The 109,665-nt window shown below is 59.7% G+C and carries 110 protein-coding genes and 1 riboswitch (2 of these 111 running past the window's edge); of the genes, 60 read left to right on the top strand and 50 right to left on the bottom strand.

From position 1 onward, the window contains the following. Positions 1–1,267 carry the 5' portion of a surface lipoprotein assembly modifier gene (locus BOA8489_RS03725; protein ID WP_176440201.1) on the bottom strand. 125 nt of this gene lie to the left of the window's left edge, so the window shows 1,267 of its 1,392 coding nt (coding positions 1–1,267); the start codon lies at positions 1,265–1,267; its stop codon lies off the left edge, out of view. 11 nt (positions 1,268–1,278) lie between these two features. After that, the gene (locus BOA8489_RS03720) at positions 1,279–2,271 is read right to left on the bottom strand and encodes a HupA family protein (protein ID WP_093972646.1); all 993 of its coding nucleotides are present in this window, start codon (positions 2,269–2,271) and stop codon (positions 1,279–1,281) included. A 192-nt stretch (positions 2,272–2,463) separates the two neighbouring features. On the opposite strand from BOA8489_RS03720, the gene thyX reads away from it, so the two are divergent. The 4 genes from thyX to BOA8489_RS03705 all read left to right on the top strand — a co-directional run bounded on the left by thyX (position 2,464) and on the right by BOA8489_RS03705 (position 4,917). Next, the gene (gene thyX, locus BOA8489_RS03715) at positions 2,464–3,378 is read left to right on the top strand and encodes an FAD-dependent thymidylate synthase (protein WP_093973029.1); all 915 of its coding nucleotides are present in this window, start codon (positions 2,464–2,466) and stop codon (positions 3,376–3,378) included. 63 nt (positions 3,379–3,441) lie between these two features. Beyond that, on the top strand, positions 3,442–3,603 hold the full coding sequence (locus tag BOA8489_RS21040) for a PIN domain-containing protein (protein WP_176440200.1): 162 nt from the start codon (positions 3,442–3,444) through the stop codon (positions 3,601–3,603). 374 nt (positions 3,604–3,977) lie between these two features. Then, positions 3,978–4,442, top strand: a complete 465-nt coding sequence (locus BOA8489_RS03710) for a VOC family protein (RefSeq protein WP_093972645.1) — start codon at positions 3,978–3,980, stop codon at positions 4,440–4,442. 40 nt (positions 4,443–4,482) lie between these two features. Then, the gene (locus tag BOA8489_RS03705; RefSeq protein ID WP_093972644.1) at positions 4,483–4,917 is read left to right on the top strand and encodes a hypothetical protein; all 435 of its coding nucleotides are present in this window, start codon (positions 4,483–4,485) and stop codon (positions 4,915–4,917) included. Between the two features lie 16 nt (positions 4,918–4,933). On the opposite strand, the gene BOA8489_RS03700 is transcribed toward BOA8489_RS03705, so the two are convergent. Continuing rightward, positions 4,934–5,140, bottom strand: a complete 207-nt coding sequence (locus BOA8489_RS03700; protein ID WP_093972643.1) for a cold-shock protein — start codon at positions 5,138–5,140, stop codon at positions 4,934–4,936. Positions 5,141–5,318: 178 nt separating this feature from the next. On the opposite strand from BOA8489_RS03700, the gene BOA8489_RS03695 reads away from it, so the two are divergent. Continuing rightward, positions 5,319–5,648 carry an arsenate reductase family protein gene (locus BOA8489_RS03695; protein ID WP_093972642.1) on the top strand — a complete coding sequence of 110 codons (330 nt, stop codon included), beginning with the start codon at positions 5,319–5,321 and terminating at the stop codon, positions 5,646–5,648. Here BOA8489_RS03695 and BOA8489_RS03690 read toward each other — a convergent pair. From BOA8489_RS03690 to BOA8489_RS03675, 4 genes are all read right to left on the bottom strand, one after another. Continuing rightward, entirely contained in the window at positions 5,645–6,214 is a 570-nt protein-coding gene (locus BOA8489_RS03690) for a DoxX family protein (protein WP_093973028.1), read from the bottom strand. The genes BOA8489_RS03695 and BOA8489_RS03690 overlap by 4 nt on opposite strands. A 7-nt stretch (positions 6,215–6,221) precedes the next feature. Beyond that, positions 6,222–6,971, bottom strand: coding sequence for an HvfC/BufC N-terminal domain-containing protein (locus tag BOA8489_RS03685; RefSeq protein ID WP_093972641.1), 750 nt, complete (start codon positions 6,969–6,971; stop codon positions 6,222–6,224). Then, a complete protein-coding gene (bufB, locus tag BOA8489_RS03680; RefSeq protein ID WP_093972640.1) occupies positions 6,968–7,828 on the bottom strand; it encodes an MNIO family bufferin maturase in 861 nt (286 codons plus the stop codon). The genes BOA8489_RS03685 and bufB overlap by 4 nt, the downstream gene beginning before the upstream one ends. Positions 7,829–7,894: 66 nt before the next feature. Beyond that, positions 7,895–8,200 (bottom strand): BufA1 family periplasmic bufferin-type metallophore, encoded by a 306-nt coding sequence (locus tag BOA8489_RS03675; RefSeq protein WP_093972639.1) that lies wholly within the window; start codon positions 8,198–8,200, stop codon positions 7,895–7,897. A gap of 271 nt (positions 8,201–8,471) precedes the next feature. Here BOA8489_RS03675 and BOA8489_RS03670 point away from each other — a divergent pair, with 271 nt between their 5' ends. Together BOA8489_RS03670 and BOA8489_RS03665 are read left to right on the top strand one after the other, a co-directional pair. After that, positions 8,472–8,984: a hypothetical protein gene (locus BOA8489_RS03670; RefSeq protein WP_093972638.1), complete on the top strand. Its 513-nt coding sequence runs from the start codon at positions 8,472–8,474 to the stop codon at positions 8,982–8,984. Between the two features lie 74 nt (positions 8,985–9,058). Next, positions 9,059–11,074, top strand: coding sequence for a putative bifunctional diguanylate cyclase/phosphodiesterase (locus BOA8489_RS03665; protein WP_176440198.1), 2,016 nt, complete (start codon positions 9,059–9,061; stop codon positions 11,072–11,074). Here BOA8489_RS03665 and thrS read toward each other — a convergent pair. Beyond that, on the bottom strand, positions 11,071–13,017 hold the full coding sequence (gene thrS, locus BOA8489_RS03660; RefSeq protein ID WP_093973027.1) for a threonine--tRNA ligase: 1,947 nt from the start codon (positions 13,015–13,017) through the stop codon (positions 11,071–11,073). The two genes, BOA8489_RS03665 and thrS, sit on opposite strands and share 4 nt — an antisense overlap. A gap of 161 nt (positions 13,018–13,178) precedes the next feature. Here thrS and BOA8489_RS03655 point away from each other — a divergent pair, with 161 nt between their 5' ends. After that, the gene (locus BOA8489_RS03655; RefSeq protein WP_093972636.1) at positions 13,179–13,940 is read left to right on the top strand and encodes an alpha/beta hydrolase; all 762 of its coding nucleotides are present in this window, start codon (positions 13,179–13,181) and stop codon (positions 13,938–13,940) included. 28 nt (positions 13,941–13,968) lie between these two features. Here the strand turns inward: BOA8489_RS03655 and BOA8489_RS03650 are convergent, their stop codons facing one another. Further along, positions 13,969–15,363 (bottom strand): helix-turn-helix domain-containing protein, encoded by a 1,395-nt coding sequence (locus tag BOA8489_RS03650; protein WP_093972635.1) that lies wholly within the window; start codon positions 15,361–15,363, stop codon positions 13,969–13,971. Between the two features lie 47 nt (positions 15,364–15,410). Then, a complete protein-coding gene (locus BOA8489_RS03645) occupies positions 15,411–16,643 on the bottom strand; it encodes a multidrug effflux MFS transporter (protein WP_093972634.1) in 1,233 nt (410 codons plus the stop codon). A gap of 184 nt (positions 16,644–16,827) precedes the next feature. On the opposite strand from BOA8489_RS03645, the gene BOA8489_RS03640 reads away from it, so the two are divergent. From BOA8489_RS03640 to BOA8489_RS03625, 5 genes are all read left to right on the top strand, one after another. Beyond that, positions 16,828–18,360, top strand: coding sequence for an acyl-CoA carboxylase subunit beta (locus tag BOA8489_RS03640; protein WP_093972633.1), 1,533 nt, complete (start codon positions 16,828–16,830; stop codon positions 18,358–18,360). 226 nt (positions 18,361–18,586) lie between these two features. Next, positions 18,587–18,718 carry a hypothetical protein gene (locus tag BOA8489_RS20910; protein WP_281256164.1) on the top strand — a complete coding sequence of 44 codons (132 nt, stop codon included), beginning with the start codon at positions 18,587–18,589 and terminating at the stop codon, positions 18,716–18,718. 69 nt (positions 18,719–18,787) lie between these two features. Continuing rightward, entirely contained in the window at positions 18,788–19,147 is a 360-nt protein-coding gene (locus BOA8489_RS03635; RefSeq protein ID WP_093972632.1) for a hypothetical protein, read from the top strand. Positions 19,148–19,478: 331 nt separating this feature from the next. Then, entirely contained in the window at positions 19,479–19,685 is a 207-nt protein-coding gene (locus BOA8489_RS03630; protein ID WP_093972631.1) for a YMGG-like glycine zipper-containing protein, read from the top strand. Between the two features lie 96 nt (positions 19,686–19,781). Then, positions 19,782–21,782 (top strand): acetyl-CoA carboxylase biotin carboxylase subunit, encoded by a 2,001-nt coding sequence (locus tag BOA8489_RS03625; protein ID WP_093972630.1) that lies wholly within the window; start codon positions 19,782–19,784, stop codon positions 21,780–21,782. A gap of 28 nt (positions 21,783–21,810) precedes the next feature. Here BOA8489_RS03625 and BOA8489_RS03620 read toward each other — a convergent pair whose 3' ends face one another. Then, the gene (locus BOA8489_RS03620) at positions 21,811–22,299 is read right to left on the bottom strand and encodes a DUF4174 domain-containing protein (protein ID WP_093972629.1); all 489 of its coding nucleotides are present in this window, start codon (positions 22,297–22,299) and stop codon (positions 21,811–21,813) included. A 108-nt stretch (positions 22,300–22,407) separates the two neighbouring features. Between BOA8489_RS03620 and scpA the strand changes: the two genes are divergently transcribed. From scpA to BOA8489_RS03585, 7 genes are all read left to right on the top strand, one after another. After that, complete coding sequence (scpA, locus tag BOA8489_RS03615; RefSeq protein ID WP_093972628.1) at positions 22,408–24,525, top strand: methylmalonyl-CoA mutase; 2,118 nt, start codon at positions 22,408–22,410, stop codon at positions 24,523–24,525. After that, on the top strand, positions 24,522–25,019 hold the full coding sequence (locus BOA8489_RS03610; RefSeq protein ID WP_245813651.1) for an MAPEG family protein: 498 nt from the start codon (positions 24,522–24,524) through the stop codon (positions 25,017–25,019). Before scpA ends, BOA8489_RS03610 begins: the two co-directional genes overlap by 4 nt. A 68-nt stretch (positions 25,020–25,087) precedes the next feature. After that, on the top strand, positions 25,088–25,714 hold the full coding sequence (locus tag BOA8489_RS03605) for a VOC family protein (protein ID WP_093972626.1): 627 nt from the start codon (positions 25,088–25,090) through the stop codon (positions 25,712–25,714). After that, positions 25,714–26,220, top strand: a complete 507-nt coding sequence (locus BOA8489_RS03600) for a GNAT family N-acetyltransferase (RefSeq protein WP_176440218.1) — start codon at positions 25,714–25,716, stop codon at positions 26,218–26,220. Before BOA8489_RS03605 ends, BOA8489_RS03600 begins: the two co-directional genes overlap by 1 nt. Before the next feature lie 10 nt (positions 26,221–26,230). Beyond that, a complete protein-coding gene (locus BOA8489_RS03595; RefSeq protein ID WP_093972624.1) occupies positions 26,231–26,911 on the top strand; it encodes a molecular chaperone DjiA in 681 nt (226 codons plus the stop codon). Next, positions 26,912–27,907 (top strand): endonuclease/exonuclease/phosphatase family protein, encoded by a 996-nt coding sequence (locus BOA8489_RS03590; protein ID WP_093972623.1) that lies wholly within the window; start codon positions 26,912–26,914, stop codon positions 27,905–27,907. Between the two features lie 72 nt (positions 27,908–27,979). Then, positions 27,980–29,524 carry a Ppx/GppA family phosphatase gene (locus tag BOA8489_RS03585; RefSeq protein ID WP_093972622.1) on the top strand — a complete coding sequence of 515 codons (1,545 nt, stop codon included), beginning with the start codon at positions 27,980–27,982 and terminating at the stop codon, positions 29,522–29,524. Here BOA8489_RS03585 and BOA8489_RS03580 read toward each other — a convergent pair. From BOA8489_RS03580 to BOA8489_RS03550, 7 genes are all read right to left on the bottom strand, one after another. After that, complete coding sequence (locus BOA8489_RS03580) at positions 29,521–29,799, bottom strand: hypothetical protein (RefSeq protein WP_093972621.1); 279 nt, start codon at positions 29,797–29,799, stop codon at positions 29,521–29,523. The genes BOA8489_RS03585 and BOA8489_RS03580 overlap by 4 nt on opposite strands. 98 nt (positions 29,800–29,897) lie before the next feature. Further along, positions 29,898–31,982, bottom strand: coding sequence for a dipeptide ABC transporter ATP-binding protein (locus BOA8489_RS03575; RefSeq protein ID WP_093972620.1), 2,085 nt, complete (start codon positions 31,980–31,982; stop codon positions 29,898–29,900). 92 nt (positions 31,983–32,074) lie between these two features. After that, on the bottom strand, positions 32,075–33,514 hold the full coding sequence (locus tag BOA8489_RS03570; protein WP_093972619.1) for an ABC transporter permease: 1,440 nt from the start codon (positions 33,512–33,514) through the stop codon (positions 32,075–32,077). Between the two features lie 15 nt (positions 33,515–33,529). Beyond that, positions 33,530–34,573, bottom strand: a complete 1,044-nt coding sequence (locus BOA8489_RS03565; RefSeq protein ID WP_093972618.1) for an ABC transporter permease — start codon at positions 34,571–34,573, stop codon at positions 33,530–33,532. Between the two features lie 127 nt (positions 34,574–34,700). After that, on the bottom strand, positions 34,701–36,365 hold the full coding sequence (locus tag BOA8489_RS03560; protein ID WP_093972617.1) for an ABC transporter substrate-binding protein: 1,665 nt from the start codon (positions 36,363–36,365) through the stop codon (positions 34,701–34,703). 222 nt (positions 36,366–36,587) lie between these two features. Then, positions 36,588–37,466: a helix-turn-helix transcriptional regulator gene (locus BOA8489_RS03555; protein ID WP_093972616.1), complete on the bottom strand. Its 879-nt coding sequence runs from the start codon at positions 37,464–37,466 to the stop codon at positions 36,588–36,590. 59 nt (positions 37,467–37,525) lie between these two features. After that, positions 37,526–38,764: an MFS transporter gene (locus tag BOA8489_RS03550; protein WP_093972615.1), complete on the bottom strand. Its 1,239-nt coding sequence runs from the start codon at positions 38,762–38,764 to the stop codon at positions 37,526–37,528. A 145-nt stretch (positions 38,765–38,909) separates the two neighbouring features. On the opposite strand from BOA8489_RS03550, the gene BOA8489_RS03545 reads away from it, so the two are divergent. Continuing rightward, a complete protein-coding gene (locus BOA8489_RS03545; protein WP_093973026.1) occupies positions 38,910–39,689 on the top strand; it encodes a glutathione S-transferase family protein in 780 nt (259 codons plus the stop codon). Between the two features lie 3 nt (positions 39,690–39,692). Here the strand turns inward: BOA8489_RS03545 and BOA8489_RS03540 are convergent, their stop codons facing one another. From BOA8489_RS03540 to yghX, 9 genes are all read right to left on the bottom strand, one after another. Beyond that, positions 39,693–41,024 carry a glutamine synthetase family protein gene (locus tag BOA8489_RS03540; protein ID WP_093973025.1) on the bottom strand — a complete coding sequence of 444 codons (1,332 nt, stop codon included), beginning with the start codon at positions 41,022–41,024 and terminating at the stop codon, positions 39,693–39,695. A 5-nt stretch (positions 41,025–41,029) separates the two neighbouring features. Next, on the bottom strand, positions 41,030–41,854 hold the full coding sequence (locus tag BOA8489_RS03535; protein WP_093972614.1) for an ABC transporter permease: 825 nt from the start codon (positions 41,852–41,854) through the stop codon (positions 41,030–41,032). Further along, positions 41,851–42,732: an ABC transporter permease gene (locus tag BOA8489_RS03530; protein ID WP_093972613.1), complete on the bottom strand. Its 882-nt coding sequence runs from the start codon at positions 42,730–42,732 to the stop codon at positions 41,851–41,853. Before BOA8489_RS03530 ends, BOA8489_RS03535 begins: the two co-directional genes overlap by 4 nt. A 66-nt stretch (positions 42,733–42,798) precedes the next feature. Next, positions 42,799–43,521 (bottom strand): transporter substrate-binding domain-containing protein, encoded by a 723-nt coding sequence (locus BOA8489_RS03525; protein WP_093972612.1) that lies wholly within the window; start codon positions 43,519–43,521, stop codon positions 42,799–42,801. A gap of 31 nt (positions 43,522–43,552) precedes the next feature. Next, positions 43,553–44,326 (bottom strand): ABC transporter ATP-binding protein, encoded by a 774-nt coding sequence (locus tag BOA8489_RS03520; protein WP_093972611.1) that lies wholly within the window; start codon positions 44,324–44,326, stop codon positions 43,553–43,555. Between the two features lie 86 nt (positions 44,327–44,412). Further along, positions 44,413–45,171, bottom strand: coding sequence for a phosphate/phosphite/phosphonate ABC transporter substrate-binding protein (locus BOA8489_RS03515; RefSeq protein WP_093972610.1), 759 nt, complete (start codon positions 45,169–45,171; stop codon positions 44,413–44,415). Beyond that, entirely contained in the window at positions 45,171–45,608 is a 438-nt protein-coding gene (locus BOA8489_RS03510; protein WP_093972609.1) for a tellurite resistance TerB family protein, read from the bottom strand. Before BOA8489_RS03510 ends, BOA8489_RS03515 begins: the two co-directional genes overlap by 1 nt. A gap of 269 nt (positions 45,609–45,877) precedes the next feature. Beyond that, on the bottom strand, positions 45,878–46,645 hold the full coding sequence (locus BOA8489_RS03505; RefSeq protein WP_093972608.1) for an MBL fold metallo-hydrolase: 768 nt from the start codon (positions 46,643–46,645) through the stop codon (positions 45,878–45,880). Positions 46,646–46,841: 196 nt separating this feature from the next. Next, entirely contained in the window at positions 46,842–47,756 is a 915-nt protein-coding gene (gene yghX / locus BOA8489_RS03500; RefSeq protein ID WP_093972607.1) for a YghX family hydrolase, read from the bottom strand. A gap of 181 nt (positions 47,757–47,937) precedes the next feature. Between yghX and BOA8489_RS03495 the strand changes: the two genes are divergently transcribed. Beyond that, positions 47,938–48,792: a GGDEF domain-containing protein gene (locus BOA8489_RS03495; RefSeq protein ID WP_093972606.1), complete on the top strand. Its 855-nt coding sequence runs from the start codon at positions 47,938–47,940 to the stop codon at positions 48,790–48,792. A 26-nt stretch (positions 48,793–48,818) separates the two neighbouring features. Here BOA8489_RS03495 and pyrG read toward each other — a convergent pair whose 3' ends face one another. Then, the gene (pyrG, locus tag BOA8489_RS03490; protein WP_093972605.1) at positions 48,819–50,462 is read right to left on the bottom strand and encodes a CTP synthase; all 1,644 of its coding nucleotides are present in this window, start codon (positions 50,460–50,462) and stop codon (positions 48,819–48,821) included. A gap of 174 nt (positions 50,463–50,636) precedes the next feature. After that, entirely contained in the window at positions 50,637–51,008 is a 372-nt protein-coding gene (gene secG / locus BOA8489_RS03485; protein WP_093972604.1) for a preprotein translocase subunit SecG, read from the bottom strand. Between the two features lie 117 nt (positions 51,009–51,125). Between secG and BOA8489_RS20355 the strand changes: the two genes are divergently transcribed. Then, positions 51,126–51,278: a hypothetical protein gene (locus tag BOA8489_RS20355; protein WP_176440197.1), complete on the top strand. Its 153-nt coding sequence runs from the start codon at positions 51,126–51,128 to the stop codon at positions 51,276–51,278. A 33-nt stretch (positions 51,279–51,311) separates the two neighbouring features. Here BOA8489_RS20355 and BOA8489_RS03480 read toward each other — a convergent pair whose 3' ends face one another. Then, on the bottom strand, positions 51,312–52,394 hold the full coding sequence (locus tag BOA8489_RS03480) for a serine hydrolase domain-containing protein (RefSeq protein WP_306345743.1): 1,083 nt from the start codon (positions 52,392–52,394) through the stop codon (positions 51,312–51,314). Positions 52,395–52,573: 179 nt separating this feature from the next. Between BOA8489_RS03480 and BOA8489_RS03475 the strand changes: the two genes are divergently transcribed. Beyond that, positions 52,574–52,984, top strand: a complete 411-nt coding sequence (locus BOA8489_RS03475; RefSeq protein ID WP_093972603.1) for a universal stress protein — start codon at positions 52,574–52,576, stop codon at positions 52,982–52,984. 3 nt (positions 52,985–52,987) lie between these two features. Here BOA8489_RS03475 and BOA8489_RS03470 read toward each other — a convergent pair whose 3' ends face one another. From BOA8489_RS03470 to BOA8489_RS03460, 3 genes are read right to left on the bottom strand one after another with little or no spacing between them, the layout of a single operon-like run. Next, a complete protein-coding gene (locus tag BOA8489_RS03470; protein WP_093973024.1) occupies positions 52,988–55,159 on the bottom strand; it encodes an RNA degradosome polyphosphate kinase in 2,172 nt (723 codons plus the stop codon). A gap of 47 nt (positions 55,160–55,206) precedes the next feature. Continuing rightward, a complete protein-coding gene (locus tag BOA8489_RS03465) occupies positions 55,207–55,884 on the bottom strand; it encodes an HdaA/DnaA family protein (protein ID WP_093972602.1) in 678 nt (225 codons plus the stop codon). 3 nt (positions 55,885–55,887) lie between these two features. Next, positions 55,888–56,955 (bottom strand): AI-2E family transporter, encoded by a 1,068-nt coding sequence (locus BOA8489_RS03460; protein ID WP_093972601.1) that lies wholly within the window; start codon positions 56,953–56,955, stop codon positions 55,888–55,890. Positions 56,956–57,086: 131 nt separating this feature from the next. On the opposite strand from BOA8489_RS03460, the gene proS reads away from it, so the two are divergent. The 7 genes from proS to BOA8489_RS03425 all read left to right on the top strand — a co-directional run bounded on the left by proS (position 57,087) and on the right by BOA8489_RS03425 (position 63,891). Beyond that, a complete protein-coding gene (gene proS / locus BOA8489_RS03455; RefSeq protein WP_093972600.1) occupies positions 57,087–58,487 on the top strand; it encodes a proline--tRNA ligase in 1,401 nt (466 codons plus the stop codon). A 7-nt stretch (positions 58,488–58,494) separates the two neighbouring features. Beyond that, the gene (locus tag BOA8489_RS03450) at positions 58,495–59,076 is read left to right on the top strand and encodes a peroxiredoxin (RefSeq protein ID WP_093972599.1); all 582 of its coding nucleotides are present in this window, start codon (positions 58,495–58,497) and stop codon (positions 59,074–59,076) included. 219 nt (positions 59,077–59,295) lie between these two features. After that, a complete protein-coding gene (locus tag BOA8489_RS03445; RefSeq protein WP_093972598.1) occupies positions 59,296–60,828 on the top strand; it encodes a trimethylamine methyltransferase family protein in 1,533 nt (510 codons plus the stop codon). A 128-nt stretch (positions 60,829–60,956) separates the two neighbouring features. Continuing rightward, positions 60,957–62,240, top strand: a complete 1,284-nt coding sequence (locus tag BOA8489_RS03440) for an ABC transporter permease (protein ID WP_093972597.1) — start codon at positions 60,957–60,959, stop codon at positions 62,238–62,240. Continuing rightward, positions 62,233–62,913: an ABC transporter ATP-binding protein gene (locus BOA8489_RS03435; RefSeq protein ID WP_093972596.1), complete on the top strand. Its 681-nt coding sequence runs from the start codon at positions 62,233–62,235 to the stop codon at positions 62,911–62,913. Before BOA8489_RS03440 ends, BOA8489_RS03435 begins: the two co-directional genes overlap by 8 nt. 193 nt (positions 62,914–63,106) lie before the next feature. Beyond that, a complete protein-coding gene (locus tag BOA8489_RS03430; RefSeq protein WP_093972595.1) occupies positions 63,107–63,496 on the top strand; it encodes a c-type cytochrome in 390 nt (129 codons plus the stop codon). Beyond that, positions 63,493–63,891 carry a c-type cytochrome gene (locus BOA8489_RS03425; RefSeq protein WP_093972594.1) on the top strand — a complete coding sequence of 133 codons (399 nt, stop codon included), beginning with the start codon at positions 63,493–63,495 and terminating at the stop codon, positions 63,889–63,891. The genes BOA8489_RS03430 and BOA8489_RS03425 overlap by 4 nt, the downstream gene beginning before the upstream one ends. 45 nt (positions 63,892–63,936) lie before the next feature. On the opposite strand, the gene BOA8489_RS20905 is transcribed toward BOA8489_RS03425, so the two are convergent. Beyond that, the gene (locus BOA8489_RS20905) at positions 63,937–64,068 is read right to left on the bottom strand and encodes a hypothetical protein (protein WP_093972593.1); all 132 of its coding nucleotides are present in this window, start codon (positions 64,066–64,068) and stop codon (positions 63,937–63,939) included. A 182-nt stretch (positions 64,069–64,250) separates the two neighbouring features. Next, positions 64,251–64,817 (bottom strand): hemerythrin domain-containing protein, encoded by a 567-nt coding sequence (locus BOA8489_RS03415; RefSeq protein ID WP_245813650.1) that lies wholly within the window; start codon positions 64,815–64,817, stop codon positions 64,251–64,253. A 176-nt stretch (positions 64,818–64,993) separates the two neighbouring features. Here BOA8489_RS03415 and BOA8489_RS03410 point away from each other — a divergent pair, with 176 nt between their 5' ends. After that, positions 64,994–65,464, top strand: coding sequence for a hypothetical protein (locus BOA8489_RS03410; protein WP_093972592.1), 471 nt, complete (start codon positions 64,994–64,996; stop codon positions 65,462–65,464). 226 nt (positions 65,465–65,690) lie between these two features. On the opposite strand, the gene BOA8489_RS03405 is transcribed toward BOA8489_RS03410, so the two are convergent. After that, complete coding sequence (locus BOA8489_RS03405; protein WP_093972591.1) at positions 65,691–66,353, bottom strand: hypothetical protein; 663 nt, start codon at positions 66,351–66,353, stop codon at positions 65,691–65,693. 132 nt (positions 66,354–66,485) lie between these two features. Next, complete coding sequence (parE, locus tag BOA8489_RS03400; RefSeq protein WP_093972590.1) at positions 66,486–68,444, bottom strand: DNA topoisomerase IV subunit B; 1,959 nt, start codon at positions 68,442–68,444, stop codon at positions 66,486–66,488. A 756-nt stretch (positions 68,445–69,200) separates the two neighbouring features. Here parE and BOA8489_RS03395 point away from each other — a divergent pair. Further along, positions 69,201–69,722, top strand: a complete 522-nt coding sequence (locus tag BOA8489_RS03395; protein ID WP_093972589.1) for a VPLPA-CTERM sorting domain-containing protein — start codon at positions 69,201–69,203, stop codon at positions 69,720–69,722. A 65-nt stretch (positions 69,723–69,787) separates the two neighbouring features. Here the strand turns inward: BOA8489_RS03395 and BOA8489_RS03390 are convergent, their stop codons facing one another. Beyond that, on the bottom strand, positions 69,788–70,420 hold the full coding sequence (locus BOA8489_RS03390; RefSeq protein WP_093972588.1) for a DUF1523 family protein: 633 nt from the start codon (positions 70,418–70,420) through the stop codon (positions 69,788–69,790). A gap of 141 nt (positions 70,421–70,561) precedes the next feature. On the opposite strand from BOA8489_RS03390, the gene BOA8489_RS03385 reads away from it, so the two are divergent. After that, on the top strand, positions 70,562–70,915 hold the full coding sequence (locus BOA8489_RS03385; protein WP_093972587.1) for a hypothetical protein: 354 nt from the start codon (positions 70,562–70,564) through the stop codon (positions 70,913–70,915). Further along, positions 70,912–71,889 carry a P1 family peptidase gene (locus BOA8489_RS03380; RefSeq protein WP_093973022.1) on the top strand — a complete coding sequence of 326 codons (978 nt, stop codon included), beginning with the start codon at positions 70,912–70,914 and terminating at the stop codon, positions 71,887–71,889. Before BOA8489_RS03385 ends, BOA8489_RS03380 begins: the two co-directional genes overlap by 4 nt. Positions 71,890–71,918: 29 nt before the next feature. Here the strand turns inward: BOA8489_RS03380 and BOA8489_RS03375 are convergent, their stop codons facing one another. After that, the gene (locus BOA8489_RS03375) at positions 71,919–72,713 is read right to left on the bottom strand and encodes a hormone-sensitive lipase (protein WP_093972586.1); all 795 of its coding nucleotides are present in this window, start codon (positions 72,711–72,713) and stop codon (positions 71,919–71,921) included. Positions 72,714–72,793: 80 nt separating this feature from the next. Here BOA8489_RS03375 and BOA8489_RS03370 point away from each other — a divergent pair, with 80 nt between their 5' ends. The 3 genes from BOA8489_RS03370 to BOA8489_RS03360 all read left to right on the top strand — a co-directional run bounded on the left by BOA8489_RS03370 (position 72,794) and on the right by BOA8489_RS03360 (position 77,003). Beyond that, on the top strand, positions 72,794–74,269 hold the full coding sequence (locus BOA8489_RS03370; RefSeq protein WP_093972585.1) for an NAD-dependent succinate-semialdehyde dehydrogenase: 1,476 nt from the start codon (positions 72,794–72,796) through the stop codon (positions 74,267–74,269). Positions 74,270–74,499: 230 nt separating this feature from the next. After that, positions 74,500–75,033 carry an RNA polymerase sigma factor gene (locus tag BOA8489_RS03365; RefSeq protein WP_093973021.1) on the top strand — a complete coding sequence of 178 codons (534 nt, stop codon included), beginning with the start codon at positions 74,500–74,502 and terminating at the stop codon, positions 75,031–75,033. Next, positions 75,030–77,003, top strand: a complete 1,974-nt coding sequence (locus tag BOA8489_RS03360) for a vWA domain-containing protein (protein ID WP_093972584.1) — start codon at positions 75,030–75,032, stop codon at positions 77,001–77,003. Before BOA8489_RS03365 ends, BOA8489_RS03360 begins: the two co-directional genes overlap by 4 nt. A gap of 61 nt (positions 77,004–77,064) precedes the next feature. Here BOA8489_RS03360 and denD read toward each other — a convergent pair whose 3' ends face one another. Further along, the gene (gene denD, locus BOA8489_RS03355; RefSeq protein ID WP_093972583.1) at positions 77,065–78,039 is read right to left on the bottom strand and encodes a D-erythronate dehydrogenase; all 975 of its coding nucleotides are present in this window, start codon (positions 78,037–78,039) and stop codon (positions 77,065–77,067) included. Positions 78,040–78,157: 118 nt separating this feature from the next. Here denD and BOA8489_RS03350 point away from each other — a divergent pair, with 118 nt between their 5' ends. From BOA8489_RS03350 to BOA8489_RS03335, 4 genes are all read left to right on the top strand, one after another. After that, positions 78,158–79,552 carry a phosphohexomutase domain-containing protein gene (locus BOA8489_RS03350; protein WP_093972582.1) on the top strand — a complete coding sequence of 465 codons (1,395 nt, stop codon included), beginning with the start codon at positions 78,158–78,160 and terminating at the stop codon, positions 79,550–79,552. Positions 79,553–79,598: 46 nt separating this feature from the next. Then, positions 79,599–79,806: riboswitch (cobalamin riboswitch) on the top strand. A 135-nt stretch (positions 79,807–79,941) separates the two neighbouring features. Continuing rightward, positions 79,942–81,762, top strand: coding sequence for a TonB-dependent receptor plug domain-containing protein (locus BOA8489_RS03345; RefSeq protein ID WP_176440196.1), 1,821 nt, complete (start codon positions 79,942–79,944; stop codon positions 81,760–81,762). Continuing rightward, positions 81,749–82,576, top strand: coding sequence for an ABC transporter substrate-binding protein (locus tag BOA8489_RS03340; protein ID WP_245813649.1), 828 nt, complete (start codon positions 81,749–81,751; stop codon positions 82,574–82,576). The genes BOA8489_RS03345 and BOA8489_RS03340 overlap by 14 nt, the downstream gene beginning before the upstream one ends. Beyond that, on the top strand, positions 82,573–83,211 hold the full coding sequence (locus BOA8489_RS03335; protein WP_281256163.1) for an adenosylcobinamide amidohydrolase: 639 nt from the start codon (positions 82,573–82,575) through the stop codon (positions 83,209–83,211). Before BOA8489_RS03340 ends, BOA8489_RS03335 begins: the two co-directional genes overlap by 4 nt. A gap of 53 nt (positions 83,212–83,264) precedes the next feature. On the opposite strand, the gene BOA8489_RS03330 is transcribed toward BOA8489_RS03335, so the two are convergent. Genes BOA8489_RS03330 through cobT form a run of 3 tightly spaced genes read right to left on the bottom strand, consistent with a single transcriptional unit; the run spans position 83,265 to position 85,527 of the window. Beyond that, a complete protein-coding gene (locus BOA8489_RS03330; protein WP_093972579.1) occupies positions 83,265–83,780 on the bottom strand; it encodes a histidine phosphatase family protein in 516 nt (171 codons plus the stop codon). Further along, positions 83,771–84,523, bottom strand: a complete 753-nt coding sequence (gene cobS / locus BOA8489_RS03325) for an adenosylcobinamide-GDP ribazoletransferase (RefSeq protein WP_093972578.1) — start codon at positions 84,521–84,523, stop codon at positions 83,771–83,773. The genes BOA8489_RS03330 and cobS overlap by 10 nt, the downstream gene beginning before the upstream one ends. Continuing rightward, positions 84,520–85,527: a nicotinate-nucleotide--dimethylbenzimidazole phosphoribosyltransferase gene (cobT, locus tag BOA8489_RS03320; protein ID WP_217897928.1), complete on the bottom strand. Its 1,008-nt coding sequence runs from the start codon at positions 85,525–85,527 to the stop codon at positions 84,520–84,522. Before cobT ends, cobS begins: the two co-directional genes overlap by 4 nt. Positions 85,528–85,598: 71 nt before the next feature. Between cobT and cobO the strand changes: the two genes are divergently transcribed. After that, a complete protein-coding gene (gene cobO, locus BOA8489_RS03315) occupies positions 85,599–86,219 on the top strand; it encodes a cob(I)yrinic acid a,c-diamide adenosyltransferase (RefSeq protein ID WP_093972577.1) in 621 nt (206 codons plus the stop codon). A gap of 19 nt (positions 86,220–86,238) precedes the next feature. Next, positions 86,239–87,672, top strand: a complete 1,434-nt coding sequence (locus BOA8489_RS03310; RefSeq protein WP_176440216.1) for a cobyric acid synthase — start codon at positions 86,239–86,241, stop codon at positions 87,670–87,672. Here BOA8489_RS03310 and cobD read toward each other — a convergent pair. After that, positions 87,669–88,646: a threonine-phosphate decarboxylase CobD gene (cobD, locus tag BOA8489_RS03305; RefSeq protein WP_093972575.1), complete on the bottom strand. Its 978-nt coding sequence runs from the start codon at positions 88,644–88,646 to the stop codon at positions 87,669–87,671. The genes BOA8489_RS03310 and cobD overlap by 4 nt on opposite strands. Next, entirely contained in the window at positions 88,643–89,581 is a 939-nt protein-coding gene (gene cbiB / locus BOA8489_RS03300) for an adenosylcobinamide-phosphate synthase CbiB (protein ID WP_093972574.1), read from the bottom strand. Before cbiB ends, cobD begins: the two co-directional genes overlap by 4 nt. An 81-nt stretch (positions 89,582–89,662) precedes the next feature. Between cbiB and cobU the strand changes: the two genes are divergently transcribed. Beyond that, entirely contained in the window at positions 89,663–90,184 is a 522-nt protein-coding gene (gene cobU / locus BOA8489_RS03295; RefSeq protein ID WP_093972573.1) for a bifunctional adenosylcobinamide kinase/adenosylcobinamide-phosphate guanylyltransferase, read from the top strand. Here cobU and BOA8489_RS03290 read toward each other — a convergent pair. Together BOA8489_RS03290 and BOA8489_RS03285 are read right to left on the bottom strand one after the other, a co-directional pair. Then, complete coding sequence (locus tag BOA8489_RS03290) at positions 90,181–91,578, bottom strand: aspartate aminotransferase family protein (protein ID WP_093972572.1); 1,398 nt, start codon at positions 91,576–91,578, stop codon at positions 90,181–90,183. The genes cobU and BOA8489_RS03290 overlap by 4 nt on opposite strands. 80 nt (positions 91,579–91,658) lie before the next feature. Beyond that, on the bottom strand, positions 91,659–92,309 hold the full coding sequence (locus tag BOA8489_RS03285) for a GntR family transcriptional regulator (RefSeq protein ID WP_093972571.1): 651 nt from the start codon (positions 92,307–92,309) through the stop codon (positions 91,659–91,661). A 120-nt stretch (positions 92,310–92,429) separates the two neighbouring features. Here BOA8489_RS03285 and BOA8489_RS03280 point away from each other — a divergent pair, with 120 nt between their 5' ends. The 5 genes from BOA8489_RS03280 (at position 92,430) to BOA8489_RS03260 (ending at position 96,917) form a co-directional block, all read left to right on the top strand. After that, a complete protein-coding gene (locus BOA8489_RS03280) occupies positions 92,430–93,515 on the top strand; it encodes a polyamine ABC transporter substrate-binding protein (protein WP_093972570.1) in 1,086 nt (361 codons plus the stop codon). A 62-nt stretch (positions 93,516–93,577) separates the two neighbouring features. Next, the gene (locus BOA8489_RS03275; protein ID WP_093972569.1) at positions 93,578–94,714 is read left to right on the top strand and encodes an ABC transporter ATP-binding protein; all 1,137 of its coding nucleotides are present in this window, start codon (positions 93,578–93,580) and stop codon (positions 94,712–94,714) included. Between the two features lie 124 nt (positions 94,715–94,838). Continuing rightward, positions 94,839–95,726 carry an ABC transporter permease subunit gene (locus BOA8489_RS03270; protein ID WP_093972568.1) on the top strand — a complete coding sequence of 296 codons (888 nt, stop codon included), beginning with the start codon at positions 94,839–94,841 and terminating at the stop codon, positions 95,724–95,726. After that, positions 95,723–96,532, top strand: a complete 810-nt coding sequence (locus tag BOA8489_RS03265) for an ABC transporter permease subunit (RefSeq protein ID WP_093972567.1) — start codon at positions 95,723–95,725, stop codon at positions 96,530–96,532. Before BOA8489_RS03270 ends, BOA8489_RS03265 begins: the two co-directional genes overlap by 4 nt. 127 nt (positions 96,533–96,659) lie before the next feature. Next, positions 96,660–96,917 (top strand): hypothetical protein, encoded by a 258-nt coding sequence (locus BOA8489_RS03260; protein ID WP_093972566.1) that lies wholly within the window; start codon positions 96,660–96,662, stop codon positions 96,915–96,917. Here the strand turns inward: BOA8489_RS03260 and BOA8489_RS03255 are convergent. Further along, complete coding sequence (locus tag BOA8489_RS03255) at positions 96,914–97,285, bottom strand: OB-fold nucleic acid binding domain-containing protein (protein WP_245813648.1); 372 nt, start codon at positions 97,283–97,285, stop codon at positions 96,914–96,916. The genes BOA8489_RS03260 and BOA8489_RS03255 overlap by 4 nt on opposite strands. 125 nt (positions 97,286–97,410) lie before the next feature. Here BOA8489_RS03255 and BOA8489_RS03250 point away from each other — a divergent pair, with 125 nt between their 5' ends. Both BOA8489_RS03250 and BOA8489_RS03245 read left to right on the top strand, forming a co-directional pair. Continuing rightward, positions 97,411–97,734 carry a 2Fe-2S iron-sulfur cluster-binding protein gene (locus tag BOA8489_RS03250; RefSeq protein ID WP_093972564.1) on the top strand — a complete coding sequence of 108 codons (324 nt, stop codon included), beginning with the start codon at positions 97,411–97,413 and terminating at the stop codon, positions 97,732–97,734. Beyond that, entirely contained in the window at positions 97,734–98,432 is a 699-nt protein-coding gene (locus BOA8489_RS03245; RefSeq protein WP_245813647.1) for an FG-GAP repeat domain-containing protein, read from the top strand. The genes BOA8489_RS03250 and BOA8489_RS03245 overlap by 1 nt, the downstream gene beginning before the upstream one ends. 42 nt (positions 98,433–98,474) lie before the next feature. On the opposite strand, the gene BOA8489_RS03240 is transcribed toward BOA8489_RS03245, so the two are convergent. Further along, positions 98,475–100,751, bottom strand: a complete 2,277-nt coding sequence (locus BOA8489_RS03240; protein ID WP_093972563.1) for a hypothetical protein — start codon at positions 100,749–100,751, stop codon at positions 98,475–98,477. A gap of 149 nt (positions 100,752–100,900) precedes the next feature. Here BOA8489_RS03240 and BOA8489_RS03235 point away from each other — a divergent pair, with 149 nt between their 5' ends. Together BOA8489_RS03235 and BOA8489_RS03230 are read left to right on the top strand one after the other, a co-directional pair. Next, positions 100,901–101,596, top strand: coding sequence for an SIMPL domain-containing protein (locus BOA8489_RS03235; protein ID WP_093973017.1), 696 nt, complete (start codon positions 100,901–100,903; stop codon positions 101,594–101,596). A 12-nt stretch (positions 101,597–101,608) separates the two neighbouring features. Next, a complete protein-coding gene (locus BOA8489_RS03230; protein WP_093972562.1) occupies positions 101,609–102,601 on the top strand; it encodes an NADPH:quinone reductase in 993 nt (330 codons plus the stop codon). Here the strand turns inward: BOA8489_RS03230 and BOA8489_RS03225 are convergent. Continuing rightward, positions 102,598–103,542, bottom strand: coding sequence for a GlxA family transcriptional regulator (locus tag BOA8489_RS03225; protein WP_093973016.1), 945 nt, complete (start codon positions 103,540–103,542; stop codon positions 102,598–102,600). The genes BOA8489_RS03230 and BOA8489_RS03225 overlap by 4 nt on opposite strands. Before the next feature lie 70 nt (positions 103,543–103,612). Here BOA8489_RS03225 and bcoG point away from each other — a divergent pair, with 70 nt between their 5' ends. From bcoG to BOA8489_RS03195, 6 genes are all read left to right on the top strand, one after another. Beyond that, positions 103,613–104,527 (top strand): 3-dehydrocarnitine:acetyl-CoA trimethylamine transferase BcoG, encoded by a 915-nt coding sequence (bcoG, locus tag BOA8489_RS03220; protein WP_093972561.1) that lies wholly within the window; start codon positions 103,613–103,615, stop codon positions 104,525–104,527. Continuing rightward, a complete protein-coding gene (locus tag BOA8489_RS03215) occupies positions 104,524–105,150 on the top strand; it encodes a GDSL-type esterase/lipase family protein (RefSeq protein WP_093972560.1) in 627 nt (208 codons plus the stop codon). Before bcoG ends, BOA8489_RS03215 begins: the two co-directional genes overlap by 4 nt. Then, a complete protein-coding gene (locus tag BOA8489_RS03210; RefSeq protein WP_093972559.1) occupies positions 105,147–105,911 on the top strand; it encodes an SDR family oxidoreductase in 765 nt (254 codons plus the stop codon). Before BOA8489_RS03215 ends, BOA8489_RS03210 begins: the two co-directional genes overlap by 4 nt. After that, positions 105,908–107,320 (top strand): carnitine 3-dehydrogenase, encoded by a 1,413-nt coding sequence (locus BOA8489_RS03205; protein WP_093972558.1) that lies wholly within the window; start codon positions 105,908–105,910, stop codon positions 107,318–107,320. Before BOA8489_RS03210 ends, BOA8489_RS03205 begins: the two co-directional genes overlap by 4 nt. A 97-nt stretch (positions 107,321–107,417) precedes the next feature. After that, on the top strand, positions 107,418–108,578 hold the full coding sequence (locus BOA8489_RS03200; protein ID WP_093972557.1) for an acyl-CoA dehydrogenase family protein: 1,161 nt from the start codon (positions 107,418–107,420) through the stop codon (positions 108,576–108,578). A gap of 54 nt (positions 108,579–108,632) precedes the next feature. Next, positions 108,633–109,665 carry the 5' portion of an acetate--CoA ligase family protein gene (locus tag BOA8489_RS03195; RefSeq protein WP_093972556.1) on the top strand. The gene runs 959 nt beyond the window's last position, so only the first 1,033 of its 1,992 coding nucleotides appear in the window; the start codon lies at positions 108,633–108,635; the stop codon falls past the right edge of the window.

Below are 109,665 nucleotides of genomic sequence, written 5' to 3'. Positions count from 1 at the left end.
GGAAGGTCACGTCGATCCCGAGAGACAGGGTCGTATCGTCGCGACCGCCCGCGATTGCGCTGAATTTGTGGTAGTTACGTTGTTCGACTGACGTGTTGAAGCGCGGCTGGATTGCGCCGATCCGATCAAGCGCGCGGTTTGCGCGCAAGGCGACTGATGCCAGATCGACGGTGCCGGAGTCGGACCAGACGTTCTTGAATGTTGCACCGACACCGAACGTCCCGCCGCTTTCGGCGGCGCGGGTCATGTCGACGGAAAAGGCCAGCGAGTCCGACGAGTTCACATCGCTATCAAGCCGTTTTTCGGTGCGCAGGGTGGTGGCGAAGCGAAGCTGCTGTGTGTCGCTTTGCCGGACGGTTTGACCGATTTTCACTTCGCCCCAGCGCGCCAGATCGGCGTGGCCATACGCGCTTTGCCCGACAAGCGTGGTGATTTCGGTGATGCCAAGGTCCGGCCAGATCAGGCGCTGATCCCGGATGCCGACAATCACGACACCATAGTCGAAGTCGGATCCTTGGGCGGTCGGAACGAGTTCCTTTGCATCCGAGTCCAGCCATATCTTGCGATAAAACAGTTCAGCGAGGGCTTCAGTCTTTTGTGTTTCGTTTTCGAACAGTCGGTAGGCAAGGGATATGCCTGTCGAGGCTTCGTAGCCGCCAAGTTGCTGGCCAGACGGGTCCAGAAAGAACGGCAAACCGCCAAGATCGATGACCAGCGTTTCCGCACCGTTGTTCACGTTGTTTGACGGGCGCGCGGTAAAGCGAAGCTGGACGCTGAGGGGGTTCAGGCGCGAGACGTTCTGGAACGCGCGTCGTGCGGCCTCGCGACGGGCATCGTCGGTTGCGACATTGTCGGCGCGGCGCAGCCAGAACTCGGCGCGGGTGAATTGCTCGTTGAGGGTCTTGATGTCGGCCACGAGAAACGCCGCGTCGAACTGCAAGGCGGGGTTGTCCGAGAACCGATAGGCGTCGGTCGCGGCCTTTTCAGCGATATCAAGTGCACCTGCGCGGCGCGCGACGAGCGCCCGCAAGATGAGGGCTTCGGCGTCTTTTGAGTCGCGCTGCAGCAGGACGGTTGCCAGTTGATCCGCCAGAGCAAGGTTGCCCGACTGAAAGGCCTGCCGTGCTAGAACGCGGGCCTGCGGCACCGAAAGCGTCTGCGTGCTTTCAGGGGAAGTTTGGGCCTGCATCGGACCCGCCACCAGAAGCAGAAGTGAGACCCCAAGCGACAGGAAAGCCGCCCGAAGGCGGCTTCCCATTGCGTTCATTGTGCCTTGCATTATGGGCAGGCGAGCGTGCAATCCGCGGTGAAGACACCGAGGTCGCGGGCGCTGAAGATGTCTTCGTTCGGATCGGTGTCTTCGTCACCGTCGATGTCGAAATCTCCGATAGCGCGTACAAGGCCACCAACGACCGAGGCGTCCGAGCCGCCGAAGAAGCCTTGGTAGGTCCCGGTTTCAAGAACGCTGCCATCATCCTTGTAGCTGTTGACTGTGCCTTCGAAAGATCCGTCAGTTATGATCGTATCGTTCAGCACGAGCGTTGGTCTGTCCGTGCCCGGGCCGCGCGCGAGGTTGGTCAGGGTTCCGGCGCCGTCAACCGAGTAGACGTCACGATCCTCGATGAAGCCTTTGAGGTAGCTGTCCGTGAAGTCGACTTCCATTCTCAGCGTGCCATCCGTGAGGAAAAGCGCGCCAGAGCCGTCGAGCGTCAGGGTTCCGGCGTAGTCACCGGTGTAGCCGACAAGGCCAAGCGTCGGGATGGATGTCGTCACATCGTCGACATCATACCATGCGCCGGAATAGCCGAACTCCTGATAGCCTTCGATGGCCGCGACACCGACCGTGATTTCTCCGCCAGATGTCTGTTTGTAGATCGCCAGATAGCGATTGAAGCCCGGGATCGGCGTGATCTCCTGGTTTTCGTAGATGTCGTAATCAATGCCGTTCCCACCCGTGACAGTCGTCAAGTATGTGAATTCGGCTCCGAGTGGGTCGTCGTCGAAGGGCAGGCCGGTGAGGATCAGCGAGTCGTCGCTTGGGTCACCTGCGAGGGCTCCTGCGCTGAAGGTAATGTTGGTCACATCACCCGAACAGACAAAAGCGCCGCAGGTTTCGGTGCCGTCAACGGGCAGGTCACCCTGATCGATTGTAGGGTTCTCGGGCACCGGGTTTCCGCCGCCGCCACCACCGCCACCGATGTCGATGTCACTTGTGCCGCCGCAGGCTGCGAGAAGCATTGCCGCTCCGAAGAAAGCATAATGTGGTTTCATGATAATACTGCCCTTGTCTGGTTTTTCGGAATCCTGACAGACCCCGTGGATAAGTCAATATTCGTTAACCCTATTGGGCAGACCCTAGCCAGAATGCGGTTCTTTCGCAACGATGTGGCGCATATTGTGGTTCAAACCGGGCGTGCACATAGATACTGTGGCGGAGCGACTCGATTTGACTGGGGAATGACCATGCCGCTGACACCTGAACAACAGGCCGAAATTGACGAAGAACGCGCACAGACGCGCACCACGCGGCGCGTTGTGTCGGAAGGGATGGAGGAACACCTCTATACGGCTTACCCGGTTCTGGACCACGGGTTCGTTCGGGTCATTGATTACATGGGCGACGACAACGCGATCACGCAGGCCGCGCGGGTGTCTTATGGCAAGGGAACCAAGGCGGTCTCAAACGACGAGGGGCTGATCCGGTATCTGATGCGGCACTGGCATTCGACGCCTTTCGAGATGTGCGAAGTGAAGTTCCATGTGAAGTTACCCGTCTTCGTGGCGCGTCAGTGGATCCGGCACCGGACGGCGAATGTGAATGAATATTCAGCGCGTTACTCGATTTTGGACCGCGAGTTTTACATTCCCGAACCCGAGGTTCTGAGCGCGCAGTCGACGATCAACAATCAGGGCCGCGGGGCGGTTTTGGAAGGGGCCGAGGCGGCGCGGGTGCTGGAGATTTTGAAGGGTGACGCGACGCGGTCTTATGACCATTACGAGGAGATGCTGTCTCAGGACGGTCAGGACGGGCTGGCGCGGGAATTGGCGCGGATGAACCTGCCGGCGAATGTTTACACGCAGTGGTATTGGAAGGTCGATCTGCACAACCTGTTCCACTTCTTGCGGCTCAGGGCGGATTCCCATGCGCAATACGAGATCCGGGTCTATGCGGAACTGATGTGCCAGCTGGTGAAGGACTGGGTGCCCTTCGCTTACGGCGCGTTCGAGGATTACCGGCTGGGCGGCGCGCAGCTGAGTGCGAAGGGCGTGGAGTGCGTTCGGCGGATGGTTGCCGGTGAAGAGGTGACGCAGGAGACGTCGGGGATGTCGAAGGGGGAATGGCGGGAGTTTATGGGGGTCGTCTCCGACCCGGGCTAAGCCCGGGGAAAATCAGTCCGGGGGACTGATTTTAGGGGGCGACGAGATCACGGAGAAATAACTTTGTCGGACAATTGGCTAGTCTTTGTCGATACGAACATTCTCCTGGATTTCTATCGTTTTCGCGGCGCCAGTGCTTTGAAGCAATTAAAAGCACTAGAGCAGAATCGAGCGAAATTGATAGTAACCGAACAAGTCCAAATGGAGTTTTTGAAGCATCGCTAAAATGTGGTTCTTGAGTCAATAAGGGACCTTAAGTAACCGGACGAACAGAAAATGCCCCCATTCCTTTCAGAGTATCAGCCAGCAAATATGATGAAGAAGAACGTTGCTGAGGCGATCCAGCAGTTTAAGAAAACTGTCAACAAAGTAGAGAGTGTCTTAATAAGGCCTCAGCAACATGACGATGTCTACAAGGCATTGATGAGGGTCTTCAAAAAGGGCACTCCGTATTCTCTCGATCGCGACCATACGGAGAAAATTAAGCTGCGCAGCCTAGCAAGAAAACGATTCTCCCTAGGCTACCGTCCCACCCTAACTCCATGCACACCCCAATCCATGCTACCCTCTCAGCCAGTCATCGCTGAAAGGAACATCCTATGGCCGCCTTCTCCCTCCCTCCAAGAACACCCGACGCGCGGTATGCTGAGCTGACGCATTCGCATATTTGCATTCGGGTGCCCGACTACGCAGCGGCCAAGGACTGGTATACGTCGGTTCTGAAATTCCGGGTTGTGCATGAGTGGCCGGAGCCGATGCTCAAGGTGGACATGGGGTATTTTGCGGCTCCGAATGACGACAGGGCGCTGTTTGAGATCGTGGGCGGGAATGATCCTGCGCCGTCGCCGCGCGCGTCGGAGGACTTTCCGGGGACGTTTGCGCATCAGGGGTTTCATCATGCGTGTTTCACCGTGCCGGACATCGAGGCGACCGTGGCGCGGCTTGAAGAAGACGGGGTGACGATTGTTGCGCCGCCGTTTGTTGTCGAAGTCATTGGGCGGAAGATCGCCTTTTTCGCAGACCCGTGGGGCAATCTGTTTGAGATGGAAGAAGTGTTGGACTGAGCGCCACTGCGTCCCGTTTTAGCAGTGCTAGTGTTGGAGAATGAAACACCTCGCTCTCCTCCCGCTCCTCCTTTCCGCCTGTGCCGCTACCATCCAAGTCGGCGACCCGGCTCCTGACCCGACGCCGACGATCATCGGGCAGGGCTCGGAACCCGGCTCGGCGATTGTCATCTACCGTGCCTCAGAAGTGGGGTTCCTTGGGAATGTCGCGACGAACCCGGCGTTGTTTTTGGATGAACGCTCGATGGGGACCTGCCGGATCGGGGCGCCGTTGGTGATCCGGCTGGCGGCAGGGGACTATGTGGTGGGCTCGATCACGCAAGGGGGGCAGGCGCGCGAGGCGGTGTCGGTGGCCGAAGGTCAGACGGTTTATGTGCGCTGCGGCACGACCGCATCGCCGTCTCTCACTCCGCCGCCGTTCCTTGATCCGGTGGAAGCCTCCGCCGGGGCGCGTCAGTCGGGGGTGCGTTTCTGAACCGGGTCGTTCCGGGTCAGATGGCTTTCAGCTCTCCGGCCATGGTGCGGCCATCGCGGCCTTCGATCAGCTCGTATCCGATCTTTTGATCATCGGCGAGGCCGGTCATTCCGGCGCGTTCCACGGCTGAGATATGGACGAACACATCAGAGCCGCCCTCGTCGGGTGCGATAAATCCGAACCCTTTGGTTGCATTGAACCATTTCACTGTGCCTGTCGGCATCGGTCTTCCTTCTCGTCTTTCCCTTCGCGCAGGCGGAAGGGCCTTGGCATTGAGCCCCGACGAGCGACCGTGTGGCCCCCGTGGGGCGCGTTTTGCAGACGACGTGCGTCTACACCCTTGAAAGTGGGGAGATTCGTATGAAAAACAAGGCAAATTACTGTGACAGAGGGGGATCGTGATGGCGGTTTTGTATGGGATTGCGAGTTGTGACACCTGCCGAAAGGCGCGCAAATCGTTGGAAAACAGCGGGTTAGGTGTTGAGTTTCGGGATGTGCGGGCCGCGCCTTTGTCGGGGGACGAGATCGCTCGGTTTTTGGCTGAATTTGGCGGCAGTTTGCTGAATACGCGGTCAACGACGTGGCGGGGGTTGTCGGAGAGTGAGCGCGGCGGCGCGCCGGAGACTTTGATTGCGGCGCACCCGACATTGATGAAGCGGCCGGTTATTGAAGGTCCGGGCGGGTTGACCCTTGGGTGGGACAAGGCGGCTCAGGCCGCGCATCTTGGCTAGGTGGTGGCTTGGCGTGGCGAAGTGCTGCCCTTGAGGACGCGGTCGACGGAGAGGGGGCCGCCGCCGCGCAGGACGAGGTAGGCGAGGACGAACACCCAGAAGGCGCGTTGGTCGAGGATCAGGCTGTCGGGCATGCGGTCGAACCATGCGCCCAAGGTGCCGTTTGCCAGGCCTCCGTGGCCGAAGAGGTCAACCCAGCTTTGCACCACGACGAAGCCGATCATGCCGAAGGCGGCGAGGCGGGTGAACAGGCCGAGGACGATGAGAAGCGGCAGGACGAATTCGGCCCATGTGCCCGCGGTGACCACGGCCCAGTGGAACGCGCCGAGTTGCGAGAAGTCATAGCCGATGGCTTCGATGGTTCTTGGAAAGATCTGGATGTAGGCGCCGTCGGAGGGGAAGAGGAAACCAAGCACCCCGTCACCCAGTTTCGTCGCGCCCGAGTTCCAGTAGTAGACCAGCAGTGTCGCGGCAAAGATGAACCGGGCGAGTGTAGTCATGACGGGCACGGTGATCCGTTCGAGGCCAGAGACAACCGTATCGTGGAGCGAGGTCAGGGCGCGGATCATGGGGTCAGTCCTTAAGGTCGGTGAGGGCGTTGTTGGTGATCAGAAGGGCCAGCATCGCGGAAAGATCGAAGGCAGGGTCTTCTGTGGTGGCAGCCTCGATGGCGTTTGCGAGGGTGGTTTCGTCGAGAAGCGCGGCGACGAAGGCGCCTCCGCCTGGCGGAAGCAGATGGGGTTCGGGGTCAAGGTCGGGGCGCAGGATCAGCGTGTCCTGTGCGGCCATTGTCGGCTTTGGGGCGCCGGGCAGGGTGTTGAAGGCCCAGATCGCATGGATTGGCCATTTTGAGCGGATCAGCCGGGTCGCCGGGGCAAGGGTGGGTTTTGACGCCATCAGGGTGTCAGGTGGCGTGGATTGTAGAATGGCTGGGTCGAGCGGTGTGGCGTCCGCTGCGTGGTAGCTGTGACGCAGGGCCAATTCCAAACGGGCGATATCGGGGAGGTAGCCGATGGATTTCGTGGGTTCGAAGGTCTGAATAAACGCGGGCATGTCCTTGCCGTAGAACATCATCAAAGGCGATGTTGGCGGGTATTGCCGCAGGTACGAGGTGGCAAGGAGTTTGAAGTTCTGCGCGCCGACCAGTTTGGCGATGGTTGGGAAGGCTGTTTCGAGGGCTTCGGCGAGGGACACTGTGACGTTGTTGCGGTAGACGTCGAAGCGCCTGCCGGCCTCAAGGCCGTGGCCATCTGACAATCCAGTCGGGCGGGGGGCCTTGGGGTCGAGAAGCGCCTGCCGGAAGGTATCCTGATCGACGTTCACGCGACGGCTTTCTGCAGAATCGCCTGTGCGCGCTGTGCTTCGGCTTCAAGCGTAGGCCAGTCGGGGACGTCGTTGTCCCATTCGATCAGCGTCGGACGTACGCCGCCTTTGGCGATGACATAGTCATAGAGCGCCCAGACCGGGTCTGCGACCTCGCGGCCATGGCTGTCGATCAGCAGGGGTGCGCCGTGGTCGTCTTCGTCTTCGTCGTGACCGCCGAGGTGAATTTCGCCCACATGATCGAGAGGGAAATCGTCGATGTAGGCGATGGGGTCCGTGTCGAGGTTCGTGGCCGAGACGAAGACATTGTTGACGTCCAAAAGCAGTCCACAGCCGGTGCGTCGGGCGATCTCTCGCAGGAAATCCGTTTCGGACATCGTGCTTTCGGTGAAGGCCAGATAGGAGGACGGATTTTCGAGCAGCACTTTGCGCCCGATGGTCTCTTGTAGTTCATCCACATGGTCGGCGACGCGGGTGACGGTCGCTTCGGTATAGGGCAGGGGCAGGAGGTCGTTGAGGAACTCGGCGCCGTGCGTGGACCATGCAAGATGCTCGGAGAAGCTGGCGGGCTTCAGCCAGTCGTTCAGGTGTTTCAGGCGCTTGAGGTGGTCCGGATCAAGGCGGGTTTCGCCGCCGATCGACAGGCCCACGCCATGCGCGGACATGGCAAAGGTCTCGGCAAGATGGCGAAGCTGCGCAAGCGGCCGACCGCCGTCTCCCATATAGTTTTCAGCGTGAATTTCCAGCCAGCCGACGACGCCCGGGTCGTTCGTTATGTCGGCGAAATGCTGAGGTTTATAGCCAACGCCAGGGGCATTTGGCAGGCGATCAATGGGTTTCGGATTTTCGTCGAACATGGATCACAGCCTCGGCTAAAGGTGACGCCCCCGTCAATTGCGGGGGCGTCGGTCGTGTGGGTCAGCTTATGCTGGCAGGTCGCGATCGAGCGCTTCCAGCGAGCCCATGCGCTCGGAACCGTCGGCCATTGCTGGCAGCTCGATGTCGGCGCATGTGCCGGCGTCAACCAGCGTCCAGGCGTTGCCCTGATAGTCGACAACCGAAGAGCCAGCACATGTGGTGCCTGGGCCAGCGGCACAATCGTTTTGACCGGCGAGCGAAACACCGAAGCATTTTTCCTTGGCTTGTGCGTGAGCTGGTGCGGACAGCGAGGCAGCAAGAGCAGCAGCGACGGCGCCAGCGACGGCGATGGATTTTGTAGCGTTAGACATAAGTTCAGTTTCCTCGTGTTGGTTTTCTTAATATCGGACCGCCATTTTGCGGCTGTCCTACAGAAAGCAACTGTCTGGCTAACATTCCACTCACGGCTGCGTGTTTGACGCGCTCGTTATGGATTGAAACATTCAGCGAAGGTTGACGAAAGTCGCCCGAAATTTAACAAAAGGCGGCTAAAATTGTATATATATCAGATATTTGCGAGCAGGGTGTTGTTAGGGGTTGGTGCGTTAGCCTGAGGTTCGTAATCAACCTCGAGAGGCCCCGATGACATCCTTGCGCATCAGTTGTGTTGCAGTTTTCTTGCTGGCCTTTGGTGGAATGACGGCGATGGCGGAGCCGAAAAGAGTGGTTCTACCCGAAGTCGACCATGCCGTTGCATCACTTGAAGTGATCGGATTGGATGGCCAGTCGACCGTTTATTCTCCGGCACAGCTTGAAGAGTTTCCGACATATGAGATTGAAACGAGAACGCCCTGGCGTGACCAGCCGGCGCTTTTCTCGGGCGTTTTGTTGTCCGATGTCTTGGCGCGCCATGATTTGTTGTCGGCGTCCGTGATCGTTGTGACTGCTGAAAATGAGTTTACGGCGACATTTGACCGCCGCGCGATGACGACGGCTCCGATCCTTATTGCAACGCGCGTGGACGGTGAGGCGCATTCGCGTCGTGCGCGGGGGCCCATTCAGTTTGTAATAGCCGAGCAGGATATGACGGACAGTGACGCTTTCGACGAGTCGCATCTCGTTTGGATGGCTATGCGTATTGAGGCGTCGCGCTAGAAATGCCCTTCAAGGAAAAAACCGGTCCTCCGCGATTGCACGCGCTAGCGACAAAGCGCGGGTTCTGGATTGCCATGGCGTCGCTCGCAGCCTTCACCTTTCTTGTTGCAACGGAGTTTCGCAGATCGGCGGAGTCGATTCTGACCGTTCAGGAAGAAATCGAAAGGCACCAGGCGACCGGGAGCCAGTCTGCGCTTAACCAGATTGCGCGTTTGAATGGCCAGCTTCTGTCGGCTCTGGAGAAAAACGAAGCGTCGGACGCCGACTTTTCGGAAATACAGTCGGCGATCGATGCGTTGTATGTGCGGGCGGATCATATCACGAGACGGCTTGAAGCGGGTGCATCCAGCACGCTCTATGCAAAGACAGGCCAGGGCGAGGGACTGATCGGAGACGGTACGACGACGGTCATCGCGATTGAAGCGCTTGTTGCTCTGATGGATGAGGCACTTGTCGCGCCGGATCCGATAGCCGCATTGAGAGCTCCGGAATTGATTCAAGCGATCGAGACAGCGAGGAAAGCCTCGTTTCAATATTTGCAGCGCTCCACCCGATTGAAGTCTGCGCTTATGTCCTCGCAAACGGAAAAGGTCCTTTTTCTAAGTCGCGCCACCCTGGTGTTCCTGGCGATTGTCACGCTGGCAGGAGCTGTAAGCCTACATCTGTTACGACTTGAAGTTCTGGCGCGTAAGGAACGCGAAAAAGCGGAAAGCCGTGCGGACCGACTGGCGTATTTTGACGCGCTGACCGGACTGGCCAACAGGGTGCAGTTTCAGGACAAGGTCGACGAGTTCCTTGGGCCGAAAGCAAGAGGCGCGCTGATCTTGATCGACCTCGACAGTTTCAAGGAGATCAATGATCGTCACGGACACGCGGCGGGTGACGCAGTTTTGAAGCAGATGGCGCGTGCTATTCGCGACGAGGCTGAAGTCACAGGCGGTATCGCGGCACGTCTGGGTGGTGATGAATTTGCGGTATTCATGCCGACGGATGACACGGACTTCCTGTTGGGTTTTTGTCAGTCGCTGCTTAGTCTGTGCGCGGAGCCGTTGGAGTTCGCTGGCACGCGGGTCATTTCTGGAGTCAGCATCGGCTTGACCACGACCACGCAGGTGTCTGCCTCGATCTACAGCGGCTATGATCAGCTGATGCGCGTCGCTGATTTCGCACTCTATGCCTCCAAAGCTGCCGGACGCGGGCGGGTGACTCTCTATGATGCAGATCTCGAACGGCAGATGGATGAACGCCGCACCCTTTTGGAAGACCTGCCGAAAGCACTTGAGAACGACGAACTTGAAGTCTTTCTGCAACCCAAAGTTCTTATCGGAACCGGCGAGGTTATCGGCTTCGAGGCGCTGGTGCGCTGGTGGCGCAACGGGGTGCTGTTCAATCCGGCTCAGTTCATATCTGTTGCGGAAGACAGTAATCGGATCTGCGAGATTGACGCCTTTGTGCTTGATCGCGCGGTCGGGATCATGGCGGATTGGAACCGTCGGCATCGCACCTCGTTCGGCGTCAGCGTCAATCTGTCAGGCAGTCATTTCGTCAGTCGTGATGGGCTGCCATTCGTAAGTGACGCGTTGCAACGACACGGATTCGAACCGGAGTTTCTGACGCTGGAGATCACGGAAACCGTGCAACTTTCGAGGTGGGATATCGCGCAAGAGATTGTGACAGGTCTGAAGGCGCTCGGATGCAAGATTTCCATTGATGATTTCGGAACTGGGTACTCCTCTCTTATTTACCTCAAGACCATTTCGGCCGATGAACTGAAGATCGACAAATCGCTGATCGACGAAATCGAAGGCTCGGAAGAAGCGCGCTTCATTCTGGATGCCGTGCTGGACCTTGCGGATAGTCTGAGGCTTGAGGTTGTTGTCGAGGGCATTGAACGCGAAGAACAGCGCAGCTTTTTGCACCGGTTGGGGTGCAAGGTGGGGCAAGGTTATCTGTTCGGCAAGCCAATTGCTGCGGCCGAGGCGCTTGCGGATGCTACGTACTCACTGCCAACCCTGGACGACCTTCCGCCGGCAAACAAGGCACGCGTGCCCCGATTAGGTGCCGAACGTGGGCTGGCCGATCGCGCTTAGGCGAGATCGGGTGGCGTTGCTTCGGCCTTGAGATCCGCCAGAACGTCTTCACGAGGTCGAACCGAGGTCTGTTTGTCGCCAAGTCGGCGAACCGAGACCGTATTCTCTGCGACTTCACGCTGTCCCACGGCCAAGATCACCGGAACTTTGCCGACGGAGTGCTCGCGGATCTTGTAGTTTATCTTTTCGTTGCGCGTATCCGCTTCTGCACGAAGCCCCGCCGCGCGCAACGCCGCAACCGTTTCACGCACGTAATCGTCCGCATCCGAAACGATCGAGGCCACAACCACCTGACGTGGCGCAAGCCAAAGCGGCAGACGGCCCGCGTAATTTTCGATCAAAATGCCAATGAAGCGTTCAAACGAACCAAGGCAGGCCCGATGCAACATGTAAGGGCGGTGCTTGTCGCCGTCCTCGGCCACGTAGTGAGCGCCGAGACGTTCGGGCAGGTTGGGATCGACCTGAAATGTTCCGCACTGCCAAACACGACCGATTGCATCGGTTAGTTTAAAATCAAGCTTGGGGGCATAAAACGCGCCTTCTCCGGGGTCGAGGGTGTAGGAATGACCCGTTTTCTTGATCGCGTTCTCCAACGCGTCTTCCATTTTATCCCAGCTTTCCTCGGTTCCGACACGTTTTTCAGGACGGGTCGCAAACATGATCTCGAATTTCTCGAACCCGAGATCCGAATAAACGTCGGAGAGGAAGTCGATGAAGCGCGCGCATTCTTCTTCGATCTGATCTTCGCGGCAGAAAATATGAGCATCGTCCTGGGTAAAGCCCCGGACGCGCATTATGCCGTGAAGTGCCCCGGAGGGTTCATAACGACTGCAGGATCCGAATTCCGCCATGCGCAAAGGCAAGTCCCGGTAGCTTTTCAGTCCCTGATTGTAGATTTGAACGTGGCAGGGGCAGTTCATCGGCTTGAGCGCGTTCACTGATTTTTCGCGCGCGTGATCCTCGTCGACTTCGACGATGAACATGTGTTCCTGGTAGTTTTCCCAGTGGCCGGATTCCTCCCAAAGGCGGCGGTTAACGACCTGAGGGGTGTTCACCTCGACGTAGCCGCCCGCGCGTTGTTTGCGGCGCATATAGTCCTGAAGCGCGGTGTAGATGGTCCAGCCGTTCGGGTGCCAGAATATCTGACCGGGGGCTTCTTCCTGCATGTGGAAGAGGTCCATCTCACGGCCGAGGCGACGATGATCGCGTTTGGCGGCTTCTTCCAACATGTGAAGATGCTGTTTCAGATCATCGCGGTTCTTGAAGGCGACGCCGTAGATGCGCTGAAGCATGGCGCGGTCGCTGTCGCCGCGCCAATAGGCGCCGGCAACATTCATCAATTTGAACGCATCCGCGGGGACTTGCCCGGTGTGTTGCAGATGCGGGCCGCGGCAAAGATCCTGCCAGTCACCGTGCCAATACATGCGCAGAGGTTCATCGCCCGGAATGGCGTCGATCAGTTCGACTTTGAAGGGTTCGTTATTGTCGGTGTAGTGCTGCACCGCGCGCGCGCGGTCCCAGACTTCAGTTCGGACCGGGTCACGTGCATTGATGATGTCCTTCATCTTGGCTTCGATCGCGCCGAGGTCTTCCGGCGTGAATGGTTCGGCCCGGTCGAAGTCGTAGTACCAGCCATTTTCGATGACGGGGCCAATCGTGACCTTGACGTCGGGCCAGATCGACTGCACCGCACGCGCCATGATGTGCGCGATGTCATGGCGGATCAACTCAAGTGCCTGGTCGTCATCCTTCATCGTATGGATCGCGATGTCGGCGTCCGCTTCAATCGCCCACTGAAGGTCGAAATGCGCGCCGTTCACAGTTGCGCTGATGGCCTTCTTGGCAAGCGAGGTCGAAATGTCGGCAGCGACTTCGGCGGCTGTTATGCCGGCGTCGTATACGCGCGAATTGCCATCAGGAAGGGTAAGGGAAATCTGGGCCATCGGTGCTGGCTCCTCGTCAGTTTGGCGCCCACGGAACGCCCGGTTGCGGGTTATATCTGCGGTGGATTTGGCAAGCCTGCCCGCGAAAGTCAACATGCCTGCGCCATCTGCTTGCATCGTGTTGTCGATGCGCTAGCGTGCGCGAAAATCGGAGGGACGCGATGTCGGACAGTATTTACAAGAGCGGTTTGCGTGATCTGGCCTATAACCAGACCGAGGGCGACGGGCCGGGTGTCGTTTTCCTGGGCGGGTTTCGTTCGGACAAGGAAGGCACAAAAGCGATCTTTCTGGAAGACTGGGCAAGGCGGCGTCGGCGTGCTTTTTTGCGGTTCGACTACTCCGGGCATGGCCAGTCGTCGGGTGATTTTCTGGATGGCTCGATCGGGGATTGGTACGAGGACGCGGTGGCGATCATCGAAGCCATGACGGAAGGGCCGCAGGTTCTGGTGGGCTCGTCGATGGGCGGCTGGATCAGCCTGTTGGTCGCGCGGGACCGTCCTGATCTGGTGAGGGGGCTGGTGACGATTGCGGCAGCGCCGGACTTTACCGAGGACGGCATGTGGGCCGAATTCGATGCGGATCAGAAGGCGGAAATGGAACGCCTTGGGCGTGTTGAATTGCCGTCTGACTATTCGGAAGGGCCTTACGTCATTACGCGGCATTTGATCGAGGAGGGGCGCAAACGTCTGGTCCTGCGCGATCCGCTGCTCCTGCCGATTCCGACGCGCTTCTTGCAGGGAACGGCTGATCCGGATGTCGAGTTGTCGGTCGCGCATCGATTGCTGGAGCACGCTACGGGCGGCGATATCCGACTGACTTTGGTAAAGGGCGCCGACCATCGATTTTCCGACCCCGATTGTCTGGCGCTGATCGCGGCCGCGGTGGATGATGTGACCGCGCGGGGCGCCGGTGCATCTGCCTAGCAGGCGTCCTTACGGGAAGTTCCCGGCGTCAGTCCAGCACCTCGTACGGCAGAGTGCGCCTGCTGTTGTGGTCGATTTGCAGTGTTCGCTCGAGAGGTGGCAGCGAGCGTTGGTGGCAATTCGCGCGCGGGCAGATGCGGCATGAGATGCCGATCGCTTCGAACGTCGTCGCATCGGAGGTATCGAGACCGTCCGAGTATACGAATTCTGTCGCATGGCTGATTTCGCATCCGAGCCCGATGGCATATCGGCGGACCGGGGCGCGCCATGCACCGCCTCCGTGTGTGACCTCACGTGCAAGGCAAAGATAGCGCACGCCGTCGGGGGTTTCGGCCAGTTGGCGGATGAACTGTCCGGGCGTTTCGAAGGCCGAGTGCACGTTCCAAAGCGGGCAAGCCCCGCCGTAGCGGGCAAATTGCAGGCGTGTGGCCGAGTGACGTTTGGTGATCGTTCCGGCCTGATCGACGCGCACGAAGAAGACCGGCACGCCTTTTGCGCCGGGTCTTTGCAGAGTGGACAGTCGGTGTGAGACCTGTTCGAGCGACGCGCCGAAGTGGTGGGCGAGCTTTTCAAGGTCGTGGCGCGTGGATTTGGCGTGGTTGAGGAAATGCGCGTATGGCATGAGGGCGGCCCCGGCAAAGTAGTTGGCCAATCCGATTTTCGCGATGTCGCGCGCCTGTTCGGACTGAAAGCGCGCCAGATCTAGTGTGGCGTCCAGAAGGTCGGCTTTCGTCAGAAGGGCGATCTGATGCAGGGCCTGAAATCGTCGCGTTGAACGCGCAGCGGAGGCCTGCAAAGTGAGGGTCTTGGTGGTCGGATCGAATTGACGGATCGCGGTGTCTTCGGTGGTAAGGCGCAGCGTTATGCCGAGGTCGGCGAGCGTGTCCTCGATGGCTCGGTCAGTTGGCCGGTCCGCGACAAAGCGTTCGGCGGCGCGATCAACAGCGTCGATGTAGTTGTCGCAGTAGTGAAAAAAATCGCGCACCTCTTCCCAGGGGGAAGCGCCAGGCCGCACTTCGCCCGAGCCAAGGGCTTCGTCAAGCGAAGCGAAACGCTCGTTGGTTTGCATGTAGGCGCGGTGAAGCGCAAGAAATGCGCGGCCCACGGCGGGCGCGTTCGTGGCCACAAGGCGCAGGTCCAAAAGCGCCGGGGCCGCGTCCTTGAAAAGCGGATCGGCGAGGGCTTCGCGCAAATCAGTGACCATACGTTCACCGTCGCCGATTGCCAACTCGCTGACATCAAAGCCGAACTCCTGAACCAGCGCGAGGATCACGGCCGAACTGATCGGGCGGTGATTGTTCTCCATCTGGTTCAGGTAGGGTAGCGAAATGCTGAGTTTTTCAGCGAAGGCTTTTTGGGTCAGGCCAAGATGCGTGCGCGTTTCGCGCAATTTGGCTCCGGCGTAGAGTTTCTGAACGCTCATGTGCGATTCCGTGCTGGCAAGTTTGCAAACAGGGTGGTCGTATTTTGCTAATCCGGCAAGGCTCCGTTTTCGGCGAGGCGTTTTTCGCGCGCGACGACGAAAAGGATCGAGAGAAAGCCGAGGCAGGCCGAGATCGCCATGATGATCAGCAAGGGCACGTCGGTGGCTCCCCACCCAAGCGCGACGCCCGCAAAGGCCGATAAGACAGCGCCTCCGCCGATGAGAATTGAGCTGCCAAGCCCGGACGCCGTTCCGGCAAGGTGTGGACGCACGGACAACATGCCGGCTGTTGCGTTCGGCATGATAAGGCCGTTGCCGATGCCGACAAATGTGCAAAGACCAAAGAACGTCACGGCCGAGCCATATCCGGCGAGGCTGATGGCAAGGGCCAAAACCATCCCGGCGGAGGTGATCAAAGCGCCAGCCTGGATCATTCGGTTGATGCCTATGCGAGTCGAGTAGCGCCCGGAAATATAGTTTCCCGTTGCATAGCCGATTGCGGGGGCGCCGAAGCCGAAGCCCGCCCAAAATGCGCTGAGACCGTAGACGTCGCTGGCGACCAGCGGCGCACCGCCGAGAAAGGCGAAGAAGGCTCCGCTGGCGAAGGCCGCCGAAAAGACATAGCCCCAGAACCGCCGTGACGCGAGAAGCTCGGGGTACTCGCGAGCCTGAGCGGCAAAGGATTTGCCTTCGCCCGAGGCGGTCTCCCCCTGGTCGGCATAGCAAAGCGCGAAGACCCCGATCCCGGATGCTATCAAAAAGACAAAGGTCGCCTGCCAGCCGAAAAGCTGATCCAGCGCGCCGCCGATCATCGGAGCGACCATCGGGACCAGCGCCATGCCCATCGTGACATAACCGATCATCGACGCTGCCTCGTTTTGCGGGACCATGTCGCGGACGATGGCGCGCGACAGCACAAGTCCCACGGCGACAGCGCCCTGAAGCATTCTGAAGGCGAGAAAGACTTCGATGTTGGGTGCAAGCATACAGCCTACGGACGCGGCAATGAAGATACCAAAGCAAATCAGCACAATAGGCCGCCGTCCGTAGCGGTCACTGAGCGGGCCGATCAGAAGCTGAAGAATCGCGGTGGCCGCAAGATAGAGCGACACCGAAAGCTGCATGACGCTGTAGTCGGTTTCGAAATAGACTGTCATACGCGGCAAAGAAGGCAGGAATGCCGCCATATTCATCGCAGCAACCCCGGCCATCAGCACGAGGGTTATGATATGTGGGGGTGTGGAACGGTCCAGAAACCGGACCTCGGGGCGGGAAGACATTACACACTGCTATCGCGCCTGACGGGGGCATGTCCACAGAGCAATCGGCCGTAAATTCGGCCGCCTTTGCGGATTTGCAGAATGCATCGCCCTCTTGGCATTAAATTTGCAAATATGCCATATTTTGCTTCCCGAGACGCGTACGAAACGATAGCTCTGACGTGCTGATGTGCGGAGGGAACACATGTCCGATATACTTGCCGAACTTGAACGACGCCGCGAGGCGGCCCGCGCGGGCGGAGGAGAGCGCCGGGTGCAGGCGCAGCATGCCAAAGGCAAGCTGACCGCGCGTGAACGGGTGGAGTTGCTTCTGGACGAAGGCTCGTTTGAAGAGTTCGACATGTTCGTCACGCATCGCACGACCGATTTCGGCATGGCTGACAGCAAGCCGGCGGGCGACGGTGTGATCACCGGCTGGGGCACTGTGAATGGCCGTATGGTCTATGTGTTCAGTCAGGACTTTACGGTTTTCGGCGGGTCGCTGTCGGAAACGCACGCGCAAAAAATTTGCAAGATCATGGACATGGCGATGCAGAATGGCGCGCCGATCATCGGGATCAACGACTCCGGTGGCGCGCGTATCCAGGAGGGTGTTGCAAGTCTTGCAGGCTATGCTGAGGTATTTCAGCGCAACGTTCTGGCGTCGGGCGTGGTGCCGCAGATCAGCCTGATCATGGGGCCATGTGCGGGTGGCGCGGTCTATTCGCCCGCCATGACGGACTTCATTTTCATGGTGCAGGACAGTTCTTATATGTTCGTGACCGGGCCTGACGTGGTGAAAACGGTCACCAACGAGGTCGTGACGGCCGAGGAATTGGGTGGCGCCTCAACGCATACGCGCAAGAGCTCGGTTGCGGATGCGGCGTTTAAGGACGACGTCGAAACGCTGATGGAAACGCGCCGTTTGATCGACTTTTTGCCGGCGTCGAACCTTGAAAAGCCGCCTGTGCGGCCTTTCTTCGACGACCCGGACCGGATCGAGGAGAGCCTTGATACGCTGATTCCTCAAAACCCGAACCAGCCCTACGATATGAAGGAATTGATCCACAAGATTGCCGATGAGGGTGATTTTTATGAGATTCAGGAAGATTTCGCGGGCAACATTCTGACCGGGTTCATTCGTCTTGAAGGTTCGACCGTGGGTGTCGTGGCGAACCAGCCGATGGTTCTGGCCGGGGTTCTGGATATTGCCTCCAGCCGGAAAGCCGCGCGGTTCGTACGATTCTGCGATGCGTTCGAGATCCCGATTCTGACTTTGGTCGATGTCCCGGGCTTTTTGCCGGGAACGGCGCAGGAATACGACGGCGTGATCAAGCACGGCGCGAAGTTGCTCTTTGCTTACGCCGAAGCGACGGTTCCAAAGGTCACGCTTATCACGCGCAAGGCCTATGGGGGTGCCTATGTGGTGATGGCGTCCAAGCACCTTCGCGGGGACTTCAACTATGCCTGGCCGACGGCTCAGGTGGCGGTCATGGGCGCAAAGGGGGCGGCGGAGATCCTGCATCGGTCCGAGCTGGACGACGCCGAAAAGATCGCTGCGCGCACCGAGGAGTACGAAACCAATTTCGCGAATCCGTTCCGTGCGGCCGAGCGTGGTTTCGTGGACGAGGTGATTATGCCCCAATCGAGTCGCAAACGCATCTGTCGCGCCTTCGCCTCGCTTCGCGGCAAGAAGCTGAACAATCCTTGGAAGAAGCACGACAACATCCCGCTATGATGATAAGAACGCTCTTTGCTGGCGACAAAAGCCAAAAAGTGATGCGAGAATGCAAACTTTTCGCGCCTATAATGGCTATTCAGCATTTATCCGCGCATTTTCGTGATCTTTTGGTTGGCATTTCCGCAGCGTCGGATAGTTTGTCGGCAGGCGTGCGAAGAAGTACGACTATTGGGAAATCCGGCTGCGCAAAGAACGCGGCCAAAAGTCATCGAAGGAGGCAGTTATGTCTAACACAATTAAAACCATCTTGGCCCTTGGCCTGTTCACAGTTGTTGCAGCTTGCGCACAGCAAGAAGAAGTTGTCATGGTCGAGCCAGAGCCGATCATGGAAGAGCCAACAATGGACAAGATGTAATCCATCTATCCGGTCGGGTGCCAACGGCACCCGACCAAACCCCGCGGCCCCTTTGTCAGGAGGGTGCCCATGCTGAAGCACAGGGGGTTTCCGGGTCGTTTTCCCGGCACTGATTTCCAATTCACAATCCGACGAGGCAACCCGCGCGGGATCACCAAGATCGTTCAGCGCGAGCGTTTTGCCGACCGCCGACCCGCCGACCGTCGTGCGGATGCGGCCTTTCTGGCCTGTTTGTGGGATTACTTCGGAAACGAGCCTTTCGAGCGGGGTAATCTGGATGCCGGGAGACTGAGCTGGTTGTTTGGCCGCGAAGTCGTGGCCGCCGAGGACCCGTTTGATCCCGAGAGTTATGAAGCATTGCTGGTGATTGATGAGGACAGGGCGCGAGCGTCCTTTCCGGATGCCTTTGACGGGACCTGGGTGGCATGATTTCGCCTTTTGCAATCCGCGATGCGCGAGGTGCTGCCGATTTCGTCTCGCAAGCGCGTTTGCGCTTTGCAGCTTGGCGATTCTGCCGCAGAGTCCTTCCGAAGGTGTCGGCCTATGACGTGAAACGCGCCTTTGCATATCGATACTATTACCCTTCCCCTTCGAGGTGGCCTGACCTGCACAAGCAGGTCAGGTCGCATCTTTCGGCTGACTTTGGGCAAGCGGTCGCCGAAGCGGGCCCGTGCGTGACAAACCGACTTGCGTCGTGGGCACGAACATCCATTTATGCGTTTAGGGGATGTGGAACGGGCCAATTAGGAGGCACAAGACAATGCAAAAGACACTTACATTCGCGGCGGTTGCTGCGGTTCTCACCCTTGCCGCATGCGGCGACAACGATCTTGAGCGCGGCGTGTCCGGCGCGGCCATCGGCGCCGTTGGTGCCGAGCTTACAGGCGGCAACGCGGTCACGGGTGCTGCAATTGGCGGTGCGGCCGGGGTGTTCTGCGACGATCTCACACCGGAACTCTGCCGGTAATTCAAATAAGATAATGACGTACCGACGGTCGTCGGGGCTGAATGCCCCGGCGACCGTTGTCGTTTCGGCATCCCGCCGGACGACGAAGGAGGGGACATGTTCAAGAAAATCCTGATCGCGAACCGGGGCGAAATTGCCTGCCGGGTCATCAAGACCGCCCGCAAGATGGGGATCAAGACGGTTGCCGTCTATTCCGATGCCGATCGCAATGCTTTGCATGTGAAGATGGCGGACGAGGCCGTTCACATCGGTCCGCCGCAAGCAAACCAGTCGTATATCGTGATCGACAAGATCATGGATGCGATCCGCCAGACCGGCGCCGAGGCCGTGCATCCGGGCTATGGGTTCCTGTCGGAGAATCCGAAGTTCGCTCAAGCTCTTGAGGCCGAAGGGGTCGCGTTCATAGGTCCGCCTGTGAGGGCAATCGAGGCGATGGGTGACAAGATCACGTCCAAGAAGATCGCCCAGGAGGCCGGTGTATCGACGGTGCCGGGATACATGGGATTGATCGCGGATGCCGAAGATGCGGTGAAGATCTCGAACGAGGTCGGGTATCCGGTGATGATCAAGGCCAGTGCCGGTGGCGGTGGCAAGGGTATGCGGATTGCCTGGAACGACGATGAAGCGCGCGAGGGTTTCCAAAGCTCGAAGAACGAGGCGGCGTCCTCGTTTGGGGATGACCGGATATTCATTGAAAAGTTCGTCACGCAGCCTCGGCACATCGAAATTCAGGTGCTGGCCGACAGCCACGGCAACACCATCTACCTCAATGAACGTGAGTGTTCGATCCAGCGTCGCAACCAGAAGGTCGTCGAGGAAGCGCCCTCGCCGTTTCTGGACGAGGAAACGCGCGCCGCGATGGGCAAGCAGTCGTGCGAATTGGCAAAGGCCGTGGGCTATGCCAGTGCTGGCACGGTCGAATTCATCGTCGATGGTGAGAAGAATTTCTATTTCCTGGAGATGAACACGCGATTGCAGGTGGAACATCCTGTGACCGAGCTGATCACGGGCGTCGATCTGGTCGAGCAGATGATCCGTGTGGCGTATGGCGAGGTATTGTCGCTGAAGCAGTCGGACATCGGGATCAACGGATGGTCGATCGAAAACCGACTTTACGCAGAAGACCCTTATCGCGGGTTCCTGCCATCGATCGGGCGTCTGACACGCTATCGCCCACCTGCCGAAGTGGCCGAGAAAACCCATGCCGTGCGGAATGATACCGGTGTTTTCGAGGGCGGCGAGATCAGCATGTACTATGACCCGATGATCGCCAAACTGTGTACGTGGGCGCCGACACGCTCGGATGCGATCGAGGAAATGCGCAACGCTCTGGATGCATTCGAGATCGAAGGTATTGGCCACAACCTGCCGTTTCTTGCAGCGGTCATGGACCATCCGATCTTTATTTCGGGTGACATGACGACCGCCTTCATCGAGGAGCAATATCCGGATGGATTTTCGGGTGTTGTGCCGGATGAGAAGACAAACGCCCGCCTTGCGGCTGTGGCGGCGCATGTGAAGATGCGCAAAGAAGCGCGCGCGGCGCAGATTTCCGGAGCGATGGCGAACCACAAGCGTCGGATTGCACCGGATTGGGTCGTCTATGTTGGTAAAGACCAGTTCAGGGTTTCGATCACCGAAGACAATGGTTGCACGACGGTTGCCTTCGAGGATGGTCAGACCATGGAAGTGGTTTCGGACTGGACACTGGGGTGTCGCTTGTTCGAGGGGAGCGTTGGCGGAACGCCGATGATCGTGAAGACCGACTTCATTCGCGACGGGGCACGGCTTCGCTATCGTGGGGCGGACCTGAACGTGGTCGTGCGCACGCCGCGGCAGGCTGAACTGGTTGCGAAAATGCCCGAGAAAGTGCCGCGGGACACTTCAAAGATGCTACTTTGCCCCATGCCGGGGCTGATCGTCTCTATTGCCGTCGAAGAGGGGCAGGAGATTCAGGAAGGTCAGGCGCTGTGTACCATCGAGGCAATGAAGATGGAGAACATCCTACGCGCCGAAAGGAAGGGCCGCGTTTCGGCCATCAAGGCCGCCGCCGGAGACAGTCTTCAGGTGGACGAGATCATCATGGAGTTCGAGTGATCGATTGTGCCAAAATAAGCGCGGCGTTTCAGTTAAGGGATGCGCTGTCGCGGATTTCCTGGCGCCGCAGCGGCATCTTGTCGATGGAGCGTGACAATTCGCGCACGTCCCAAGGGAACGGTTTGCGCAGTTTCACACCGCCATCCTTGCCGATCAGCGTCAGCATGAACCCACGCGGCCGCAATTTGCGGCGCACGTCCGTGAGGTCTCGGGGGGATGTATCGGTGATGATCACGACGTCGCGCGCGACAAGTTCATCCACGCGCTCTAGCAGAAGCTCAAGTTGCTGCTGGAATGCAGGGTCGGCAGGAGTATCCGCAAAGACGACTACCGGGCGCGCGATCCAGAGAAAGTCAGCCAGATCAACATCTTGTGCGTCGAACACGGTTGTTTTGTCTTCTTGCCAAAGCTCGACAGATGTCAATTCGCTAACTGTTGCGTCAGCGGCGGGCGCAAGTGTTGCGGTCATCGCCAGAGCGGCGGATGCAATCAGAACTGTCAATCGCGGTGCGGTCATAAGGTCTCCGTTCAGGGAGAATATATGTCTCATTCGCGAAATGCGTAGGGGTTTATCGTCAGGTCACGGCAATTTCACCTGCAAGACCCACAATCAGGAGATGTTTCGATGAGCGACTGGAAGTCCCTCGCGGAAAAAGAACTTCGCGGCAAAAGTATCAGCGACATCGAGTGGGAGACGCTTGAAGGCATACGCGTGAAACCGCTTTATGACGAAAGCGATGTCGCGGGGCTTGATCATATGGGGTCTACGCCGGGGTATGCGCCGTTCACGCGTGGGGTGAAGGCTACGATGTATGCTGGCCGTCCCTGGACTATCCGCCAGTATGCCGGATTTTCGACCGCTGAGGAATCCAATGCCTTTTACCGCAAGAACCTTGCGGCTGGGCAGCAGGGTGTTTCGGTGGCTTTCGATCTGGCAACGCATCGCGGATACGACAGCGATCATCCGCGTGTTGAGGGTGATGTGGGCAAGGCCGGTGTCGCGATCGACAGTGTCGAGGATATGAAGATCCTCTTTGACGGGATCCCGCTGGATCAGGTCAGCGTCTCGATGACAATGAACGGCGCGGTGATTCCGATCCTTGCCAGTTTCATTGTCGCCGGCGAAGAGCAGGGACACGACAAGGCGCTTTTGGCCGGGACCATTCAGAACGACATTCTGAAGGAATTCATGGTGCGCAACACGTATGTATACCCGCCTGAACCTTCGATGCGGATCGTTGCCGACATTATTGAATACACCTCGGACCACATGCCGAAATTCAATTCGATCTCGATCTCGGGCTATCACATGCAAGAGGCTGGCGCGAACCTTGTGCAGGAGCTGGCCTTTACGCTGGCGGACGGGCGCGAGTATGTGCGGACCGCCATCGCGCGCGGCATGGATGTGGACAAGTTCGCAGGACGCTTAAGTTTTTTCTTTGCTATCGGTATGAATTTCTTCATGGAAGCGGCGAAACTGCGGGCAGCGCGTCTGCTTTGGAGCCGGATCATGGACGAGTTCGGGGCGAGCGATCGCTCGAAGATGTTGCGCACCCATTGCCAGACTTCGGGCGTGTCGCTGCAGGAGCAGGACCCTTACAACAACGTTGTGCGCACGGCCTATGAGGCGATGAGCGCGGTCTTGGGCGGGACGCAATCACTGCATACCAATGCGCTGGACGAGGCGATTGCCTTGCCGACGGATTTCTCGGCGCGGATTGCGCGCAACACGCAGTTGATCCTGCAGGAAGAGACCGGAGTGACGCATGTCGTCGATCCCTTGGCCGGGTCTTACTATGTCGAAAGCCTGACGGCTGAATTGGCTGAAAAGGCCTGGGCGATCATCGAGGAAGTCGATGAAATGGGTGGTATGACCAAGGCCGTGGCCACGGGCATGCCAAAGCTTCGGATCGAGGAATCCGCAGCGAAGCGTCAGGCGATGATCGACAAGGGTGACGAGGTCATCGTCGGGGTCAACAAGTATCGCAAGGACAAGGAAGACCCGATCGATATCCGCGACATCAACAACGAAAGCGTGCGCGCCAGCCAGATCGAGCGACTTGAGCACATCCGCGCCACGCGGGATGCGGCGGCGTGCGAGGCCGCGTTGTCGGCTTTGGAGAAATGCGCGGCTGAGGGTGGAAACCTGTTGGCGGCCGCGGTTGATGCGGCACGGGCACGCGCTTCGGTAGGAGAGATAAGCATGGCGATGGAAAAGGTGTTTGGACGTCACCGCGCCGAAGTTAAAACACTCTCTGGTGTTTACGGTGCAGCCTATGAGGGTGATGCAGGCTTTGCCGCGATCCAGAAAGAAGTCGAGGGTTTCGCCGAAGCCGAGGGGCGGCGGCCCCGAATGCTGGTCGTAAAGATGGGTCAGGATGGCCATGACCGCGGCGCCAAAGTGATTGCGACGGCCTTTGCCGATATCGGTTTTGATGTGGACGTCGGGCCGTTGTTCCAGACTCCGGAAGAGGCCGCGCAGGATGCCATCGACAACGATGTGCATGTGATCGGAATCTCCAGTCAGGCGGCGGGACACAAGACGCTTGCCCCAAAGCTGATCAAGATCCTGAATGAGCGCGATGCGGGCGATATTTTGGTCATCTGTGGTGGAGTCATCCCGCAGCAGGACTATGAATTCCTGTATTCGGCAGGCGTGAAGGCGATCTTCGGGCCGGGGACCAATATCCCGGATGCGGCGTCCGACATTCTGAAATTGATCCGCGCCGCGCGTCCTGCGTGAGCGCCCGCGCAAAAATGTTGATCGGCGGGGGGCTTGGCGCGCTTTGGGCCGCAAGTGTGGTCTGGCTCGGTGCGCGGGTCATCGAACTGCCGATTTTCGCGCTGACGCCGATGCTTTTGGTGGCGTTTCTGGGGCCGGGGCTGGTGATTGCCTTGATGGTGTTCTGGTCTGCCATGCGGCGGTTCGGGACTGATACTCTGAGGGACGGTGAAGCGCCTGCGAAAGGCACGTACGCCGATATTGACGCACGTGTATTGCGCAACACGATCGAGCAAGTGGTTTTGGCGCTATGTCTCTGGCCTTCAATCGGATTTTTGGCGGCTGACGATGGGCCAGGACTCCTTGCCGCTTTGAGTATCGCCTTTCCCTTTGCGCGAATTGCCTTTTGGATCGGGTATCGGATTTCGCCTGCGCTTCGGCTGTTCGGGTTTTCGGCGACCTTTTACGCGACGATCTTCGCGCTGCTTTGGGCCGTCGGGATTTGGCTTTTCTGACGTCGGGGCAACAGAGAATTGCGAGAATTTCTCTTGATCTAGGGGGCAAGTTAGCGCCATCAATCTTCATGAGATTCACGCTTGAGCTTGATCACCTAGCCGTTGTCGCGCGCACACTTGAAGAGGGTTGTTCCTATGTCGAGGCGGTGTTGGGTGCGGAGCTTTCGTCCGGTGGCAAGCACGACGATATGGGCACTCACAACAAGCTGCTGTCCCTTGGGCCCGACGTCTATCTGGAAGTGATCGCGATTGATCCGTCGGCGCCAAAGCCGAAGCATCGGCGCTGGTTCAACCTTGATACCTACGTCGGTGCGCCAAGGATGATGAACTGGATTTGTCGCACGGATGATCTGGACGCCGCACTGGAGGAGGCCCCTCCGGGATCAGGCCGTGAGATGTGGCTGACCCGTGGTGATATGCGCTGGCAGATGGCCGTCCCTGAATTCGGCAAGCTGCCGTTTGACGATGCAAGCCCGGCGCTGATCCATTGGGGCAACAGCGCGCATCCGTCGGGGCGTTTGCCCGACCACGGGTTCCGCCTGGTGCGGCTCGATGTATTTCATCCGCGCGCGGGTGAGTTGGTCGATGCCTTTCCGTCCATTAACAGGCTTCAGACGACATCTGTGCGCGAAGGTCCCGAAAAACGCCTGATCGCGACGATCGCGACGCCGGAAGGCAACCGGATCCTTGCATGATTGTGCGGCCGGCTGAAATGCGCGATGCGGACGCAATTGCGGCAGCGCTGAATCCCGTTATTCGCAATACGACGATTTCGTTCAAACCCTACGAGCTTTCGCTTGATGAAGTTCGCGAACTGATCGCAATGGCGCCGGGTATTTTTGTAGCCGAGGTCGACGGCAAGGTGGTCGGTTATGCGTCTTACGATCAGTTCCGGCGTGGGGCAGGCTACGCACGCAGTATGGAGCATTCGATCATTCTGGCGCCCGAAGCCCGGGGTCATGGGATTGGGCGGACCTTGATGGCGGTTGTTGAAGATCACGCGCGCGCGGCGGGCGTTGGTTCGCTCTGGGCGGGTGTCAGCGGCGAAAATCCTGGCGGTGTGGCGTTTCATGACCGACTTGGTTTCGAAACGGTGGCGGTGCTGCCCAAGGTTGGTTTCAAATTCAACCGCTGGCTCGATTTGACGCTGATGCGCAAATGGTTGCAACCGGCGGGTGACGAGACGTCTGGATCCCACTAAGGTTGCAGACATGTCCATTTGGTCCCGCATAGCTGATGCGCTTGCCGCGCTGCGCTCTGGCGAAACTCTTTCGTCGGTTTTCGATACCCTGCGGTCGCCGCCGGAACGTTCGATCGCCTTCACGATCGCGGTGATCGCACTGGGCGCGAAGATGGCAAAAGCCGACGGTTTGGTGACCCGCGACGAAGTGACGGCCTTTCGTGAGGTGTTTCATATCCCCCCAGCAGAGGAAGCGAACGCGGCGCGGCTTTTCAACTTTGCGCGGCAGGATGTTGCGGGCTTCGAGGACTATGCGGAGCGGATCGCGCGTATGTTTAACGATGCGGACGGCACGCTTTGCGACTTGCTTGAGGGGTTGTTTTATATCGCAGTGGCGGACGGCGATTACCATCCGAATGAGGACCAGTTTCTGGCGCGCGTCTCCGAGATTTTTGGTCTGACTGATCGCCAGTTCCGCGCAATCCGAACACGCTTTGTCGCGGACGCAGCACCTGACCCATGGGCCGTTCTTGGGGTCGAACCCGGAACGCCGATGGCCGAGGTGCGTGCGACGTGGCGACAACTTGTTCGCGAAACCCACCCTGATCGCATGATGGCGCGCGGCTTGCCGGAAGAGGCGTTGAAAATGGCTGAGAAACGCCTCATCGCGATCAATCGCGCTTGGGAAGAGATCAACAAGGAAGCGGCCTAGGTGCGTTTGGCAACCTACAACGTCGAGTGGTTTTCGAACCTGTTCAACGATGCTGGGCGTCTGATGGAGGACACGCATTGGTCGGGCCGGTATGACGTTAAGCGGTTCGAACAGATCGAGGCATTGGGGATTGTTTTCAATGCATTGGATGCGGACGGCGTGATGATCATCGAAGCGCCCGATGGTCATGGAAAACGCGATGGCGTGGCCGCTCTAGAGACCTTCGCGCGCAAGATGGGCCTTAGGGCAAACCGCGCCGTGATGGGGTTTGTGAACGACACACAACAGGAGATCGCGTTTCTTTACGATCCCGACGTCATGACGGTTGTGCATGATCCCAAAGGCGACCCGCGCTTTGATCAGGACTATAAAATCGACCTGAATACCGACGCCGCGCCGGAAAAAGTACAATGGTCCAAACCTCCGCTTGAGCTTGCCATCGAGACGACGAACGGCACCAGACTGCGGTTGATCGGCGTACACGCAAAGTCCAAGGCACCGCATGGTGCGCGCTCGAATTCAGAAGCGATGCGGATTGCCATCCAGAACCGGCGCAAGCAATTGGCGCAGTGCATCTGGCTGCGCGAGCGCGTTGACGACCATCTCGATCAAGGGGACGATCTTGTTGTTCTGGGTGACTTCAATGACGGTCCGGGGCTGGATGAATACGAAAAGCTGTTTGGTCGCTCGGGTGTCGAAATCGTACTGGGCGGCAACGGTGAACTGCAATTATTTGACCCTCATGCGGAGATGATGATCGGTCGGACAGTCGGCCCTTTCCCCGTGTCTGCGCGGTTTTGGCTGGAGGATCAAAAGCGGTGGCTGGAGACTCTTCTGGACTATGTTATGGTTTCTCCGTCGCTTATGGACCGCGCCGGGGGCTGGCGCATCTGGCATCCGGTTGATGACCCGAAGATTGCTGCGGTGCCAGAGTTGGCGCAGGCGCTTTTCACGGCTTCGGACCATTTTCCCGTGACCGTTGAGCTTGATATATAATGGTTTTCACGCGTTGACGCATGGGGTCTGTCGGTGCATGGTCGCCACGTGATTTGCGTCGGGGGGATGCTCATGGACGCTAGCGGCGACGCAGCGACCGAAGATTGGGGACCGTTTGGTCGCCCGCTTTTCGAAGACCCAAGCGCACGCGCTTTGCGTCGGGTCGGAGTATTGGACGTCGGGTCGAACTCGGTTCGCATGGTGGTCTTTGACGGCGCTGCCCGCAGTCCGGCGTATTTCTTCAATGAAAAAGTAATGGCCGGGCTTGGTGCCGGGTTGGCCGAAACCGGGCGCTTGAATCCGGACGGGAAACGGCGCGCGTTGTCCGCCATCAAGAGATTTCAATTGCTTGCGGAAAGCATGGGAATCGCGCCGCTTACTGCTGTTGCGACAGCTGCGGTGCGCGAGGCGGAGGACGGTCCCGCGTTTAGGGAGGAGCTTGAACGCGAGACCGGCCTTCGCCTTTGGGTAATCGACGGCGAAGAAGAAGCGCGTCTGTCTGCACAGGGCGTTTTGCTGGGCTGGCCCGGGGCTTATGGGCTGGTGTGTGATATCGGCGGGTCTTCAATGGAGCTTGCGGAGCTGCGCGATGGGCGCGTGGGCAAGCGAATATCGACCAAGCTGGGACCTCAGCGTCTGAAGACTATCAAGGGCGGCAAGAAGGGCGTTAAAGCGCATATCGCGGCGGAAGTTTCCGAACTTGCGCAGGCGATGGGATCGCAAAAGGACCGGCTGTTTCTGGTGGGTGGATCCTGGCGCGCTTTGGCGCGGATCGATATGGACCGGCGTAATTATCCGCTGGCCGTTTTGCATGAATACCGGATGTCGCGGAAGTCTGTCCTGGCGACGGTCAATTATATCCAGGAGACCGACATTGAGGAGTTGCGTCTGCGCTGTGGACTAAGCGAAAGCCGGATGGCGCTGGTGCCGCTTGCTTCGCTGGTGCTGAAGCAATTGGTTCGACAACTCAAGCCGCACGACATCGCGATCTCAAGCTACGGTATCCGCGAAGGGATGCTTTACGAGCAAATGCCGCAGAGGCTCCGGGACCGCGATCCTCTAATAGAAGCCTGCCGCTTTGCCGAAGCGAAGGACGCACGCATTCCGGGTTTCGGAAGCCGTCTCTATGATTTCGTGCTGCCGCTTTTTTCGGGGCGCAATGCGCCTCCGCATCGGTTGGTGAAAGCCGCCTGCCTGTTGCATGACGTCAGCTGGCGTGCGCATCCCGACTACCGTCACGAGGTGTGCTTTGACGAGGCGACGCGCGCCAACCTTGGCGGCATGACACATCCCGAGCGAGTTTTTCTCGGGGTGGCATTGCTGCACAGATACAAGAACAGCCGCGAGAATTCACGGTTCGATCCGTTGTTCAAACTGATTGACGAAGATTTTCTGAAACAGGCGGAAGTGTTGGGCAAGGCTATGCGTTTCGGGGCCATGTTGACCGCATCCGAGGATGAAAAAATGGGGAAATTCAAATACTTCCCGAAAAAGCAGCGCCTTGAAGTCCGCCTTGCACCGGGCACGCGTGATCTTTTTGGTGAAGTCGCCGAAGCGCGTCTGAATGCGCTTGGTTCGGCTTTGAGGGCGACGGAAATCGCTGTGAGCTGGCGCTAAAGCTCGATTTCCTCGGGGGCCGGTTCCTCGGGATCCAACGGGGTTTTTCGACGGATGATGATGTCGCCGTTGGGCAGAACTTCCGGTGCGTGATAAGCGTCGAGATTTTCGATCAGGGCCGAGAAATCGTCGATTGCTGGCTCCATTTCTTCAAGCAAGCCGCGCATGAAAAGCCGCAAGGCCTCGCTCATTAGATCGCGCCCCTTTGGCTCGGGGGTGTCCTGAGCGAAGGCAGGCGCGGCGATAACGGCCAATGGGATCAGTAAACGAAACATGAGCCGATCTTAACACAGATTTACGGTTTTCACGACTGGGCAAAACTCAAATGGCCGGGCAGTTTGCCCGGCCAATTGAGTTTTTCACCAAGGGTTGGCTACTCGGCAGCGATCTTGATGACCGGTTCCATGCTGTCAAGGTCAGCATCCGAAAGGTGGCATTTGACCTGATGGCCGCCCTCCAATGTGCGCACGGGTGGCACCTCTTTCTCGCAAAGACCGCCGGGGACTTTGCTTTTCCAACGGCACCGCGTCTGGAACGGACAACCGGGGGGCGGGTTCATGGCCGAAGGGATATCACCTTCGAGGACGATGTGCGTTTTCTTGATGCTGGTGTCGGCGATCGGAACGGCCGACAAGAGCGCTTCGGTATAGGGGTGATAGGGAGGCGAGAAGACCTGATCGGTGGTGCCCATTTCGACGACATGACCAAGATACATGACCATGACTCGGTCCGAGAGGTAGCGCACGATCGAGAGGTCGTGGCTGATGAAAAGGAGTGTTGTTTTCTCATTGCGCTGGATTTCCATAAGGAGATCCGTGACGGCGGCCTGCACTGAGACGTCCAGGGCCGAGACGGGTTCATCCGCCACAACGATCCGAGCGCCACCCGCAAAAGCACGGGCGATACCAACGCGTTGCTTCTGGCCTCCGGACAATTGCCGGGGCATGCGGTCCGCAAATTCGCGGGGCAGTTTCACAAGGTCGAGAAGCTCGAGCATACGGGTGCGACGTTCGGCTTCGTTCTTGCCGATCTTGAAGATTTCCAGCGCACGGATGATCTGGCGACCGACTGTCATGGACGGGTTCAGGGTGTCGAATGGGTTTTGGAATACCATCTGCACGGACGACACGGTCTTCGTGTCACGCTGCTCTATGGGGGTGTCCTGGATTTCCCGATTGTCGAGGAGAATGCGCCCTTCCGTCGCGGTTTCCAGACCCATCAAGACCTTGGCGAAGGTCGACTTGCCGCAGCCGGATTCGCCGACGATGGCAAGTGTTTCGCTTTCGCGGGCTTCAAAGCTGAGGGTCTCGTTGGCTTTGACTACTTTTCTATTTGCGCCTCCGAACAGGGCGTTGGCGGAAACCTCGTAGTATTTCTTGAGGTCTTCCATCCTGAGGACGACGTCGCCGGGTTCGGTTTTCTTGGTCGTATCGCCGAGCTGGATTGGGGCGTTCCAGTCGATTTCCTCGAACTTCAGGCAACGCGTGGCGTGTCGGTCATTGCCTTTGACTGTGTGCATCTTGATGCCGCCGACGTTGCAGCGGCCTTCCTCGAAGTAGTCGCAGCGGGGGCCGAAGTTGCAGCCTTGCGGGCGCTCGTGAGGGAGGGGGAAGTTGCCCGGAATGGCGACAAGCGGGCGCGAGTTTTTGTCTGCACCCGGAAGCGGGATCGAGCGGAAAAGGGCTTGTGTATAAGGGTGTTGCATCTCGTCGAAGACATCTTCGATGGAGCCGGTTTCGACCGCTTCTCCGGAATACATGACGCAGAGACGGTCGCAGGTTTCGAGGACGAGTCCGAGGTTGTGGCTGATGAACAGCATCGAAGTGCCGTATTTCTTGCCGAGATCTTTGACCAGTTCGACAACGGCGGCTTCGACGGTAACGTCGAGGGCGGTTGTGGGCTCGTCGAGGATCAAGAGGGACGGGTTCGCCATGAGAGCCATGGCGATGACGATGCGCTGTTGCTGGCCGCCGGAAAGCTGGTGCGGATAGCTGTCGAGCATCCGCTTGGGATCGGGGAGTTTGACGTCCGTGACGACTTCCAAGGCACGCTTGTAAGCCTCCTTTTCGTCTACGCCGTCGTGGATCATCGGTACTTCCATCAACTGTTTGCCGATCTTCATCGCCGGGTTCAGGGAGGCCATAGGCTCTTGATAAATCATGGCAATTTCGCTGCCGCGAATGTCGCGGAGCTGTTCCAGTGACATCTTTCCAAGGTCTTGGCCCTTGAACTTGATCGAGCCGCCAACAATGCGACCGTTGACGCCCAGATCCTGCATGACGCCAAGTGCAACAGTGGACTTGCCGCAGCCGGATTCGCCCACAAGACCCATGGCCTCGCCGGGTTGAACGGTGCAGGAAAAATCCATCACAGCGGGAATTTCCCGCAGGCGCGTGAAGAAGCTGATGGACAGGCTGTCGATCTCGAGGATCGGTCCGTCGTAGTCGGTTTTTTTCATTTTCTGTCCCTCCCTGGGGCCGTGTATTTGGCGGCGCGGGCGATGTCTGTAGTACGTCGGTATAACGTCGGTGCGCCCGCGCGGTGCTTTCATCAGTCCTTAAGGCTCTCTTCGCGCAGACCGTCCGCAAGCAGGTTAAGCCCGAGCACGAGGCTCATCAGGGCTATTGCCGGTGCAAGGGCAGGGTGCGGATAGATCGACAGAAGGCGTCGGCCATCATTTATGGTTGATCCCCAGTCCGGGCTTTCTGGAGGCAGTCCGAGGCCGAAGAAGCCCAGTGTGCCGAGGAGGATCGTGGTATAGCCAATGCGTAGACAGAAATCGACGATCAGCGGTCCACGTGCGTTGGGAAGGATCTCCCAGAGCATGATATACCAGGGGCCTTCACCACGGGTTTGACCGGCGGCCACGTAATCGCGCGTTTTGATATCAAGCGCGATGCCGCGGACGATCCTGAAAACGGTTGGTGAGTTCACGAAGACCACCGACACGAAGACCACCAGAACGCCGCCCGGAATGTCGAACAGGTCAAGCGCGTCCGGCCAGAAGTTCAGCGGTGTGCGGTCCTGAGAGATCAGCGAGAAGTAGAGCAGCAGGCCCACGATCAGGATGCCGCCCACGTAGACTTTCTGTTTGCTCGGTTGGGTGTAGAACCGCGAGTTGAAAAGGACCACGAGGAAGATGATCGGGAAGAGGAACAGGACCGAGGCCATATAGCTTGGCAGGCCTGTTGCCACGATTTCCGGCGTCACCAGAAGGTAGAACAACAGGATGACCGGGAAGGCGAGGATCAGGTTCGCAAGGAAGGACAGGAAGGTGTCCAGCTTGCCGCCGTAGTAGGCGGCGGGCAGGCCCAGCGTGATGCCGACCATGAATGCGAAGAGGGTCGCCAGTGGCGCGATCTGGATGACCACCCACGACCCCGAGACCATGCGGCTGAAGACGTCGCGCGCAAGGTTGTCGCCCCCGAGGAGGTAGAAGGCGTATTCGCCTGCTTCCGCACCCGCAAGCGGTTCGCCCGGTGATTTGTTCTTCATGCCCGAGACTTGTGACAGAGGGTCATGTGTGACGATGAGGTCCATGGCGCTGAAGACGCCGGTGAACACCCAGAACATCACAATCGCAAAGCCGATCATGCCGACGAAGCTGTCGAACAGTTTGCCATAGAGGCCGAGCTTGCGTTTGAAAGTGATCGACAGGGCGAAGGTCACCACAAGGGCGATCCAGACTGGCAAGAACCGGGCTGAGATGGCACCGACGATGCCTTTGTTCTCGATGCCAGGGATCAGGATGCCACCGATCAGATAGATCAGTGTCAGCGCGATGATCCCAAGGAACAGATACCGTGAGGCGGTGCCTGCCATTTCGCCTGGGGTTTTCTTGGCCGCAAGGGCGCTCCCCTGCATTTCGGCGCTTGGCGAGACGAAGCTGAGGACGATTTGTGCGATCACCGCGATGCCAAAGGCGGCCCACAGTGCGAGGTAGATCGGGTTCAGGACGGATAGGCTACCGGTCCAGGAAAGTGGTTCCATAACTCTGTCCCTCCTTTAAGCGATACGAATGCGTGGGTTCAGGAACACATAGCCGATGTCGGATATCAGCTGCGTGATCAGAACGACGAAGACGGCAACGACGGAACAGGCGAGCAGAAGCTCGATGTCGTTGTTGCCAGCGGCTTGCACCAGCGTCCAGCCAAAGCCTTTGTAGTTGAACAGCGTCTCAACGATGACGACGCCGTTCAAAAGCCATGGGAACTGAAGCATGATTACCGTGAAGGGTGCGATCAGGGCGTTTCTGAGCGCGTGCTTCATGACGATGTTTGGAAAGCTCACGCCTTTCAGGCGCGCGGTACGGATGTATTGTGCTGTCATCACTTCGGTCATCGACGCGCGGGTCATACGCGCGATGTAGCCCATGCCGTAAAGGGCAATAGTGAGGACGGGCAGGAAGAAGTTTTCGAATGTGATGTCGTCGGCCGCCGAGGTGGCCGTGCCTTTGAACCATTTCACACCAGCCGAGGAGGCGAACAGCGTGATGAAGATCACGCCCGACACATATTCCGGGGTGGCGGTCGAGGCGATTGAGAAGGTCGAGAGTGAGCGGTCCAGTTTCGAGCCTTCGCGCATGCCCGCAAGCACGCCGACGATCAGGGCCGAGGGGACCATAAGCAGCATCACGAACAGCATCAGCCATCCGGTGAGGCCAAGGCGGGTCGAGACGATTTCACCCACATCGGCCTTGAAGACGGTCGATTGTCCCCAGTCGCCTTGCAGGATGCCGCAGAATGTTGGAGCGTCGGCTGGCTCCATGCCGCGCTTGATGCAGCGGCCGGTGATCTTGCCCTCGTCATCTGTGAAGGTGTGACCCGGCAGCACTCCAAGCCATTGTCCGTATTTCACCGGAAGTGGTTGGAGATAGCCGTTTTTCCCAAGATAGGAGGTCACGGCCTCGTCCGACATCCTTTGGTTGCCTTGCGTTTTGGCAAGCTTTTCAAGGTTCGGATAGAGGTTCGTCAGGAAGAAGACGATGAACGTCAGGCAGAGTGCCGTCAGTATCATCACGCCTAATCGGCGAAGGATGAATAGACCCATTTAGGTTACCCTGTTGTCTTTGCGGACCGTGTGGACTTTGTCTCTGAACCCCTGTCTTGGTCAGGGGCCGCCCCGCATTGTGAAAAGGGCGCCCGGTTTGATCCGGGCGCCCTTGGTTTGTTTTGGCTTAGGCTGCGAAGCCGAGATATTGTGGGTAAATCTCAAACGAGATGTGCATGTCTGCCCCCACAAGGCCTTCGCGGGCGTGGCGATAGAGCGAGCGCCAGTAAGGCTGGATCGTGACGCCTTCGTCCTGGATCAGTTTCTCGATCTTGGCCATAACTTCCCGGCGCTTGTCTGCGTCCGCGATGGCCAGAGCTTCGGCGAGCAGGCCGTCGAACTCGGCATTTGCCCAGCCGAATTCGTTCCAGGCTTCACCCGAACGGTAGGCCAGTGCCAGAACCTGAACGCCAAGGGGGCGGTGGTTCCAGTTGGTCGACGAGAACGGATACTTCGCCCAGTCGTTCCAGAAGGTCGAACCCGGAAGGATCGTCCGGCGCACTTTGAAGCCAGCGTCGCGCAGTTGCGCGGCGACGGCGTCGGTGGTGTTCTTGCGCCAGTCGTCGTCGATCGAGATGATCTCGTGCTCGAAGTCCATCATGCCGGCTTCTTCCATCAAAGCGCGCGCGCCTTCGACGTCGCGCACAAGCGGTGGAAGTTCGGCATATTCTGGGTGAATCGGCGCCACGTGGTGGTTTTCAGCCGTCACACCGCGGTTGCCATAGCCCAGCTCCAGACACACCGAGTTATCGACGGCCATAGCGATGGCCTTGCGGACGCGGGGGTCTGCGTAAGGCTTCATGCCGTCGATCTCGGCAAGTTGGTTTGGACGTACGACAATGGTCGAACCCGTGACAACTTCGGTCTGCACGAGGCCGAGGTCGTTCATGATGTCGATGAATTCACCAACCGACTCGTAGAGGAAATCGACCTCTTCGGATTCGATCGCCGCCAGCCATGCTGCCGGGTCTGTGCCGTAGTCGATGAATTCGATCGAATCGAGCGGTGGCTCGCCGAAGACTTCGGTGCCCCACCAGTTGTGCTCGGTGTTCTTGACCAGAACCCCTTTCACGCCGACTTCCAATTCGCTCATCAGGAACGGACCGGTGCCGACGGCGTTCATCACGTCGTTCGGGTCGAAGGACGGGTGCACGATTGCAGCCGGATAGTCGGCCATGCCAGCGATCAGCGAGATGTCCGGGGCTGGCAGGTTGAGGACAACGGTCAGGTCGTCAGCCGCAACGGCTGCGCCTTCGATCAGCTTGCTCGTATCGGGGTCGATCAGCGTGGCAAAGCGGCCAGCCATCGAGTTTGCTTCGACGTTCTTGTCACACCAGCGCGCGATGTTGTTGATGACATCGGCAGCCGTGAAGGCGTCACCGTTGTTCCATGTCACGCCGGGGCGCACGCGCAGGGTATACTGTGTTGCGTCGTCGTTGACGTCCCAGCCTTCCAGAAGCATCGGCGTGAAGGAACCATCGTTGTTATACTGCACGAGATACTCAAGCGTGCCGCGTGCATAGTTCGCGATCTGGCTCCAGTCCCATGTGCGGGTGTCTTTCAGTGCGCGCACTTCCATCTGGATGCGCATCGTGCCGCCCATCTGGGCGTGGCCACCTGCGCGTGCAGGTGCAGCGGCACCGATCATGCCGTAGGCGGTTGTCGTCGCGACGCCAAGTGCCGTCGCGCGCGTGATGAATTCGCGGCGGTTCAACTTACCTTCCGCTACTTCTCGCGCATACATTTCCGCAGCAGGATGCACACGCGACAGCGTGTTTTCATTCGTTTCCATAAAGTCTTTCTCCCTGTCAGACTTATTTTTAGGTAGGATGCAGCGCCATGAGCTATGACTGCCTGCAATGCGCAGGGTCCCGCCCACGCACGTTTTCCACGCGCAGTTCCGCATGGATCCGCAACAAGGTCAACGGATCCCGACGTCATTTCATGTAACATTTGCGACATTTCAGCTTGCCGAAAACGACATTTCAGTTGTGTCGGCTCAATTTACGTTACGTCACTTCGCGACTCGGAATTCTGTCGGGCTGAGACCACTGCGCGACCGGAAGGCCCGTGTGAAATAGGCGGGTGAGGCAAAACCGCTTTTCGCGGCGATTTTGGACACGGCCAGATCGGTGTCTTTCAGCAACCGGCAAGCTTCGAAATGACGGCGATCTGACAGAATATCGAGGGCAGCTCGCCCAGAGGCCTTGCGGCAAGTGCGGGTCAGATGCGTGGGTGTCACGCCCAGTTTCGAGGCGTAATACTGGACGCCCAATGGGCGGTTGAAGTCGCGCTCGACAAGGCTGGTAAAGGCTTCGGTCAGCTTCAGGGCGGTGGCGAGGCTTGGGTCCGTGTGGTCGGTCTCGCTGACTGATGCACGGGTGCGCTCGAACCAGATCGACAGAAGGCCTTCGTGATGGGCGATGGCGCGGTCCGTGTCGGCTGCGCCGGAGTTCTGCTCGCGCTCGATGGCGTCGATCATGCCGGTCAGTTCGCGGTGCAGGCGCACTTCGCGCAGGCGCAGGTGGGCAGGTTCCTGCGGCCAATCGCCTTCCGACAGGCGTACCACCGAGCCAAGCACGGCCGGATTGACGGTGAAGCCGTGCATCGTGCCGGCGGGAAGAAACACCGCGCTGTGAGCGCCGTATCCGCCAGAGCGTCCGGCGATCGTGATGCGGCCCTGACCACGGGTGAACCAGATCAGCACCGGGCGGTCGTAGCTGCGCATTGCTTCGGTACGCCAGCGTCCGCCCTGCGCCATGCGGGTGATCGAGGTCACTTCTGCGACCTGAATGGCTCGGGGGAGCGGGCGCGTCTGCGCGCTGAGATGCAGGCGCTGCGCGTTTGGTGTCGCCTCTGCCAAGGGCAGAAGTGTCAGACGTGGCAATGACATAGGCAGCCGGTCCCCCAACCAGGTGAAGACCAGAGGTTATGCAAAGCAACCCCGGCCCGTCAACTGTCTGGTGCGTCTGGCTTTTTCTCGCGCGATTTTCCGAGCAAACGCCCGATAATGAAGGTTGTTCGGGGTGCGTAGATATAATTGGTTTTGGATTCTGCTTCGCGCACGCGCATCCGCAGCAGGCTGAAAGCGATGAGAATCACATGTGCCAGCGAGACGAAGGCGAACATGGCTTCCGGACCGAACCCGTCGATAAGTGTGGACACCAGATAGGGTGCCGCGATCGCGCCGACGGCGTAAAAGAACATCAAGGCGGCGGACAGCTCGACGCGTTGCTCGTCGTTGGCGAAGTCATGTGCGTGGGCGGTTGCGACCGAGTAGATCGGGAAGGTGGCAAACCCGAACAGGCCCGATGCGATAAAGACGGCCACCGAGCCGCCGGTCGAAACCGCAACGGTGATGGCGCAGGTGACGATCGCCAGAACCGAGAGCCACACCAGCACCCAGCGCCGGTCAAAGCGGTCGGCGAGCCACCCGGCGGGGTATTGGCTGAGAGCGCCGCCAAGAACGAAAGCGGCAAGGAAAAGGGCGATCTGGTCGACGGTGAGGCCGACCTCGATGCCGTAGATCGGGCCGACCATGCGGAACGATGCGGTGGTGACACCAGCCGAAATCACGGCGGCCGAGGCCAGGGGTGAGAGTTTCCATGCAAGGTCGGGGCGCAGGCGCGGGGCAAACGGAATGGCAGGTTGTTCAACGCGCGTCATGACCAGCGGCAGCAAGGCTGCGCAGCAGATGATGGCAAGAATGTTGTAGGACACATAGTTGGCCGGTTCGAGGACCGAGATCATCAACTGTGCGGCCAACGACCCTCCGATATCGACGACGCGGTAAGTCCCCATCGCGCGACCCCGGTTCTCGTTCGTGGCCTTCGCCTGCAGCCAGCTTTCCACAACGGTATAACACCCGGCGACGCACAGGCCCGACATGACGCGCATCAGGGCCCAGGCATAGGCGTCGATCACAATCATATGGGCGAGGACGCCGATGGTGCCGATGGCAGTGAAGGCGGCGAACGCGCGGCTGTGACCGACGGCGCCCATCAGGCGGGGGGCCAGCCAGCATCCGATGAAGAAGCCGACGAAATGCGCCGAGCCGAGGAGGCCGATCTGCGCCGTGGTAAAGCCAAGCTGGATGCCCGACAGCGCATCTAGGGGTCCAAGGCCTCCCGAGCCCAATTGCAGAAATACGATCGACAGGAACAGGGCGGCGAAGGAAATCAGAAGGCGCATGCGGTGCAGACTTTCACAGAACTGTGTCTGTTTCGACCTCGCGGTTGTGAAATGCTAGTGCTTTTTCGACAAATGCGCGGCTGAAACAGGAATTGGGATTGAAATGCCGCTGTGACCGGTCACGTTAAGGGGCATGACGCTTTCCATGTACCACATCCCCGTTTGTCCGTTCAGCCAACGCGTCGAGATCCTGTTGTCGCTAAAAGGCCTGTCCGATCAGGTTGTATTTCACACGGTGGACATAACGAAGCCTCGGCCGGAGTTTCTGCTGGAGCTGACCAAGGGGACGACGGCATTGCCGGTGATCGATGTGCCCGGCAAGACCGCGATCAAGGAGAGCATGGTGATCCTGCAGATGATCGAGGACATGTTCCCCGACCCGCCCGTGGCGCGCCTTGATCCGCATGAACATGCGCTTGAGAGCCTGTTGGTCGAACAGGAGGAGGCCTTTACCGGGGCCGGCTACATGATGGTGATGAACCAGGACGCGGGCAAACGCGGTGAGTTCCGCGACCGCATTCTTGGGCTCTATCGTGGGATGAACGATATTCTCTTGGATTATGCGCCGGGGGACACTTACTTTTTTGATCGCTTTGGGTGGTCGGAGGTGGTCTTTACGCCGATGTTCATGCGCTTCTGGTTTCTTGAGTATTATGAAGGCTTTGATCTGCCGGACGGCGCCGAGTATGCCCGCGTGCGCCGCTGGCGCGAGGCCTGTCTGGCCGAGCCGCACGCCCAGCAGGTGACGCCCGAGCAAATCAACAAGCTGTATTACGACTATGCGCGGGGCAAGGGGAACGGCGCCTTGCCGGACGGGCGGTCGGTGTCATCGTTCACCTTGGAGCCGGACTGGCCGGGCCGCCCGATGCCGCCTGCCGACAAGTACGGACCCGGCGCGACGGATGCCGAGCTTGGGCTGGCCTAGGCCTCAGACCGTGTCGAGGTAGAGGTCTATGCGTTCGTCGATCGACAATTCGTCGTAATATTGCAGTTCCTGCCGCTTGGTCATGACGTAGTTGTGGATCAATTCCTGCGGCAGAATGTGCGGGATAAGTTTGCTTTTTTCAAAGATATCGATGGCGGTTTCCCAGTCCGAGGGCAGGGTTTCGAGCTGCCGCGCGTAGGCGTTGCCTTTGATCGCCTGTGGCGGAACGGTTTTGTCCTCGATGCCCTGGATCGCCGCGCCAAGAACGGCGGCCAGCATCAAGTACGGGTTGATGTCTCCACCCGCGACGCGGTGTTCGATGCGGCGCGCAGACGAGGGGCCGGCAGGAATGCGGATGGCGGCGGTGCGGTTTTCATAGGCCCAGCCGATGCCCGTTGGCGCATGGGCCCCGGGAACGAGGCGTTCGTAACTGTTTCCATGCGGCGCGAAGATCAGGGTCTGGTCCTTCATCGCGCGCAGACAGCCACCAACCGCGTAAAGCAGCGCATCGGTGCCACGGTCGCCGCCATTGTCAAACACGTTGTTGCCGTCTTTGTCGACGACCGAGAAATGCACGTGCATCCCGTTACCGGGCCAGTCGGGATAGGGCTTGGCCATGAAGCTGGCGGCGAAGCCGTGCTTGCGCGCAAGTCCGCGGGTGAGGATCTTGAACAGCCAGGCGTCATCGGCGGCCTGCATCGCGGGGCCGTGCACGAGATTGATTTCATATTGTCCCATGCCCGCTTCGGAAATGGCGGTTTCTGCCGGGATGCCCATGGCTTCGCAGGCCTCGTAGAGCTCGGCGAAGAAAGTGTCGAAGGCGTCGAGAGCGCGGATCGACAGGATCTCGCCGCCGAGGCGTCGTTTGCCGGAGCGCGGCGAAGGGGGCGGCTGCAGCGTGTCGCCGGTGTCATCAAGGAGATAGAATTCCAGTTCCGTGGCCGCGACGACAGACCAGCCGTGCTCGGCGTAGCGGTCGAGGATCAATTTCAATGCGTGGCGGGGGTCGCCGGCGAATGGGTCTCCGGCTTCGGTATACATCCACATCGGCAAGAGCGCAGTCGGGTGCGTCAGCCAAGGCATCGGCACAAAGCCGCGTTCGGTCGGGCGCAGAATGCCGTCGCGGTCGCCACTTTCGAACACCAGCGGGCTGTCTTCGATATCATCGCCCCAGATATCCACGTTCAAAACAGAAAGAGGCATCCGGGTGGTGCCTTCCAGTGCCTTGAGCGCAAAGCCGGACGGCATGCGTTTGCCGCGTGCCTGACCGTTCAGGTCTGCGACAGCAGTGGTCACGTTACGAACTTGTGGGTTGTCTTTCAGCCAGTCTTCCATCGTCTTCACCGAATGATTTGCGGGCGATAGCGAATGCGCTTTGCCTCTTGCGGCATATGCCTGTTCAGGCGCTTGTTTACCAGTGAGAAGATGCCGATGATCGTGAGGGTGAGGAGGATGAAATAGAAGGCGACGATCGGGTAGGGGATGAAAGGATTGAAGGTTTTGTCAGCGAAATAGTTGGCATAATAGAGCGCGTCGCCGCGTTGCTGCCATGCGGGAAACCCCGAGAAGAAGACCAGTGTCGTGGAGTGAAAGAGGAAGATCGCCTCGTTCGTGTAAGACGGCCATGCCAGACGCAGCATGGTCGGGAAAGTGATGCGCCTGAAGCGACTCCATCCGGTAATGCCATAGGCGTCGGCGGCTTCCAGATCGCCTTTGGGGATAGAGCGAAGTGCGCCGTAGAAAATCTCGCCAGAATAGGCGGCGGTGTTGAGGAACAAGACGATCAGGGCACCTGCCCATGCGCGTGTGAGCCAGCTGGTTTCGGCCGTCATGCCGAAGATCTCGATGCCTCCGCGCGGCAACAGGACAAGGGCCTCGTAGGCGAGGAAGAACTGGATAAAGAGCGGCGAGCCCCGGAAGATGAAGATGAACCAGTCGCAGGGTTTTCGCACGAGAGGATTGCGCGACGCCTTGCCAACGGCGACCGCCGTGGCAAGGAAGAAGCCGGAACTTAGGGCGAGAAGGCCGAAGTAGATGTTCCAGATCAGCCCCGACGCGATCAGCGTAAATTGCTGGCAAAGCGTGAAATCCGAGCGCGGCAGAAGGCGTTCGCCGATCCCGATGGAGCGCAGGCCATAGTCGGCGATGGTTTCCCAGCAGCTCATGCGACACCCTTGCGCAGGTCTTCGCCCGCCGAGGTTGCCTGCCCGTGCGAGAGGCGGGTGTTCACGCGCTTCAGCACGCGCTCCGACATGGCCGTGAGGCTGAGGTAGAACACCAACAGGCCGAGGAAATAATAGAGCCGCCAGTCAGGGTGCGGGTATTGGAAGACCGCGCCTTTCGTGCCGCCCAGTTCGCGCGCCCAGTAGACGATATCTTCGACGCCGAGGAGGAACAGAAGCGGGGTCGCCTTGATGAGGATCATCCAGACGTTCGACAGGCCCGGCAGCGCGTAGACCCACATTTGCGGCACGAGAATGCGCCAGAACGCTTGTCTTTGCGTCATGCCGTAGGCTTCGGCTGTTTCCATCTGCGCGCGCGGTACGGCTGTCATCGCACCATATAGGACGTTGGCGGCGAAGGCTCCGAAGACGATGGAGAAGGTCAGGACGGCCAACGAGAAGCCGTAGACTTCGTGGACCCATTGCGGGGCGTTTGACAGGGGCAGTTTCGCGCTTTGGCAGACGACGAAATCGCTGCCCTGACGGATGGAGTCAGTCCACTCGGGGCATTTGGCCTTGTGTCGGAGATACTCGAATGCCTGGTCCAGAGCGATCACGAAAAAGAGGAAAAACGCGATATCGGGCACGCCGCGCACGATGGCGGTGTAGCCTTTGCCGAACCAACTGACAGGCGGGATACGGCTTCGTGAGGCCATGGCGCCGGCAAAGCCGAAGGCAAGCGCGATGGGGGCTGTGATGGCGAGCAAAAGGAGCACCGTGCCGAAGGACGTATAGGCAATGAGGTGTTTGCCGTTGGTCAGGTAACAGGCAAACCACCGGGCCGTTTCGAGTGTGCTTGGATCGGTGCAAAAGGAAAAGATAGTTTGGTCCCCGCGTCGGGTTGGCTGGGGCGTGAGGTCGCCCCAACCTGTTGTTTTGCTGTCAGATTACCACTGGCTGCTGACTTCCCATTTGGCGATCAGGGCGTTCAGCGTGCCGTCATCTTTCATCGACTGGATGGCCGCGTCGAACTTGGCGCGCAGTTCACCGTCGCTTTCGCGGAAACCCATGCCGACTCCGCCACCGAGCATCACCGGATCACCGACAAACATGATGTCGCCGTTGGCTTCAATGGCCGTGCCTATGAACGAAGCATCCGCCAGAACTGCATCCGCTTCACCGTTTACGATGGCAGCAATGGTATCGTCGGGCGAGGAAAACTCGACCAGAGTCGCACCGCTTTCCGCGACAAAGCCTGCCTGGATCGTGCCGGCCTGCGCTGCGATCACACCTCCGGCCAAGTCAACGTCGGCAGAAAGCGCCGCATAGGCGGATGGATCTGGTGGCGTGTAGGCCTGCGTGAAGTCGATCACTTCGTCGCGTTCGTCGGTAATGGACATGCCGGCGATGATCGCATCGTAGTTGCCCGAGGTCAGGTTCGGAATGATCGAGTCCCACTCGTTGACCGACCATTCGCAGTTGAGTTCGGCGCGCAGGCAAAGTTCGTCACCCAATTCGCGCTCGAAGCCGTCAACTTCGCCATTGTCGTTGACGAAATTCCACGGAGGGTAGGCGCCTTCTGTCGTCAAGCGCACAACGGAGTGACCGTCGGCATATGCAGCGCTGGCGGCGATGGCCGCGGCGGCTGCGCTTAGGATAAGTGTTCTCATTGTTTTCTCCCTAACTGGTAACACTTTGATATCACGCGGAGACAGCAGACAGAAACTGCTGCAGTCGCGTGGACTTCGGGCTGACGAACAGAGTGTCCGGCGCCCCTTCTTCTTCAATCTTGCCTTGGTGCAGGAATACGACGTGATCGCTGACGTCGCGCGCCAGAGACATGTCGTGGGTGACGATCAGCATCGTGCGGCCCTCATTGGCAAGGGCTTTGATGACGCGGATGACTTCCTGTTCAAGTTCGGGGTCGAGTGCGCTTGTCGGCTCATCGAACAAGAGCGCGCGGGGTTCCATGCAAAGCGCGCGCGCAATGGCGGCGCGCTGTTGCTGGCCGCCGGAAAGCTGGGCGGGCCAGACGTCGCATTTGTCGCCGATGCCGACCTTGTCGAGATAATCGCGGGCCTTTTCTTCGACTTCGGCGGGGTCGCGTTTCATCACGGTGACGGGGGCTTCCATGACGTTTTGCAGGATCGTCATGTGGGACCAGAGGTTGAATTGCTGGAACACCATCGACAGGTTCGTGCGGATCCGGGTGACCTGGGTGCGATCGGCCGGATGGCGGTTCAGGCCGCTGCCTCTCCAATTGACGGGTTCCCCTTCGAAGATGATTTCGCCTTGCTGGCTGTCCTCAAGAAGGTTCGCGCATCGCAGCAGCGTGGATTTGCCCGAGCCGGACGATCCGATGAGCGAGATCACATGTCCGCGCGGGGCGGTCATGCTTACGCCTTTCAGGACTTCCAGCGCGCCATAGGCTTTGTGGAGGTCCCGGATTTCGATGACTGGTGCGGTTTCGCTCACGTGTCGCAACTTTTTGTTATCCCCGGTGCAGGAGTAAGACGCGAATTGTTTTGAATTGCAATGGCCGAGGCGGCAATTACGTAGAGTCAGGTTTGCCAGCTGCGCGGGTCGGGCGGCAGCGGAATCTCATATGCCTCGTTGGGCAGCGCGATGATGTTTTTCAGGCCAAACACTGTGCGATGGCGGTCATCGAGGCCGACAATCGCGGCCTTGATCGCGGCATCGAAAGGTGCGGGGTCGTTGCCGCGGGCCGTGACGAAGGTCATGCCGGGGCTGGGCTCGGTCGCGCCGAGGACGCGGACCAGTCGGGTCTTTGGGTCGATGCGTTTCAGGATCTCGAAGGTTTGGGCGTCAATGGTGCAGAAGGCGGCGTCGCCGGCGATGACCGCGCCGAGCGAGTGCTGGTGGCTGCCAGTCCAACAGGTTGGTTTGAAACGGATACTTCGGGCCAGAGCCCAGTTGGCGGCAGCGCCCCATCCGGAGTGGCTGTCGTCAGAGTTGAGCGCCATCGTGGCTCCGGCAAGCTCTTCCGGGGTCTGGGCGGGGTGATCGGTGCGAACGATGAAAAGCGCGCGATACTGACCTGGACCGCAGCCTTCGAGGCCATAGTCGCAAGCCCCGATGCGGGTGAGGGTGTTTTTGAATTCAGCGCGGTAGGGAAGGTTGCAGATGTGGCTGAGAACGAGGTCGGGGGCGGACCAGACCTGATGTGGGGATTTCGTTTCATTGAGGGACTTGGGCGCTTTGACGCCGTGGGCTCTCAAATGGTCGCGCGTGAGGCTCCAGAATGCCACATGAGCGGCCTTGGTTTCAGCGAACCAATACATCGGCAGGGCCGATATCATTATTTTCTTTCAACACGTTGACGGGCAAGCGCGCTGTCGCGGTCGTTGATGCCGAGCATCGGGGCGACAAGGCGCATGAGGGCGTCTTCCTCGTGGTCGCGCGTGCCGTCGGCGAGAACGATTTCCCATAGCGCCTCGACGATTTCAGTGCGGTTTTCGTAAGGCACGGTGTCTTTCAAGGCGCGGGTGAAGCGGACGGTGTCCGGGGCTTCCTGTTCCAGTTGCTCGGCATCGGCGCGGAGTTTCGACACCTCGAACGGGCCGAGATTATATCGTGTTTTCAGAATGTTATCTATGGCGTCGATTTCGACGCGGGCGTAGTCGCCGTCGGTGCGGGCGATGCGCACCAAGAGGGCTGCGAGTGCCAGACGGCAGTCGTCGCCTGTAAGCGGATCGGGATCGGGGGCCGTCAGGCTGCGCAGGAAAGCTTCGAACATGGGGGAGATATAGGGCGGCAGTCGCAGAGGGAAAAGGGTGTAATCGCAATGGCAGTATCACGTCGGTATGACGTCGGTTTCACGTCGGTGCGACCGCGCGCCGGGTTAGGGCTTTGGTAGAAAACGGGCGAAGTGTGGTGCTGTCCAGCGGACGGGAGACTCCGGTGGGAGTTTTTGGGACCCAAAAAAGGGCAGGTGTTTTGTGAGAAACGAGACGGGCCAGTCGCTTGGACCGGCCCGTTCATGTCGACGCGACAATTCTAGCCAAATTATCCGTACCAGTTGGCGATTTTCACTTCGGAGGCGTCGCCCACGAGGGTTGCGAAGGTTTCGGGATCCTGGGTGCCGTCCTCGCCGCGACCCCGGAAGTGGTAGGGGTAGACGTAGGTGGGGGCGAAGGCTTTGACTGCCTCAGCCGCGGCTTCGGCGGACATGGTGAACGGCATGTTCATGCAGACGAAGGCGAGGTCGATGTTTTCGAGCGCGCTCATTTCAGGCGTTTGTTCGGTGTCGCCGGAGATGTAGATGCGGAACCCGTCGAAATTCAGGATATAGCCGTTGTCGCGGCCCTGGGGGTGGAAGTTTTGTTTGTCTTCCGAAGTGTTGTAGGCGGCGATGGCTTCGATTTCGATGCCGTTCCATGTGGTGCTTTCGCCGTTGGCAATCTGGCTGGCGTTGGCCTTGAGGCTTTCGGGCAGCATTCCGGCGACGGCCGGGTTGGTGATCATGGCGGCGTCGCCTTTGATCGCCGTGATCGCGTCGGGCACGTAGTGGTCGCCGTGTTCGTGGGTGACGAGGACGAGGTCTGCAGGTGGCATTCCGTCGTAGGTCGATGCGTCACCGACCGGGTCGACGTAAATGACGCCCGCCGGGGTTTCGAGGACCATCGTGGCGTGGCTGATCGGATGGACGGTGATCAGACCAGCGTTGGTCTTGAACTCATTGGGAGAGTGGCCGCCTGCGCGCGAGGCGAAGGGTAGCACGGTGATCGTACCGGCTGCGGCTGCGGTTTGGAGGAAAGTGCGGCGTGTGGGCATTTTTTGATAACTCCGGTTTTTTGCGTTGAGGGAGAGGTAGCGCCGGGCGTTTGGGCGGCAAATCACATTGTTTGTGCATTTGTGCAGAGGGTCGCTTTCGCCGACCGGTTTCGATGGAGGCCGCGGGTCGCGTGACGCGGTGGTCTGCGGTCGGGTATGGATCGCGCCTCGGCCATGTGGCGGGGCGAGATCATGGTCATCCCGCGAGGTAGGTACGAAACCATGCGACCATACGCTGTTCTGCGAGCGTGGCGGCGGCCTCGTCGTAGCGGGGCGTCGTGTCGTTGTGGAAACCGTGGTTCACACCGGGATAGATGTGGGCTTCGTAAACCTTGTCGTTGGCTTCCATCGCTTTTTGGAAAGGTGGCCACATGGCGTTGATGCGCTGGTCGAGGGCGGCGAGCTGGATCATCAGCGGAGCTTCGATTGCCGACACCTGGTCGGCGTCGGGGAAGGAGCCGTAGAACGGCACGCCAGCGGCCATCTCGGGGTAGGCGGCGGCCAGTCGGCTGACCACGCCACCTCCATAGCAAAAGCCGGTCGCGCCGATCTTGCCATTGGTCCCTTCGAGGGCCTGGAGGTAATCAAAGCCTGCGAAGAAGTCGTTCAAAAGCGCGCCCTGATCGAGCGTGCGTTGCATGTCGCGGCCTTCGTCGTCGGTGCCGGGGTAGCCGCCGAGCGAGGAGAGACCGTCGGGGCCCATGGCGATGAAGCCGGCCTTGGCGAGGCGGCGCACGACGTCGCGGATGTAGGGATTGAGGCCACGGTTTTCGTGGACGACAAGCACGGCGGCTGGCGGGTTGTCGGGGTCGATCTCGAAGGGGCGCACGAGGTAGGCGGTCATCTCGCCAGTGCCGTTCGGGCTTTGGTAGGTGATGTCTTCACCGATGATGTCGGGGTCGTCTTCTTCGACCTGTTGGGCCAGAGCGTAGTTGGGCGAAAGCGTGGACAGGATCACGGCGGCGGTCAGGCCACCGACGGCCCATTTGCCGGCGCGGTCGAGGAACTCGCGCTTGGTGATCTTTCCGTGGGCGTAATAGTCGTAGAGGTCCAGCAGATCCTGGTCGAAGTCGGCGGCGGTCAGGCGTTTGGGTGGGGTGTGTTTGTTCATTTTGCTTTCTCCCTGAGGTGTGAGGGAATGTAGCGCTGCGGGTTGGTGGGGCAAATGCGGGTGAGCGGGTTTACGCAGAGGGTGTGCGTCGGCGCCGGACGTGTGCTTGGCGGGTGTGACGCCTTTTCGCGCCAAGGGAGCTGCTTACGCGCGTTTAACGTTTCTACGCTAAGCAAACGCGATGTTGATCTTGGACTGGATAACCCTGTCGGTCGTTTCGGGTGTTGGATTTCTGGCGATCTCTCTTGTACCGATCGTCCAGCTCTTGCGGATAACCCGATCCCGGCAATTGCGTCGGGCTTGGCTTTGGCTTGCCATCATGGTTGTCGGGTTTATCGTGGGATATCTGTTGCTTGCCGAGCTTTTGCCGCGTGATACAGACGTTGTCTTGATCAACCTCATCTGTGTGATTCTGGTGATGGGCGGCGTGTTCGTGATGTCGGTTGCGGTACTTGCGCTGCGGACTGCTGATGATGTTGCCCGGCTGGTTCATCTTGAGCGGGAAGTCGTCATCGACCCGCTGACAGCTGTTTACAATCGGCGCTATTTTTCCGAGCAGTTCGAGCGCGAATTCGAGCTGGCGCTGCGCACTGGCGTCAGTCTGAGTTTGCTGGTCATCGATCTGGATCATTTCAAGAAGGTTAACGACACGCACGGACATGCGATCGGTGATCGCGTGCTTGCCGTGGTTGCCGCGATCCTGAGCGAACGCGTGCGGTCTTCGGATATTGTCGTTCGCTACGGTGGCGAAGAGTTCGTGATCCTGGCACGCGCGACCTCGCCCGAGGTTGCAGCAAGGCTGGGCGAGCGTGTTCTGAGTGCCGTGCGTGCTATGAAGGTGAGTTGCCCCGGCAACTGCACGCTTTCGATCACGGCAAGTGTCGGTGTTGCATCGCAGGAGCCATACGACACGCGAGAGACGCTTTTTGACCGTGCGGATGCGGCGCTGTTTGAAGCCAAGAGGTCCGGCCGGGACAGGGTCGTTGTCGGCGGAGGCGTTTGTGACGACAGGTCGATGAGGGAACGGCGCGCTTAGCTCCGGTTCTTGGGTTGGCGCGCAGTCTAGACCAGTCGTGACACTTCGATTGCGGCTTTCACGAAGCCTTCGAAGAGCGGATGCGGGGCGAAGGGTTTGGACTTCAGTTCGGGGTGGAACTGGACGCCGATGAACCAGGGGTGGTCCTTCCATTCGACGATTTCGGGCAGGCGGCCGTCAGGGGACATACCGGAGAAACACAGCCCAACTTTTTCGAGTTGCTCGCGGTACTTCGTGTCGACTTCATAGCGGTGGCGGTGGCGTTCTTCGATGGTGGTGGTGCCGTAGACCTGCGCGACTCTCGAGCCTTGGGTGAGGTTTGCGGTATAGGCGCCAAGGCGCATGGTGCCGCCTTTGTCATCGTCGACCTTGCGCCGTGCCACGTGGTTGCCCTGCACCCATTCTTTCAGGTGGTAAACAACGGGTTCGAAACGCTTTTTCCCGGCCTCATGGTCGAATTCCTCGCTTCCTGCGGTGTCCATTCCGGCGACGTTGCGGGCGGCCTCAATCACGGCCATTTGCATACCGAGACAGATACCGAGGTAGGGGATCTTGCGGGTGCGGGCGAATTCGGCGGCTTTTATCTTGCCTTCTGTGCCGCGCTCGCCGAACCCGCCGGGGACGAGGATGGCGTGGAAACCTTCAAGGTAGGGGGCGGGGTCTTCGCGTTCGAATATTTCGGCGTCGATCCATTCGGCTTTTACGCGGGTGCGGTTGGCCATGCCACCGTGCGTGAGGGCTTCGGCGATGGATTTGTAGGCGTCTTCAAGCTGGGTGTATTTTCCGACGATGGCGACTTTGACTTCGCCTTCGGCGTTTTCGAGCCGGTCCTGAACGTCGTGCCAGCGGGCGAGGTTCGGTTTCGGGGCGGGCGCGATCTGGAAGGCGTCGAGGACGGCCTGATCGAGGCCCTGTTCGTGGTAGGCGAGGGGCGCTTCGTAGATCGATTTGAGGTCGGGCGCGGCGATGACGTCTTCTTTGCGCACATTGCAGAAAAGGGCGATTTTTTCGCGCTCTTTTTCGGGGATTTCGACTTCCGAGCGGCAGACGAGGACGTCAGGTTGCAGGCCGATCGAGCGGAGTTCCTTGACGCTGTGCTGGGTCGGCTTGGTCTTCAGCTCACCAGAGGCTGCCATCCATGGCAGCAGCGTGAGGTGCATGAAGATGCATTCGCCGCGGGGTTTGTCCTGAGCGAACTGGCGGATCGCCTCGAAGAAGGGAAGGCCCTCGATATCGCCAACGGTGCCGCCGATTTCGCACAGCATGAAGTCGACCTCGTCTTCGCCGACGTGCAGGAAATCTTTGATCTCGTTGGTGACGTGGGGGATGACCTGAATGGTCTTGCCGAGGTAGTCGCCGCGACGTTCTTTTTCGAGGACGTTGGAATAGATGCGTCCCGAGGAAACCGAGTCTGTGTTGCGCGCCGCGACACCGGTGAAGCGTTCGTAGTGGCCAAGGTCTAGGTCGGTTTCCGCGCCGTCATCGGTGACGAAAACCTCGCCGTGTTCGAAAGGCGACATCGTTCCGGGGTCGACATTGAGGTAGGGGTCGAGTTTCCTCAGGCGGACCGAATAGCCGCGCGCCTGCAAAAGCGCGCCAAGGGCCGCAGAGGCAAGACCTTTTCCAAGTGACGACACGACGCCGCCCGTCACAAATACATACCTTGCCATGTCTAGGGACCTTTCCCGTGAATTCCTGCTCGAAACTGCCCGTTCGGTGGTCCCGAATCCGCAGCATCACGGGATTTGAGGCATAAAGGATTCGCGCGCTCTTGCCAAGGGTCTGACCCCAATATCTGGGGTCAGAAAGTGGCTTTTTCCAAGGTCTAGTGGTTTGTCAGCGTCTTAGTCCGCGCGGGGCAGATCCAGAGCGCCGCCGCTTTCGCCTGTCGATGGCGGCAGGAGTGCGTCACCCGATGGCAGAAGCGGGACTTCCGACACTGAACCGCCGCCTGCGCCGATGCGGTCGAGGACCGAGCCGGAGGCCGAGTTCTGGGCCGCAAAGATCGTCAGGGTGAGAGACGTACAGATAAAGGCAATCGCCAGGAGCCAGGTCACCTTGCCAAGTGCCGTCGCGGCTCCGCGGGCATTGACCATGCCGCCTCCGCCACCGCCGCCGCCCATGCCGAGACCACCGCCTTCGGAACGCTGAAGGAGCACGACGCCGATGAGCGCGAGCGCGAGGATCAGGTGGACAATGAGAACGACGTTTTCCATGGATGGCTTTCGGATGGGGTGTCTTTGGTCGCAGGGTATGTATTCGACAGGGGGAGATCGCGCAAGGGGGCGGGGCGGGATCCATCGGGGCGGTGGGAGTAAGTGTGACGCTTTGTGATGAGCTCGGGTTTTCCGGGGCGTTTTCTGGCGGGCGCAGGTGAGGGTATTCGGGGGCGGGATTTGGATATTTTTGCCAAAAAGAAAGCGGGTTTTGGGGGTGATGTGCGAGGTGTTTTGGTGCGCGGCGGCGTTAGGGTTAATGGCGGTTAGGGTTAACGCGGGGGATAGATGATGACGGGGTGTTCATGCGCTAGGGGTTTGGGCATGCGCCGTGCGATTTGAGCGAAAGGCGTATTTCGCGGGCGGTTGCGGCGTGATCGTGTCGGGCGGCGGTCTCAGGTTGCGGCGGGGATGATGTCTTTTTCGATCAGGGACTGGAGATCGCCGAAGTAGCCTTGGGAGCGTGCCGGGCGGGTGGGGTCCGAGGTTATCGCGATTGTCAGGGCGAGGTCGGGAACGACGGCGATCACCTGGCCTCCGTAGCCGCGGGCCAGCGCGTAGGGATGGGACGCGGCTGAGCCGAGGAACCAGCCGTAGCCGTATCCCAGACCGGACCATTGCGAGCGGGTGACCGGAATGAAGGAGCGGTCGATCCAGTTCTGGCTGACGACGCGTGTGTTGTTCCATGAGCCACCTTGTCGGATCATATCGCCAAAGCGCGCCATGGCGCGCGCGTGTCAGTGCCATTTCATTTCGGCCGAGGTAGAAGCCCTGGGCATCGCGGGTCCAGGCGGGGATGTCTATCCCGAGGGGCTGTCCCAGCCAGCGGCGCGCCAGCGTCAGAAGGCTGTCGCCGGTTGCGCGCGCCAGAAGTGCTCCGAGGATGTGAGTCGTGCCGGTGGAATAGAGCATGGTTGTTCCCGGTGTCGCGACCAGGGGGCGTGCAAGAGCGTTTGCGACCCAGTTCGGGCTGGAGACCCATTCGCCGTAGTTCGCGCCGGATGTGCGTTCGAGGCCCGCGCGCAGGGTCAAAAGGTCGTTGATGGTGATATCGGCTTTGCGAGGGTCAGCGTCGGGCGGCAGGAGGTCGGGGGCGATGTCGGCGATCGTGGCAGTGACGTCCGGGATGGCGCCTTTGTCGATGGCGATGCCGGTCAGGGTGGCGACGATGGTCTTGGACACGGATTTGATGTTGGCGGGGCGATCGAGGACGGGGCCGCGCAGGCGTGCTTCGATCACGGAGGTGCCGTTTTGAAGCACGATCAGACTGTGGAGTTGGTCAAAGGTTTCGGCGCGGGCGAGTGCGGAGGAAAAGGGGTTGGTTTGCGCGAGGGCGGGTGCCCCAAAGGCGGCGCAGGTGGACGCTAGGAAGGTGCGGCGTGTCATAGTCATGGCCCAGATATGGTGCGGTTTGTTGGATTGGGAAGGGTGTGGAGCTGGGGCTCTGCCCCAGACCCCGGGATTTTTTGGAACAGGTGAAGTCGGGTTGAGGGGGTGATTGAGATCAAAGCGCGCGGGCTTGGACTGTGGTTGGATCTAGGTGTCAGTAGAGAAGGGGAGAGGCGATGTTCACGAATATTCTGGTTGCGGTCGATCCGTTGCATGAAGCGGGTCAGGAGCGGGCGCTGGCGACGGCGCGCAAACTGGCGCATGACACTTACGCCGAGATCACGGCCTTGACCGTGCTTGAGCCGGTGCCTGCGCATTTGAGCGAGAGTCTGGCGCATGAGGCCAAGGTGGAGGCGGCGGACAAGGCGGCGAAGGCCTTGCGTCAGCAGATCGGCAAGGGGTCCGAGATACGGGTCATCGTACGCCATGGGCGCGCGGCGCATGAGATTATCCAGTATGCAAAGGAGAACGGGGTCGATTGCATCATTGTCGCGTCGCATCGGCCGGGGTTCAGTGATTACCTGATCGGCTCTACTGCGTCGCGGGTGGTGCGCCATGCGCCTTGTTCAGTGATCGTTCTGCGCTAGGGGTCAGTCGTCGTCGTGGGTGAGTTCGGGCACGTCTGACGCACCTGCCGATCCGCGCCCGGAGAGCGATGGATTTTCCATGAAGAAGCGGTGGCAGTTGAAGGGCGTTTCGCCGGCCGGCGCTTCGGGGCGGTGATAGGTGCCGTCGGGCGCGAGGATCCAGCTTTGCGCGGTGTCGGCCATGTTGGCGGCCATGACCTGGCTGACGATCTGGGCTTTCACCGTCGGGTTTGTCGCCTCGACCAGCGTTTCGACGCGGCGGTTGAGGTTGCGGCCCATCCAGTCGGCGGAGGAAATGTAGACCCGCGCTTTTTTGTGCGGCAGGCCATGTCCCGCGCCGAAGCAGACGATGCGGGAGTGTTCGAGGAACCGGCCGACGATGGATTTGACGCGGATGTTTTCGCTGAGACCTTTGATGCCGGGGCGCAGGCCGCAGATGCCGCGCACGACGAGGTTGATTTCCACGCCGGCCTGACTTGCGATGTAGAGCGCGTCGATGACGTCGGGTTCCACAATCGAGTTCATCTTGGCCCAGATTTCGGCCGGTCTGCCGGCAAGGGCGTGTTCGGCCTCTTCGGCGATGCGTTCGAGCAAGGTATTTTTCAGGCTGATCGGCGAGATCGAGAGGTTTTCCATGCCTTCTGGCTGGGCGTAGCCGGAGAGGTAATTGAAGACCTTGGTGGCATCGCACCCCAGCGAGGTATCGCAGGTAAACAGGCTGAGATCGGTGTAAATCTTGGCGGTGATCGGGTGGTAGTTGCCGGTGCCGAAGTGGGTGTAGGTTACGAGTTCTCCGCCTTCGCGGCGCACGACGGTCGAGATTTTGGCGTGGGTTTTGTAGTTGAGGAAACCATAAACCACATGCGCGCCAGCGCGTTCCAGCGTGCGGGACTGGCGGATGTTGGCGGCTTCGTCAAAGCGGGCCTTGAGTTCGACAAGGGCGGTGACGGATTTGCCTTCCTCGGCGGCTTCGCAGAGCGCGGCGACGATGGGGCTGTTGTAGGAGGTGCGGTAGAGCGTCTGTTTGATCGCCATGACGTTGGGGTCCATCGCCGCCTGTTTGAGGAAGCGGACCACCATGTCGAATGTCTCGTATGGGTGGTGCAGCAGCATGTCTTTCTGGCGGATCGCGGCGAACATGTCGCCGTCGTGGTCCTGCACGCGTTCGGGGACGCGGGGAGTAAAGGACGGCCATAGAAGGTCGGGGCGTTCGTCGAGGACGAGTTCCTTCAGGTCGGACAAGCCGATGAGGCCGCTGAGTTCGACGGTTTCGTCTTCGGTGACTTCCAGTTCGTGAACGATGATCGCGCGCAGGGCCTTGGGTGCATCGGGCGAGATCGTAAGGCGCACGACTTCGCCGCGCTTGCGTCGTTTCAGGGCGACCTCAAATTCGCGCACGAGGTCTTCAGCTTCGTCTTCAACTTCGAGGTCGCTGTCGCGCAGCACGCGGAAGGCGCAACTGCCCGCAACCTTGTAGCCCGGAAACAGGCTGTCGAGGTGCAGCAGCAGGAGTTCTTCAAGCGGCAGGAAGCGGTGGTTGCCGTTGTCTTCTGGCAGGCGGATGAAGCGGTCGACCTGATGGGGGATCGGCAGAAGCGCGCGCAGGGGGCGTTTGTCGGATTTGCGTTCAAGCTGAAGCGCGAGGCTGTAGCCCGCGTTCGGAATGAACGGGAAGGGGTGGGCCGGGTCGATGGCAAGTGGCGACAGGATCGGGAAAACCTGGGTTAGGAAGGTGTGCTCGCATAAGGATTTGTCAGCCTTGTCGAGGTCATCGCGCGCCAGGATTTCGATACCGGCTTCGGCAAGTTCGGATTTCAGGCTGCTCCAGACGGTCTGCTGGCGATTGAGCAGGTTGCGGGCGTCTTCGTTGATGAGGACGAGCTGTTCGGCAGGTGTCAGCCCGTCGGCGGCGGGCGTGGTGTTGCCCGCATGAGCCAGTTCGCGCAGACCGGCGACGCGCACGGTGTAGAATTCATCGAGGTTGGTGGCCGAGATCGACAGGAAGCGCAGGCGTTCCAGAAGCGGGACACGGGTGTTTTCGGCTTCTTCCAGGACGCGCCAGTTGAATGCCAGCCAGGACAGTTCGCGGTTGAAGAAGCGGTTGGTGGACCGGTCGTCGACGCCCTCGACGGTGATCGGGGCGGGGAATTCTGCAGTGAGGAAATCGGTTTTCATTGCCATACCAAGCGGCCTAACGGGTAATTTTGTCTACAGAATGACGTTTATCGCGCGTCTTTGTCCAAATTGTCCAGCACGCGGCGGGCCAGCGGACGGGTAATTGGGCGTTTTTGTGCGAGCGCGGCGGCGTCCAGCGCCGCGACAAGGCGGGTAATTGCGGCGAAAGAGCGGTCGGAGTGGGTGACGAGGTAGGCGATGAGGGTCGGGTCGATCTGAAGCTGGCGGTCGGTGAAAAGCTTGACCAGAACGGCGGACAGGAGGGCCTCGTCTGGGGCGTCGATCTGCACGACATCGGTCGCGGTCATTCGGCTTTTGAGGTCGGGCAGGGTCAGGGTCCAGCGCGCGGGGGGCGTGCGGGCGATGAGCAGAAGCGGCAGTTTTTGCGACGCCATATGGTTGTGGAGGTGGAAAAGGGCTTCTTCTTCGGTCGTCGACAGGGCGGTGCCGGGGACTTCGATGGCCAGCGCCGCCTTAAGGCCTGGAATGTCGAGGTCGGGCAGGGATGCCGTATCGGTGATCTCTGCTTTCTGCTGCTCGGCCCAGACATGGGCGAGGTGGGTCTTGCCTGCGCCTTCGGGGCCGATCAGGGCGAGTTTACCATTTGTCCACGTAGCCGTGTCATCAAGGCGCTGAACGGCCAGCACATTGGCGCCCGATACGAAGAAATCGCCGCGCCCCAGCGCGGTGCGCACTGGCAATTGGAAGGCAAGTTGTTCGGGCATGGGTCAGGGATCGTTTTTGTGTTCGATCCCTTTGTAGAGCAGGGAGGATTTGTATTGTGATATCGCAAAGCGGGTGATGACGCCGATGGAGGCCGCGACCGGCACGGCAACAAGAAGGCCGACAAAGCCGAAAAGCGCCCCGAAGGCGGACAGGGCGAAGATCAGCCAGACCGGGTGCAGGCCGACGGACGACCCGACAAGGCGCGGCGTCAGGATGTTGCCTTCGACGAACTGGCCGGACTGGAAGATCGCCCAGACCAGGACGATCCAGAGCCAGTCTCCCCAGAACTGGAACAGAGCGAGGCCGAGGGCAAGGACGCCGCCGACAAGGGCTCCGACGTAGGGGATGAAGGTGAGCGCACCGGCGACGAAACCGACCACAAGGCCGAAGTTCAGCCCGACCGCCATGAGCGCGACGGCGTAATAGGCGCCGAGAATCAGGCAGACCGTGCCTTGACCGCGAATGAAGCCCGCCATTGTGGCGTCGACTTCGGAGGCAATTTTGCGGATCGTTGGTGCGTGGTCGCGTGGCAGAAGGGCGTCCACCTTGGCGACCATATTGTCCCAGTCATAGAGCATGTAGAATGCGACCACGGGAACGATCACGAAGATCACAAGGGCATTCACCACGCCGGAGAAGGAACTGAGTATGGTGTTCAGAACCTCGCCACCGCGCGATTGAATGGTTTCGGCGATGGACGCCAGCGAGCGGCGGATCGTGGAATTGGCGTCGCCGAGGTCGGGGAAGCGTTCGGTCAGGAAGAGCTGAAGGCGCGAGGCCATGTCCGGTGCGGTTGAGATCAGTTGCGCAGTCTGGCTGACCAGTGTGGGGATGACCAGAAGCGCAAGAATAACGAAGACCAGAAGCGCCGTGATCGTGATGATCGCGGTGGCAACAGCGCGCGAACACCCCAGTGCTTCAATGCGATCCGCGACCGGGTCGAGAAAATAGGCGATGGCCGCTCCCAGCACAAAGGGCAGAATGACATCGCCAAGCACCCACAGCACGACAAAGAAGACCGCTGCGGCGGCACCCCAGTATTTCAATTGTTCCCGGATGGGCAAAGCCATGGTGCATCCTTCAGGTTTGGTTGATGCAGGTGTCGCAACTCATGGCTGGACACGCAAGGGGGTGGTTGCGAGGGGCGCGACGATGGCCTAGACGACAATGGTGCGAAATCGTCCATGAAGGTCTTAAAGCGATGCGTCTGAGCCGTTATTTTCTTCCCGTTCTGAAAGATACGCCCGCCGAGGCGACGATCGTCAGCCACCGGCTGATGCTGCGGGCTGGCATGATCAAGCAAGCGAGCGCGGGCATCTACTCGTGGCTGCCGCTTGGCTACAAGGTTTTGCAGAACATCGAAAAGATCGTACACGAAGAGCAGGTCCGTGCGGGCCACGTGCCGATGCTGATGCCGACAATCCAGTCGGCGGACCTGTGGCGCGAAAGCGGGCGGTATGACGACTACGGTCAGGAAATGCTGCGGATCAAGGATCGCCATGGTCGCGATATGCTGTTCGGTCCGACAAACGAGGAATTGATCACGGATATTTTCCGTTCTTCCGTGAGCAGTTACAAGGACTTGCCGCTGACGCTCTATCACATCCAGTGGAAGTTCCGCGACGAGGTGCGGCCCCGGTTCGGTGTGATGCGCGGGCGCGAATTCCTGATGAAGGACGGGTATAACTTCGACCTGACCAAGGAAGACGCGTTGCATTCCTATAACCGTCATCTGGTGTCCTATCTTCGGACCTACGAGCGGATGGGATTGCAGGCGATCCCGATGCGCGCGGACGGCGGGCCGATCGGCGGCGATTATACGCACGAGTTTCTGGTACTGGCCGACACGGGCGAGTCGGAGGTGTTTTATGACAGCGCGATCACCGATTTGTCCTTCGGCGACCGCGCGCTTGACTATGACGACCACGCCGCCTGTCAGGCCGTGTTGGAGGAGTTTACCTCGCGGTATGCCCGGACGGATGAAACGCATGACGAGGCTGCGTTTGCGGATGTGCCCGAAGATCGTCGGCGCTCGGCGCGGGGGATCGAAGTGGGGCAAATCTTCTACTTCGGCACCAAGTATTCCGAGGCGATGGGCGCGACGGTGCAAGGGCCGGATGGCAAGCCCGTGCCTGTTCACATGGGTAGCCACGGGATCGGCGTGAGCCGTTTGCTGGGCGCGATTATCGAGGCGTCTCACGACGATAACGGGATAATCTGGCCCGAGGGCGTGACGCCCTTTCATTGTGGAATCGTGAATTTGCGGCAAGGCGACGAAGCGACGGACAAGGCGTCCGAGGCTTTATACAAGTCGCTGGTCGCGCATGGGATGGAGCCTTTGTATGACGACCGCGACGAGCGGGCCGGTGCGAAATTCGCGACGATGGATCTGATTGGTCTGCCGTGGCGGATCACCGTTGGCCCGCGCGGTTTGAAGAACGGCGTGGTTGAACTGACGAACCGTCGCACAGGTGTCAGCGAGGAAATGGCACCCGAGCAGGCGGTTGAAAAGGTTGCAGAAATCTATGCGCCGCACCACGAAACCGTGCGCGCAGCGATGGTACAGCCGATGGATAAGCGCTCGTTTCACACCTGGATTTGAGGTCGATATGGCAAACCAACCTTTCACCGGCGCGGGCACCGGGGCACCGGACTGGTCGATGATTCCGGCCCCGGAAGATGACGGTGCGGCAAACCATTTGACCGGTATGACGATGCCGGACGTCGTATTGCCCGCGACATCGGGTGACGCGGTGTCTCTGGCTGATGTGGCCGGCTGCGTCGTGGTTTACATTTACCCGATGACTGGTCGGCCGAACGTGGCTTTGCCCGATGGATGGGACGACATTCCGGGAGCGCGTGGGTGCACGCCTCAATCCTGTTCGTTCCGCGACCATTTCGCAGAATTGCAGGCACTGGGCGTGGATCAGGTATTTGGCTTGTCGACGCAGGACACCGAGTATCAGCGCGAGGTTGCAGCGCGTCTGCATTTGCCGTTCCCGGTGTTGTCGGATGCTGACGGGGCGCTGACAAAGGCGCTGAACCTGCCGGTGATGGAGGTGGAAGGCCGCGTGCTTTTGAAGCGGATGGCCTGGGTGATCGAGGGTGGCGTCATCGTCAAAACGTTTTATCCCGTGTTTCCGCCAGACCGGAACGCGGATGACGTGTTGGCCTGGTTGCGGGCGCGATAAAGCTCTGTTTGCGACATTTTTTGCGGCGCGATTATGACAGATTGCGCGGCCCGGATGGGTAGCCTTTTCTCAGCAAGGGAGAGGTTTCCTATGGGAGAGCAATGGCGGATCGTCCTGGTCAGTCGCACGATTGGTGCGGATCGTGGGCGCGCGGCGCGTGGGCGGCCAGCGGGGTGACAGCCGACTGAATTGCCCCTTCCATTCGCATAGGACTTCCAAATGACCCTCACTCAATCCCGTCGATCTGGTGGCCGCGCTGCGCGCCATGCGTTGCGCTCGGCGCCTTTGGCCGAAAACGTGCGCCCCGTGCGCGGAGGCATGACCGGTGGCACGCTGAAAGCCCTCAGCGACGACGAAGTGCTGCGCATTCACAAGGCGGCGTTAACGGTTCTTGACGAGATCGGACTGGCGGATGCGCCGCCTTCCGGAATTGAGATCATGGTGAATGCAGGTGCGCGTCTGGGCGATGACGGGCGGCTTCGGTTTTCGCCTGCCCTTGTCGAGGACATGCTTGGCAAGGCGGCACGCAACATCACCTTGTACGGTCGCGAACCCGCGCACGATCTGAACCTTTCGGAAAATCGCGTGCATTACGGCACCGCTGGTGCTGCGGTGAATATGGTCGACGCCGAGGGGCGAAATTATCGCCACAGTACGTTGCAGGATCTCTATGACGCGGCGCGGATTGCGGATCGACTGGACAATATACATTTCCTGCAACGCCCCATGGTTGCCCGCGATCTGCCGGACAATCTGGAACTTGATCTAAACACGCTTTACGCCTGTGGCACGGGGACGACGAAACACATCGGCACATCCATCACCGAACCTGCCAACGCGCAGGCCTGTCTGGACCTCGCCTATGCGATGGCCGGCGGTGAGGACGCGTTCCGTGCACGGCCCTTTGTCAGCAATTCCAATTGCTTCGTGGTGCCGCCGCTGAAGTTCGCGACCGAAAGTTGCCAGGTCATGGAGGCCTGTATCCGGGGCGGGATGCCGGTCCTGTTACTGAGTGCGGGCATGGCGGGGGCGACCGCGCCTGCGACGCTGGCAGGCGCGGTCGTTCAGGCGGTGGCGGAATGTCTGGCGGGCATCGTCTATGTCAATGCGATCCAGCCAGGACACCCGGCGATTTTCGGTACTTGGCCGTTTGTCGTCGACCTGCGCACGGGGGCCATGTCGATCGGGTCGGGCGAGCAAGCTTTGCTGACGGCCGGGTGCGCGCAGATGCATCAGTTTTATGGGCTTCCGGGCGGGGCTGCCGCGGGGGCTTCGGACTCGAAACTGCCGGATATGCAGGCGGGTTGGGAGCAAATGTGCTCGAACGTCATGGCCGGACTTTCCGGGCTGAACATGGTTTACGAGGCGGCGGGAATGCATGCGTCCCTGTTGGGCTTTTGTCACGAGTCTCTGATCCTTGGAGACGACATCATCGGGCAGGCGTTAAGGTGCCTTAAGGGTATCGAGGTGACGGACGAGACGCTGGCGATTGAAGCGATGCGGGAGGTCTGCATGGGTGGGCCGGGGCATTATCTGGGGGTTGGCGAGACTCTGGCGCGAATGGAAACGGACTATGTCTATCCATTTCACGGCGACCGGACGAGCCCGAAGGAATGGGAAGAGAATGACAAGCCGGATTTGATTGCAGGCGCGCGTGCCCGTAAGGAGGCGATCTTGGCGATGCCTTGCCGGGCGGCGCTCAATCCGGCTCTGGATCGTGAAATCAGGGCGCGCTTCCCGATCAAATTATAGGGGGCGCTGCCCCCGTCGCCTTTGGCGACTCCCCCGGGATATTTTTGCCAAGAAGATGGGCATGAATTGGAAGTGAGTTGACCGCGCGCTCCGTGCCTTGCATGACAGGGCAAAACATCGGAGCAGTCATGGCCACGCCCGCGCCTTTTTCACGATACGAATTCCTGATCGCATGGCGCTATTTGCGCGCCAAACGCGCCGAAGGCGGGGTCAGTGTGATGACCTGGATTTCGCTGATCGGGATCATGCTGGCGGTGGCGGCCTTGATCATCACGCTGGCGGTTCGCGCCGGATTTCGCGATGAGTTCGTCTCGACCATCCTTGGGGCCAATGCGCATGTAACTGTTTATAATCAGGGGGTTCGCTCGGAGAGCGGGCAGGTGAGCCGCGTTATTGCGGACTATGTTGAGGTGGCCGACCGACTGGCCGCAGTCGAGGGTGTCACGCGGGTGGCGCCTTTGGTGAAGGGTCAGGTCATGGCCGTTTTTCGCGATCAGAACACGGGGCTGGAGGTCTTTGGAATCGCGCCTGAGGATCTGGCGGACATTCCGCGCATAGCCGATCCCGAGACCGGTGTGGGCGATTTGAGCGCATTTCCGGGTGGTATCGCGCTTGGGCGTGAGGCGGCGCGGTCGTTGGGTGTGACGATCGGCGATGTCGTGCGGTTTATTTCGCCCAACGGGGTGCGGACGGCGTTTGGAACAAGTCCCCGCATTGGGGAATATGAGGTCGCTTACATATTCAATTCAGGACGTTACGACATTGACCGCACGCGTGTGTTCATGCCGTTTTCCGAAGCCCAGGTCTATTTCAACCGCGAAGGTGTGGCGGATGAACTGGAAGTGAGCGTGGTTGACCCCGAGCGGGTCGAGACGCTGGCGGCACCGTTGCGCGAGGCGGGTGGCGAGCGTGCGCTCTTGTGGACGTGGAAGGATTCGGCCGGGGGCTTTTTGCGTGCTTTGGAGGTTGAGGACACTGTGATGTTCGTCCTGATGTCGGTGCTGGTTCTGATCGCTTCCATGAACATTATCAGTGGTCTGGTCATGTTGGTGAAAAACAAGGGCCGCGATATCGGGATTTTACGGACCATGGGGCTGACCGAGGGCGCGATTTTGCGGGTGTTCTTTTTGACGGGGGCTTTGGTCGGCACGATCGGAACGATTTTGGGCGTCGTGATCGGCTGTCTGTTTGCGGTCTACTTCGACGCCATCCTTGCATTTGTTAACGGGGCAGCCGGAGGTGGTGTCTGGGACGGTGCGGTGCGAGGGATTTACCGGCTGCCAGCGAAACTGGAGTTTGGAGATGTGCTGTCAGCCGTTGGTTTGTCGCTGTTCCTGTCATGGGGGATCACGCTTATTCCGGCGCGGCGGGCGGCGCGGATGAACCCGGTGGAGGCGCTTCGGTATGAGTGAGGCTCTGGCACTTGAAGGTATTGAAAAGACTTATAATCCGGGGCGCGCGAATGCTTTGACGGTGCTGTCGGGCGCGTCGTTCGAACTGGCCGCGGGCGAGGTCGTGGCTTTGGTTGCGCCGTCCGGAGCGGGCAAATCGACGTTGCTGCATATTGCCGGATTGCTCGATTCATCGGACGCGGGAAGCGTCCGCATTGGCGGTGTGGATTATACCGGTTTGTCGGATGCACGGCGCACGGCCGCGCGGCGCGAAGAGGTGGGGTTCATTTACCAGTTTCATCATTTGCTGCCGGAATTTTCCGCCGTCGAGAATGTTATTTTGCCTCAGTTGGCGAATGCAGTTCCGGGGGCGGAGGCGCGTGCGCATGCGATGGCTTTGATGGAGCGCGTCGGCGTGGCCGGGCGGGCGAACAACCGGCCTGCGGCCCTGTCGGGGGGCGAGCAGCAGCGGGTGGCGTTTTGCCGTGCTTTGGCGAACAAGCCGCGGGTTCTGCTGGCCGATGAGCCAACGGGAAACCTTGATCCGGGGACGTCGGATACGGTGTTTTCCGCGCTGATGGAGCTGGTGCGTGAGACAGGTTTAAGTGCTTTGATTGCCACGCATAATCCGGCTTTGGCGGCGCGGATGGACCGGACCTTGCGGCTTGAGGCCGGGGTTCTGGTTTCGGACTGAGCGACTGGAGCGACCTCACGGCGGGGCGGGGCTCTTCGTTGCTAAAAAAGGCGGCGTTCAGAGTGGCTGAAAGCGGCTTAGGTGCCGTGTCAGTGCGACCGCTAGGTGCGTTCTGATTTCGTTCATATCATTTGAGTTGCATCAAAGCGGGGTCGGGTCGGTCTGCCTAGACTTGTGGGCAGGAGGATTGCCTATGAGAGTTCTTACTTTGATGGTGATGGTGCTGGCCGGCACCGCGTCCGCGCAGGACGCTGGCCGTGGGCGGGACGTGTTCGTCACGCATTGTGCGACCTGCCACGGAACAAGCGCGCGTGGAAATGGACCCATGGCGGATGTCTTGTCGGTGGCCCCGTCGGATCTGACCGTTTTGGCGGCGACCAACGGGGGAGTGTTTCCGACGGCCCGTGTGGTGCAGCGCGTGGATGGCAGCAGACTTGTTCTGCCGCACGGCAATCCGATGCCCTGGTGGGGCGTGATCCTTGACGGGCCGTCGTCCGTGATCGTCGCGCCGGACGGGTCCGAGGTTGTCGCTTCGGAAGCGATTGTAGATGTCGCGGCGTGGCTTGAGGAGGTGCAGCGATGAAAACGTTTGGTGTCATGGCAGCCTGTTGTCTTGGAAGTGCGGCGTGGGCTATGGACCCCGACCCGAACGCTGGCGAGTGGTATTTCGCTCGGTATTGCGGGGCGTGTCACGGGGAGAACGCAAAGGGCGACGGGCCGTTGCAGGAGATACTGACGGTCGAGGCCCCTGACCTGACGCAGCTTTCGGCGGGCAATGGAGGCGTGTTTCCGATTGCGCGGGTTGTGGGACAGATCGACGGGCGCGATCCGATGCTGGCGCACGGGGGCGAGATGCCGCTGTTTGGTGAATTGTTCTCGTTTGAGGATGCGTCGATCAAGGCCGAGACGGGCCAGCCGATCATAACGGCGCAGCCGATTGCTGACCTGACCGCATGGCTGGAGAGCATTCAGGAGTGAGGCGCGGGCGGCAATTGCTACCTTCCCGCGCCCGTGCCGGGCAGATTATTTGACTTTTTTACCCGCAATCTTGGTGTCGGATTTACCGGCGTTGGAATTGGCGGTCGCAAGGACTTTAACCTTTTCCTTCTTCGGTTTCTTGATCTCTTTATTGCCGCGGTTCTTTTCTTTGGACATTTTGGAAGTCTCCTGAGCGTGGCCGCTTCGGCGGGATGCCGGGCGGGTCTTGGCTTTCAGAAGATCAGGGTTGCCTGGATTGGTTTCAGGGCGATGATCCCTTGGGCAGCAGGGTTTTGGCCCTGCCACGTCGAGATCTAAGCTTGTGTTGGAGGCTGCGCAAGTGGCGCGACCTTCAATCTTTAGCCCCTGAGTTTGTGGTGCAGGATGATCGGCACGGCGAGGTCTTCTTCGTCGCCCAGATGGCGGGTGAGGAGCGTCTCGATTTGCGCAGCACCTTGGTGGACCATGGCGGCCTCTTCGCGGGCGGCGGCCTCGTCCAGTTGCACCAGTTTGATCATGCGGTTGGCCTGACGGGTGAAGGTATCGAGGATACCGTCAAGCGCCGCGTGGTCTTGTTCCAGCACCTCTAGTCCCGCCTCGAAGCGTGGGTCCGCGGCGGCGAGTTCGGGGAAATAGCTGCGGTCCTCCCAGTGGTGGTGGCCGTGCAGGTTGGCGACGAGGAGGTTGCCGAAGTGGCCGAGCCGCGCGGCATAGCCGGCCGCGTCGTGGTTCTTGTCGAGGTAGGTCTCAACGTCGCTGCGCACGAGGGCGGAGAGGCGGCGGAACATGGCATGCGCGCCGAGCCACTGTTCCGTGGCGCGTTTGAAGTTCGGGTGCTCGGACCAGTCGTCACGGGGGTAGTCGGCCAGAAGAACGCGCATGTCCTCGGGAAGCGGGGCGGTGCGGATGGCGGTGGTGGTGGTCATGGGGTCCTCCTTTTGTGAGCGTTTGTGGAAGACGCTTAGGTGGGGAGGGGGTGTGGTGGTGTTAAGGGGCTGAGGTGCACAGGAGCTGTGCGGTTTGGGAGTCGCGCTTGCTTTTGGGGCGGGGCTGCCGCAGGCTTCTCAGGGCGATCCCGCCTTTCCCAATTGGAGATTTCCCCATGATTGACGTCCGCCTGACGGCCGTGCTGCTTGCCGTGTCCTCGCCCGTGTTTGCCGAAACCGTGCAGACCGAACGGGTGAGTTACGGGATGGCCAGCAACTTTTTCGATCCGCTTTCAAATAACCTGATCGCCTATAAGACCGAGACGAAATACGACGAATTTGAACAAGGCGAGGACGACCGGCTGAAGCTCGCGGCGATGCATTGTTTTGGCAGTTTCGTAATTGTGCGAGGCATCACGTCGGGCGGCGGGAACTGCACTCTGACGGATGTGAACGGCGACCGGGTGCTACAGGCGTGGCGGATCGACCATGTGACGCTTGGGAAGGGCTATGGGACGTGGAGCTTTATCGGTGGGACGGGCGCGCACGAGGGGATCACGGGGCGGGGGTATTTCCTGAACGAGGAGACGGCGCGGTCGGGGATTGTGAAGATCACGACGACGGGGACGGTGACCTGGCCGGAGTGAGGGGTGTCTCCTGAGCGTTACCGCATCGGCGGGATGCCGGGCGGGTCTTTGCTGTCAGAAAATCAGGGCTGCCTGAGAGGGGTTCAGGGCGATGATCCCTTTGGCAGCAGGCGGGTTGGCCTGCTTGGGGGGAGTGGTGCAAGTGGTGGGGGGGTGGTGGGGGCCGTGGCCGTGGCCGTGGCCGAGTGCGCGGGTCGGGTACGATCCAAAGGCAGGGCGTCCGGGGTTAGATTTCATCGTTTAAGGTAGTGGCAAATCGAAATCTATTTGTGAGTTCCCATCGTGTGTGGAACCTCAAGTTTTCTTCGCGTCCGAGAGTTGATTGGTTACCCCAAAAGTTAGGGCGACAAATTCGTTCCCTCAAATTAGTGTTGCTTTCCGGACCAAGTCGTAAAGCGAACAGCTTCAGCGCGGCGCCTGCGACTTCCGGCCTAAACAAGGCGATAAGCGACACTAAAATCGTAAGAGCATAGCGGATTGAGAAATCAACGCCAGATCCTAACATTGCGTTACAAATGGTAATGCGGTGCAGTCGCGCAAGCTTCTTCTGGTCCTCTTCATAATGGTGAACATCCCAAGGATCAGCCGCGTCACGCCAATCTTCGTTGGGATCACCTCCATATCGATTTTCCATATGCTCTTCGATTTTGGCTATTTCTTTTAAGGAGCTTTCTTCCCAAGTCTTATATGCTCTGCCGGCTTGAGTTTCGTACCTTTTCAGTAGGAGAATGGAGGCGTGCGCTAGGAATATTAGTAGGAGCATCACTATCACGAACCTGCCAGCGGCGATAAGATCATGCTGTGATACAGAAATCCTTAAGCCTAGGACAGATAGCTCGTCTGATAGAAAGCTCGCGTTCGCAACCAGCAGCGTATATGCGGAGGACATCCACAACGACCTACGAGTTTTTTCCAAATCAAGGTGATCCGAGGCTGTGGCTAATGAAATCTCACGGTTCCTTCCCGAATTTTGCTCGGTTCTTCTGTTTCTAAAGAACAGCAGAAACTCGATAGCTCATAGTCAAACGTCCAACTCCTCCACAAACCGGGCGTTCTCCTGAATATACTGGAACCGCATCTCCGGTTTCTTGCCCATCAGACGCTCGACCAGATCGGCGGTTTCTCCCGGGTCGTCCTCGTCTATTGTCACGCGGATGAGTTTGCGCACTTTGGGGTCCATGGTGGTCTCTTTGAGGTCCTTGGCGTCCATCTCGCCCAGGCCTTTAAAGCGTTGGACGTCGATTTTTCCTTTGCCCCCTAAACCTTTGGCCATTGCGGCTTCGCGTTCGGCGTCGTCGGCGACGTATAGACGGTGCGAGCCTTGAGTGAGGCGGTAGAGGGGCGGGCAGGCGAGGTAGAGGTGGCCGGCGTCAATGAGCGGGCGCATCTGGACGAAGAAGAAGGTCATCAAGAGCGAGGCGATATGGGCGCCGTCGACGTCGGCGTCCGTCATGATGATAATCTTTTCGTAACGCAGGTCGTCCAGGTTAAATTTGGTCCCCATTCTGGTGCCGAGCGCTTCGCACAAGTCGGAGATTTCGGCGTTTTGACCCAATTTGGAGGAGGCAGCGCCAAGAACGTTCAGGATTTTGCCCTTTAGCGGCAGGAGGGCCTGGGTTTCGCGGTTGCGCGCGCCTTTGGCCGAGCCGCCTGCGCTGTCGCCCTCGACGAGGAACAGCTCGGTGCCTTCGCGGGATTTGGCGGTGCAATCGGTGAGTTTGCCGGGCAGGCGGAGTTTTTTGGTGGCGGATTTGCGGGCGGTTTCTTTTTCCTGACGGCGACGGAGGCGTTCCTCGGCCCGCAGGACGAGGAAGTCGAGGATGGCGCCTGCGGATTTGGTGTCGGAGGTCAGCCAGTTGTCGAAGTGGTCGCGGATGGCGTTCTCGACCATTTTCTGGGCGGCTTCGGTTGAGAGGCGGTCCTTGGTTTGGCCGACGAACTGTGGGTCCCGGATGAAGACTGAGACAAGGGCGCAACCGCCGGTGATAAGGTCGTCGCGGGTGATCTGGGCGGCTTTGCGGTTGTTGGAGAGTTCGCCGTAGGCGCGGATGCCTTTGAGGATGGCGGCCCAGAAGCCGCTTTCGTGGGTGCCGCCTTCGGGGGTCGGGACGGTGTTACAGTAGGATTGGATGAAGCCGTCGCGCGATGGGGTCCAGTTGATGGCCCATTCGACTTTGCCGGGTTCGCCGAATTTTTCCTGAAAGTCGACGAGGCCTGCAAAGGGCTTTTCTGCGTAGGTGGTGGATTTGCCTAGCGTTTCGTTCAGATAGTCGGAGAGGCCGCCGGGGAAGTGAAAGGTAGCCTCGGTCGGGGTTTCGCCATCGTCGATGCTGGATTTCCAGCGGATTTCGACGCCCGAAAAGAGGTAGGCTTTGGAGCGCGCCATGGCGAAAAGGCGGGCGGGCTTCATCTTTAGCTTGCCGAAAATGTCGGCGTCGGCGTGGAAGGTGAGCGACGTGCCGCGGCGGTTGTTGGTGGGGCCGAGTTTCTGGATCGGGCCTTGGGGGATGCCACGCGAGAATTCCTGGGCGAAGAGTTCCTTGTTGCGGGCCACTTCGACGCGGACGTGGTCGGAGAGCGCGTTGACGACCGAGACGCCAACGCCGTGGAGGCCGCCGGAGGTCTGGTAGGCCTTGCCGGAGAACTTGCCGCCCGCGTGGAGCGTGCAGAGGATGACTTCGAGAGCGGATTTGTCCGGGAATTTCGGATGTGGGTCGACGGGGATGCCGCGACCGTTGTCTCGGATGGTGACTGAGCTGTCCTCGTGAAGTTCGATTTCGATACGGTTGGCGTGACCGGCGACGGCCTCGTCCATCGAGTTGTCGAGGACTTCCGCGACGAGGTGGTGCAGCGCGCGTTCGTCGGTGCCGCCGATATACATGCCGGGGCGTTTTCGGACCGGTTCCAGACCCTCGAGAACCTCGATTGAGGTTGCATCATAGGTGTCGGGCTGAGCCGCGTTCAGGAGGTCGTTTGCCATGTTTTCTGCTCTTGTTTTGTGAGGGTATTAGACCAGTAGAGGCGGGATTGGGCAATGGCGGAAAACAGCGAATGCGTGCGCCGCTTTTTGTTTCCGATTTAGAACTAGTTCGTTTTTGATTTTCTCGCTGAGCGGATTTTTGCCGACTCGTGGTTCGGCTAGTCCTTTGTATTTCCGCATTTTTTGCCCGGTTTTTGCCACATTTGAGGGCCCGGATTTGAGGTTGTTTTGAAGGGCTTCCGAGCGGCTAGATCTTTGGAAGCATTCACAGATTCGATTGTTGGGGAATTGGTTTAACGGTGTATGGTGATTATCGTGAGTTTAACTGGTGAGGGGAAGAATAATGAAATCTTTGACAACCGCTGTTGCGGCGCTGTTGGTTTCAACAACGATTTCGCATGCAGCATCCTTTGACTTTGCTCTTGATGCCGAGAATTTTTAGGAAACTGAAGGTTTCGAAGGAACATTTGCACAAGTCTATCAAGACAATGGTGGCGCCGCCGAAAACGAGGGCATTTCAGTCACTGCTGCGTCTTACGACTACAACATCGGCCCAGAAGAGGAAGTAGGCACTCCGTTTATGGACGCGTACACAAGCTTGCCTGCTGGCCTTGGCGTTTGCTCAAATGGTTTTGACGACACGATCATTAACGGGTTTTGCGGCGATAGCACGTGTTCAACTCAGTATGACGGCGAGTTGGACATGGTTCGTGTATGGTGAATTCAATTAGTAAATTTTGTGTGGGGTAAACTACTATGAATATAAAAACACTAACCGTCGCCGCTCTTTTGGCCGCCGCGGCTCCTTTGGCAAGTGTTGCAGCTACCATTCAGGGAGAGATTGAAATTGGTGGGGAAGTTTCCCTTGCCAGTCTGAATGACTTTACTGGCGTTGATTTTATCGGTGACGGTATTGTAATCGTTTCTGCTGGGGACTTGTCATTTGCGAAAGGCACGGCGGTGACTTTGACCGATATCGACTTTTCAAGCCCAGGGGATATTTGGTCGGTCGGGCTTTTTTCATTCGTTGCTACGAGCTTCTCGGATATCCTTGCAAATGGTTTCGGCGGTAAAGACTTCGAGGCTCAAGGTGTGCTCTCTGCCGCGGGATTTGACAACACTGAAGGAACATTTCGCTTCTCAAGCCAGAGCGGTCGAACTTTAGCGTCGTTCTCATCATCTTCGTTTACGACACCAATCCCACTTCCAGCCGCCGGTTGGTTGCTGATCGGTGGTCTCGGTGGTCTGGCTGCAATGAAGCGTCGCAAGAAAGCCTGATCCAAGCGATCTCGGAATTCAAAAAAAGGCCCGCTTGAAAGCGGGCCTTTTTCTTTGCGCGGTCCCTATGTCCTGCCGCCGAACCATTTCCGGAAAAACCTGCTGACCGCGCCGCGCGCCTCATCGGCGGTTTCGTCGATCTCGTCGAAAACCGGGTCGATCCGCGCCTGGCGGAAGTTGCGCCACAGCCGCCAGATCGTCAGGCAGAGGATCGTCAGCAGCGACAGGAACACGATGTTGAACCAAGGGATCAGGCGGGTGTCTGGCCCCGGCACGGGTCGCATCGACAGCGCGTTGGGAAAGATCGACAGCCAGGTGTTGCGCCAGCCATAGTGCCGAATGGCGACCCAACGCGGGGCGTCGCCGGTTGATGCGGTATCGGCGGCTTCGGCCTGAAGGTCGGCGGTGTCGAATTTGAAGTAGGGCGGCCAGCCCCATCCGGTGTCTTCGTTGCGATAGACAATCGTGTCGTCGTCTGCCGTCTTGGTCGAAATGAACAGCACGTCGCGGTTTACGGGGGTCTCGGCTGTGCCGGCGCTGCCTCCGGACCAGAAAATGCTGTTCCAGCCGCCGAAGTCCTGGCGTTCTTCATAGGTATTTACGATGCGCACGATATCGCGCTGCGGCAGCGTATAGTGCAGAAACCCGCCCACCAGCAGGATCAGGAAAATGCGGAACGTCCATTTGATATAGGCCATGTGGGTCTCCCTTGCGCCATAATCAGATAGGGCGTCGGGGTGGGGGCTCGCAAGGGCTTTCCCTTGGCGGAGAGATGAGACAGTCTTGGTGAAGGGGTCAGGTGCGGACGAAATGCGCGGAGTGATGGGGGCATAGGCAGGATGAGCGGCGCAAAGGTTCCGACTTTATTGACTGTGCTTGCGGGCGGTTTTGAAACCCAGCCTGAGGCCTTTGCCTATTTGTTGCAGGAAGCGGGCCGGTATGGGTTGTCGTTCGATCTGGCGGATGTGGATGTGATCCAGTCGGCGCGCCCGGTGCGGCTTGCGCATTACTTCCGCCCGGCGATCGTGGCGCGGATCGAGGCTTTGATGGGCGCGGCGGACACAGTGATCGTGGTGCGACCTTCGACGTTGACGGCGCGCCGGGATTTTCCGGGGTCGGGGTCGGACTTGCGGCTTCTGGGCCGGTTCGCGGGCGAGATAATCGAGGCCGAACAGGACAGGACATGGCGATGACGACAGGCGCGTGGAATGCGATCACGGATGTGCCGGGGCTGACGGTCGGCCAGGCGTCGGACGCGGCACTGAAGTCGGGTGTAAGTGTATTGGTCGGCGATGCGCCGATGGTCGCGGGCGTACATGTGATGGGCGGCGCGCCGGGCACACGGGAGACGGACCTATTGCGCGCGGATGCGACGGTCGAGGCCGTGGATGCTCTGGTGTTGTCGGGTGGGTCGGCCTTTGGACTGGATGCGGTGTCGGGCGTGGTCGAAGGTTTGCGCGCCGATGGCCGCGGATTTCAGGCTGCGGGGCATCTGGTCCCGATCGTGCCGGGGGCGATCCTGTTCGATCTGGCTAACGGGGGTAACAAGGCGTGGAGAACCAATCCATATGCGGCGCTGGGCCGTGCGGCCTATGCGGAACGTGGGCGCAATGTGGCGCTTGGGACAGTCGGGGCGGGAACAGGTGCGACCGTCGCGGGGCTGAAAGGCGGCCTCGGAACCGCGTCGGCGGTATTGCCGTCAGGCGTGACGGTCGGCGCACTGGTCGCGGTCAACGCGCTTGGGCAGGTCACGACCGGCGACAGGGGTCGCTTCTGGGCTGCCCCTTTTGAGGAGGTGGACGAATTTGGCGGGCTTGGGATTGAGACTTCGGCTGCAGGACATCCACGGACCAAGCTGGATAGTCCGGGCAATACGACGATTGCTGTCATCGCAACGGACGCGATCCTGACCAAAGCGGGTGCGACCAGGGTGGCAATGGCAGCCCACGACGGTATGGCGCGCGCGATCGTGCCGTCCCACACGCCGATGGACGGCGATCTGGTCTTTGCTGCCTCTACCGGCCAAAGGGTGCTGACGCCCGAAGACCAACTTCTTCTCGGCCATGTCGCCGCCACCTGCCTTGCGCGCGCCATCGCGCGAGGCATCTACCACGCCACGGCAGACCCGGGCGACCCCTTCCCCACATGGGCGGATCGTTTCGGCTGACACTTTCTTTTTGGCCTAAATATCCAAAATCATGCCCCCAGGATCGAGCGCACGATCGGACTGTCCGGGTGTTCGAGATCATCAAGAATATCGAAATGATGCCGCCCCGGTGCGATGCGCAAATCGCGGTGCCATCGCTCGGCCAGCCAGCGCGCCTGATCGAGAAACGCAGGACGTTCTTCTGCGCCAACCCACACGGTGGCCGGGATGCGCAGGCTTTCGTGGGTGATCGGGCTTTCGACGATGGCCTCGGCCGCGTCAAGACCAAGACTGTCGTTCATCGAGGTTTCCAGAAACGGGCGCAAATCCGAAAGCGGCGAGATCGGGACAACATGCTTGAAGCGGCCCCGGACGTCCTCGGCAACGGCAACGTCGCGACACACCATGCGCGCCACAAGATGGCCACCCGCTGAATGACCCGTAAGGAATATTGGACCCTGAACATAGGTAGCGGCCTTCTGCACCGCACGGGCGATGGCGCGCGTGATCTCGGTGATGCGCACGTCCGGGGCCAATGGATACGACGGCATCGCAACCGCAAAGCCGCAGTGTGTCAGGCCCCGCGCGAAATGCGACCAGTATGAGCGGTCGAATTTGTGCCAGTATCCGCCATGAACAAAAACGACGAGGCCCTCGGGGCGTCCGGAGGGGTGGAACAGGTCGAACTTTTCGCGGTCATGCTCGCCGTAAGCGGTGTTCAGCCGCGCGCGCCCGATTGCTGCTTCACTTTCCCGAAATGCCCGTGCGGCATCCGCCCATCGGTCCGGGTAATCTGCCGCCCCCGGAATGAAATCTCCGTTTGCATAGGCAATGTCGTTTTTCATCTCGTGCTCCGGGTGCGCGCTGGTCTATAGACGTCTGCAAAGCACGAAATGGTGCGAGGAACCAGTCCGGGGAGGCTTACATGCTGGATACGACAACCGATCTTAAGGGACTACTGAACGACCCGACGCTTTTGGAAACACGTGCCTATCTTGCAGGTGAGTGGAGCGACGGCGCTGACGGCAAGACTTTCGAAGTGCTTAACCCCGCGCGCGGCGACGTCATTGCAACGGTGGCCGATGCAAGTCGCGCTCAGGTCTCGGATGCCATCGCCTTATCCAAGCCGGCGCAAAAGGCCTGGGCCGCGCGCACTGCCAAGGAACGGGCCAATATCCTGCGGGCCTGGTTCAATCTGATGGTCGAGAATGCGGATGATCTGGCAACCATTCTGACTGCAGAGCAGGGCAAGCCGCTGGCTGAAGCCAAAGGCGAGATCATCTATGGCGCGTCCTTCATCGAGTGGTTCGCCGAAGAGGCCAAACGCGTTTACGGCGAAACGGTGCCGGGCCATCAGGCCGACAAGCGCATTACGGTGCTGCGCCAGCCGATCGGGGTCTGCGCGGCGATTACACCATGGAATTTCCCGAACGCGATGATCACCCGCAAAGTTGGCCCCGCGCTGGCGGCGGGCTGCTCTATCTTGGTGCGCCCTGCGGCGCTGACGCCTTTGTCCGCGCTGGCGCTGGGCGTTCTGGCTGATCGGGCGGGCCTGCCGAAGGGTATCCTGTCCATCATTCCATCGACCGATTCCTCCGGCATCGGCAAGGAGTTCTGCGAAAACCCGATCGTGGCCAAGCTGTCGTTCACTGGTTCGACCGAGGTCGGTCGGATATTGCTGAAGCAGGCGGCGGATCAGGTCATGAAGTGTTCGATGGAGCTTGGTGGCAACGCGCCCTTCATAGTCTTTGACGACGCGGACCTCGATGCGGCTGTGGAAGGTGCAATGGCCTGCAAATTCCGCAACAACGGTCAGACCTGTGTCTGTGCCAACCGAATCTACGTTCAGGACGGGGTGTACGATGATTTCGCCCAGCGTCTGGCAACGCGCCTTGCGCAAATGAAAGTCGGAGACGGTCTTGATGGCGCGGACCTTGGCCCGTTGATCGAACCTGCGGCGGTCGACAAGGTGCTGGAACACATCAAGGATGCGACGGATAAGGGAGGCCAGATCATCAGCGGCGGCAAGGCCCATGCGCTTGGTGGCATGTTCTTTGAGCCGACTATCGTCACCGGAGTGACGCAGGACATGAAGGTGGCGCAGGAAGAAACCTTCGGCCCGCTTGCGCCACTGTTTCGCTTTGAAACAGATGACGAGGCCATCGCATATGCCAACGACACGATCTTCGGGCTGGCGTCCTACTTCTACTCGGGCGGTCTCAGCCGGGTTGCGAAGGTATCCGAGGCGCTGGAATACGGGATTGTGGGCGTGAACACAGGCATCATCTCCACCGAGGTCGCTCCGTTTGGCGGCGTGAAGCAGTCGGGACTTGGTCGCGAAGGCTCGCGGCACGGGATCGAGGACTACCTCGAAATGAAGTATGTCTGCGTCAGCGTCTGAACTGAATTGAGCGCCCGCCGGCGCGCGAGATGCTTTTCGAGGACATCTGTCCTTGAGTCTTGCCTCCGGCGGAGACTTCACGGACCCAAAGAGAGTTGCATGGCCTTCTTTGGGTCCAAAAAATCCTGGGGGAGCGCTCTTCGCGCGGAGCAAAGCCCGCTTTCTTGAAAGAATTTGTTTTTCTCGCCAAGGATTGACCTTTGGCACGCGTCATAACAGTCGTGATGCGTATGAAAACCTCGGACAATGCCTTGGCCCGCGCCGCCGCTGGTGGAGACAGAGATGCTTTTTCCTGCCTGATCGCGCGGCATTATGATCGTGTCTTCGGGCTTGCGTTCCGTTTGAGTGGGCGTCGGGAAGAGGCCGAAGACCTGTGTCAGGATGTATTTGCGGCCCTGCCTGTGAAACTGCGCGCCTTTCGCGCGGACGCTCGGTTTTCGACTTGGATGTACCGCGTTGTCGTGAATGCCAGCCATGACCGGCGCCGTCGCGCCATGGTGCATGCGCGGGCGGCGGTTTCATGGGGGGAGGTCGAATTGGCGCGTCGCGCCGAGGCCGAGGAGGCTGCTATGGCCATGGACTGGTTGCAGCGGGCCATGTCGGAATTGCCGGAAGACCTGAGGGATACGATGGCGTTGGTTCTGGACGATGACGTGACGCATGCTGCGGCAGGTGAGGTTCTGGGTGTAAGCGAAGGGACGATTTCCTGGCGTGTTTCCGAAGTGAAGAAGCGGCTACGCGCGATGAAGGAGGCTGAAGCATGACTGATGAGCTGGATGATCTGAAGGCGGCGATGATCGCGGCGACGCCCCGGCCGGATGCTGCGCGCAAAGCGGCTGATCTGGCCTTGGCGGAAGAAAACTTTGCGCGTCTCCAAGGATCGACGGATGAGGCGCGTCCTATGTCTGAGCGAGGCCCGATGGCCCGCCTTGGACAAGGAGTGAAGGCAATGCTGGATGTGATGACAACGCGGGCCGGTTTGACGGCGACGACGGGATTGGTCGCTGTTGGCCTGGTGATGATCTTGCCGGTGGGGCGTGATTTGCTGGCACCGCCGGTTGAGTTGGTGGAGCCGGGAACGGTTGTTGTGACGAGCGACCGGGACGGACAGGCTCTGGAAGAACGCACGGTTGGTTCGGCCTTGGGCAATGAAAGCCTATCGGATCCGTTGCAGGCGCCGTCGCCGTCCATGGAGGCGGAGATTGCCGAAGGGCTTGATTTCGCATCCGACCTCAGCGTTGCGCAGAGACGTGCTGAAGGTCAGGCATTGGGGAAGGTTGCAAGTGCACCTCAGGCCGAGCGGCTCGTCATTGCGGATGATGTCGCGGTTGTTCGCGAAAGCGACACCGAGGTCTTTTCAAATGCCGCGCCATCGTCGTTGAAGGTGACGGCCGAGGAGCCTGTTTCCACGTTTTCGATTGATGTGGATACCGCTTCTTACGCGATTGTGCGTTCGTCCCTGACGCGAGGGATGTTGCCGCCGGCAGAAGCTGTGCGCGTTGAGGAAATCGTAAACTATTTCCCTTATTCCTATCCGGAATCGGGCGGACCGGACCCGTTCGAGCCGACGATTTCCGTGATGCCCAGCCCTTGGAACGCTGGCACGAATTTGGTGCATATCGGCATTCAGGGTGACCTTCCCGCGATCGGGGATCGCCCGCCGCTGAACCTTGTGTTTCTGATTGATACCTCGGGGTCGATGCAGGATGCCAACAAGTTGCCCCTGTTGAAGCAGTCGTTTCGTATGATGCTGGCGGAATTGCGCCCTGAAGACGAGGTTTCGATCGTGACCTATGCCGGATCGGCGGGGCAGGTGTTGGAGCCAACGCGGGCCGCTGAACGCTCGGTGATTCTGGCGGCTCTGGATAGACTTGAGGCGGGTGGATCGACGGCTGGTCAGGCTGGTTTGCAGCAAGCTTATCAGGTGGCCGAGGGCATGACCGGTGACGGGGAAGTTACGCGCGTGATCCTGGCGACGGATGGGGATTTCAACGTTGGTTTGAGCGATCCCGAGGCGTTGAAGGGTTTCATTGCAGAGCGGCGCGAAGGCGGTACCTATCTGAGTGTGCTGGGCTTTGGGCGCGGTAATCTGGACGATGCGACGATGCAGGCACTGGCGCAGAACGGGAATGGAACGGCGGCTTATATCGATACGCTGGCCGAGGCGCGCAAGGTTCTTGTGGATCAGTTGACCGGCGCCCTGTTTCCGATTGCCAACGACGTGAAGATACAGGTCGAGTTCAATCCGGCCGAGGTCGCGGAGTATCGCCTGATTGGCTATGAAACGCGCGCTTTGCGGCGGGAAGATTTCAACAATGACCGTGTTGATGCTGGCGAAATTGGTGCCGGTCATACGGTGACAGCGATTTACGAGATCACGCCCGTGGGGTCGGCTGCCGTTCTGAACGGACCGTTGCGATATGCTGATGAAAATGACCGCGGCGCTGGTGGAGAGCTTGGATATTTCAAGTTGCGCTACAAGATGCCGGGCGAAGACGTGAGCCGACTCATAGAACAACCGATCTTGCCGGAGCAGGACGTGGTCAGTGACGACGCGGTTTTTTCAGTTGCGATGGCGGGTTTTGCGCAGTTGCTTCGGGGCGATGATTATCTCGGGGCGTGGAGTTGGGGCGACGCGATTGCGTTGGCGACCGGCGCGCGTGGTGACGATGCTTTCGGGTATCGCGCGGAAGCCGTGACGCTGATGCGGTTGGCCGAAAGCCTGTCCAGATAAGCCACAAGTTCTGATTATGAGGCGCGCGGTCCTGAAGGGGTCGCGCGTTCTTTCGCGCGCCTTAGGACTTTGGCAAATCCTGAGCGATGTATGTTTTGATTATGTCGTGAAAATTGGATTCGGCGCTGAAACCAAGGGCAATGGCGCGTTCGGGCGCGAAATCGCGGGGCCAGCCCGAGACGATTTTTGCGATGGCCTCGTCCGGTTCCGGTTTGATAAGAGAGACGACGTCGTTGCCTGCGATATCGCGGAGGGCTTCGATCTGTTCTTCGACGGTGCAGCTAACACCGGGCAAGTTCAGGGCGCGGCGGGTGCCGACTTTTTCCAGATCGATCAACGCAGCGTGGCGCAGGAAACCGGAGGCCGCGGCTGGCGAGGCGTGCCAGTGGCGCACGTCGGTGCTGACGGGAAGGATCGCTTCTTTTCCGTTCAGGGGCTCTCGGATAATGCCGGAGAAAAAGCCGGATGCCGCCTTGTTCGGTTTGCCGGGGCGCACACAGATCGTTGGCAGGCGGATCGAAAGGCCGTCGAGAAACCCCTTCCGGCTGAAGTCCGATAGCATGAGTTCGCAGACGGCTTTTTGCGCACCATAGGAAGTCTGCGGCGCGGACAGGAATGTGTCGTCGATCTTGTCCGGGAACGGGGCGCCAAAGACGGCAATGGACGAGGTGAAGACAACGCGCGGGCGATAGGTGCCGCCAGAGGCGGTATGTTCTGCACGGACATTTTCAAGGAACGTCCAGAATGCGCTGGCGTTCACGCTCCAGCCGAGATCAAAGTCCGTTTCCGCTTCGCCCGATACGATGGACGCCAGATGGAAAATGACATCGGGCCGTTTGGCGATGAGCGAGGCGACTTGGGCCGCCTCGGTGACGTTTCCGCTGACGCGCGCATTTGCAGGGGCTCCGTTTTCGGGAAAACCAAGATCGAAAAGCGTGACCGTGTCTTTCGCGTCGGCCAAAGGCTGCGCGGCAAGTGCGTGCGCCAGTTTCTGACCCACCATGCCCCCGCCACCGATGATTAGAATGGATGTCATGACCTGCCCTCGCTTGTTGGTTGGGCAAGACTAGGACGGAACGCGACGGGTCGCCAGATCGAACTGGTCGCAGGGGGCGGTTGGGGTTAATCTGGGACAATCGAAAGAGGGGCGCAATATGGCGGCAAAGTTTGGGACCTCTGGTCTGCGCGGCTTGGCCGATGATCTAAGCGACGTGGTCGTTCGACGCTATGTCTCTGTCTTTATTGATGCTTTCCCTCACTCCGGTGTGATGGTGGTGGGGCGTGACCTGCGCGCGTCGTCGCCGCGCATTATGGATGCGGTCGTCGCTGCGGCGTCCAGTGAAGGGATGCAGGTTCTGGACTGTGGCGTTTTGCCAACGCCAGCGCTGGCGTTTGAATGCGCAGCGCTGGGGGCGCCGGGGGTGATGGTGACGGGGTCGCACATCCCGGCGGATCGCAATGGGTTGAAGTTCTATACGCGGGATGGCGAGTTCACGAAAGCTGATGAAGACGTCCTGCTGCGCCGCGTGTCGGAGGGCCGAACATCGTCGGGAAAGCGAGAGGGACGTGTAACGGCTTGCGACGCTTTGGAGCGATACGCAGCGCGTTATCGGGACTTCTTTTCAGAAGGCGCGCTGTCGGGGCGCAGGATCGGGGTCTGGCAACACAGTTCGGCCGCGCGCGAGGTCTTGCCGGAGATTTTGAGGGCTCTGGGTGCAGAGGTCATATCTCTGGCGCCGTCGGACAACTTTGTTGCTGTCGATACCGAGGCAATCGCTGGGGGCGTGCGGGATCGGCTGGTGGATTGGGCCGCAGCGCACAGGTTGGCCGCAATCGTTTCGACCGACGGTGACGCGGACCGCCCGCTGTTAGCGGATGAGGCCGGCGCGGTAGTGCCGGGAGACATATTGGGGCCGATAACAGCGCGTTTGTTGGGCGCGCGTCATTTGGTGACAACGGTTTCCGCCAACACGATGGTCGAGGCGATGAACCACTTTGAAAGCATCTCGAGGTGCCGGATTGGGTCGCCCTATGTTATTGAAGTGATGGAAGAAAAGATTGCTTCCGGAATCGCAGGCGTTTTGGGCTATGAACCGAATGGTGGCGTGCTACTCGGGTTTGAGGCGCAGGCGGGTGGCCGCGTTCTGGCCCCCCTGATGACGCGGGACGCGGTCTTGCCGATTGTCGCGGTTCTGGTGGCAGCGTCCCAGTCTACAGTCTCGGAGTTGGTGTCTTCGCTGCCGCAACGCCGCACCGCGACGGACAGGTTGGAGGATGTCCCGCCTGAGGTGTCGGCCGCGATTGTTGCAGATGTGTTGAGCGGTCAGCCGGACCTTCTTCCGGCTGAATTGGGCAAGATCCGGGCCATAGACACTCTGGACGGCGCGCGTTTGACCATGGAAAACGGTGTGATCTTAACAATTCGTCCCTCGGGGAACGCGCCGGAATTACGCTGTTACGTGGAAGCCCAAAACGCCGACATCGCGGTTGGGGTATTGGCGGATATGATGGCGCGATTAGCCAAAATTGTGGCGGACTGTCGGAAATGACATCTGATTTGCCGTGCGGTCTCATTGACAGGCAGCAGGCCAAGCCATAGGCAAAGGGGGCTTTGGTTCCACTGCGTTTCGGCGCCGTGGTGAAAAGGGAACGCGGTGCGGGCTTTGGCCTTATTCCGTGACTGCCCCCGCAACTGTAAGCGGCGAGCGACGGCTGAACGCGCCACTGGACAGCAACGTCTGGGAAGGCAGGCCCGAGTGAAGACCCGCGAAGTCAGGAGACCTGCCAAGGCTGTCACCCAGGTCGTCCTCGGGGTGAGGTCGGGCAGCGGTCTTCCGCAGCGGTGATTTGCCGTCTGCGGAAAGTTTAATCTTTTCAATGGCTTAATCGAAAACGGATGCGCAGTTTATGCGACGTTCGAAGCTTTGGAGTATGGGAAATGGGATTGAAGTCTTTCCTTTTGTTAACGGCGGCGGCGATTGTACCGCAGGCCGCACTGTCGCAGGACGTGATTGAACTGGACGAGGCATTCGTCTTCTCGGGGCTGGTGCCGGTCGAGGTGAACCGCACTGGCGCGACAGTTGAGATCATCGATGCGGACGATCTGGCGGCGTCGGAAGTGGGGGTCGAGAACACTTTGGACCGCCTGCCGGGTGTCAGCGTAACGTCGAATGGCGGGCTTGGCACAGCAAGCACCGTGCGCGTGCGCGGTTTGGATGGCAAGTATATCGGCGTGACGATTGACGGGATCGAGGTGACAGACCCTTCGAGTATTCAAAACAGCCTGAACTTTGGCAGCTTCACACGTGGGCTGGTTGATCGGGTTGAACTGGCCAAGGGCGCTCAGACCACGGTTTATGGGTCGGATGCGATTGCTGGCGCGATCAATATCACAACCTGGCGTCCCGACGTGGATGGACGCTCGGGCGAGGCCTCGGTCGAGGCGGGCAGCTTTGGTACGGTCAGTGGGCGGCTGAGCTTTGGCCATCGTGATGAGACCGGAGAAGTGGCGGCGACTCTCTCATATGTGCGGACGGATGGAATTTCGGCATTCGATGACCCGGATGCCTCCGATGCGGACAGCTTTGAAGAAAAGGGACTGTCTTTGTCAATGCGGCGCATTCTGAATGACACGGCGACTGTCGGCGCGACCGCTTTCATTGCTGATAGCGTCAGCGAGTTTGACGACCCGTTTTCTGCGACCGACAAGAATGTCGGGCAATCCGACACGACGCGCACCGGCGTTCGGGCGTTTGCCGAGATTTCGGGTGGAGACATCGACCACGAAGTCGGGCTTTCCTACTTTGAAAATGAGCGGTTCTTCCCGTTCACCACTTCGACGCAGAGCTTTGTCGGCGAACGCGTGAAGTTTGACTACCTCGGTGTGACTGACATTGGCGAGGCCACGTCGCTTGCGTTTGGTGCGGACTGGACGGAAGAGACCTCAACTTTAGATGGCGTTGCGAGCGATGCATCCAACGGCGCGGTTTTCGGTGAGCTTTCATACGCGATTTCGGGTGCGACGGATGTGACCCTTGGACTTCGTCACGACATTTACTCGGACTTCGATGATCAGACGTCAGGCCGTCTTGCCATTGTACATCGCAGATCGGGTGGGCTGACGTTCAAGGCAAGTCTGGGCAATGGCTATCGCGCGCCGTCACTTTATGAGCGGTTCGGACCGTTCTCGCCAGAGGCTGCTGCGCTTCAGCCAGAGACCAGCGTGGGAGCGGACATCGGGATTGAGGCGACCTACGACAACGCATCTTATGGTGCGACCGTGTTTTACACCGAGATCGAGGATCTCATTGGTTTCGACAGCACTGCCGTCACGGTAGATCGCCCGTTTGGTGCCTATTTTCAGGCGCCAGGAACAACCGTCAGCAAGGGGATTGAGTTGGCAGCCGATTGGTCCATCGGTGTTGCGGATGTCTTTGCCAACTACACCTACACGGACGCGGGCAATGCCTTTGGACGCCTGAGCCGGGTTCCGCTTCACGATGTGACATTGGGTGTATCCGGCGCACTGAGCGAGTCCCTGACCGCTGTCGTGGACCTTCGCAGAGTCATTGATACGGTAAATTTCGGGACACCACTGGATGACTACACCGTCGCAAACCTGACACTGACGCGGTCGCTTGGCGGTGATCGCGATGCTTATGTTCGGATCGAAAACATCTTTGACGAGGATTATGAAGTGGTTCCGGGATATAACACACCCGGTCGTTCTGTCTTCGTGGGGCTTCGTGCGTCGTTCTAAAACTTTCTTAACAACGCTGGCTCTGGCGGGATATCTCGCCGGGGCCTTGCCGGGTTTGGCCGAAAATCCGCCGTCGCGGGTCGTGTCGATGAACCTGTGCACGGATCAACTGGCGATGCTGTTGGCGGCTCCGGGGCAGTTGATTTCGGTCAGCAGGATCGCGTTGGACCCGGTATCGTCGGCACTGTCCGAGGAGGCTTCGGCTTATTCGATCAACTCCGGACAAGCTGAAGAAATATTTGCAATGGCTCCTGATCTGGTCTTGGGCGGCGTCTATACGGACCCGTTCGCGGTGCAGATGTTGCGCGATCTCGGGGTCGAGGTCGTTCAGTTTCCCATCGTGTCCCAGTTGGCCGACATCCCCGTGGTGGTGCGCCAGATGGGGGCTGTTCTTGGGCGCGAAGCGACGGCAGAAGTGTTTGCGCTGGAATTCGAGGCGCGACTTGAGGCGGTGGAATTGAACCCCGCGGGTCGCAGGTTGGAGGCGGCGTTTTTCTTTGCGAACGGTTACTCGCTCGGGGCGGGAACGTTAAGTCATGACATTGTTTCCAAAGCAGGATTTCTGAATTTGGCCGAGCGGTTGGGACGGCAGGGCGGTGGGCGTCTTGCCCTTGAAGAGTTGATTTTGAACCGCCCGGATGTGCTGATCTCGGGGCAGCCCTATCCTGCGGCGTCGCGGTCGGAGGAGATATTGGCGCACCCTGCTTTGGACGGAATTCCGCGCGTTGCAAGCGGGCCGGAATGGGTCTGCGGGACGCCTTTGACCTTGGTCGCGGTTGAGCAAATGGTCGCGGTGCGCGAGGCACTGGAATGAGTGGCGCTTTGATGACGGTCCTCGTGGCGCGGCCATGGTTAACGGTTGATCTGGCGGGGACACGACGCGCGTTGAGCTTTGCGCCCTACAGGTCGGGCGACGTGGTCTGCGAGCGGATCATGTGGCGCGAAGTGCGCGACGCCGATCTGACCCCGGAGTTCGATGCGATTGCATGGCTGGCGGACGAAGTCGGATCGACGGACGTGGTGGCGATGTTGACATCGCGCAACGTCGAGCGATTGGTGCACCGCCGCGTCGAGGTCGGCGAAGTCGTCGCCGAGGCCGTGGTGACGGTTGGGTTGTCGAACGCCGAAAGGGTGGGGGTCCGACGTCGCGTCCCGGCAGGAGTGGGTACGATCAATGTGGCGGTTGCCGTGTCAGAAGGGTTGAACATGGCAGCGCGGATCGAGGCTTTGTCGGTTGCCGCTTCGGCCCGGACGGCGGCGGTTCTGGAGGCCGCCATAGAGATTGAATCCGGGTTGGCAACCGGGACGGGGACCGATTGTATCGTCGTTGCATCGCCGGAGGGATCACGTGGTTTCGCGGGCATGCATACGGACGTTGGTGAGGCCGTTGGCGCAGTTGTATTTAGGGCTGTTTCTGAAGGGGTGGCGCGGTGGTTGGCTGAGCGGTGACAGATTTATTGCCTCCGGCGGTGGTATTTTTGAAAGGGTGAAGGTGGTCGGGGTCAGGCGAGATTAATCGTCTGGAATTCGGCGAAGTCGATACGGGCGTTCCAAGGATCGGAGTGATCTGTTTGAGCCATGAGCGCGCGAAAAACGCCGGCGTGGCTGACCCAGAGCGTTGGCGTGTCGTCGATGTTTTCGAGGGCGGTTCGAACTCTGTTCTGGAGCATGTTGACGCTTTCGCCACCGTGAGGACGGGCGTGGAAAAAGTCGGCGGCCCATGCGTCGAGCGCGTCACGGTCGATGGCGTTCCATGGGGTATCTTCCCATGTGCCGAAATCCATTTCGATGATATTTGCATCGATGGTGAGGGGGATTTGTCTTTTTCCCGCAAGCGTTTGTGCGAGTATTCGGCAGCGCGAAAGGGGGCTGGTGATGATCCTTTTGAGCGGTGGCAGGTCGGCGTGAAGTTGATCGGTGATGCTATCGAGGCCGGGCTGCAATCCGAGGTCTGTGCGACCGTAACAGAGCCCGTCGGCGGCCGCGGGTTTGCTATGGCGCAGAAAGATCAGAGACATGCAAGAAAGACGAGCGGAATCAGTGTTTCCGTCAGTTGCTCGCAAGCGCCGAGGGCGTCTCCTGTGTAGCCCTGGATGCGGGCTTTTAGGCGGTTTATGAGCAGTGCGCCAAGTCCTGTCACGGCAAGGGCTGTGACGATTGCAGTGAGGATGCTTGTGGTCATCGCAATCAAAATGATCACCGCTGCGAGGGACAGGAGTGGGATACGCCGATCGGATCTTGTCGCGTCGCTCATGAAGCCCGCAGCGCCGGTGCTTCGAGCGTAGGGCAAGCTGTCCATTAACCGCAACATGGTCAATCTGCCGAGGCTGTGGCCGGCGACAAGCGCCACCATTGCAGTCGTGGTCGGCAGGATGGCAAGCGTCGTGGTCTTAATTGCGAGCGTCACGATCAGCGCAAGTACGCCGTATGTGCCGATGCGACTGTCGCGCATTATTTCAAGAGCGCGGTCTTTGTCTGGACTGCCGCCCAAACCATCGGCGAGATCGGCAAGACCGTCTTCGTGAAGCGCGCCGGTCAGAAGCACGCCTGCGGCGATTGTCAACAACGCCGCGACGGCTTGCGGCAGAAAAACGTTCAGGCCCGAGAATAGAAAAGCGAGGGCCGCCCCGATTGCCACCCCCACGAGCGGATACCAACGGATCGCGCGTGCCATGGCGGCATCGGAATACTCAACGGGCGGCAGTCGAAGGCGAGTCAGGAAGCCAATCGCCAGCGTCAATTCCACCCGAACGTCGTTCATGCCGGACCAGAAACGCCTGCGTCTTCGAAGCTGGCCATATCGGTCAGCATGCGCGCGGCGGCTTGCACGAGGGGCCAGGCCAGAAGGGCTCCGGTGCCTTCGCCAAGTCGGAGATCAAGGTCCAGTAGCGGTTCGCCGCCCATTGCGTCGAGAATGACGGCGTGGCCTCTTTCCTGGCTTTTATGAGCAAATACAATGGCTTGCCGGCAGTCCGGTTCGAGCTTTGCGGCAATCAGCGCAGCAGAGGTCGCTATGAACCCGTCAACGAGAACGACCCGTTTCGCGGCCGCAGCTCCCTGCATCGCGCCGGCCATCATGGCGATTTCAAAGCCGCCATATTCCATCAACGTCTCTTTCGCGTTGAGTTGCCCGGTGCGCTTGGCGGCTTGTTGCAAGACGGCGTGTTTGGCGGACAACCCGGCATCGTCAAGGCCCGTGCCGCGCCCGGTGAGAACGTCCAGATCCACACCGATCGTCTTGTGCGCCAGCAGGGTTGCGGAGGACGTATTGGCGATTCCCATCTCTCCGAAAGCAACCGCGTCCCAGGTGCCGTCCCGACCGAGTTCGCGCCCTTTTTGCAGCGCCTCGTCGGCTTGTGTTTCCGTCATGGCCGGTGCGTGAAGAAAGTTTGACGTACCCGGTGCGATGCGTCTGTCGAGCAAGGTCGGTTGGTCGAAGGGCGCGCCCTTTACGCCTGCGTCCACGACCCGTAAGTCCACGCCGACGCTGCCGGCAAAGACGTTGGCGGCAGCGCCCTTTCCCAGAAAGTTGAGCACCATCTGACGCGTGACCTCTTGTGGAAACGCCGAAACCCCGGCGTCCGCGATGCCGTGGTCAGCGGCGAAAATGGTTAACTGACAAGTTTGCATTTTAGGCATCAAGCTGCCCTTCACGCGGGCGATTTGTGCCGCAAGTGTCTCGATACGCCCCAGCGCCCCGTGAGGTTTGGTTTTCATGTCGATCTTGCGTTGTAGATCGGCGTCGAATGTCGTTTTGTCAGTCACGTCTTTTCCTGCTCTGCGGGTCAGGACTGCTTACGGATTTGCAGAGTGACTGGCAACCAGGGGACCATGAGATGAGCGATGAAACGGGTATCAACGAGCGCCACAAGGCACGCATGCAGAAGATCAAGGCGGCACGCGACAAGATCATGGAAACGAAGACCGTCGAAAAGGGGTTGATCATTGTTCTGACCGGTAACGGAAAGGGTAAATCATCTTCCGGGTTTGGCATGATTTTCCGCGCCATCGGACATGGGATGCCTTGCGCGGTTGTGCAGTTCATCAAGGGGTCGATGCAGTCCGCCGAGCGGGACCTTTTGAAGGCGAAGTTTGCCGAGGAATGTCCGGTTCATGTGATGGGCGAGGGCTTCACCTGGGAAACGCAGGACCGCGAGCGCGATATCGTCATGGCCGAAGCCGCGTGGGAAAAGGCCAAGGAGCTAATTCGCGACGACCGCAACCGGATGGTGTTGCTGGATGAGATCAATATCGCGCTGCGCTATGACTATCTCGACGTCGAAGCGGTTGCCGATTTTCTGGTAAATGAGAAACCCCCGATGACGCATGTGGTGCTGACGGGTCGCAACGCGAAGGACATGTTAATGGATGTTGCTGACCTGGTAACGGAGGTTAAGGAAGTGAAGCACCCGTTCCGAACGCAAGGCGTCATTGCGCAGCCCGGAGTCGAGTTTTAATCCCGTGCCCCGCGCGTTGATGGTGCAGGGGACGGGCTCGAACGTGGGCAAGTCCGTCATCGTGGCAGGGCTTTGCCGTGCGGCCGCGAACCGGGGGTTGATCGTGCGGCCCTTCAAGCCTCAGAACATGTCCAACAATGCGGCTGTCACCGAGGACGGTGGCGAGATCGGGCGCGCGCAAGCCCTGCAGGCATTGGCGTGTCGCGCCCGGATGACGGTTCATATGAACCCGGTTTTGCTGAAACCCGAAAGCGATACAGGCTGTCAGGTCGTGGTTCAGGGACGCGTGCGCGGCCCTCTGCTTGCGCGTGATTTCGGTGGGGCGAAAGCCGATCTTTTGCCGGCTGTGCTTGAGAGTTTTGCCCATGTGAAAGCCGGTGCAGATCTGGTGCTGGTCGAAGGCGCGGGCAGTCCGGCGGAAATTAACCTTCGTAAAGGCGACATCGCCAATATGGGGTTTGCGCAAGCCGCGAATATGCCAGTGGTCCTGCTTGGGGACATTGACCGCGGAGGAGTGATCGCCCAGATCGTCGGTACGCAAGCGGTGTTGGACGCCCCGGACTTGGCGATGATCAGGGGATTTCTGATCAACAAGTTTCGAGGTGACATCGGCCTGTTCATGGACGGTTACAAGAGTATCGAAAACCGCACGGGATGGCCCGGACTTGGCGTTATTCCCTGGTTTGAAGAGATCGGAAAACTGCCTGCCGAGGATGCGGTCGATCTGCAAGAAGGTAGCGGAGGCGGTGCCTTTCACATCGTTTGTCCGATGCTCAGTCGGATTGCGAATTTCGACGATCTGGACCCGCTGAAGTCCGAGCCCGGCGTACGGTTAACCATGATACCGCCGGGACGTGCATTTCCGGGAGACGCCGATCTTGTAATATTGCCAGGTACGAAGTCCACCCTCGGCGATCTGGCTTTTCTGCGTGCACAAGGCTGGGATGTTGATTTGGAGGCGCATGCTCGTCGTGGTGGGGCGGTATTAGGCATTTGCGGAGGGTATCAGATGCTAGGCAAGACGGTGCATGACCCTGACGGCTTGGATGGAACAGCGGGCTCGGTGGATGGCTTGGGCTTGCTTGATGTCGAAACGGTAATGACGGCGGAAAAGTCATTGACGCGCGTGCGAGCGAAGCATGTGGCCACAGGGGCGGCGCTTTCGGGATATGAAATTCACATCGGGCGGACGACCGGACCGGATGCTGCGCGACCGTTTACCAAGATTAACGAGTTGGGCGAGGGGGCGATTTCGGCAGATGGACGCGTCGCCGGGACTTATTTGCACGGACTTTTCAGCGATGACGGGTTTCGGGCGGCCTTTTTGGCGGCACGCGGCGTAGTAGCGGGTGGGGTGTCTTACGACACGGAAGTGGACCGGGTTCTGGACAGACTGGCGGATCATCTGGAAGCGCACGTTAATATTGATGAACTTCTGGCAATCGCTTCTTAACCCTGTTTCAGAGCAGTCCCCAGACGATGCCATTCGATCTCTGGGCCGGGAATGCCGAGGCGTAGCCACGTCTTTGAGTAAGGGAAAACCCGGGTCCAGATATGGTGCCGTGCAAGCTTGTCCTGAGCGGCGATTGCGTCTGGTGTTTCATACAGACGGAAGAGTGCAGTGCCTACGCGCGGCCTCCACCCTGTGGCGGTGACGAGCTGATCACAGCGCGTAGCATCCCGGCTCAATTGACGGCGCATCCTAGCTTGCCAGGCGGTGTCCGAAAGCGCCCTTGATCCGATTTCTAGCGCGGGACCCGAGACCCGCCATGGACCGGCGCCGTTAACGATTTTGGTGATCAAATCGAGCGGACCGGCGGCAAAGCCAAGGCGAAGCCCTGCCAGCCCGAAGAACTTCCCAAACGATCTGAGGACAATAACATTGTTCGGCATTGCATAGGTCAGAAGCGAAGTGGCTGGTGTGGGATCCGCAAAACTCTCGTCCACGATCAAAAGCCCGGTCTGCTGCGCAATGCTCAGCAACTCGGAAGGGTCGAAAACGGCCCCTGTCGGGTTGTTCGGATTGACGACAACGGCGACGCGCGCATCGCGCAGGTCGTCCAGACTGGTGACTTTCTCGACCTGCCAACCGGCACTCTCAAAGGTCCCGGCGAATTCGTTGTACGTGGGGCTCAGGATGCGAAGGGTGCCGGGGTCGAGAAGGGTCGGTAGCAACTGAATGGCAGCTTGCGCGCCGGCAAGTGCGGCGAGCGGCCACGTAGTGGAATAGGCAAGGGCTGCAGCCTCCAAAAGGGCAGTCATCGCAATTGAGTCCGGCAAGCTGCGAAGGGAGATATCTGAAATGATGTCAGAGGGATAGGGTGTTCGGTTGATGCCAGTCGAAAGATCGATCCAATCGGAAGCATGACCGCCATGGATCGCGATTGCGCGGGCGAGGTCACCACCATGATCGCGCCCTGAGGTCATGTTATTGCGATCAACGCAAGGAGAACCGCGAGAAGGCAAATCGCACGCAAGAAAAGCTTGAGGGCGCGATCGATATCAGTGGGGGCAGGGTCATTTGCGCTGGCGTTCAGGAACGGATCATCGCTTGGGCCTTCGGCGTATGATCTTGGCCCGGAAAGGCGCACACCCAGCGCGCCCGCCATGGCCGCTTCAGGCCATCCGGCGTTTGGTGAACGGTGCTGTGACGCGTCGGCAAATGTGACCTTCAGCGCCCTTAGAACTGCTGGCTGGACAATACAGAAAAGAAGAGCCGTCAGCCGGGCTGGAAACCAGTTTGCGATATCATCGAGGCTAGCAGTCGCACGTCCGAAATGGAGGTGACGTTCTGATTTATGCGCGATCATGCTGTCGGCTGTGTTAACCGCTTTGTAGGCAGCGATGCCGGGGAGCCCCAAGAGGACGCCCCAGAAAACGGGTGCCACGATTCCGTCAGATGTGTTCTCGGCCAGGCTTTCGATGCTTGCGCGCGCGATACCCTCGGTGTCCAGGTTGTCGGGGTTGCGGCCAACGATTTTGGCGACGGCGAGGCGGGCTCTGACGAGGTCTCCTTCTTTCAAGGGTACCGCAACATCCGCCACATGCGAATACATGCTGCGGGGCGCGACCAGAGGGGCGGCAAGCAAACCGGTCAGCAGCATTCCGAGCCAGCCGCCCGGCAGAATCGCCGCAATCAAGGCCGTCGGCAGGACGGCGGCGGCAAGCACGATAAGCAGCGTGATGCGTCCCCATTTGCGTTGCTCATCCGGCGAATCTTCAGACAGGTTAAAGTTTGCGTCCATGTGATTAATCAAACGACCGATCCAGGTGACCGGGTGGCCGACCGCGCGAAAGACACGGTCCGGCCAGCCGAATGCGCCTTCCGCTGCCAAGGCTACTATCATCGCCGCTGCTGACATTGCCGGCTCCCACAGGTTCCATTGATTGAATGGCATCGGTGCGGGGGTTATGCAACGTTAACCAATTGGAGAGACGGGCGCATGAGCAGGATCATCTTGGTAACCGGCGGCGCAAAGTCGGGGAAATCGGCCTGGGCCGAGGCGCGGGCCGAGGCTTTGGGGGCGTCACGCATTTATATCGCGACGGCGCAGGCGTTCGACGCTGAGATGGAGGCGCGGATCGCCGAGCATTTGACTCGGCGCGGCGCGGGCTGGACGACGGTCGAGCAACCGCGCGAATTGGCGCAGGCCCTGACGGAAACTGATGGGGACGCCCCGCGACTGGTGGACTGCCTGACGCTTTGGTTAACAAACGAGATGCTGGCAGAGGATGGGGATTGGCGCGGCGCGCTTGAAACGCTTGTCGCCACACTTTCCCGGCAAACTGCGCCGGTGATATTGGTTACCAACGAAGTCGGATCGGGCATTGTGCCGGACAACGCCCTGGCGCGACGTTTTCAGGACGCGGCCGGCGTCGTCAATCAGGCCATCGGCGCGATTGCGGATGAGGTCGTGCTGGTTGTCGCGGGGCAGGCCCTGACGATAAAGGATGGCGCGGCCTAGTGTGCCGCGACCATTAATCCTTCTTCTTTCAGACGCTTATAGGTCTCGTCGAGGGCGCGGTGTGCGCGTTCGGCAAGGACATCGATCTCGTCGGGTTGAATCACGAGCGGCGGAGAAATGATCATTCGATCCCCGACGTGGCGCATGACCAGATTGTTTGCAAAACACCGTTCACGGCAGATCAGACCGGCGGTTCCGGCGCCCGCGGCGAAGGCTGCGCGAGAGGACTTGTCGGGAGTCAGCGCAATGGACCCCATCAGCCCCACGATTTTGGCCTCGCCCACCAACGGGTGGTCCGTTAACTCTTCCCACTTCTTGCGCATGTAGGGCCCGGCGGTATCTCGGACGTGATCGATCAGTTTTTCTTCTTCAATGATCCGCAGGTTCTCCAAGGCGACCGCGCTGGCGACTGGATGACCGGAGTAGGTGTAGCCATGGTTAAATTCGTCCTTGCCGAGGGTGTTCGCAATCTCGTCGGACAGGATTGAGCCACCGATCGGCTGATAGCCGGAGGACATGCCCTTGGCGATCGTCATGATGTCGGGTTGCACGCCTACGGTCTGGTTGCCGAACCAGTTTCCCGTGCGGCCGAAGCCACAGATGACCTCGTCCGCGATCAGGAGAATTTCGCGTTCGGCGCAGATACGTTTGATTTCGGGCCAGTAGGTAGACGGCGGAATGATGACACCTCCCGCCCCCTGGATCGGCTCGGCGATGAAAGCGGCAACGCGGTTTTCACCAAGCTCATCAATGGCTTGTTCCAATTCGCGCGCGCGGGCAAGGCCGAACTCTTCGGGGGTCAACTGACCGCCTTCCGCCCACCAGTCGGGTTGATTGATATGGTGAATATCTGGGATCGGAAGTCCACCCTGCGCATGCATTCCCGACATTCCGCCAAGCGAGGCGCTGCCCATCGTCGAACCGTGATATCCGTTCTTGCGGCTGATGATGATGGTTTTCTCGGGCTTGCCTTTCATATTCCAGTAATGACGGACGACGCGGATGTTGGTGTCATTGGCGTCGGAGCCGCCGCTGGCGAAGAAAACATGGTTAAGATTGCCGGGAGCGAGCTCGGCCAGCTTCGTGGCCAGAGCGATCGCTGGAACGTGGGTTGTCTTGAAGAATGTGTTGTAAAACGGCAGTTCGCGCATCTGGCGCGTCGCAACCTCGACGAGTTCTTCGCGACCGTAACCGACGTTAACGCACCAAAGACCCGCCATTGCGTCGAGGATTTTCTCGCCTTCGCTGTCAAAGAGCCAAACGCCCTCGCCGCGTTTGATGACGCGCGCGCCTTCTTTCTCAAAGTTGCTTTGCGTCGAAAACGGATGAATGTGATGTGCGGCGTCCAATGCCTGAAGTTCGGCAGTCGGCATATGGTTGGTAACGGCGGGCATGTGACGTCCTTCGGCAAATTGCTGGGTTACCACGAAATATGATCAAATTATTGCCGTGGTCAATCCGCTAACCGACACCGCTAGTCGGAAAGCGTCAGGCGCACCTGTCCCAGACCCTGACGAATGTCATCTCCGATCGCCCGCGCCGCGCGAGCCGGGTCTCCTTCGCGCAGGGCACACAGAGCCTCGTCATGTTTATCCGGCAGGTTGGCAGTTCCATAGCGCCCGCAAACGATTCGCAGCGCGGGGCCGCTTTGGAGCCACAAGGATTGCGACATTCTGCTTAAAACGGGTGCATCTGCCTGTTCGTATAGCCTGAAATGGAAGCGGTAATTGAACTCCAAATAACGCTCGACACTGCCCGAAGAGATCGCGGCGTCGATCTCTTCGTCTATGGCGACAAGGTCGGTGAGGCATTGGTCCGACATGCGGCGGGCCGCCAGTTCAGCCAGTCTGGGCTCGATTGCCAGGCGCGCGAAACTGATCTCATCGAGTATTTCAAGCGTCATCTCAGGGACCGTCACGCGCCGATTACGCCCTATTTCCAAGGCGCCTTCGGCTGCAAGACGTCGAATGGCCTCGCGCACGGGAGTCATTCCGCCACCGATCAATTCTACGAGACCCTGTATGGTTACGGCTTGTCCGGGCACGAGAATTCCGAACATGATCATGTCTCGCAACTGACGATAAACCGCCTGGTGCTCGGGACGTTTCGAAATGATTTTATCCATGTCCAGTGTCCTTCAACGGGCCGAATAATGACGGGTCCGGACAGCGACGTCACGTGAAATCGCTTGTTTCTTCCGTGATATTTGATCAAAAATAGCAGCCAGTGCCAATGGGAGAGCCAAATGAAAACCAAATTCGCAACAATGACTGCGGTATTCGCGCTGAGCGCTACCGTCGCTGTCGCTGACGAAGTGCGGGTCTATAACTGGTCGGATTATATCGACGAGGCCCTACTTGAGAAGTTCGAAGCCGAAACCGGGATCGACTTGATTTACGACGTGTTCGATTCGAACGAAGTTCTGGAAACGAAGATGCTTTCGGGTGGGTCAGGCTATGATGTGGTCGTGCCGACCGGAGACTTCCTGCAGCGGCAAATCACCGCCGGGGCGTTCCAGAAGCTGGACTTCGACAAGCTGCCGAATGCCGTGAATCTCTGGGACCTGATCAAGGATCGGACCGAGCAGTATGACCCGGAAAACGCCTATTCAATCAACTATATGTGGGGCACCACGGGAATCGGCGTGAATATCGGCAAAGTGACCGAGATTCTTGGCGAAGACGCGCCGATCGACTCGCTCGATCTGATCTTCAATCCCGAGAATATGAAAAAGCTTGCGGCGTGCGGTGTTTACATGCTGGATGCGCCGACCGAGATCATTCCGGCGGCTTTGGCCTATCTGGGCGAAGACCCGAACAGCTTTGACACCGACATGATCAACAAGGCGGGCGATGTGCTTTTGGGAGTACGTCCGTACATTCTGAAGTTCCACAGCTCGGAATACATCAACGCTCTTGCCAATGGCGACATCTGCGTCGCTTTCGGCTGGTCCGGTGATATTCTGCAGGCACGTGACCGTGCGGCAGAGGCCGACAACGGTGTCGAGATCGCCTATAACGCGCCAACCGAAGGCGCGCTGATGTGGTTTGACCAGATGGCGATCCCGGTGGATGCGCCGAACCCCGAAGCCGCTCACGTATTCCTGAACTTCATCATGGATGCCGAGAACATGGCAGCGGCGTCGAACTATGTTTATTACGCCAACGGCAACGAGGCCTCCAAACCGTTCCTTTTGGAAGACGTGATCGGCGATCCGGCGATTTACCCGTCAGAGGCGACACTTGAGAACCTCTACACGGCGGTGCCCTATCCGCCTAAGGTTCAGCGGGTTGTCACTCGGCTCTGGACGCGCGTGAAGTCTGGAACATAAGGTAAAAGAACGGCGCCCGGAGGTCACGGCCTCCGGGCGTTTTAAAATTCAAGGGGGCAAGGATGGCGGCTGCGGGTAAAGAGAACGTGTTTGCGCCATGGAAGGATGACGCGGCGGTGCCGCTGATCCGGATCGATCAGGTATCGAAGCGATTTGGTGATTTTACCGCAATCGACAAGATCTCGCTGAACATCTATCCACAGGAATTCTTCGCGTTGCTGGGGCCGTCGGGTTGTGGCAAGACCACGCTGATGCGGATGCTGGCAGGATTTGAAAAACCTTCCGGCGGTGTGATTTCGATCGATGGTCAGGATATGGTTACCGTGCCGCCGAACAAGCGAGCGGTGAACATGATGTTCCAGTCCTATGCGCTGTTTCCGCATCTGAGCGTTTGGGACAATATTGCCTTCGGGCTGCGGCGCGACGGCCTGGACAAGGACCGGGTCGCGGCGCGGGTCGAGGAGATGTTGAAGCTGGTCCAGTTGGGCCAGTTCGCACGGCGCAAACCGCATCAGATTTCCGGCGGGCAGCGTCAGCGTGTGGCCCTTGCGCGGTCTCTGGCGAAGGCTCCGAAGCTTTTGTTGCTGGACGAGCCCTTGGGAGCTCTGGACAAGAAGTTGCGGCAGGAAACGCAGTTCGAGTTGATGGATATTCAGGAAAAGACCGGCACGACGTTCGTGATCGTGACCCACGATCAGGAAGAGGCGATGACGGTCGCTAGCCGTGTTGCGGTGATGGACCAGGGTAAGCTCATTCAGGTCGAGACGCCCCAGGTGATATATGAGCAGCCAAATTCCGTCTATGTGGCTGATTTTATTGGAGATGTGAATCTGATACCGGGTTCGGTTTCCGAGTTGGGAGGCGGCGCGGCGCTGGCCTGGGCGGAAGGCAAGCCACCGCTTTTGGGTCAGCCCGGAGCATCACTGGCAAAAGGACAGAACGCGACCTTCGCGATCCGGCCGGAAAAAATCGCGATTTCCGCCGAAGAACCGCAGGATCGGAATAATAGGGTTCAGGGCAAGATTCTGGAAATCGGGTATCTGGGCAACCTGTCGACCTATCATGTCGAGCTGCCGGAAGGTCCGGTGATCAAATGCGAGGTCGGCAATCGCAGTCGGGTCGAGCGCCGGGATTTCACCTGGGAGGACGAGGTCTGGTTGAGCTGGAGTGACACCGCTGGTCTGGTGTTGGCGCGATGATCGGGGCCTCGGGACATGGGGCGATGTGGTTTGGGGCTCTGCCCCGCTCGTCTTCGCTCGCTCCCCGGGATATTTGGTCCAAAAAGATGGCAAATTTTAATCAAATTGTTCGGGAGTGCGGCGCATGAGGCGGCTTCTGGTTGGCGTTCCTTTTGTCTGGTTGCTGGTGTTATTTCTGGTGCCGTTCGGGATCGTTCTGAAGATTTCGCTTTCGGATATTGCTCTGGCAATCCCGCCTTACACGCCGACGTTGGATCTGACCGAGGGCTGGGCCGGCATACGGGATTTCTTCAGTCGGCTAGATTTCGAGAACTATGTTTTTCTGACCAGTGATGATCTCTATTGGAAGGCGTATCTTTCTTCGCTTCAGATTGCGGTGATCGCGACTATCTGCACTCTTTTGGTCGGCTTTCCAGTTGCTTACGGAATGGCGCGCGCGCCCGAGGAGTGGCGGCCTGCGCTGTTGATGCTGGTGATCCTGCCGTTCTGGACGAGTTTTCTGATCCGGGTTTATGCCTGGATCGGGATCTTGTCGACGGAAGGGTTCTTGAACCAGTTTCTTTTGTGGACGGGGATCATTTCGGAGCCATTGACCATTCTGAACACGAATACGGCGGTTTATATCGGCATCGTTTACACTTATTTGCCGTTCATGATCCTGCCGATTTACGCCACGCTTGAACGGATGGATGCGTCGCTTCTGGAGGCGGCGGAGGACTTGGGCTGTTCGAGAATGCAGGCCTTCTGGCTGATCACTGTTCCGCTGGCGCGGCCCGGTGTGGTGGCAGGTTGTTTTCTGGTCTTCATCCCGACGCTTGGTGAGTTTGTGATCCCGTCTCTGCTGGGTGGGTCGGATACGCTGATGATCGGCAAGGTCTTGTGGGAGGAGTTCTTCAACAACCGTGACTGGCCCGTGGCGAGCGCGGTGGCGATCATCCTTTTGTTGATCCTGATCGTCCCGATCGTGCTGTTCCAGCGCAACCAGCAGATCAACAAGGAGGCCGAGCAATGACACGTTTGACGACCTTCAATATCGTTTCGCTGACGTTGGGGTTCGCGTTCCTTTACATCCCGATGCTGATACTGGTGATCTACAGTTTCAATGCGTCGCAACTGGTCACCGTCTGGGGCGGGTTTTCGACCAAGTGGTATGGCGAATTGCTTCGGAATGAAGCGATGATCGATGCGGCCTGGGTGACGATGAAGGTGGCGTTTTTTTCGTCCACTCTGGCGACTGTTCTGGGCACGATGGCGGCTTATGTGCTGGTGCGGCGGGGTCGGTTTTATGGGCGCACCCTGTTTTCGGGCATGATCTATGCACCGCTTGTGATGCCCGAGGTGATCACGGGTTTGTCGCTGCTCTTGCTGTTCATCGCCATCGGGCTGGACCGGGGTGTTCTGACGATCGTGCTGGCGCATACGACTTTTTCGATGTGTTACGTTTCGGTTGTGGTGTCCTCGCGACTGGTCAGTTTCGATGACTCGCTGGAGGAAGCTGCGCTTGACCTTGGTGCGTCGCCGTTCGAGGCGTTTCGCCTGGTGACGCTGCCGATCATTGCGCCTGCCGTTATCTCGGGGTGGTTGTTGGCTTTCACGCTGTCGCTGGACGATCTGGTGATCGCGTCGTTTACCGCCGGCCCGTCTGCGACGACTTTGCCGATCAAGATTTTCTCGTCCGTTCGGCTGGGTGTCAGCCCAGAAATAAACGCGCTTTCCACGATCATTATTGCGATTGTGACGGTGGGGGTTCTGACGGCGTCGATCGTCTCGAAGCGCCAGATCACCCGGCGTCTGCGGGAGGAAGCGCAAGCTGGGTAAGGCACGAAGGTTCGCGCGTTTGCTCATGTTTATTGCTTTTTCGCTTTCGCCGGTGCAGCTTGGCTCAAGTCATTTCAGACAAGTCATTAAAAGACGTTTTTGAAGTAAGGGTTGGGAGGCAGCTTGTATGCTGGTGAATGTGATCGACCTGCGCGAGCGGGAATATCGCTGGTCGCGCGTCATGGCCGTTTTGGAAAGCGCGACAAAGAACAACGACGCGGAAGAGGCGGATCAGGTAAAGCCGGGCTTGGGAGTTGAGATCGACTATGCGGAGCGCACGGGGCTTTCGGTGCGCGAGGCGATGCTTTGGGCCGAAAAGACCGATGGGCCGCTGACGTTGTATCTTTACGATGATGAAGGCGAGGACACCGACGCCGACGGCTAGTCAGACTGGTGGGCGCTGCGCACTTTTGCCGGTTGGATGAGGTCGTCGAGCATGTGCGAGATGTCCTCGATCTGTTCGGCGATCACATGGGTCACACCGCCTTCGCGCTGCACGCGCCCGGTCACTTTGAGCGCGCGCCCCGAGATCACCGCACGGCGGAAGCGTTCGTACATTTTTCGCCAGACAATCACATTGCAGATGCCGGTTTCGTCTTCCAGCGTGATGAAGATCACGCCTTTGGCGGTTCCGGGTCGTTGACGCACAAGCACAAGTCCCGCGACCGCGATGCGCGCACCACCGGGGGGCAGATCAAGCTGATCGTTGGGCAGGCAGGCCGGGGGGCGGTGCCATGTGGGTGGTGGGGGCATTTCCATGGGAACAAAAATAGAACATTTGAGGCTGTGCGCAAGGCTTTGTGAGGAAGGCTCAAAAGGGGTGGCAGAGGGCGGCGTGCAGGGCTACTTACACGGGAACACTGATTATGAGGGCGACTATGGCGAAAATCACTTACATCGAGCACGGCGGCAAAGAGCATGTCGTCGACGTTCCAAACGGGCTGACGGTTATGGAAGGTGCGCGCGACAACGGCATTCCGGGGATCGAGGCCGACTGTGGCGGAGCCTGCGCCTGTTCGACGTGTCATGTTTATGTGCACCCGGACTGGGTGGAAAAGCTGCCGGCCAAGGATCCGATGGAAGAGGACATGCTGGATTTCGCCTATGAGCCCAGCGCCGAGCGTTCGCGGCTGACCTGTCAGTTGAAGGTCTCGGACGCGCTGGACGGTCTGGTTGTTCAGATGCCCGAAAAGCAAATCTGATGTGGCGTCTGGCGGCAGTCGCGGCTGTGATGGCAGCGCCGGCTGTGGCCGAGGATATCGTCGAGGCACGGTATGACGGACCGACGACGCGCTATGCCCATGCCGTTCTTGGCGATGATATCGAGTGGGGCGAGCTGGTTCTGGAGACGGACGCCGGGCGCACGGTGCGCTTTGTTCTGCCCGATGAGCGTGTGTTCGAGGACGTCGCGCCGCGTTTGTTCGACGTGGACGGGGACGGCGACAACGAGGTGATCGTGGTCGAGAGCCACCGCGAGGTGGGCGCGCGTCTGGCGATTTATGACACGGATGGTCTGGTGGCGGCGAACGAGTATATCGGTCGGCCGAACCGGTGGCTTGCGCCGATTGGTGTCGGGGCGGCCGACTTCGACAACGACGGGTTCGTCGAACTGGTCTATGTGGATCGCCCTCATCTGGCCAAGACGGTTCGCGTGCTGCGGTATATCGACGGCGAGTTGAGGTTTGTCGCCAGTTTCCCCGGCGTGACCAATCACCGGATCGGCGAGCGCGATATCGCGGGTGGTATTCGCGATTGCGGGCAGGGCCCCGAGATGATTGTGGCGTCCGTGAATTGGGAGCGGGTTCTGGCGCTGGGATTCAAGGACCTGAAATTCAAGCTGGATATCGTCGGCCCGCATGAAGGGCGCGAAAGCTTTGCACGGGCGATGGCCTGCGAATAGCAGGGCGAACTGTTTCTTTGAGGGGGTTTCGGCGTGGTCTGTCTAGCCTTGCGGCATGGTGAGCTGGACTGTGCGCCCGCCCTTTTGGTATTGCAACGCAGTTTCCGAAATACCGGCGACGGTGCCACCGTCGACGCGATCACCGACCTGCACTTTCACGTAGCGACCTGACGGCAGACGCACCAACGCGCGGCGATCCGAGGGGCGTCCGAACACGCCGACAAGGTTGATCTGATTGAGGCGCATTGCTTCTTCGATGGTCGCTTGTCGCGCAACCGACGCGCTGGACGGGATCGCAAGGCGTGGCGAGTTTTGCGGACGGGTCGCTTCTTCGGCGGCCGCTTCGTCGGCTTCTTCGGCCAAAGCGGCCTCGATCGCATCGCTTGTGTCGGGGGTCAGCGCGGCGAGGGCGCGGGCTTCGCGTTCCTGGCGAAGCTGAAGCAGGCCCGCGGCGACGATGGAGTCAAAGTCACGCGGTTTGTTGCGCGGTGTAATCGAACTGCCCACGGCAAGATCGCTAGGCGGATTCCCGGCACGGGCAACAAGCGCTTCGATCTGCGCCGACTCGGGTCGCGTGCCGGGGCGGATTTCGGCAAGCTCGTCGCGGGTGCGGCCGCCGAATTGCTGCCGCTCAATTTCAAGTGAGAACGCACCTGGCCGCGCGCGCGGCGCCGTTTCGGGCAGGGCAGCTGCAAGCGCGGTTGGCGTAAGGTCGGGGGCGTCCGCCGTCGTCAGTTGACCCGTGTCCTCGGCGAGGGTTTGGTCCGGTGCGTCGGCGTCCGGGAGCGCCGGTTCGCTCTCGGCGACGGGGGGCAACGGCGCGTTGATTTCCAGGTCGAGGGCGGCAAGTTCAGTTGGCTGATCTTCGGGCGCGATGGCCTCTTCTGGGATCGTCTCGGCGACTGCGGCGGGGGCAACAAAGGCATCGGGGCCTTCGGTTTCCAGAGTTGGCCCGACCAGCGCGGTTACGTCGGGAACAGGGAACGCAATGACCGGGGCTACGGCGCCTGCGAAGGGTTCGAACGCGGCAAGTTCGGTCAGGTCCGGGCTTTCGATGAACGCAAGTGTCTCGGGCACGAAGGCTACTGGCGCATAGTCCTCGATCGCATCGAGCGTTTCGGGGCGCGGTTCCAGCCATTCGACGGTGGGGCGGGGGTCGGCCATGAAGCTTTGGGCGGTTTCAAGGGGTATGTTGGCGGGCGTAATTGCTGGTGCCGCGCTGCTGACCCAGGCCAGAACCGGCGAGGTCTCGGGTGCGGTGAGCTCTGCCGGCGCCTCGGATATGAGCGTTATGTCATCGGGCAGGGGCGAGGCTTCGGGCTGTATGTCGGCCGGCGCTGGCGGTGTTGCTTCGGCGATCACGACCTCTGGGGCCGGCGCGACTTCGACCGTTTCCGGCGCGACAAGCGAGGATTGCGGGGTCGAGGGCAGGATCGACCAGATGATGACCGCGATGACAATCGACAACAGCGCGGCGATTCCGACAAGCGCGGGCGCCGGCACTGCCCGTTCGCGACGGCGAACGGCGACGGATGCGGGCGCCGTCAGGCTGTCGGCCCGGGCCGATGCAGCGGCGGCCCCGACGTTGGTGACAATGCGTGGCTGCGACGTGGGGCGCGGCAAAGGCGCACCGGGGTTCAGAGGCGGCACGGCTGTTTTCGGCAGTTGCATCACCGGTGTCGGGTCATCGACCTTTACCACCGGTTCGGACTCGCTCGTGGTCCTTGCGGGAGGGGTCTGCGCGTGCTGCAAGACCAGTGGCGCCGAGACCGTGCGGGCGGTCGCGAATGCGAGTGTTTCGTCGAGGGTGTTTGTGTCCGGCTCTGGTTCGTCTGACGGCGCCTGTGTTTCGGGTGGCGCTTCGCGTTCAACGAACACCGGCGGGCGTGGAAAATCTTCGGGCGCCGGAAGGGCCGAAAACGCGCGGACGATAAGGCCGCCCCTGGTTACGAAGGCTTCGGCCTCGTTTAGCGTCTGAACGGCAATCGCGGCGACGCGCGCAGTGCCTGGCGTCGTTGCGACCCAGTCGATTTCGAGGTCGGCCAGGTCATAGGGTGTGCGCCCGTCCATGGCCGAATAGATCTCTTCGGTAGTCGGTGTGTCACCGGATACCTTGACGTCGGTAAACAGAATTTGGTCGCGGGGCAGGAAGATATCGACCGAAGCGGGTGTCTTTACCTTGGCCACCAGGCTGGCCAACCGCGCTTCGACATCGTCGCCTTCAAGCTTTTCAACGGCGAATTCCTGCCACTCACCCAAGCGGTGGCGCATGAGGCGCACGGCCTCCATCGAAAGATCAAAACCCCAACGCTCTGACATGGCAAATGGATATCATGGCACCTGCCTGTCGTCACGATCCAGAATGACGAAAATTGTCCTGTGCGGGAATTCGCCGATATCCCTGTGAAAGGGAGCGGAAACGGTGCAGATTGAACCGCGAAGAGTTGCATTTGAAAGCGAGGTTCGTGATGCGGTTTTTGGGTTTGGTTTTGATCGCTGCAGTAGGGCTGTGGCCGCAGTTTGCAATGGCCGACGACAGCGAGCGCAGGATTGTGGTCAGCGGTGAAGGCGTGGTTTCCGCAGAGCCGGATATGGCGACGGTGTTCGTCGGGGTTTCAAGGGAGGCACGGCTTGCGGATGCGGCTTTGCAGAGCGCCTCGGAAGCGGCGGCGACGGTGCTTGCGCGGCTTGAGGCCGAGGGCATCGAATCCCGCGATATTCAAACGCGCGGCATCGGGTTGTCGCCGCAATATGCGCGCAGCAATGACGGGTCTGCGCCGCGCGTGACAGGCTATGTTGCGTCCAATGATCTGATGGTTCGCGTGCGGTCGTTTGATCGGCTCGGCGCGGTTCTGAATGCGATTGTGGCCGACGGAGCAAACATGATGAACGGTTTGTCGTTCGACGTGGCCGAGCGCGGTGAGCTTGAACAGGCCGCGCGCAGGCAAGCTGTTGAGATTGCGCGTGAAAAAGCGGAAGTTCTGGCGGGCGCGGCAGGTGTCACACTTGGGTCAGTCTTGACAATATCGGAAGGTGGCGCCGGGCCGGCACCCTTCGCTGCGGATGTCGGAATGATGATGGAAGCGCGCTCGGCGGTCCCGGTTGCCGGTGGCGAAATCGACGTGCGCGCAAGCGTGACTATGGTATTCTCGATCGCGGACTGAAAGGGGGGGCGGATGAAAGCTGCGATTTACGAGACGACCGGGCCAGCGGCGGACGTGCTGCGGGTGGTCGAGGTTGCTGATCCGACGCCAGGCGCAGGCGAGGTTCTGGTGCGAGTGGCCTGTTCGGGTGTGCATCCGTCTGACGTCAAGACACGGGCCGGGATGCGCGGGCCGCTGGCTTTTGCGCGCGTCGTTCCACACAGCGACGGCTCGGGTCGGATTGTGGCAGTCGGGGCAGGGGTGGACCCCGCCCGCGTCGGACAACCGGTATGGCTTTGGAACGCCGGGTGGGGTCGTGCAGACGGGACCGCGGGCGAGTTGGTGGCCTTGCCTGCTGAACAGGCTGTTGAGTTGCCGAATGGCGTTGATTTCGAGACCGGCGCGACTTTGGGAATTCCCGCGATCACGGCGCACCGGTGCGTTTTCGCGGACGGGCCGGTTTCCGGGCAGACCGTGCTTGCGACGGGCGGCGCGGGGACGGTTGGCAGTATGGCAATCCAGATGGCGAAACGCGGCGGTGCCAGGGTGATCGCCACGGTCAGTAGCGAAGACAAGGCGCGCCATGCCCGTGCGCTTGGGGCCGATCATGCGGTGAATTACCGCGAAGCGGATGTGGTGGAGCAAATCCGGCAGGCAGCGGGCGGGCGGGGCGTGGACCGCATCATCGAAGTGGAATTCGGTGGAAATCTGGACGTGACCAAGGCGGTGATTGCCGAAGGCGGCACGGTGGCGGCCTATGGTTCGGTAACCGAGCCCGAGCCGGCTCTGCCGTTTTATCCGTTCATGTTCATGAACGTGACACTGCGCATGGTGCTGGCCTATACGATCCCGCTTGCGGCACGGCGAAACGCCGAAGCGGATATCTCAAAATGGCTTGCAGAAGGCGCACTCAAAGGGGTGGTTGCGGACCGATTTGATCTGGATGACGTGGTCCTTGCACACCAATCGGTCGAAAGCGGTCAGCGTATTGGTGTGACACTGGTGCGGGTGTCAGACGAGGTTTAGCGCATCCGAACAGCGCGGGGGCTTTTGCCGAAAGTGTCGCGAAACGCGCGCGAAAAGGCAGCGGCGTTGTCATAGCCGGACCGCGTCGCGACTTCGGAAAAAGACAGAGACGTGTCTTCGACAAGGTTGCGGGCCGTGTTGAGGCGAATGCGCTGGTAGACCTTGCGAGGCGGCGCGCCGAAGGCTTTGGCGAACCGCCGTTCCAAGTCGCGCTGGGTGCATCCCGAGCGCTTTGCGATGTCCGAAAGCATTAGGGGTGTTTCGACGTTGGCCTCCATCTCGGCCAGAGCGCGCCGGATGCGGCGATCCCCGCCGGGCGGTTCAAGCGGGCCTGGGCTGGTGGCGTCACGCGCGGAAAAAAGCGATGAAATTCTGAGTGTTAGAGCGGTTCCGTGGCGACGTGCGATGAGGTGCATCATCAATTCAAACGCCGTGACCGCACCGCTGGCGGTCAACCTGTCTCCGTCATCGACCCAGCGTTGCCGTACGACGTCCACTTGCGGAAAGGTCTCGGAAAACGCTTGGACCTCGTCATGGTGGATGGTGGCGCGTTTGCCCTCAAGAAGGCCAGCGGTGGCCAGCAGCCAGGCCCCTCCGTCAAGGCCGATCAACGCGTCAAACCGCCTGGCCGATGCGCGAAGTTGCCGCGAAAAGGCATCTGTCGCCAGTGCGCGATATCCGTAGCTTGGCAAAAGGATCAGTGCGCTGCCCCGGTCCGTCGGATCAAGCGCGCCATCCGGTACGACCGTCATTCCAGCCGAGCTTCTGACCGCCGCGCCGTCCCTTGTGACGATCTTCCACGCATAGGCCGATGCGCCGAGGAAGGTATTGGCAGCGCGCAGGGGTTCAAGCGCGTTGGCAAACACCTGATTGGAAAAACGATCGAACAGAAGAAAGGTATATTCAGCCGTCTCGTCGCTTTGAATTGTCCATTTACGCATAATCAAGACTAAATCTGCAAAGTTATGCCCGTCAATCCTCTTAATCTTTGCTGACAAAGGGAGGACACTCATGCCGCTTCAGATGAACCGTGAAGTTTTCATTACCTGTGCCGTCACCGGTTCGGGCTCGACACAGGATCGCAGCCCTCATGTGCCACGCTCTCCAAAGGACATTGCCGACAGCGCCATCGCCGCCGCCAAGGCCGGAGCAGCGGTCGTTCATTGCCATGTGCGCGACCCCGACACCGGTGTTCCGTCGCGCGATCCGAAGATGTTTCGCGAAGTCACGGACCGTATCCGCGAAGCCGATACTGATGTGGTCCTGAACCTGACTGCCGGGATGGGCGGTGATATCACTTTTGGTCCCGTCGAGACACCGCTGCCTGTGAATGCCGCCGGAACAGACATGGCGGGCGCGACCGAACGCGTCGCACATATCGCGGAATGCCGGCCGGAAATCTGCACTCTGGACTGTGGCACAATGAACTTTGCCGAGGCCGATTACGTGATGACCAACACGCCCGGGATGTTGCGAGCGATGGGCGCGAAGATGACGGAACTGGGCGTCAAACCCGAGATCGAAGCCTTCGACACTGGCCACCTTTGGTTCGCCAAGCAATTGGTTGAAGAGGGAATTCTGACCTCGCCCGCGCTTGTCCAGCTTTGCATGGGTGTGCCCTGGGGCGCGCCCGACGACCTGAACACCTTCATGGCGATGGTGAACAATGTGCCGCCGGGGTGGACCTATTCGGCGTTCTCGCTCGGGCGTCATCAAATGCCCTACGTTGCGGCATCGGTTTTGGCGGGTGGGCATGTGCGGGTCGGACTGGAAGACAACCTGATGCTGGGGCGCGGCCAGTTGGCAACCAACGCCGAGCTTGTCGCGCGTGCGGTCGAGATCATCGAAAACCTTGGCGCGCGCGTCATCGGACCTGACGAGGTACGCGCCAAACTGGACCTGACCAAGCAGGCTCCCGTCGGATGAAGCGCATCCTGATTTACGGCGACAGCAACACCTTCGGGACCATGCCCATGGCGGCCCTGTCGGACGATGGTGTTCTACCGCGAGGCGCGCGATGGGGCGACGTGATGAGCGTGGCTCTGGGCGACAGCGTCGAGGTCATCACCGAGGGCCTGCCCGGGCGTACAACCGTTCACGATGACCCGATCGAGGGCGCTTATCGAAACGGACTTCGGTCGCTGCGTGCCATTCTCGAATCGCATAAGCCCATAGATTTGCTGATTTTCTGTCTCGGCACGAATGATACAAAGAACCGGTTCGGTTTGAATGCCACCGATATCGCATTGGGTGTTGCGCGGCTGGTGAAGGATGCGGATGCGCTTGGCTGTGTCGATCGAATCCTCGTCATTTGTCCTCCGCCGGTGGAAGAGCGAGGCGATCTGGCGGCGATTTTCGAAGGCGCTGCTGCGCGTTGTATCGGGCTGCCCCAGGCAATGGAGCGAATTGCGCGCGCGGCGGGCGCTGCGTTTTTCGATGCGGGTTTGGTGATTGCGGTTGATCCTGCGGACGGGGTGCATTGGAGCGCGCAGACGCACGCCACGCTTGGTGCTGCGGTGGCTGCGATGGCCGGGGAGATCCTCGGATGAGCCGCCGCGTTATCGTCACGGGCGGCGCTTCCGGAATTGGTGCGCGGATTGCCGAACGCTTTGCGGAGCTGGGGGATAAGGTTGCGATTTGCGACGCCAACCCGGACGCCGTCGCGGCCTTCGCCAAATCGCATCCGACCATTAGCGCCGAAATCGCCAACGTTGCGCAAGCGGACGCGATGGACGTCTTTCTAAGTGCGATCGAAGAGGAATGGGGCGGCGTGGACGTGGTCTTTGCCAATGCTGGTACGGGCGGTCCTGCCGCCCGGATCGAAGACATCTCGCCAGATGACTGGCGCGACTGCCTCGCGGTTAACCTTGATGGGGCGTTCCTTACGTGCCGGTGGGCCGCGCGTGTCATGCGCGCGCAAGGGTCGGGCTTGATCGTGCTGACGTCCTCGACTTCAGGTCAGTGGGGGCATCCGCACCGCTCGCCCTATGCGACTGCGAAGTGGGGCATTCTGGGGCTGATGAAGACCCTCGCGATGGAGCTGGGCCCCGCCGGTGTGCGGGTCAATGCGATTTGCCCCGGCGCCGTCGAAGGCGAGCGCATGGAGAGGATGTTGGCAAACCAGTCCCGTGCCAGTGGCCGTGACCCCGATACGATCCGCGCCGCCTACGCCGAAGGCACAAGTCTGCGCACGTGGGTTACGGCGGATGATATCGCGGACGCCGGGATTTGGCTGGCATCGCCGGGAGCGTCCAAGGTCACCGGGCAGGCACTCACAATCGACGGACATACGGAGACGAACAGCGCATGAAAAAAGCGGCGATAATTGGCGGTGGCGTGATCGGCGGAGGTTGGGTCGCGCGGTTTCTGCTGAACGGCTGGGACGTGGCAGTCTATGACCCTGACCCCGAAGCCGAACGCAAAATCGGCGAAGTGCTGACACAGGCGCGCTGGGCGTTGCCCATGCTATATGACCGCGCCTTGCCGTCCGAGGGGCAATTGACCTTCGTTCATTCGCTGGCGGAAGCAGTGATGGGGGCGGACTATATCCAGGAAAGCGTGCCGGAAAGACTTGATCTCAAGCACAAAGTCTACGCCGAGATCGAAGAGGCAAACTCAAAAGCGCCTCTTGGCTCGTCCACCAGCGGTTTTAAACCGTCTGAACTGCGTGCGGGGATCGAAAGCGGCGGCCGCCTGTTCGTCGCGCATCCCTTCAATCCGGTCTACCTTTTGCCGCTGATCGAGGTCGTTCCGGGCGAAGACGCGGACAGTTCAGCGATTGTGCAGGCGCGCGAAACGCTTGCCAGCGTCGGACTCTATCCGCTTGAAGTAAAAAAGGAAATTGATGCTCATATCGCAGATCGGTTTCTTGAAGCCGTCTGGCGCGAAGCGCTCTGGCTGGTGAAAGACGACATCGCTACCACTCAGGAAATCGATGATGCAATCCGCTATGGTTTCGGTCTGCGTTGGGCGCAAATGGGGCTGTTCGAAACCTATCGAATTGCGGGTGGCGAAGGCGGGATGGCGCATTTCATCGCGCAATTCGGCCCCTGCCTCGAATGGCCCTGGACCAAACTTATGGACGTGCCCGAGTTGACCGATGAGCTGATCCGAAAGATCGGCGATCAGTCGGATGCGCAGTCGGGTCACCTGTCAATTCGCCAACTTGAACGCCTCCGCGACACCAATCTCATATCCATCATGCGAGCTCTCAAAGCGCGCGGTAACGCAGCGGGTGCGCTTATTTCGCAGCATGAAGAAACGCTGCCTCGCCCGGATCACTCGGCTGTCCCGATGATCACGATACGGCGCGTCATTCCAATCGACTGGACGGACTACAACGGCCACATGAACGAGAGCCGCTATGGCCAGGTTTACTCCGACGCGGCCGATGCGGTGATCGAAGCCTGTGGCGTTAATGCGGACTACGTGGCCAGCGGACTGAGTTACTTTACGGTTGAAAATAATATCAAATACCTCGCCGAAGCCCACGCGGGTGACACATGCCACGTCGCAACGCGCATCCTTCTGGCGGAAGGCAAAAAGCTCAAACTCCATCACGAAATGCGACGCGACAGCGACGGTCAGGTCTATTCGACCTGCACACAGTTCCTTCTTCACGTCAGTCTTGAAACCCGCAAGACCTGCCCGCCGCGCGATGATGTGGCACAGCACATGGCCAATCTCGCAGCCGCTCATGCAAAGGCGGAACACGGATGATGCCCCGGCTTTCTTTTTGGCAGAAATATCCCGGGGTCCGGGGCAGAGCCCCGGTCGGTCGGTGCGCGAAGCGCGGCGAAACACAAAGGGACGATGCATGAATTTCGGACTGAACGATGAACAGAGTATGATCGTCGACACCGTGCGTACCTTCGTGGAACGTGAGATCTACCCACACGAAGATGCCGTGGAGCGAACGGGGCACGTGCCTGAAGATCTGGCGCAGGATATAAAACAGAAAACCCGCGACTTGGGTTTTTATGCCTGCAATTTCCCTGAAGAGGTGGGCGGCGGAGGTCTTGGCCACGTCGATTTCGCCCTGGTCGAGCGCGAGCTTGGACGTGCTTCTATGGCGCTGACGCACTTTTTCGGACGACCCCAGAACATTCTGATGGCTTGCGAAGGCGAGCAGCGCGACCGCTATCTTTTGCCCGCTGTGCGTGGCGAGCGGATGGATGCGCTGGCGATGACCGAGCCCGGTGCCGGTTCGGATGTACGCGGCATGAGTTGTTCGGCACAGCGCGATGGCGGCGATTGGGTTGTGAAGGGAGCCAAACACTTCATTTCCGGCGCGGATCATGCGGATTTCGTGATCGTCTTTGTCGCCACGGGCGAAGATCAGACGCCCCGGGGGCCCAAAAAGCGGATCACGACGTTTCTGGTGGACCGCGGCACGCCGGGGTTCACGATCCGTGAAGGATACGCTTCGGTCAGTCATCGAGGCTACAAGAACATGATCCTCGACTTTGACAATTGCCGTTTGCCTGATGCGCAGGTTCTGGGCGAGGTCGACCAGGGGTTCGCGGTGATGAACGAATGGCTTTATGCCACAAGAATCACCGTGGCTGCGATGGCTGTGGGTCGGGCGCGGCGGGTGTTCGATATGGGTCTGGCCTATGCCGCCGAACGCGAGCAATTCGGGCAGCCAATCGGCAAATTTCAGGGCGTCAGCTTTCAACTGGCGGATATGGTCACGGAAATCGACGCAGCGGACTGGCTTACGCTCGCCTCTGCCTGGCGGCTGGATCAGGGTTTGCCTGCCAACCGCGAGATCGCAAGTGCCAAGCTTTACGCCACCGAAATGCTGGCGCGGGTGACGGATGCAACGTTGCAGATCTACGGCGGCATGGGGTTGATGAATGATCTGCCGATTGCGCGGTTCTGGCGCGATGCGCGGGTTGAGCGGATTTGGGACGGCACTTCCGAGATACAGCGACATATTATCGGGCGCGAGTTGTTGCGGCCTTTGGGCGCGTGACCAGCGTGCGCCTCCGGCGGGGATATTTTGGCCAAAAAGAAGGGTGGATCGCTGATGCGTGATTTGTCGCGCTTGTTGCGACCAAGAAGCCTGGCGATCTTTGGGGGCGGCTGGGCCGAGAATGTTGTTCGTCAATGCGAGGCTTCCGGATTTTCAGGGGAGATCTGGCCGGTTCATCCGACACGGAGCGACATTGCGGGGCGGCGGTGTTTTCGCTCGCTTGAGGACGTGCCCGGTGTGCCGGATGCGGCATTTGTCGGGGTGAACCGGATGGCGACATTGGATGTCGTCGCGGACTTGCGCGACGTGGGCGCGGGCGGTGCGATTTGCTTTGCCTCCGGGTTTTCTGAAACGGGACACCATGAACTGCAGGCCGAGTTCGTGGCGCGCGCGGGTGAAATGCCGGTGCTGGGGCCGAATTGCTATGGTCTGATCAATTGTCTGGACGGGGCGATGATTTGGCCGGATCAACAGGGCTGTCGTCCGGTTGAGAGCGGCGTTGCGATCCTGACGCAATCGTCGAACATCGGGATGACCCTGACGATGCAGCGGCGGGGATTGCCGATCGCCTATCTGGCCTGTCTCGGGAACGCGGCACAGACCGGGCTGGCTGATTTGGCGGCGGCGATGCTGGCCGATGCCCGTGTGACCGCTTTGGGCGTCTACATGGAAGGCGTCGGTGACGCGCGCGCATTCGCGCAAGTGGTCGCCGCGGCGCGCAGGGCGGGCAAGGGTGTTGTGGTCTTGAAGGCCGGACGCTCGGACATGGGTCGGTCCGTGGCTTTGACCCATACCGCGTCGCTCGCCGGCGCGGCGGTGGTTTCGTCTGCGTTCCTGTTGCAGATCGGCGCAGGCGAGGTCACCTCTTTGCCCGCACTGATCGAGACTTTGAAAGTGCTGCACGCGAATGGGCCACTTCAGGCGAAGACCTTCTTGTCGGTGTCATGTTCGGGCGGCGAGGCGGGGCTTGTTGCGGATGCAGCCGAGTCCACGGATTTGAACTTTCCAGCGGTGCCGATTGAAACCAAAGCACGACTCTCGGCGTTATTGGGACCTCTTGTCTCGATCACGAACCCTCTGGATTATC

It is taken from the genome of Boseongicola aestuarii, assembly GCF_900184815.1.
Lineage (GTDB): Bacteria > Pseudomonadota > Alphaproteobacteria > Rhodobacterales > Rhodobacteraceae > Boseongicola > Boseongicola aestuarii.
The sequence above is the reverse complement of the archived record's forward strand: the minus strand, read 5'-3'. Positions and strand labels throughout refer to the sequence as shown.

Excerpts from the sequence above, each read along its gene's own strand:
- BOA8489_RS03430 (WP_093972595.1), top strand. The coding sequence starts at position 63,107 with ATGAGAGTTCTTACTTTGATGGTGATGGTGCTGGCCGGCACCGCGTCC.
- BOA8489_RS03265 (WP_093972567.1), top strand. The coding sequence starts at position 95,723 with ATGACACGTTTGACGACCTTCAATATCGTTTCGCTGACGTTGGGGTTC.
- BOA8489_RS03575 (WP_093972620.1), bottom strand. The coding sequence starts at position 31,982 with ATGAAAAAAACCGACTACGACGGACCGATCCTCGAGATCGACAGCCTG.
- BOA8489_RS03200 (WP_093972557.1), top strand. The coding sequence starts at position 107,418 with ATGAATTTCGGACTGAACGATGAACAGAGTATGATCGTCGACACCGTG.
- cobU (WP_093972573.1), top strand. The coding sequence starts at position 89,663 with ATGAGCAGGATCATCTTGGTAACCGGCGGCGCAAAGTCGGGGAAATCG.
- BOA8489_RS03205 (WP_093972558.1), top strand. The coding sequence starts at position 105,908 with ATGAAAAAAGCGGCGATAATTGGCGGTGGCGTGATCGGCGGAGGTTGG.
- BOA8489_RS03405 (WP_093972591.1), bottom strand. The coding sequence starts at position 66,353 with ATGTCCTCCGCATATACGCTGCTGGTTGCGAACGCGAGCTTTCTATCA.
- BOA8489_RS20355 (WP_176440197.1), top strand. The coding sequence starts at position 51,126 with ATGAGCTCGGGTTTTCCGGGGCGTTTTCTGGCGGGCGCAGGTGAGGGT.
- bufB (WP_093972640.1), bottom strand. The coding sequence starts at position 7,828 with ATGTTCGACGAAAATCCGAAACCCATTGATCGCCTGCCAAATGCCCCT.
- BOA8489_RS03670 (WP_093972638.1), top strand. The coding sequence starts at position 8,472 with ATGACATCCTTGCGCATCAGTTGTGTTGCAGTTTTCTTGCTGGCCTTT.
- BOA8489_RS03240 (WP_093972563.1), bottom strand. The coding sequence starts at position 100,751 with ATGTCAGAGCGTTGGGGTTTTGATCTTTCGATGGAGGCCGTGCGCCTC.
- proS (WP_093972600.1), top strand. The coding sequence starts at position 57,087 with ATGCGTCTGAGCCGTTATTTTCTTCCCGTTCTGAAAGATACGCCCGCC.
- BOA8489_RS03210 (WP_093972559.1), top strand. The coding sequence starts at position 105,147 with ATGAGCCGCCGCGTTATCGTCACGGGCGGCGCTTCCGGAATTGGTGCG.
- BOA8489_RS03630 (WP_093972631.1), top strand. The coding sequence starts at position 19,479 with ATGCAAAAGACACTTACATTCGCGGCGGTTGCTGCGGTTCTCACCCTT.
- BOA8489_RS03625 (WP_093972630.1), top strand. The coding sequence starts at position 19,782 with ATGTTCAAGAAAATCCTGATCGCGAACCGGGGCGAAATTGCCTGCCGG.
- BOA8489_RS03350 (WP_093972582.1), top strand. The coding sequence starts at position 78,158 with ATGGCGGCAAAGTTTGGGACCTCTGGTCTGCGCGGCTTGGCCGATGAT.
- BOA8489_RS03470 (WP_093973024.1), bottom strand. The coding sequence starts at position 55,159 with ATGAAAACCGATTTCCTCACTGCAGAATTCCCCGCCCCGATCACCGTC.
- BOA8489_RS03345 (WP_176440196.1), top strand. The coding sequence starts at position 79,942 with ATGGGATTGAAGTCTTTCCTTTTGTTAACGGCGGCGGCGATTGTACCG.
- BOA8489_RS03360 (WP_093972584.1), top strand. The coding sequence starts at position 75,030 with ATGACTGATGAGCTGGATGATCTGAAGGCGGCGATGATCGCGGCGACG.
- thrS (WP_093973027.1), bottom strand. The coding sequence starts at position 13,017 with ATGGCCCAGATTTCCCTTACCCTTCCTGATGGCAATTCGCGCGTATAC.
- BOA8489_RS03705 (WP_093972644.1), top strand. The coding sequence starts at position 4,483 with ATGAAACACCTCGCTCTCCTCCCGCTCCTCCTTTCCGCCTGTGCCGCT.
- BOA8489_RS03450 (WP_093972599.1), top strand. The coding sequence starts at position 58,495 with ATGGCAAACCAACCTTTCACCGGCGCGGGCACCGGGGCACCGGACTGG.
- BOA8489_RS03395 (WP_093972589.1), top strand. The coding sequence starts at position 69,201 with ATGAATATAAAAACACTAACCGTCGCCGCTCTTTTGGCCGCCGCGGCT.
- BOA8489_RS03255 (WP_245813648.1), bottom strand. The coding sequence starts at position 97,285 with ATGCCCCCACCACCCACATGGCACCGCCCCCCGGCCTGCCTGCCCAAC.
- BOA8489_RS03555 (WP_093972616.1), bottom strand. The coding sequence starts at position 37,466 with ATGTCATTGCCACGTCTGACACTTCTGCCCTTGGCAGAGGCGACACCA.
- BOA8489_RS03225 (WP_093973016.1), bottom strand. The coding sequence starts at position 103,542 with ATGCGTAAATGGACAATTCAAAGCGACGAGACGGCTGAATATACCTTT.
- BOA8489_RS03495 (WP_093972606.1), top strand. The coding sequence starts at position 47,938 with ATGTTGATCTTGGACTGGATAACCCTGTCGGTCGTTTCGGGTGTTGGA.
- thyX (WP_093973029.1), top strand. The coding sequence starts at position 2,464 with ATGCCGCTGACACCTGAACAACAGGCCGAAATTGACGAAGAACGCGCA.
- denD (WP_093972583.1), bottom strand. The coding sequence starts at position 78,039 with ATGACATCCATTCTAATCATCGGTGGCGGGGGCATGGTGGGTCAGAAA.
- BOA8489_RS20905 (WP_093972593.1), bottom strand. The coding sequence starts at position 64,068 with ATGTCCAAAGAAAAGAACCGCGGCAATAAAGAGATCAAGAAACCGAAG.
- BOA8489_RS03410 (WP_093972592.1), top strand. The coding sequence starts at position 64,994 with ATGATTGACGTCCGCCTGACGGCCGTGCTGCTTGCCGTGTCCTCGCCC.
- BOA8489_RS03505 (WP_093972608.1), bottom strand. The coding sequence starts at position 46,645 with ATGCCCACACGCCGCACTTTCCTCCAAACCGCAGCCGCAGCCGGTACG.
- BOA8489_RS03515 (WP_093972610.1), bottom strand. The coding sequence starts at position 45,171 with ATGATATCGGCCCTGCCGATGTATTGGTTCGCTGAAACCAAGGCCGCT.
- pyrG (WP_093972605.1), bottom strand. The coding sequence starts at position 50,462 with ATGGCAAGGTATGTATTTGTGACGGGCGGCGTCGTGTCGTCACTTGGA.
- BOA8489_RS03645 (WP_093972634.1), bottom strand. The coding sequence starts at position 16,643 with ATGTCTTCCCGCCCCGAGGTCCGGTTTCTGGACCGTTCCACACCCCCA.
- BOA8489_RS03310 (WP_176440216.1), top strand. The coding sequence starts at position 86,239 with ATGGTGCAGGGGACGGGCTCGAACGTGGGCAAGTCCGTCATCGTGGCA.
- BOA8489_RS03655 (WP_093972636.1), top strand. The coding sequence starts at position 13,179 with ATGTCGGACAGTATTTACAAGAGCGGTTTGCGTGATCTGGCCTATAAC.
- parE (WP_093972590.1), bottom strand. The coding sequence starts at position 68,444 with ATGGCAAACGACCTCCTGAACGCGGCTCAGCCCGACACCTATGATGCA.
- BOA8489_RS03250 (WP_093972564.1), top strand. The coding sequence starts at position 97,411 with ATGGCGAAAATCACTTACATCGAGCACGGCGGCAAAGAGCATGTCGTC.
- BOA8489_RS03540 (WP_093973025.1), bottom strand. The coding sequence starts at position 41,024 with ATGGAAGACTGGCTGAAAGACAACCCACAAGTTCGTAACGTGACCACT.
- yghX (WP_093972607.1), bottom strand. The coding sequence starts at position 47,756 with ATGAACAAACACACCCCACCCAAACGCCTGACCGCCGCCGACTTCGAC.
- secG (WP_093972604.1), bottom strand. The coding sequence starts at position 51,008 with ATGGAAAACGTCGTTCTCATTGTCCACCTGATCCTCGCGCTCGCGCTC.
- BOA8489_RS03525 (WP_093972612.1), bottom strand. The coding sequence starts at position 43,521 with ATGAGAACACTTATCCTAAGCGCAGCCGCCGCGGCCATCGCCGCCAGC.
- BOA8489_RS03535 (WP_093972614.1), bottom strand. The coding sequence starts at position 41,854 with ATGAGCTGCTGGGAAACCATCGCCGACTATGGCCTGCGCTCCATCGGG.
- BOA8489_RS03635 (WP_093972632.1), top strand. The coding sequence starts at position 18,788 with ATGCTGAAGCACAGGGGGTTTCCGGGTCGTTTTCCCGGCACTGATTTC.
- BOA8489_RS03460 (WP_093972601.1), bottom strand. The coding sequence starts at position 56,955 with ATGGCTTTGCCCATCCGGGAACAATTGAAATACTGGGGTGCCGCCGCA.
- BOA8489_RS03415 (WP_245813650.1), bottom strand. The coding sequence starts at position 64,817 with ATGACCACCACCACCGCCATCCGCACCGCCCCGCTTCCCGAGGACATG.
- BOA8489_RS03390 (WP_093972588.1), bottom strand. The coding sequence starts at position 70,420 with ATGGCCTATATCAAATGGACGTTCCGCATTTTCCTGATCCTGCTGGTG.
- cobD (WP_093972575.1), bottom strand. The coding sequence starts at position 88,646 with ATGACCTCAGGGCGCGATCATGGTGGTGACCTCGCCCGCGCAATCGCG.
- scpA (WP_093972628.1), top strand. The coding sequence starts at position 22,408 with ATGAGCGACTGGAAGTCCCTCGCGGAAAAAGAACTTCGCGGCAAAAGT.
- BOA8489_RS03435 (WP_093972596.1), top strand. The coding sequence starts at position 62,233 with ATGAGTGAGGCTCTGGCACTTGAAGGTATTGAAAAGACTTATAATCCG.
- BOA8489_RS03245 (WP_245813647.1), top strand. The coding sequence starts at position 97,734 with ATGTGGCGTCTGGCGGCAGTCGCGGCTGTGATGGCAGCGCCGGCTGTG.
- BOA8489_RS03620 (WP_093972629.1), bottom strand. The coding sequence starts at position 22,299 with ATGACCGCACCGCGATTGACAGTTCTGATTGCATCCGCCGCTCTGGCG.
- BOA8489_RS03235 (WP_093973017.1), top strand. The coding sequence starts at position 100,901 with ATGCGGTTTTTGGGTTTGGTTTTGATCGCTGCAGTAGGGCTGTGGCCG.
- BOA8489_RS03330 (WP_093972579.1), bottom strand. The coding sequence starts at position 83,780 with ATGTCTCTGATCTTTCTGCGCCATAGCAAACCCGCGGCCGCCGACGGG.
- BOA8489_RS03585 (WP_093972622.1), top strand. The coding sequence starts at position 27,980 with ATGGACGCTAGCGGCGACGCAGCGACCGAAGATTGGGGACCGTTTGGT.
- BOA8489_RS03335 (WP_281256163.1), top strand. The coding sequence starts at position 82,573 with ATGAGTGGCGCTTTGATGACGGTCCTCGTGGCGCGGCCATGGTTAACG.
- BOA8489_RS03215 (WP_093972560.1), top strand. The coding sequence starts at position 104,524 with ATGAAGCGCATCCTGATTTACGGCGACAGCAACACCTTCGGGACCATG.
- BOA8489_RS03695 (WP_093972642.1), top strand. The coding sequence starts at position 5,319 with ATGGCGGTTTTGTATGGGATTGCGAGTTGTGACACCTGCCGAAAGGCG.
- BOA8489_RS03595 (WP_093972624.1), top strand. The coding sequence starts at position 26,231 with ATGTCCATTTGGTCCCGCATAGCTGATGCGCTTGCCGCGCTGCGCTCT.
- BOA8489_RS03425 (WP_093972594.1), top strand. The coding sequence starts at position 63,493 with ATGAAAACGTTTGGTGTCATGGCAGCCTGTTGTCTTGGAAGTGCGGCG.
- BOA8489_RS03440 (WP_093972597.1), top strand. The coding sequence starts at position 60,957 with ATGGCCACGCCCGCGCCTTTTTCACGATACGAATTCCTGATCGCATGG.
- BOA8489_RS20910 (WP_281256164.1), top strand. The coding sequence starts at position 18,587 with ATGTCTAACACAATTAAAACCATCTTGGCCCTTGGCCTGTTCACAGTT.
- BOA8489_RS03550 (WP_093972615.1), bottom strand. The coding sequence starts at position 38,764 with ATGCGCCTTCTGATTTCCTTCGCCGCCCTGTTCCTGTCGATCGTATTT.
- BOA8489_RS03475 (WP_093972603.1), top strand. The coding sequence starts at position 52,574 with ATGTTCACGAATATTCTGGTTGCGGTCGATCCGTTGCATGAAGCGGGT.
- BOA8489_RS03675 (WP_093972639.1), bottom strand. The coding sequence starts at position 8,200 with ATGTCTAACGCTACAAAATCCATCGCCGTCGCTGGCGCCGTCGCTGCT.
- BOA8489_RS03280 (WP_093972570.1), top strand. The coding sequence starts at position 92,430 with ATGAAAACCAAATTCGCAACAATGACTGCGGTATTCGCGCTGAGCGCT.
- BOA8489_RS03230 (WP_093972562.1), top strand. The coding sequence starts at position 101,609 with ATGAAAGCTGCGATTTACGAGACGACCGGGCCAGCGGCGGACGTGCTG.
- BOA8489_RS03385 (WP_093972587.1), top strand. The coding sequence starts at position 70,562 with ATGAGCGGCGCAAAGGTTCCGACTTTATTGACTGTGCTTGCGGGCGGT.
- BOA8489_RS03650 (WP_093972635.1), bottom strand. The coding sequence starts at position 15,363 with ATGAGCGTTCAGAAACTCTACGCCGGAGCCAAATTGCGCGAAACGCGC.
- BOA8489_RS03720 (WP_093972646.1), bottom strand. The coding sequence starts at position 2,271 with ATGAAACCACATTATGCTTTCTTCGGAGCGGCAATGCTTCTCGCAGCC.
- BOA8489_RS03380 (WP_093973022.1), top strand. The coding sequence starts at position 70,912 with ATGACGACAGGCGCGTGGAATGCGATCACGGATGTGCCGGGGCTGACG.
- BOA8489_RS03290 (WP_093972572.1), bottom strand. The coding sequence starts at position 91,578 with ATGCCCGCCGTTACCAACCATATGCCGACTGCCGAACTTCAGGCATTG.
- BOA8489_RS03370 (WP_093972585.1), top strand. The coding sequence starts at position 72,794 with ATGCTGGATACGACAACCGATCTTAAGGGACTACTGAACGACCCGACG.
- BOA8489_RS03565 (WP_093972618.1), bottom strand. The coding sequence starts at position 34,573 with ATGGGTCTATTCATCCTTCGCCGATTAGGCGTGATGATACTGACGGCA.
- bcoG (WP_093972561.1), top strand. The coding sequence starts at position 103,613 with ATGCCGCTTCAGATGAACCGTGAAGTTTTCATTACCTGTGCCGTCACC.
- cbiB (WP_093972574.1), bottom strand. The coding sequence starts at position 89,581 with ATGTCAGCAGCGGCGATGATAGTAGCCTTGGCAGCGGAAGGCGCATTC.
- BOA8489_RS03510 (WP_093972609.1), bottom strand. The coding sequence starts at position 45,608 with ATGTTCGAAGCTTTCCTGCGCAGCCTGACGGCCCCCGATCCCGATCCG.
- BOA8489_RS03445 (WP_093972598.1), top strand. The coding sequence starts at position 59,296 with ATGACCCTCACTCAATCCCGTCGATCTGGTGGCCGCGCTGCGCGCCAT.
- BOA8489_RS03480 (WP_306345743.1), bottom strand. The coding sequence starts at position 52,394 with ATGACACGCCGCACCTTCCTAGCGTCCACCTGCGCCGCCTTTGGGGCA.
- BOA8489_RS03640 (WP_093972633.1), top strand. The coding sequence starts at position 16,828 with ATGTCCGATATACTTGCCGAACTTGAACGACGCCGCGAGGCGGCCCGC.
- BOA8489_RS03665 (WP_176440198.1), top strand. The coding sequence starts at position 9,059 with ATGGCGTCGCTCGCAGCCTTCACCTTTCTTGTTGCAACGGAGTTTCGC.
- BOA8489_RS03570 (WP_093972619.1), bottom strand. The coding sequence starts at position 33,514 with ATGGAACCACTTTCCTGGACCGGTAGCCTATCCGTCCTGAACCCGATC.
- BOA8489_RS03365 (WP_093973021.1), top strand. The coding sequence starts at position 74,500 with ATGAAAACCTCGGACAATGCCTTGGCCCGCGCCGCCGCTGGTGGAGAC.
- BOA8489_RS03560 (WP_093972617.1), bottom strand. The coding sequence starts at position 36,365 with ATGGAAACGAATGAAAACACGCTGTCGCGTGTGCATCCTGCTGCGGAA.
- BOA8489_RS03375 (WP_093972586.1), bottom strand. The coding sequence starts at position 72,713 with ATGAAAAACGACATTGCCTATGCAAACGGAGATTTCATTCCGGGGGCG.
- BOA8489_RS03700 (WP_093972643.1), bottom strand. The coding sequence starts at position 5,140 with ATGCCGACAGGCACAGTGAAATGGTTCAATGCAACCAAAGGGTTCGGA.
- BOA8489_RS03260 (WP_093972566.1), top strand. The coding sequence starts at position 96,660 with ATGCTGGTGAATGTGATCGACCTGCGCGAGCGGGAATATCGCTGGTCG.
- BOA8489_RS03465 (WP_093972602.1), bottom strand. The coding sequence starts at position 55,884 with ATGCCCGAACAACTTGCCTTCCAATTGCCAGTGCGCACCGCGCTGGGG.
- BOA8489_RS03710 (WP_093972645.1), top strand. The coding sequence starts at position 3,978 with ATGGCCGCCTTCTCCCTCCCTCCAAGAACACCCGACGCGCGGTATGCT.
- BOA8489_RS03580 (WP_093972621.1), bottom strand. The coding sequence starts at position 29,799 with ATGTTTCGTTTACTGATCCCATTGGCCGTTATCGCCGCGCCTGCCTTC.
- BOA8489_RS03605 (WP_093972626.1), top strand. The coding sequence starts at position 25,088 with ATGAGATTCACGCTTGAGCTTGATCACCTAGCCGTTGTCGCGCGCACA.
- BOA8489_RS03545 (WP_093973026.1), top strand. The coding sequence starts at position 38,910 with ATGTACCACATCCCCGTTTGTCCGTTCAGCCAACGCGTCGAGATCCTG.
- cobO (WP_093972577.1), top strand. The coding sequence starts at position 85,599 with ATGAGCGATGAAACGGGTATCAACGAGCGCCACAAGGCACGCATGCAG.
- BOA8489_RS03275 (WP_093972569.1), top strand. The coding sequence starts at position 93,578 with ATGGCGGCTGCGGGTAAAGAGAACGTGTTTGCGCCATGGAAGGATGAC.
- cobS (WP_093972578.1), bottom strand. The coding sequence starts at position 84,523 with ATGAACGACGTTCGGGTGGAATTGACGCTGGCGATTGGCTTCCTGACT.
- BOA8489_RS03285 (WP_093972571.1), bottom strand. The coding sequence starts at position 92,309 with ATGGATAAAATCATTTCGAAACGTCCCGAGCACCAGGCGGTTTATCGT.
- BOA8489_RS03270 (WP_093972568.1), top strand. The coding sequence starts at position 94,839 with ATGAGGCGGCTTCTGGTTGGCGTTCCTTTTGTCTGGTTGCTGGTGTTA.